The sequence below is a fragment of the Arthrobacter sp. B2a2-09 genome (assembly GCF_027587375.1).
Taxonomy (GTDB): domain Bacteria; phylum Actinomycetota; class Actinomycetes; order Actinomycetales; family Micrococcaceae; genus Arthrobacter.
Window position 1 is genome coordinate 1 of the sequence record NZ_JAMXIC010000007.1, and the last position, 113,692, is coordinate 113,692.

103 protein-coding genes and 1 tRNA gene (1 of these 104 cut by a window edge) are annotated in these 113,692 nt (G+C 64.2%); 58 read left to right on the top strand and 46 right to left on the bottom strand.

Annotated elements, in window-relative coordinates:
* Nucleotides 1-870: 870 nt before the first annotated feature.
* Genes NFJ07_RS09690 through NFJ07_RS09700 form a run of 3 tightly spaced genes read right to left on the bottom strand, consistent with a single transcriptional unit; the run spans nucleotide 871 to nucleotide 3,487 of the window.
* Nucleotides 871-1,704, bottom strand: a complete 834-nt coding sequence (locus NFJ07_RS09690; RefSeq protein WP_269993939.1) for an alpha/beta fold hydrolase — start codon at nucleotides 1,702-1,704, stop codon at nucleotides 871-873.
* A 31-nt stretch (nucleotides 1,705-1,735) separates the two neighbouring features.
* Nucleotides 1,736-2,590 (bottom strand): alpha/beta fold hydrolase, encoded by an 855-nt coding sequence (locus NFJ07_RS09695; RefSeq protein ID WP_269993940.1) that lies wholly within the window; start codon nucleotides 2,588-2,590, stop codon nucleotides 1,736-1,738.
* 9 nt (nucleotides 2,591-2,599) lie between these two features.
* Nucleotides 2,600-3,487 carry an alpha/beta fold hydrolase gene (locus NFJ07_RS09700; protein WP_269993942.1) on the bottom strand — a complete coding sequence of 296 codons (888 nt, stop codon included), beginning with the start codon at nucleotides 3,485-3,487 and terminating at the stop codon, nucleotides 2,600-2,602.
* Between the two features lie 77 nt (nucleotides 3,488-3,564).
* On the opposite strand from NFJ07_RS09700, the gene lysS reads away from it, so the two are divergent.
* From lysS to dhaM, 9 genes are all read left to right on the top strand, one after another.
* A complete protein-coding gene (gene lysS / locus NFJ07_RS09705) occupies nucleotides 3,565-5,094 on the top strand; it encodes a lysine--tRNA ligase (protein WP_269993944.1) in 1,530 nt (509 codons plus the stop codon).
* A 2-nt stretch (nucleotides 5,095-5,096) separates the two neighbouring features.
* The gene (locus tag NFJ07_RS09710; RefSeq protein ID WP_171983451.1) at nucleotides 5,097-5,273 is read left to right on the top strand and encodes a hypothetical protein; all 177 of its coding nucleotides are present in this window, start codon (nucleotides 5,097-5,099) and stop codon (nucleotides 5,271-5,273) included.
* 150 nt (nucleotides 5,274-5,423) lie between these two features.
* On the top strand, nucleotides 5,424-5,750 hold the full coding sequence (locus tag NFJ07_RS09715; protein WP_269993947.1) for a histone-like nucleoid-structuring protein Lsr2: 327 nt from the start codon (nucleotides 5,424-5,426) through the stop codon (nucleotides 5,748-5,750).
* A 376-nt stretch (nucleotides 5,751-6,126) separates the two neighbouring features.
* The gene (locus tag NFJ07_RS09720; RefSeq protein ID WP_269993949.1) at nucleotides 6,127-8,619 is read left to right on the top strand and encodes an ATP-dependent Clp protease ATP-binding subunit; all 2,493 of its coding nucleotides are present in this window, start codon (nucleotides 6,127-6,129) and stop codon (nucleotides 8,617-8,619) included.
* Nucleotides 8,620-8,776: 157 nt separating this feature from the next.
* Entirely contained in the window at nucleotides 8,777-10,879 is a 2,103-nt protein-coding gene (locus tag NFJ07_RS09725; protein WP_269993951.1) for a S9 family peptidase, read from the top strand.
* A gap of 24 nt (nucleotides 10,880-10,903) precedes the next feature.
* On the top strand, nucleotides 10,904-11,413 hold the full coding sequence (locus NFJ07_RS09730) for an amino-acid N-acetyltransferase (protein ID WP_269993952.1): 510 nt from the start codon (nucleotides 10,904-10,906) through the stop codon (nucleotides 11,411-11,413).
* Between the two features lie 504 nt (nucleotides 11,414-11,917).
* Nucleotides 11,918-12,919: a dihydroxyacetone kinase subunit DhaK gene (gene dhaK / locus NFJ07_RS09735; protein WP_269993953.1), complete on the top strand. Its 1,002-nt coding sequence runs from the start codon at nucleotides 11,918-11,920 to the stop codon at nucleotides 12,917-12,919.
* A 2-nt stretch (nucleotides 12,920-12,921) separates the two neighbouring features.
* Complete coding sequence (dhaL, locus tag NFJ07_RS09740) at nucleotides 12,922-13,572, top strand: dihydroxyacetone kinase subunit DhaL (protein WP_269993955.1); 651 nt, start codon at nucleotides 12,922-12,924, stop codon at nucleotides 13,570-13,572.
* Nucleotides 13,569-14,264 carry a dihydroxyacetone kinase phosphoryl donor subunit DhaM gene (gene dhaM / locus NFJ07_RS09745; RefSeq protein WP_269993957.1) on the top strand — a complete coding sequence of 232 codons (696 nt, stop codon included), beginning with the start codon at nucleotides 13,569-13,571 and terminating at the stop codon, nucleotides 14,262-14,264. Before dhaL ends, dhaM begins: the two co-directional genes overlap by 4 nt.
* 40 nt (nucleotides 14,265-14,304) lie before the next feature.
* On the opposite strand, the gene NFJ07_RS25915 is transcribed toward dhaM, so the two are convergent.
* Nucleotides 14,305-14,577 (bottom strand): hypothetical protein, encoded by a 273-nt coding sequence (locus tag NFJ07_RS25915; protein WP_333482046.1) that lies wholly within the window; start codon nucleotides 14,575-14,577, stop codon nucleotides 14,305-14,307.
* A gap of 397 nt (nucleotides 14,578-14,974) precedes the next feature.
* Here NFJ07_RS25915 and NFJ07_RS09755 point away from each other — a divergent pair, with 397 nt between their 5' ends.
* Nucleotides 14,975-15,631 carry a class I SAM-dependent methyltransferase gene (locus NFJ07_RS09755; protein ID WP_269993960.1) on the top strand — a complete coding sequence of 219 codons (657 nt, stop codon included), beginning with the start codon at nucleotides 14,975-14,977 and terminating at the stop codon, nucleotides 15,629-15,631.
* 22 nt (nucleotides 15,632-15,653) lie between these two features.
* On the opposite strand, the gene NFJ07_RS09760 is transcribed toward NFJ07_RS09755, so the two are convergent.
* On the bottom strand, nucleotides 15,654-16,640 hold the full coding sequence (locus NFJ07_RS09760) for an A/G-specific adenine glycosylase (RefSeq protein WP_442865322.1): 987 nt from the start codon (nucleotides 16,638-16,640) through the stop codon (nucleotides 15,654-15,656).
* Nucleotides 16,641-16,749: 109 nt separating this feature from the next.
* Here NFJ07_RS09760 and NFJ07_RS09765 point away from each other — a divergent pair, with 109 nt between their 5' ends.
* Both NFJ07_RS09765 and NFJ07_RS09770 read left to right on the top strand, forming a co-directional pair.
* Nucleotides 16,750-17,289, top strand: a complete 540-nt coding sequence (locus tag NFJ07_RS09765) for an MOSC domain-containing protein (RefSeq protein WP_269993962.1) — start codon at nucleotides 16,750-16,752, stop codon at nucleotides 17,287-17,289.
* Between the two features lie 111 nt (nucleotides 17,290-17,400).
* A complete protein-coding gene (locus NFJ07_RS09770; protein WP_269993964.1) occupies nucleotides 17,401-18,120 on the top strand; it encodes a hypothetical protein in 720 nt (239 codons plus the stop codon).
* 104 nt (nucleotides 18,121-18,224) lie between these two features.
* Here NFJ07_RS09770 and disA read toward each other — a convergent pair whose 3' ends face one another.
* Both disA and NFJ07_RS09780 read right to left on the bottom strand, forming a co-directional pair.
* Nucleotides 18,225-19,301, bottom strand: coding sequence for a DNA integrity scanning diadenylate cyclase DisA (gene disA, locus NFJ07_RS09775; RefSeq protein WP_269993966.1), 1,077 nt, complete (start codon nucleotides 19,299-19,301; stop codon nucleotides 18,225-18,227).
* 254 nt (nucleotides 19,302-19,555) lie between these two features.
* Nucleotides 19,556-19,840 (bottom strand): hypothetical protein, encoded by a 285-nt coding sequence (locus NFJ07_RS09780; RefSeq protein WP_269993967.1) that lies wholly within the window; start codon nucleotides 19,838-19,840, stop codon nucleotides 19,556-19,558.
* Between the two features lie 337 nt (nucleotides 19,841-20,177).
* Here NFJ07_RS09780 and NFJ07_RS09785 point away from each other — a divergent pair, with 337 nt between their 5' ends.
* On the top strand, nucleotides 20,178-21,791 hold the full coding sequence (locus NFJ07_RS09785; protein ID WP_269993968.1) for a peptide chain release factor 3: 1,614 nt from the start codon (nucleotides 20,178-20,180) through the stop codon (nucleotides 21,789-21,791).
* Between the two features lie 132 nt (nucleotides 21,792-21,923).
* On the opposite strand, the gene NFJ07_RS09790 is transcribed toward NFJ07_RS09785, so the two are convergent.
* The 3 genes from NFJ07_RS09790 to NFJ07_RS09800 form a co-directional block, all read right to left on the bottom strand.
* Nucleotides 21,924-22,547 (bottom strand): Pr6Pr family membrane protein, encoded by a 624-nt coding sequence (locus tag NFJ07_RS09790; RefSeq protein ID WP_269993969.1) that lies wholly within the window; start codon nucleotides 22,545-22,547, stop codon nucleotides 21,924-21,926.
* Nucleotides 22,548-22,628: 81 nt separating this feature from the next.
* Nucleotides 22,629-24,002 carry a DNA repair protein RadA gene (radA, locus tag NFJ07_RS09795; RefSeq protein ID WP_269993970.1) on the bottom strand — a complete coding sequence of 458 codons (1,374 nt, stop codon included), beginning with the start codon at nucleotides 24,000-24,002 and terminating at the stop codon, nucleotides 22,629-22,631.
* A 41-nt stretch (nucleotides 24,003-24,043) separates the two neighbouring features.
* On the bottom strand, nucleotides 24,044-25,174 hold the full coding sequence (locus NFJ07_RS09800) for an FUSC family protein (RefSeq protein ID WP_269993972.1): 1,131 nt from the start codon (nucleotides 25,172-25,174) through the stop codon (nucleotides 24,044-24,046).
* Between the two features lie 282 nt (nucleotides 25,175-25,456).
* On the opposite strand from NFJ07_RS09800, the gene pstS reads away from it, so the two are divergent.
* From pstS to pstB, 4 genes are all read left to right on the top strand, one after another.
* Nucleotides 25,457-26,578: a phosphate ABC transporter substrate-binding protein PstS gene (gene pstS / locus NFJ07_RS09805; protein ID WP_269993974.1), complete on the top strand. Its 1,122-nt coding sequence runs from the start codon at nucleotides 25,457-25,459 to the stop codon at nucleotides 26,576-26,578.
* A 139-nt stretch (nucleotides 26,579-26,717) separates the two neighbouring features.
* Nucleotides 26,718-27,650 (top strand): phosphate ABC transporter permease subunit PstC, encoded by a 933-nt coding sequence (gene pstC, locus NFJ07_RS09810; protein WP_269993976.1) that lies wholly within the window; start codon nucleotides 26,718-26,720, stop codon nucleotides 27,648-27,650.
* Nucleotides 27,650-28,759 carry a phosphate ABC transporter permease PstA gene (pstA, locus tag NFJ07_RS09815; protein WP_269993978.1) on the top strand — a complete coding sequence of 370 codons (1,110 nt, stop codon included), beginning with the start codon at nucleotides 27,650-27,652 and terminating at the stop codon, nucleotides 28,757-28,759. Before pstC ends, pstA begins: the two co-directional genes overlap by 1 nt.
* Before the next feature lie 48 nt (nucleotides 28,760-28,807).
* Nucleotides 28,808-29,587, top strand: a complete 780-nt coding sequence (gene pstB, locus NFJ07_RS09820; protein WP_234753921.1) for a phosphate ABC transporter ATP-binding protein PstB — start codon at nucleotides 28,808-28,810, stop codon at nucleotides 29,585-29,587.
* 201 nt (nucleotides 29,588-29,788) lie between these two features.
* On the opposite strand, the gene NFJ07_RS09825 is transcribed toward pstB, so the two are convergent.
* From NFJ07_RS09825 to NFJ07_RS09835, 3 genes are all read right to left on the bottom strand, one after another.
* On the bottom strand, nucleotides 29,789-30,802 hold the full coding sequence (locus tag NFJ07_RS09825; protein WP_269993979.1) for an inorganic phosphate transporter: 1,014 nt from the start codon (nucleotides 30,800-30,802) through the stop codon (nucleotides 29,789-29,791).
* A gap of 1 nt (nucleotide 30,803) precedes the next feature.
* Nucleotides 30,804-31,421, bottom strand: coding sequence for a DUF47 domain-containing protein (locus NFJ07_RS09830; protein ID WP_269994243.1), 618 nt, complete (start codon nucleotides 31,419-31,421; stop codon nucleotides 30,804-30,806).
* A gap of 238 nt (nucleotides 31,422-31,659) precedes the next feature.
* A complete protein-coding gene (locus tag NFJ07_RS09835) occupies nucleotides 31,660-32,319 on the bottom strand; it encodes a hypothetical protein (protein WP_265980649.1) in 660 nt (219 codons plus the stop codon).
* A 229-nt stretch (nucleotides 32,320-32,548) separates the two neighbouring features.
* Here NFJ07_RS09835 and NFJ07_RS09840 point away from each other — a divergent pair.
* Nucleotides 32,549-32,621: transfer RNA gene (locus NFJ07_RS09840), tRNA-Lys, on the top strand.
* A gap of 34 nt (nucleotides 32,622-32,655) precedes the next feature.
* On the opposite strand, the gene NFJ07_RS09845 is transcribed toward NFJ07_RS09840, so the two are convergent.
* A complete protein-coding gene (locus tag NFJ07_RS09845) occupies nucleotides 32,656-34,056 on the bottom strand; it encodes a CoA transferase (RefSeq protein WP_269993982.1) in 1,401 nt (466 codons plus the stop codon).
* A gap of 95 nt (nucleotides 34,057-34,151) precedes the next feature.
* Here NFJ07_RS09845 and NFJ07_RS09850 point away from each other — a divergent pair, with 95 nt between their 5' ends.
* From NFJ07_RS09850 to NFJ07_RS09890, 9 genes are all read left to right on the top strand, one after another.
* Nucleotides 34,152-34,760 (top strand): DedA family protein, encoded by a 609-nt coding sequence (locus tag NFJ07_RS09850; protein WP_269993983.1) that lies wholly within the window; start codon nucleotides 34,152-34,154, stop codon nucleotides 34,758-34,760.
* A 203-nt stretch (nucleotides 34,761-34,963) separates the two neighbouring features.
* Nucleotides 34,964-35,266: an urease subunit gamma gene (locus NFJ07_RS09855; RefSeq protein ID WP_078106942.1), complete on the top strand. Its 303-nt coding sequence runs from the start codon at nucleotides 34,964-34,966 to the stop codon at nucleotides 35,264-35,266.
* Between the two features lie 9 nt (nucleotides 35,267-35,275).
* On the top strand, nucleotides 35,276-35,662 hold the full coding sequence (locus NFJ07_RS09860; protein WP_269993986.1) for an urease subunit beta: 387 nt from the start codon (nucleotides 35,276-35,278) through the stop codon (nucleotides 35,660-35,662).
* Nucleotides 35,659-37,443 carry an urease subunit alpha gene (gene ureC / locus NFJ07_RS09865; RefSeq protein WP_269993988.1) on the top strand — a complete coding sequence of 595 codons (1,785 nt, stop codon included), beginning with the start codon at nucleotides 35,659-35,661 and terminating at the stop codon, nucleotides 37,441-37,443. The genes NFJ07_RS09860 and ureC overlap by 4 nt, the downstream gene beginning before the upstream one ends.
* A gap of 19 nt (nucleotides 37,444-37,462) precedes the next feature.
* Entirely contained in the window at nucleotides 37,463-37,942 is a 480-nt protein-coding gene (ureE, locus tag NFJ07_RS09870; protein WP_269993989.1) for an urease accessory protein UreE, read from the top strand.
* Nucleotides 37,943-38,134: 192 nt separating this feature from the next.
* Nucleotides 38,135-38,803, top strand: coding sequence for an urease accessory protein UreF (locus NFJ07_RS09875; RefSeq protein WP_269993990.1), 669 nt, complete (start codon nucleotides 38,135-38,137; stop codon nucleotides 38,801-38,803).
* Nucleotides 38,804-38,819: 16 nt separating this feature from the next.
* Nucleotides 38,820-39,437, top strand: a complete 618-nt coding sequence (gene ureG / locus NFJ07_RS09880) for an urease accessory protein UreG (protein WP_269993992.1) — start codon at nucleotides 38,820-38,822, stop codon at nucleotides 39,435-39,437.
* A 212-nt stretch (nucleotides 39,438-39,649) separates the two neighbouring features.
* Nucleotides 39,650-40,480 (top strand): urease accessory protein UreD, encoded by an 831-nt coding sequence (locus NFJ07_RS09885; protein WP_269994245.1) that lies wholly within the window; start codon nucleotides 39,650-39,652, stop codon nucleotides 40,478-40,480.
* The gene (locus NFJ07_RS09890) at nucleotides 40,480-41,523 is read left to right on the top strand and encodes a HoxN/HupN/NixA family nickel/cobalt transporter (protein ID WP_269993994.1); all 1,044 of its coding nucleotides are present in this window, start codon (nucleotides 40,480-40,482) and stop codon (nucleotides 41,521-41,523) included. The genes NFJ07_RS09885 and NFJ07_RS09890 overlap by 1 nt, the downstream gene beginning before the upstream one ends.
* Here the strand turns inward: NFJ07_RS09890 and NFJ07_RS09895 are convergent.
* Nucleotides 41,520-42,545, bottom strand: coding sequence for a PHP domain-containing protein (locus NFJ07_RS09895; protein WP_269993995.1), 1,026 nt, complete (start codon nucleotides 42,543-42,545; stop codon nucleotides 41,520-41,522). The two genes, NFJ07_RS09890 and NFJ07_RS09895, sit on opposite strands and share 4 nt — an antisense overlap.
* Before the next feature lie 317 nt (nucleotides 42,546-42,862).
* On the opposite strand from NFJ07_RS09895, the gene malQ reads away from it, so the two are divergent.
* Complete coding sequence (gene malQ, locus NFJ07_RS09900; RefSeq protein ID WP_269993997.1) at nucleotides 42,863-45,061, top strand: 4-alpha-glucanotransferase; 2,199 nt, start codon at nucleotides 42,863-42,865, stop codon at nucleotides 45,059-45,061.
* A gap of 212 nt (nucleotides 45,062-45,273) precedes the next feature.
* Here malQ and NFJ07_RS09905 read toward each other — a convergent pair whose 3' ends face one another.
* From NFJ07_RS09905 to NFJ07_RS09925, 5 genes are read right to left on the bottom strand one after another with little or no spacing between them, the layout of a single operon-like run.
* The gene (locus NFJ07_RS09905) at nucleotides 45,274-46,344 is read right to left on the bottom strand and encodes a lactonase family protein (protein WP_269993999.1); all 1,071 of its coding nucleotides are present in this window, start codon (nucleotides 46,342-46,344) and stop codon (nucleotides 45,274-45,276) included.
* A 40-nt stretch (nucleotides 46,345-46,384) separates the two neighbouring features.
* Nucleotides 46,385-47,215: an aldo/keto reductase gene (locus NFJ07_RS09910; RefSeq protein WP_269994000.1), complete on the bottom strand. Its 831-nt coding sequence runs from the start codon at nucleotides 47,213-47,215 to the stop codon at nucleotides 46,385-46,387.
* A gap of 19 nt (nucleotides 47,216-47,234) precedes the next feature.
* Nucleotides 47,235-48,239: an NAD-dependent epimerase/dehydratase family protein gene (locus tag NFJ07_RS09915; protein ID WP_269994001.1), complete on the bottom strand. Its 1,005-nt coding sequence runs from the start codon at nucleotides 48,237-48,239 to the stop codon at nucleotides 47,235-47,237.
* Nucleotides 48,236-49,207: an aldo/keto reductase gene (locus tag NFJ07_RS09920; RefSeq protein WP_269994002.1), complete on the bottom strand. Its 972-nt coding sequence runs from the start codon at nucleotides 49,205-49,207 to the stop codon at nucleotides 48,236-48,238. The genes NFJ07_RS09915 and NFJ07_RS09920 overlap by 4 nt, the downstream gene beginning before the upstream one ends.
* A gap of 28 nt (nucleotides 49,208-49,235) precedes the next feature.
* Nucleotides 49,236-50,081: an aldo/keto reductase gene (locus tag NFJ07_RS09925; RefSeq protein WP_269994003.1), complete on the bottom strand. Its 846-nt coding sequence runs from the start codon at nucleotides 50,079-50,081 to the stop codon at nucleotides 49,236-49,238.
* A 164-nt stretch (nucleotides 50,082-50,245) separates the two neighbouring features.
* Between NFJ07_RS09925 and NFJ07_RS09930 the strand changes: the two genes are divergently transcribed.
* From NFJ07_RS09930 to NFJ07_RS09940, 3 genes are all read left to right on the top strand, one after another.
* Nucleotides 50,246-51,148 (top strand): helix-turn-helix transcriptional regulator, encoded by a 903-nt coding sequence (locus NFJ07_RS09930; RefSeq protein WP_269994004.1) that lies wholly within the window; start codon nucleotides 50,246-50,248, stop codon nucleotides 51,146-51,148.
* 145 nt (nucleotides 51,149-51,293) lie between these two features.
* On the top strand, nucleotides 51,294-51,500 hold the full coding sequence (locus NFJ07_RS09935; protein WP_269994005.1) for a hypothetical protein: 207 nt from the start codon (nucleotides 51,294-51,296) through the stop codon (nucleotides 51,498-51,500).
* Complete coding sequence (locus NFJ07_RS09940) at nucleotides 51,497-51,769, top strand: hypothetical protein (RefSeq protein WP_269994006.1); 273 nt, start codon at nucleotides 51,497-51,499, stop codon at nucleotides 51,767-51,769. The genes NFJ07_RS09935 and NFJ07_RS09940 overlap by 4 nt, the downstream gene beginning before the upstream one ends.
* A 95-nt stretch (nucleotides 51,770-51,864) precedes the next feature.
* On the opposite strand, the gene NFJ07_RS09945 is transcribed toward NFJ07_RS09940, so the two are convergent.
* The 7 genes from NFJ07_RS09945 to NFJ07_RS09975 all read right to left on the bottom strand — a co-directional run bounded on the left by NFJ07_RS09945 (nucleotide 51,865) and on the right by NFJ07_RS09975 (nucleotide 59,169).
* Nucleotides 51,865-52,074, bottom strand: coding sequence for a dodecin (locus NFJ07_RS09945; RefSeq protein ID WP_269994007.1), 210 nt, complete (start codon nucleotides 52,072-52,074; stop codon nucleotides 51,865-51,867).
* A gap of 401 nt (nucleotides 52,075-52,475) precedes the next feature.
* Nucleotides 52,476-53,864 carry an MFS transporter gene (locus tag NFJ07_RS09950; RefSeq protein ID WP_269994008.1) on the bottom strand — a complete coding sequence of 463 codons (1,389 nt, stop codon included), beginning with the start codon at nucleotides 53,862-53,864 and terminating at the stop codon, nucleotides 52,476-52,478.
* Nucleotides 53,865-53,897: 33 nt separating this feature from the next.
* Complete coding sequence (locus NFJ07_RS09955) at nucleotides 53,898-54,263, bottom strand: RidA family protein (protein ID WP_269994010.1); 366 nt, start codon at nucleotides 54,261-54,263, stop codon at nucleotides 53,898-53,900.
* Between the two features lie 8 nt (nucleotides 54,264-54,271).
* Nucleotides 54,272-55,015, bottom strand: a complete 744-nt coding sequence (locus NFJ07_RS09960; RefSeq protein WP_269994012.1) for a hypothetical protein — start codon at nucleotides 55,013-55,015, stop codon at nucleotides 54,272-54,274.
* On the bottom strand, nucleotides 55,008-56,000 hold the full coding sequence (locus NFJ07_RS09965) for a membrane dipeptidase (RefSeq protein ID WP_269994013.1): 993 nt from the start codon (nucleotides 55,998-56,000) through the stop codon (nucleotides 55,008-55,010). The genes NFJ07_RS09960 and NFJ07_RS09965 overlap by 8 nt, the downstream gene beginning before the upstream one ends.
* Nucleotides 55,997-57,715 carry a hypothetical protein gene (locus NFJ07_RS09970; RefSeq protein WP_269994014.1) on the bottom strand — a complete coding sequence of 573 codons (1,719 nt, stop codon included), beginning with the start codon at nucleotides 57,713-57,715 and terminating at the stop codon, nucleotides 55,997-55,999. The genes NFJ07_RS09965 and NFJ07_RS09970 overlap by 4 nt, the downstream gene beginning before the upstream one ends.
* A 2-nt stretch (nucleotides 57,716-57,717) precedes the next feature.
* Nucleotides 57,718-59,169, bottom strand: a complete 1,452-nt coding sequence (locus tag NFJ07_RS09975; protein ID WP_269994015.1) for an aldehyde dehydrogenase family protein — start codon at nucleotides 59,167-59,169, stop codon at nucleotides 57,718-57,720.
* Between the two features lie 127 nt (nucleotides 59,170-59,296).
* Between NFJ07_RS09975 and NFJ07_RS09980 the strand changes: the two genes are divergently transcribed.
* Nucleotides 59,297-60,181, top strand: a complete 885-nt coding sequence (locus NFJ07_RS09980; protein ID WP_269994016.1) for a LysR family transcriptional regulator — start codon at nucleotides 59,297-59,299, stop codon at nucleotides 60,179-60,181.
* A 192-nt stretch (nucleotides 60,182-60,373) separates the two neighbouring features.
* Here NFJ07_RS09980 and NFJ07_RS09985 read toward each other — a convergent pair whose 3' ends face one another.
* Together NFJ07_RS09985 and NFJ07_RS09990 are read right to left on the bottom strand one after the other, a co-directional pair.
* Nucleotides 60,374-61,075 carry a FadR/GntR family transcriptional regulator gene (locus NFJ07_RS09985; RefSeq protein WP_269994018.1) on the bottom strand — a complete coding sequence of 234 codons (702 nt, stop codon included), beginning with the start codon at nucleotides 61,073-61,075 and terminating at the stop codon, nucleotides 60,374-60,376.
* 28 nt (nucleotides 61,076-61,103) lie between these two features.
* Nucleotides 61,104-61,928, bottom strand: coding sequence for an alpha/beta fold hydrolase (locus NFJ07_RS09990; RefSeq protein WP_269994020.1), 825 nt, complete (start codon nucleotides 61,926-61,928; stop codon nucleotides 61,104-61,106).
* 119 nt (nucleotides 61,929-62,047) lie between these two features.
* On the opposite strand from NFJ07_RS09990, the gene NFJ07_RS09995 reads away from it, so the two are divergent.
* The 5 genes from NFJ07_RS09995 to NFJ07_RS10015 all read left to right on the top strand — a co-directional run bounded on the left by NFJ07_RS09995 (nucleotide 62,048) and on the right by NFJ07_RS10015 (nucleotide 67,395).
* A complete protein-coding gene (locus NFJ07_RS09995; protein WP_269994022.1) occupies nucleotides 62,048-63,565 on the top strand; it encodes a four-carbon acid sugar kinase family protein in 1,518 nt (505 codons plus the stop codon).
* Nucleotides 63,566-63,592: 27 nt separating this feature from the next.
* On the top strand, nucleotides 63,593-64,492 hold the full coding sequence (locus tag NFJ07_RS10000; RefSeq protein WP_269994024.1) for an NAD(P)-dependent oxidoreductase: 900 nt from the start codon (nucleotides 63,593-63,595) through the stop codon (nucleotides 64,490-64,492).
* Between the two features lie 107 nt (nucleotides 64,493-64,599).
* Complete coding sequence (locus NFJ07_RS10005) at nucleotides 64,600-66,066, top strand: GntP family transporter (protein WP_269994025.1); 1,467 nt, start codon at nucleotides 64,600-64,602, stop codon at nucleotides 66,064-66,066.
* Nucleotides 66,066-66,941 carry a class II fructose-bisphosphate aldolase gene (locus NFJ07_RS10010; RefSeq protein WP_269994026.1) on the top strand — a complete coding sequence of 292 codons (876 nt, stop codon included), beginning with the start codon at nucleotides 66,066-66,068 and terminating at the stop codon, nucleotides 66,939-66,941. The genes NFJ07_RS10005 and NFJ07_RS10010 overlap by 1 nt, the downstream gene beginning before the upstream one ends.
* Nucleotides 66,942-67,002: 61 nt before the next feature.
* Nucleotides 67,003-67,395 (top strand): DUF1304 domain-containing protein, encoded by a 393-nt coding sequence (locus NFJ07_RS10015; protein ID WP_269994028.1) that lies wholly within the window; start codon nucleotides 67,003-67,005, stop codon nucleotides 67,393-67,395.
* Nucleotides 67,396-67,517: 122 nt separating this feature from the next.
* On the opposite strand, the gene NFJ07_RS10020 is transcribed toward NFJ07_RS10015, so the two are convergent.
* On the bottom strand, nucleotides 67,518-70,322 hold the full coding sequence (locus tag NFJ07_RS10020; protein ID WP_269994246.1) for an aminotransferase class I/II-fold pyridoxal phosphate-dependent enzyme: 2,805 nt from the start codon (nucleotides 70,320-70,322) through the stop codon (nucleotides 67,518-67,520).
* A gap of 270 nt (nucleotides 70,323-70,592) precedes the next feature.
* A complete protein-coding gene (locus NFJ07_RS10025; protein ID WP_269994029.1) occupies nucleotides 70,593-71,594 on the bottom strand; it encodes an Lrp/AsnC family transcriptional regulator in 1,002 nt (333 codons plus the stop codon).
* A gap of 132 nt (nucleotides 71,595-71,726) precedes the next feature.
* Between NFJ07_RS10025 and NFJ07_RS10030 the strand changes: the two genes are divergently transcribed.
* From NFJ07_RS10030 to NFJ07_RS10045, 4 genes are all read left to right on the top strand, one after another.
* The gene (locus tag NFJ07_RS10030) at nucleotides 71,727-73,145 is read left to right on the top strand and encodes an MFS transporter (protein ID WP_269994031.1); all 1,419 of its coding nucleotides are present in this window, start codon (nucleotides 71,727-71,729) and stop codon (nucleotides 73,143-73,145) included.
* On the top strand, nucleotides 73,142-74,353 hold the full coding sequence (locus tag NFJ07_RS10035) for an amidohydrolase (protein ID WP_269994032.1): 1,212 nt from the start codon (nucleotides 73,142-73,144) through the stop codon (nucleotides 74,351-74,353). The genes NFJ07_RS10030 and NFJ07_RS10035 overlap by 4 nt, the downstream gene beginning before the upstream one ends.
* 143 nt (nucleotides 74,354-74,496) lie before the next feature.
* The gene (locus NFJ07_RS10040; protein ID WP_269994033.1) at nucleotides 74,497-75,843 is read left to right on the top strand and encodes an acyltransferase family protein; all 1,347 of its coding nucleotides are present in this window, start codon (nucleotides 74,497-74,499) and stop codon (nucleotides 75,841-75,843) included.
* The gene (locus NFJ07_RS10045) at nucleotides 75,840-76,196 is read left to right on the top strand and encodes a GNAT family N-acetyltransferase (protein ID WP_269994034.1); all 357 of its coding nucleotides are present in this window, start codon (nucleotides 75,840-75,842) and stop codon (nucleotides 76,194-76,196) included. The genes NFJ07_RS10040 and NFJ07_RS10045 overlap by 4 nt, the downstream gene beginning before the upstream one ends.
* Before the next feature lie 275 nt (nucleotides 76,197-76,471).
* On the opposite strand, the gene NFJ07_RS10050 is transcribed toward NFJ07_RS10045, so the two are convergent.
* Nucleotides 76,472-76,879, bottom strand: coding sequence for a hypothetical protein (locus tag NFJ07_RS10050; RefSeq protein ID WP_269994035.1), 408 nt, complete (start codon nucleotides 76,877-76,879; stop codon nucleotides 76,472-76,474).
* 121 nt (nucleotides 76,880-77,000) lie between these two features.
* On the opposite strand from NFJ07_RS10050, the gene NFJ07_RS10055 reads away from it, so the two are divergent.
* From NFJ07_RS10055 to NFJ07_RS10075, 5 genes are all read left to right on the top strand, one after another.
* Complete coding sequence (locus tag NFJ07_RS10055) at nucleotides 77,001-79,640, top strand: SpaH/EbpB family LPXTG-anchored major pilin (protein ID WP_269994036.1); 2,640 nt, start codon at nucleotides 77,001-77,003, stop codon at nucleotides 79,638-79,640.
* Nucleotides 79,641-79,868: 228 nt separating this feature from the next.
* Nucleotides 79,869-83,393, top strand: a complete 3,525-nt coding sequence (locus NFJ07_RS10060; protein ID WP_269994038.1) for a DUF7927 domain-containing protein — start codon at nucleotides 79,869-79,871, stop codon at nucleotides 83,391-83,393.
* Nucleotides 83,394-83,437: 44 nt separating this feature from the next.
* Nucleotides 83,438-84,925: a SpaH/EbpB family LPXTG-anchored major pilin gene (locus NFJ07_RS10065; RefSeq protein WP_269994040.1), complete on the top strand. Its 1,488-nt coding sequence runs from the start codon at nucleotides 83,438-83,440 to the stop codon at nucleotides 84,923-84,925.
* A 100-nt stretch (nucleotides 84,926-85,025) separates the two neighbouring features.
* The gene (locus NFJ07_RS10070) at nucleotides 85,026-85,985 is read left to right on the top strand and encodes a class C sortase (RefSeq protein WP_269994042.1); all 960 of its coding nucleotides are present in this window, start codon (nucleotides 85,026-85,028) and stop codon (nucleotides 85,983-85,985) included.
* A 72-nt stretch (nucleotides 85,986-86,057) separates the two neighbouring features.
* Complete coding sequence (locus tag NFJ07_RS10075) at nucleotides 86,058-86,273, top strand: YegP family protein (protein WP_269994043.1); 216 nt, start codon at nucleotides 86,058-86,060, stop codon at nucleotides 86,271-86,273.
* Nucleotides 86,274-86,589: 316 nt separating this feature from the next.
* Here NFJ07_RS10075 and NFJ07_RS10080 read toward each other — a convergent pair whose 3' ends face one another.
* The 4 genes from NFJ07_RS10080 to NFJ07_RS10095 form a co-directional block, all read right to left on the bottom strand.
* Nucleotides 86,590-89,580, bottom strand: a complete 2,991-nt coding sequence (locus NFJ07_RS10080) for an alpha-mannosidase (protein WP_269994045.1) — start codon at nucleotides 89,578-89,580, stop codon at nucleotides 86,590-86,592.
* A gap of 66 nt (nucleotides 89,581-89,646) precedes the next feature.
* On the bottom strand, nucleotides 89,647-90,552 hold the full coding sequence (locus NFJ07_RS10085; RefSeq protein ID WP_269994047.1) for a carbohydrate ABC transporter permease: 906 nt from the start codon (nucleotides 90,550-90,552) through the stop codon (nucleotides 89,647-89,649).
* Complete coding sequence (locus NFJ07_RS10090) at nucleotides 90,549-91,502, bottom strand: carbohydrate ABC transporter permease (RefSeq protein WP_269994049.1); 954 nt, start codon at nucleotides 91,500-91,502, stop codon at nucleotides 90,549-90,551. Before NFJ07_RS10090 ends, NFJ07_RS10085 begins: the two co-directional genes overlap by 4 nt.
* Before the next feature lie 32 nt (nucleotides 91,503-91,534).
* Complete coding sequence (locus NFJ07_RS10095) at nucleotides 91,535-92,824, bottom strand: extracellular solute-binding protein (protein ID WP_269994051.1); 1,290 nt, start codon at nucleotides 92,822-92,824, stop codon at nucleotides 91,535-91,537.
* A gap of 214 nt (nucleotides 92,825-93,038) precedes the next feature.
* Between NFJ07_RS10095 and NFJ07_RS10100 the strand changes: the two genes are divergently transcribed.
* On the top strand, nucleotides 93,039-94,265 hold the full coding sequence (locus tag NFJ07_RS10100) for a glycoside hydrolase 5 family protein (RefSeq protein ID WP_269994053.1): 1,227 nt from the start codon (nucleotides 93,039-93,041) through the stop codon (nucleotides 94,263-94,265).
* Between the two features lie 34 nt (nucleotides 94,266-94,299).
* Here the strand turns inward: NFJ07_RS10100 and NFJ07_RS10105 are convergent, their stop codons facing one another.
* Nucleotides 94,300-95,322 carry a LacI family DNA-binding transcriptional regulator gene (locus NFJ07_RS10105; RefSeq protein WP_269994055.1) on the bottom strand — a complete coding sequence of 341 codons (1,023 nt, stop codon included), beginning with the start codon at nucleotides 95,320-95,322 and terminating at the stop codon, nucleotides 94,300-94,302.
* A 151-nt stretch (nucleotides 95,323-95,473) separates the two neighbouring features.
* On the opposite strand from NFJ07_RS10105, the gene NFJ07_RS10110 reads away from it, so the two are divergent.
* Entirely contained in the window at nucleotides 95,474-97,174 is a 1,701-nt protein-coding gene (locus NFJ07_RS10110; protein WP_269994058.1) for an EndoS/ChiA family endoglycosidase, read from the top strand.
* A gap of 46 nt (nucleotides 97,175-97,220) precedes the next feature.
* Nucleotides 97,221-97,676 carry a hypothetical protein gene (locus NFJ07_RS10115; RefSeq protein ID WP_269994060.1) on the top strand — a complete coding sequence of 152 codons (456 nt, stop codon included), beginning with the start codon at nucleotides 97,221-97,223 and terminating at the stop codon, nucleotides 97,674-97,676.
* Nucleotides 97,677-97,735: 59 nt separating this feature from the next.
* Here the strand turns inward: NFJ07_RS10115 and NFJ07_RS10120 are convergent, their stop codons facing one another.
* On the bottom strand, nucleotides 97,736-98,062 hold the full coding sequence (locus NFJ07_RS10120) for a hypothetical protein (protein WP_269994062.1): 327 nt from the start codon (nucleotides 98,060-98,062) through the stop codon (nucleotides 97,736-97,738).
* A 149-nt stretch (nucleotides 98,063-98,211) separates the two neighbouring features.
* On the opposite strand from NFJ07_RS10120, the gene NFJ07_RS10125 reads away from it, so the two are divergent.
* Complete coding sequence (locus tag NFJ07_RS10125; RefSeq protein ID WP_269994063.1) at nucleotides 98,212-99,006, top strand: SDR family NAD(P)-dependent oxidoreductase; 795 nt, start codon at nucleotides 98,212-98,214, stop codon at nucleotides 99,004-99,006.
* Here the strand turns inward: NFJ07_RS10125 and NFJ07_RS10130 are convergent.
* Complete coding sequence (locus NFJ07_RS10130) at nucleotides 98,954-100,048, bottom strand: FUSC family protein (protein WP_269994065.1); 1,095 nt, start codon at nucleotides 100,046-100,048, stop codon at nucleotides 98,954-98,956. The two genes, NFJ07_RS10125 and NFJ07_RS10130, sit on opposite strands and share 53 nt — an antisense overlap.
* Before the next feature lie 198 nt (nucleotides 100,049-100,246).
* Between NFJ07_RS10130 and NFJ07_RS10135 the strand changes: the two genes are divergently transcribed.
* The 4 genes from NFJ07_RS10135 to NFJ07_RS10150 are packed head-to-tail and all read left to right on the top strand — an operon-like array spanning nucleotide 100,247 to nucleotide 101,948.
* Nucleotides 100,247-100,702: an SRPBCC family protein gene (locus NFJ07_RS10135; protein WP_269994067.1), complete on the top strand. Its 456-nt coding sequence runs from the start codon at nucleotides 100,247-100,249 to the stop codon at nucleotides 100,700-100,702.
* Nucleotides 100,699-101,241, top strand: coding sequence for a GNAT family N-acetyltransferase (locus NFJ07_RS10140; protein WP_269994069.1), 543 nt, complete (start codon nucleotides 100,699-100,701; stop codon nucleotides 101,239-101,241). Before NFJ07_RS10135 ends, NFJ07_RS10140 begins: the two co-directional genes overlap by 4 nt.
* 31 nt (nucleotides 101,242-101,272) lie before the next feature.
* Nucleotides 101,273-101,476, top strand: a complete 204-nt coding sequence (locus tag NFJ07_RS10145; RefSeq protein WP_269994071.1) for a helix-turn-helix domain-containing protein — start codon at nucleotides 101,273-101,275, stop codon at nucleotides 101,474-101,476.
* A 7-nt stretch (nucleotides 101,477-101,483) separates the two neighbouring features.
* Nucleotides 101,484-101,948, top strand: a complete 465-nt coding sequence (locus NFJ07_RS10150) for a Clp protease N-terminal domain-containing protein (RefSeq protein ID WP_269994073.1) — start codon at nucleotides 101,484-101,486, stop codon at nucleotides 101,946-101,948.
* On the opposite strand, the gene NFJ07_RS10155 is transcribed toward NFJ07_RS10150, so the two are convergent.
* From NFJ07_RS10155 to NFJ07_RS10170, 4 genes are all read right to left on the bottom strand, one after another.
* Nucleotides 101,945-103,414 (bottom strand): HNH endonuclease, encoded by a 1,470-nt coding sequence (locus NFJ07_RS10155; protein WP_269994075.1) that lies wholly within the window; start codon nucleotides 103,412-103,414, stop codon nucleotides 101,945-101,947. The two genes, NFJ07_RS10150 and NFJ07_RS10155, sit on opposite strands and share 4 nt — an antisense overlap.
* A 144-nt stretch (nucleotides 103,415-103,558) precedes the next feature.
* Nucleotides 103,559-103,960 (bottom strand): VOC family protein, encoded by a 402-nt coding sequence (locus NFJ07_RS10160; protein ID WP_269994077.1) that lies wholly within the window; start codon nucleotides 103,958-103,960, stop codon nucleotides 103,559-103,561.
* Nucleotides 103,961-103,969: 9 nt separating this feature from the next.
* Entirely contained in the window at nucleotides 103,970-105,337 is a 1,368-nt protein-coding gene (locus NFJ07_RS10165) for a sensor histidine kinase (protein WP_269994079.1), read from the bottom strand.
* Complete coding sequence (locus NFJ07_RS10170) at nucleotides 105,334-106,053, bottom strand: response regulator transcription factor (RefSeq protein WP_269994081.1); 720 nt, start codon at nucleotides 106,051-106,053, stop codon at nucleotides 105,334-105,336. Before NFJ07_RS10170 ends, NFJ07_RS10165 begins: the two co-directional genes overlap by 4 nt.
* A 167-nt stretch (nucleotides 106,054-106,220) precedes the next feature.
* On the opposite strand from NFJ07_RS10170, the gene NFJ07_RS10175 reads away from it, so the two are divergent.
* Entirely contained in the window at nucleotides 106,221-106,772 is a 552-nt protein-coding gene (locus NFJ07_RS10175; protein WP_269994083.1) for a hypothetical protein, read from the top strand.
* A gap of 127 nt (nucleotides 106,773-106,899) precedes the next feature.
* On the opposite strand, the gene NFJ07_RS10180 is transcribed toward NFJ07_RS10175, so the two are convergent.
* Nucleotides 106,900-108,486, bottom strand: coding sequence for an MFS transporter (locus NFJ07_RS10180; protein WP_269994085.1), 1,587 nt, complete (start codon nucleotides 108,484-108,486; stop codon nucleotides 106,900-106,902).
* A 254-nt stretch (nucleotides 108,487-108,740) separates the two neighbouring features.
* Nucleotides 108,741-109,544 carry a putative protein N(5)-glutamine methyltransferase gene (locus tag NFJ07_RS10185; RefSeq protein WP_269994087.1) on the bottom strand — a complete coding sequence of 268 codons (804 nt, stop codon included), beginning with the start codon at nucleotides 109,542-109,544 and terminating at the stop codon, nucleotides 108,741-108,743.
* Nucleotides 109,545-110,027: 483 nt separating this feature from the next.
* Between NFJ07_RS10185 and NFJ07_RS10190 the strand changes: the two genes are divergently transcribed.
* Together NFJ07_RS10190 and NFJ07_RS10195 are read left to right on the top strand one after the other, a co-directional pair.
* Nucleotides 110,028-110,255 carry a hypothetical protein gene (locus tag NFJ07_RS10190; protein ID WP_269994089.1) on the top strand — a complete coding sequence of 76 codons (228 nt, stop codon included), beginning with the start codon at nucleotides 110,028-110,030 and terminating at the stop codon, nucleotides 110,253-110,255.
* A 72-nt stretch (nucleotides 110,256-110,327) separates the two neighbouring features.
* A complete protein-coding gene (locus NFJ07_RS10195) occupies nucleotides 110,328-110,588 on the top strand; it encodes a hypothetical protein (protein WP_269994091.1) in 261 nt (86 codons plus the stop codon).
* Between the two features lie 83 nt (nucleotides 110,589-110,671).
* Here the strand turns inward: NFJ07_RS10195 and NFJ07_RS10200 are convergent, their stop codons facing one another.
* Entirely contained in the window at nucleotides 110,672-113,143 is a 2,472-nt protein-coding gene (locus NFJ07_RS10200) for an ATP-dependent DNA ligase (RefSeq protein WP_269994093.1), read from the bottom strand.
* 38 nt (nucleotides 113,144-113,181) lie between these two features.
* On the opposite strand from NFJ07_RS10200, the gene ku reads away from it, so the two are divergent.
* Nucleotides 113,182-113,692 carry the 5' portion of a non-homologous end joining protein Ku gene (gene ku, locus NFJ07_RS10205; protein ID WP_269994095.1) on the top strand. It continues 368 nt past the right edge of the window, so only the first 511 of its 879 coding nucleotides appear in the window; its start codon is at nucleotides 113,182-113,184; its stop codon lies off the right edge, out of view.

Genomic DNA, 113,692 nt, shown 5'->3' on the forward strand with positions numbered 1-113,692 from the left:
AAGCTAAGACCCACAGCGCCGATGGTACTGCACCCGGGAGGGTGTGGGAGAGTAGGACACCGCCGGACAACCATTCACGGTCAGGCCCCGACACCACATGTCGGGGCCTGACCCATTTAAAACCCCAAACCCCCGCCCACACATCCACGGCGGGGACCACCCCCCCGCCCACCAATGAGCGGCCGGGACCACACCCCCGCCCACCAATGAGCGGCCGGGACCACCAACGCCCGCTCACACATGCGCCCGTTTCCACCAACGCCCGCTCACACATGCGCCCGTTTCCACCAACGCCCGCTCACATATCAACGGTTGTCGGCGGACCCTCGCTCACCTATCCACGGTTGTCGGCCGACGGATCTCATATATCAACGGCCCGAGACCAAACCTCCGCTCACCGATGCGCCGGCCCGGCCCCTGCACCCACCGGCCGGCAGCAGACCTCCAGGAGCGTCCGGCCGAAACCCGGCACAGGTGAGCGAGCGTCACCGGGAAAGCCGCCATAAGTGAGCGGGCGTCCGGCCAGGACCCGGCATAGGTGAGCGAGCGTCCCGCCAGGACCGGCAATAGGTGAGCGGGCGTCCGGCCGAAACCCGGCATAGGTGAGCGAGCGTCCGGCCGAAACCCGGCACAGGTGAGCGAGCGTCCCGCCGGAACCCGGCATAAGTGAGCGAGCGTCCGCCCGAAACCCGCCATAAGTGAGCGAGCGTCCCGCCGGAACCCGCCATAAGTGAGCGAGCGTCACCGGGAAACCCGCCATAAGTGAGCGAGCGTCCGCCCGGAACCCGGCATAGGTGAGCGGGCGTCACCCAGAAACCCGGCATAAGTGAGCGAGCGTCCGGCCGGAACCCGGCATAGGTGAGCGAGCGTCTAGCCCGAGAAGAAGTCGGCGAGCTCGGCGATGAGCTTGTCCGGTGCGCGGATCACTCCGTCGTGGCCGTGGCCGGGGAGGATGGTGTAGCTCGATCCGGAGAGGACGTCGTGGATCTGGCCACACGCCACCCCGAAGTAAGCGGGGCTCTTTTCCCCGACCACAATGAGGGTCTCCAGCGGCAGCTCAAGGAACGGCTCCGCGGGCATGTCCGCGGCGATGACTGCTTTGATCTCACGCACGCCTGCCTGCATGAGCTCACGCATCTGTTTGCCCATGGGTGTGCCTGACGTTAGCTTGTTGACGAGTGTCAGCATGGATAGCGGCATCCGCGCGAAGGCGCCTTCCGTTTCGACGCCCTTCACGAGCACAGCGAGCCCGCGGTCAAAGTCTCCAGTCGCCGTCGCGCGCTCGTATTCGCTCGTCCACTCGGCCTTCACGCTGTGGTTGACGGAGACTGCGGGGTCGTAGACCGCGAGGCGTTCCACCGGCAGCGTACGCGCCGCGTGCAGGGCCACTGCGCCTCCGAAGCTGTGGCCGAAGACATCGGTGCTGGCCGTGTGCTTCATGATTTCGGACAGATCCCGGATGTCCACGTCGAGGGTGTAGTCCGCGGGCTGCGGCGACGATTCACCACGGCCGCGGCGGTTGAAGGTGTGGACCGGGCGGCCAAGGGCAGCACTGAGTTTCTGGGCAAACTTGGAGTAGTCTGCGGCGGTCACCATGGAGGCGGGTACGACGACGACGCCTGAGCCGCCAGCGGCAAGCTCACCGCCGGTCGTGAATAGCTCGAGGGTTCCGCCGTCGGCCGTTGTGATGTTCTCGCGCGTCATGCTTCGAGCCTAACGGAGCCGCAGGGTTCCGTCAGTCCTTGAAATAGCTGGAAATGTCCGTCACAAGTTCCTTGACCGCGGCGGGGATGGACCCGTGGAAGCCTTTTGGCGATACCACCAGCGTGCTTCCGGGGACGGCTGCGTACAGCCGCTCTGCAGTGACCTTGTAGTATTCCGGGCTTTTGCTGCCCACCATGAAGCGTGTGTTTCGAGGGAGCACGGAGAAATCCCGGGGAAGCGCAGCTTCGTCGTAGGCAGCTTTGAGCTCGGCCACGCCCGTTGGCATGAGTTCCCTGAGGACCTTGTTGACCTTCGTGCGGGAAACGAGGGACATGAGTCCAGCCAAGATGGGCTCGGGAATCCGCGCCAGGGCGGTGCCAGGCTGCATGCCCCGCTTCATCCTGGCCATGGCATGCCCTACATTCCCGCTATTCACGGATTGGGCAAAGCCGTCCAGCCAGCCGGTGTCAACGCTCCCGTCGATGTTCACGGCGGCGTCGTACACGGCGAGTTTGTCCGGCTCGTAGCTTGTTCCCGCAAACTCCTGCACCGCGTTCAGTGCTACGGAGCCGCCAAGGCTGTGGCCGAGGAGGTTTCTGGCGCCGGTGGCGTCCATGATGCTGCGGACGTCCGCGATCTCGGTGGCCATTGAGTAGTCTGCCGGCAGTTCCGTCGAGCTGCCGCGACCCCTGCGATCGTAGACGTCAACCGCCCAGCCCTCGCCGAGTCCCTTGGACAGTGCCATGGAAAATGGACGGTAGATGAGCGCGGTCAGGAATGCGCCGCCGATGAGCACCACGCGGCGCTCTCCGGGCGCGTCCACCGAGCCGTAACTGTACAAGGCGAGCTTGCCGCCGTCGGGCGTAGGGACCTCACGTTCTCTCACCGCTTCATCCTAGGGCGACGGCGCCTTCGCCGTTCCTCGCGCCAGGTAGCGGGCAATTCTCACCGCGAGCTGCTTCCCCGGCCGGAGGGGACCCTCGTGGAACTGCAAGGGGACTACCGCGAAGTCCACCACTGGGATGGCAGCTGCAAGCTGCCGACCGATTTCGGCAAAGTACGCCGGACTCCACCCTCCGCTGAGCATCAGGGTTGGCGTTTTCAACTCCATATAGTCTTGAATATGCGAGTCGGCGTCGATGATCGCGCCCATCTCCAACACCGCCGTCGGCAGCAGTTCCCTCATCTCGGATCCCAACCTCGTCTTGGCGGAGAGGATGCTGATCACCCGCAGTGCCCCGAGCGGCAAATAGGAAATCGGGCCGGCCGTGCCCAGCCCCTGGACCAAATGCGCCCATGCGTTGTCGAGCTGGCCCGCGGTGACGGCTTCTTCCAATTGCGGACGCCACCGGCCGTTCAAGTTGCCGGAGAGGGATACCGCGGCGTCGTACGTGACGAGGCGGGAAATCGGCGCCCGCAGCGCTGCCTGTAGCGCGACGAATCCGCCATAGCTGTGGCCAACAACATAGGTGGATCCGCTGGCCTCGATCACGGAAAGCAAATCGCTGGTCTCCGTCGCTGCGGAGTAGTCAGGCGGCTGCGGTGCCGAACGGCCGCGGCCGCGCCGGTTGTAGGAATGCACCGGCCGGCCTAGCAGGACGCTTAGGTTCCGGGCGAATGGCCAGTAGAGGGAATCGGTCACCAAGGTGCCGTGAACCAGCACGACGCCGGGCTCCTCCGTAGCGCTTGAGGCGCCGGGAATGGACGCCTCGGCCGCCGGCCGGAAGGAGTGCACCTCAAGGTGGCCGCCGTCGTCGTCCGTTTCAACTGTCCATGTCTCCACAGCCCGAGTCTATGTTGCCGCGGGGGCGGGAGAGGAAGATAGGGAACTCTAAGGAATCCCCGGTAAACTTGTGGATTGTGACTTCCGCAAACACCCCATCCCCGCACACCGCCGCCGAGCCCGCCGACGCCAGCGAACAGATGCGCATCCGCATGGAAAAGCGCAGCAAGCTGATCGAGCGCGGCACCGAGGCCTATCCGGTGGGTGTTGAGCGGACGCATTCCCTTGCCGAGATCCGCGAGAAGTACGCCCATCTCCAGGCTGACGAAACCACCGGCGACACCGTGGGCATCACTGGCCGCGTCGTGTTCGTGCGCAACACCGGCAAGCTCTGCTTCGCCACCCTCCAGGAGGGCGGTGTGGACGGGAAGGGCGTGCGCCTGCAGGCGATGCTCAGCCTGGCGAACGTCGGCGAGGAAACCCTCGCGGACTGGAAAGCGCTGGTAGACCTCGGAGACCACGTTTTCATCAAGGGCGAAGTCATTTCCTCCCGGCGTGGCGAGCTGTCCGTTATGGCCGACTCTTGGTCCATGGCCTCCAAGGCCTTGCGTCCCCTGCCGGTGCTGCATGCCGAACTGAATGAGGAAACCCGTGTCAGGCAGCGCTATGTGGACCTGATGGTCCGCGACGAAGCCCGTGAGATGGTCTACACCCGCGCTGCGATTACCCGCTCGGTTCGCGACACCCTGGACCGCCGCGGCTATGTGGAGGTGGAGACCCCCATCCTGCAGCTCATCCACGGTGGTGCTACAGCCCGCCCGTTCGAGACACACATGAATGCGTTCGACCAGAAGATGACGCTGCGTATCGCCACCGAACTCTTCCTCAAGCGCGCCGTGGTGGGCGGAATTGACCGCGTCTACGACATGGGCCGCGTCTTCCGGAACGAAGGCGTCGACTCCACGCACAGCCCCGAATTCACCACGTTGGAATGCTACGAGGCCTGGGCAGACCAGTTCGTCATGGCCGAGCGCATGAAGGAAATCATCCTGAACGTCGCCGACGTCGTGGGCACCCGCACTATCCAGACTCACGCCGGAGAGATCGACCTCGACGGCGAATGGGCTTGGGTTGCCGTCTACCCGGGGCTCTCCGAGGCGATCGGAGAGGAGATCACTCCGGACACCACGGTGGCGGAACTGCAGGCCATCGCCGCCAAGCACGAGGTCAAGGTGGATCCCCAGTGGGATGCCGAAAAGCTTGTGGTTGAACTGTTTGGCGAGATCGTTGAGCCCACGCTGCTCAACCCAACCTTTGTCTACAACTACCCTCCCTCCGCGCAGCCCCTTGCCCGCCCGCACCGGGAGGACGGCCGCTTGATCGAGGCCTGGGACCTCATCATTGGCGGCATGGAACGAGGCACGGCCTTCTCCGAGCTGATCGACCCCGTCATCCAGCGCGAACGCCTCACGGAGCAGTCGCGTCGTTCGGCCGCCGGCGATGTCGAGGCCATGCAGTTGGATGAAGACTTCCTGCGCGCCCTTGAGTACGGTGCTCCGCCCATGGGCGGCATCGGCCTTGGCATCGACCGCTTGGTCATGCTGTTCACCGGAGCAGGCATCCGGGAAACCATCTTGTTCCCCCTCCTCAAGCCCGAAGGGCACTGACCATGGAATACATTGCTGTTCTTGCGCCGTCCGTCGTTGTTGGACTTCTCTTTTGGTTTGCCATGAAGGCTATCTTCAACGCGGACAAATCAGAGCGCCAAGCAGAAGCCCGAGCCCAGGAAGAAGCCGGATTCGGAATTGCCAAGCCGGCGGACGACGGCTCAACGCCTGCCAAATAGCTCTTTCTTAGGGCCGATCCCCAAGATTTAATAGTGTCTTTGGCGATGTCTTTGACTGTGTCTTTGACGGGGTGCCATGTACTGGACGATAATCTTTAATTAGCAGTCCAGCTATTCTGCATATCCGCCCCTCCAAAAGAGAGTCTTTTCATGGCACAGAAAGTCAAAATTATCCTCGTTGACGACCTGGATGAGGGCTCTGCGGATGAAACTGTCCGCTTTGGCCTTGATGGAGTCAGTTACGAAATGGACCTGTCCAGTGCCAACGCTGCCAAGCTGCGGGACGCTCTTGTGCCATTTGTAGCTAAGGCGCGCAAGACATCGACCGGCCGTGCAACGCGTAGCCGCGTTGCCGCAGGGAGAAACCAGGACTCGGCACAGATCCGTCAATGGGCGCGCGAGAACGGTTATACCGTAAACAGCCGTGGCCGCATTCAGGCCGAAATTCAGGAAGCCTACCAGAAGGCCAATTCCTGACACCAAGTATCAATACCCCGGCCCTAGGGCCGGGGTATTGTCATTTAACCGCCCGCTCCGCCGGATAGCGGTGTCGTTTGGCAGTGTGGCGCCACTATTCTTCTGAAGGCTTGGAGCCGACTGGGAATATCCAGTACGGAGTCACTGCGTTTGCTGTGAAGAACGACGGCGCCGGGCCGGTTCGTGGGGGTGGCCGAGGAAGCGCCGCCTGATTGTCGAAGCCCTGGATTTGGTCTCAGCCGTGATCCCAACGTCCACGGACGACTTGAGTGACCTTATTCCCGGTGCGGCCATGTTTCCCCTGTGGCGAACACGCCCCAAAATTCCAGCGTTGCCACGTAGCATCAAAGTACGTCGTAGCTAGGAGTGTGGCGAAATGTTTGAGAGATTTACGGACCGTGCCCGTCGCGTTGTTGTGCTTGCCCAAGAAGAGGCACGCATGCTCAACCACAACTACATCGGTACCGAGCACATCCTCTTGGGTCTGATCCACGAGGGTGAAGGCGTTGCCGCCAAGGCGCTTGAGTCCCTGAGCATTTCGCTCGATGGCGTCCGCGAGCAGGTACAGGAGATCATCGGCCAGGGCCAGCAAGCCCCGTCCGGTCACATCCCCTTCACCCCGCGCGCCAAGAAGGTGCTTGAGCTCTCGCTCCGGGAAGCCCTGCAGCTCGGCCACAATTACATCGGTACCGAGCACATTTTGCTCGGCCTGATCCGCGAGGGTGAAGGCGTTGCCGCGCAGGTCCTCGTCAAGCTTGGCGCCGACCTCAACCGCGTCCGCCAGCAGGTCATCCAGCTGCTCTCCGGCTACCAGGGCAAGGAAACCGCGGGTCCAGGCTCAGGGCCAGGCCAACAGGAAGGCACGCCGGCCGGTTCGGTGGTGCTGGACCAGTTCGGCCGCAACCTGACCCAGGCTGCGCGGGAAAACAAGCTCGATCCCGTGATCGGCCGCGAGCTGGAGATGGAACGCGTCATGCAGGTCCTCTCCCGCCGGACCAAGAACAACCCCGTGCTGATCGGTGAGCCCGGCGTCGGCAAGACCGCCGTCGTCGAGGGCCTTGCCCAGGCAATTGTCCGCGGAGACGTCCCTGAGACCATCAAGGACAAGCAGCTCTACACGCTTGACCTCGGTTCCCTTGTGGCCGGTTCCCGTTACCGTGGTGACTTCGAAGAGCGCCTGAAGAAGGTCCTCAAGGAAATCCGCACCCGCGGCGACATCATCCTCTTCATCGACGAAATCCACACCCTCGTGGGTGCCGGCGCTGCCGAGGGTGCAATCGATGCGGCGTCCATCCTCAAGCCGATGCTTGCGCGTGGTGAACTCCAGACCATTGGCGCCACCACCCTGGACGAGTACCGCAAGCACATTGAGAAGGACGCCGCGTTGGAGCGTCGCTTCCAGCCGATCCAGGTTAAGGAGCCTTCCGTCGCGCACGCGATCGAGATCCTCAAGGGCCTGCGTGACCGCTACGAGGCGCACCACCGCGTGACCATCACCGATGGTGCCCTTGCCTCTGCGGCAACGCTGGCCGAGCGCTACATTTCGGACCGGTTCCTGCCGGACAAGGCGATCGACCTGATCGACGAAGCCGGGGCGCGTTTGCGCATCCGCCGCATGACGGCCCCGCCGGAGCTCAAGGCCATGGATGAGCGCATTGCCGAAGTGAAGATGGAGAAGGAATCCGCCATCGACGCCCAGGACTTCGAAGGCGCCGCCTCGTTGCGCGACAAGGAGCAGAAGCTTATTGCCGAGCGTGCCGAGAAGGAACGCAACTGGAAGTCCGGCGGCATGGACGATATCTCCGAAGTAGATGAAGACCTGATTGCCGAAGTTCTCGCGAACTCCACCGGTATCCCGGTCTTCAAGCTCACCGAAGAAGAATCCAGCCGTCTGCTCAAGATGGAAGACGAGCTGCACAAGCGCGTCGTTGGCCAGGACGAGGCCATCCGGGCCCTCTCCCAGGCCATCCGCCGCACCCGTGCAGGCCTGAAGGACCCCAAGCGTCCGGGTGGATCGTTCATCTTCGCCGGCCCTACCGGCGTCGGCAAGACCGAACTCGCCAAGGCGCTGGCCGAATTCCTGTTCGGTGAAGAGGACGCCCTCATCACGCTGGACATGTCCGAGTACTCCGAAAAGCACACGGTTTCGCGTCTCTTCGGGGCCCCTCCGGGCTACGTCGGCTACGAAGAAGGCGGGCAGCTGACCGAGAAGGTCCGCCGTCGTCCGTTCTCCGTGGTGCTGTTCGACGAAGTGGAGAAGGCTCACGCCGATCTCTTCAACTCGCTGCTGCAGATCCTGGAAGACGGCCGCTTGACCGACTCCCAGGGCCGCGTGGTGGACTTCAAGAACACGGTGATCATCATGACCACCAACCTGGGAACCCGCGATATCTCCAAGAGCGTCGCAACGGGCTTCCAGTCCGGCACGGACACCACCACCGGCTACAACCGGATGCGGGCGCGGGTCACCGAGGAGCTCAAGCAGCACTTCCGCCCCGAGTTCCTCAACCGCGTTGACGACGTCGTGGTCTTCCCGCAGCTCACCCAGGACGAGATCATCGAGATCGTTGACCTGTTCGTCACGCGCCTCGAGGCACGCCTCAAGGACAAGGACATGGGCATCGAGCTCACCACGGCTGCCAAGGTTCTCCTGGCGACCCGCGGCTACGACCCCGCCATGGGTGCCCGGCCGCTGCGCCGCACCATCCAGCGCGAGATCGAGGACCAGCTCTCCGAGAAGATCCTCTTCGGCGAGCTGCACACCGGTGACATCGTGGTGGTTGACGTGGACGGCGAAGGCGACGACGCCAAGTTCACGTTTGCCGGCAACGCCAAGCCGCGCATCCCGGAAATCGCGCCGAGCGCCTAAGTTCCGGTTTCGCCAAGTTCCGACTCAAAGGCCCCGCCCGCTCCCGAAAGGAGCGGGCGGCGTTTTTGCGTTCCCGAGGTCCGTAATATCTGAAATAAGTGTTTCACTCTTAGTGAATCTTTTGTGATCTGCGGCACATTGCGTGTTGAATCAGAGCATGGATTCGAATGCCTCAGAGACCCCGAGCACACAACCCGAAACTCCTTTCCACGATCTCGACCACTACCTGGCCATCCCCCGGGTCGGCGGCCTGGCTCTCAGCACCGACGGAAGCCGCCTGGTGACTACGGTCTCCACCCTCAACGCCAAGGGCACTGAGTACGTCACTGCCCTCTGGGAGCTTGATCCTGCGGGAAAGAAGCACGCCCGTCGCATCACGCGCAGCGCCAAGGGAGAGACCGGTGCGGTGTTTGCCGCCAACGGCGACCTCTACTTCACCTCAGCCCGGCCCGATCCGGACAGCCCCGAAGCCGATCCCGTGAGCGCGCTGTGGCTCCTGCCTGCCGACGGCGGTGAGGCACGGGTGGTGCACTCCCGCGCGGGCGGTGTCGGGGGCGTCATGGCCGCGTCAGCCGCGGATGCCACTTTCGTGACGGCCTCGGTCCTTGCCGGTTCCATCGATGAGGAAAATGACGAGGAGCGGCGCAAGAGCCGCAAGGACAACCAAGTAGCGGCCATTCTGCACACCGGCTATCCGGTTCGCTACTGGGACGCAGATCTGGGTCCGGCCCAGCCCAGGCTGTTTGCCGTGGAAAACGGAGATACGGCTGAGTCCGGCAAGCCCGCGACCGTGGACGCTACTGCGCCCCTGAAACTGCGCAATCTGACCCCCGACGCCGGCGGCAACCTCCGCAACACCCACGCGGTGGTCAGCCCGGACGGCAAGACGATCTATACGAGCCTGGCCAAGCCGCTCGCGAAGGCCGACACGCGCTTTGTGCTCGCCGCCGTCGATGTCGCTTCCGGCTCGCTCAAGGTGCTCCTTGACCACGAGGGAATGAGCTATTTCCCGGGTCCGGTCAGCCCAGACAACAAGATGCTCCCAGTAGTCAGCGAAAGCGACAGTACCCCCGGGCAGGCACCCCAGGTCAAACTCCACCTCTTGAATGTCGGAGCGGGAGAAACCTTTGACCTGGAGCCGCTCGCGCCCTCTTGGGACCGCTGGGGCAGCCCGGCCGCCTGGCTTCCGGATGGGCGCTCCCTCCTCGTCACAGCCGACGACGACGGCGCCACGCCGGTCTTCCGGGTCGCCGTCGCCGACGGTACGGTCACCCGGGTAACGCAGGACGCGGCGGCGTACACCGACGTCGTGGTTTCCCCGGACGGGCTGAGCGCGTTCGCGCTGCGCAGCGCGTATGAATTCCCGGCGGAAGCCGTCCGGATAGAGCTCGCCTCCGGCGACGTCGAGCGGCTCCCCGCACCAGCCGAGCGCCCCAGGATCAAAGGCTCGTTGGAACGGGTGGAGACGAGCGCGGCTGATGGTTCGAGGGTTCCGGCTTACCTCGCGCTCCCGGAAGGCGCGTCGGAGGCGAATCCGGCGCCCCTGCTGTTGTGGATCCACGGCGGGCCGTTGGGCTCGTGGAATGCCTGGACCTGGCGATGGAATCCATGGCTGCTCGTATCGAAGGGGTATGCCGTGCTGCTGCCGGACCCGGCACTATCCACCGGGTACGGCCAGCAATTCATCCAGCGCGGCTGGGGCGAATGGGGCAAGGCGCCGTTTACGGACCTCATGTCCATTACCGACGCAGTGGTCCAGCGGTCCGACATTGACCAGACGCGGACAGCCGCCATGGGTGGGTCATTCGGCGGATACATGGCCAACTGGGTGGCCGGGCAAACGGACCGTTTCAAGGCGATCGTGACGCACGCCAGTTTGTGGGCCCTGGACCAGTTTGGGCCTACCACGGACGCTTCGCAGTATTGGCTCAAGGAAATGACCGCAGAGATGGCAATGGACAATTCGCCTCATCTCCACGTCGGGAAAATTAACACCCCCATGCTGGTGATCCACGGTGACAAGGACTACCGGGTGCCGATCGGCGAGGGCCTGAGGCTTTGGTACGAACTTCTTTCCAGCTCCGGGCTGCCCACCGACGAGAACGGCGAGACCCAGCACCGCTTCCTGTACTTTCCGGACGAGAACCATTGGATCCTGCAGCCGCAGCACGCCAAGGTCTGGTACGGCGTCGTGGAGCACTTCCTGGCCAGGCAGGTACTTGGACAGGAGGTTCCGGTTCCCGAGGACCTGGGGCTTTAGGCGGTTGCACATAAGATTGGGGCTGTGACTTCGACGTTCAGTATCCGCCCTGCCCGCACCGGCGATGTTGCCGCGATCAAGAGGCTTGTAGCGCCACTGGCAGTGCAGCGAATCCTGATGGCCAAGGAGACCGTGGCCTACTACGAGAGCCTTCAGGAGTTCCGGATTGCCGAATCGTCCGACGGCGAGGTGATCGGTTGCGGTGCCTTGCACGTGATGTGGGAGGACCTGGCCGAGGTGCGCACCTTGGCGGCGGACGACAATTGGCGGGGCAAGGGCGTGGGCCACGTCCTTGTTCAGCAGCTCCTGGAAGACGCCCGGGCCCTGGGCGTCGCGCGGGTCTTCTGCCTGACGTTCGAAGTGGACTTCTTCAAGCGCCACGGCTTCGAAGTCATGGCGGACCAAACCGCCGTCGACCCCCAGGTCTACTCGGAATTGCTGCGTTCCCATGACGAGGGCGTGGCCGAGTTCCTCGATCTGGCCCGTGTGAAGCCCAATACCCTGGGCAACACCCGCATGATCAAGGTCCTTTAGCTCCGGTTTCTTCTTGCTTGTCCCTGGATGTGCCGGCCCTCAAGTCTTTACGTATATCAACTTGATGGATAAACTAATCGAGGCTCGGTTGCGGCGGGCCAACCATACTGTGGAGGCGAGAAATGAAGTACCACGTTATGTTTCCAGACTTTTCAGGTTTCCAGATTGACATGCCCCGCCCTGGCTCCACACCGGAGTCGCGCAAGCAGGGAACCGGGGGTTGCATGCGGTCCGCATGCACGGATCTTTGGCCGGACTCGATGGCCAAAGACGCAGCAGCCAAAGATTTCAGCATCGGTCGTTTGACGATGGGCGGGCCGCCGCACTAACCAGGCGCAGGCCGGAAGGTTTTTCAAAAGGGACAACCATTGGGGGTTGTCCCTTTTTTGTTTCCGTCGCCGGGTTCTGTATTGCACGTTCCCACATGCGGCCCATTCCCCTACCGTGCCCGGGGCGCTGGTAGTAGGGTCAAATCACCTACCAGCAACGCCCCAGGAGCGCGCCATGAAAAAGCTCATCAACGATCCCCGCTCTGTGGTGGACGAGTCTGTCGAGGGTTTCGGCATGGCCCATGCCGATCTCGTGGACGTCCACACGGACCCCATCTTCGTCGTTCGAAAAGGAGCGCCCGTGGCTGGCAAAGTGGCGCTTGTGTCAGGAGGAGGGAGCGGCCATGAGCCGCTTCATGCCGGCTTTGTGGGGCACGGAATGCTCGACGCCGCCGTGCCGGGTGCCGTCTTCACCTCGCCCACGCCTGACCAGATCATTCCGGCCACCGCGGCCGTCGATTCAGGGGCCGGGGTCATACACATCGTGAAGAACTACACCGGTGACGTGCTGAATTTCGAGACCGCGGCAGAGATGGCCCAGGCTGAAGGAATCAGCGTCCGCTCGGTTCTCGTCAACGACGACGTCGCCGTGGAAGACTCTCTTTACACGGCAGGCCGTCGCGGCGTGGGAGGCACCGTGCTGGTCGAAAAGATTGCCGGCGCCGCAGCGGAGCGTGGGGATTCCCTGGAAGCCGTCGCGGGTGTAGCGGAGGGAGTTGTCCGCAATGTGCGCACTATGGGCGTCGCCTTGTCCGGCTGCACCGTGCCGCATGCCGGGGTACCCAGCTTCGAGCTTGCTGACGACGAAATCGAAATCGGCATAGGCATTCACGGCGAGCCAGGCCGGCACCGGATTGCCATGGAGGGCGCCGACGCCATCACCAGCCGCTTATTGGACCCTGTCCTGGAGGACCTCGGGATCAAGGCCGGTGAAGAAGTGCTGCTCTTCGTCAACGGCATGGGCGGTACGCCCCTCAGTGAGCTGTACATTGTCTACCGTCGGGCAGCCCAGATCCTCGCGGAAAGAGGAGCCAAAGTGGAGCGCTCACTTGTGGGCAACTACGTCACATCCCTCGAGATGCAGGGCTGCTCAATCTCGGTACTGCGTCTTGATGACGAACTCACTGCCCTCTGGGATGCACCCGTCCACACTGCAGCCCTGCGTTGGGGGATGTGACGGTGGGCCTGGGGGTCGACTGGGCGGTCCAATGGTTGACACTCTCCGCACGGCTCATGTCTGAGCATCGGGAGGAATTGATTGCGTTGGACCGTGCTATTGGCGACTCGGACCACGGCGAAAACATGGACCGAGGATTCCGGGCCGTCATGGAGAAGCTTGCACAAACTCCACCCGAAACACCCGGCGCGGCACTGAAGCTCGCTGCAATGGCCCTGATGTCCAAGGTAGGCGGGGCAGCCGGACCGCTGTATGGAACCGCGTATCTTCGGGCCGCCACGGCGCTGGGAGAAAGCGCGGAGATTGATGCAGCGGCGCTCGCCGGTGCACTGACTGCGGCACGGGACGGAATTGTTGCCCGCGGCAAGGCCGAACTGGGCGACAAAACCATGGTGGATGCCTGGTCTCCGGCCGTGGAAGCGGCGGACGAGGTCCTGGTGGCCGGTGGAGATGCCGTGGCGGTGCTGGCTGCGGCGGCCGAGGCTGCCGAGGTTGGGGCCGTCACGACTGATCCGTTGATAGCCCGCAAGGGCCGGGCCAGCTACCTCGGTGAACGCAGCGCCGGTCACCGCGATCCCGGGGCCGCGTCTTCTGCCCTGTTGCTGCGCGCAGCCGCTACCGCCGCGGGATTCCCCGACGGGTCTGCTGAATGACGGTGGGCTTGGTGGTGGTCTCGCACAGCCGGAAGATCGCGGAAGGTGTGGTGGAGCTGGCCGCGCAGATGGCCCCCGACGTGAGGTTCTACGCCGTAGGTGGCACTGATGATGGCCGGATCGGCACGGACCTGGAGAAAACGATCGCCGCATTCGAGACGGGACTTGCAGAAGCCTCCGGGGATGGCGTGGTGGTTTTGACGGACCTTGGTTCCGCAGTCATGACGGCAGAATCAGCGGCCGAGTTCTGCAGCGAGCCGGACAAGGTCCTCCTTGCCGATGCTCCTTTGGTGGAGGGCCTCGTTGCCGCCGCGGTGGCCACCCAAGGGGGTGCCTTGGCCGCCACGGTGAAGGCCGCCGCGGAGGCGGTTCGATTCGGTCCGGAGCCCGCTTATGGTGCCGCGGGGCCGGCTCAATCCCCAGGCAGGGGTGACCCGGCGGAAAGCGGCGAGTTTGAGCTCATCAACCCCATGGGAATGCACGCCAGGCCTGCCGCGAAAATTGCGGGCGGACTGGCCGGCATGGATGTCGAGGCAACGGTAAACGGCGTCGATGGCACATCCATTATGGAACTGATGAGCCTCGCCGTGGGCAAGGGCGGCAAGCTCAGGGTCGAGGCTTGGGGCAAAGATTCATCGAAAGCCGTGGATTACGTCCGGAGGTTGGTGGAACAGGGTTTCGGCGAGATTTGAGGGGGCGTCAAGATCGGGCGCCGCACGGGGCTTTTTGGGTTCAGGACTGCCGCAGACCGTGGGCATCGAGCAGGAGGCTCGCCGTGATGGTGGTCTGGCACTGCTCGCCCCAGGGTTTGGCGCTTTTGGGCGTGAAGTTGAGTGTCCTGACCGGCAAGGTCCCGCCCTTTACGTCCGCGCCAGTCACTTCGGCAGCGATGGGCGAGGCCGTCAGCGTGCCCATGTTGAGGAAGCCGTAGCGGGTGCCATCCGGTGACGTGACTGCAGAGCATGACCCGTCGGGTTCAGGTCCGCAGGGTTGGGGGACTGACACGCTGCCCGGCCTCAAATCCAAATCGGCCTCGCGGCATTTCCCGTCCTGGCATGCCTTCAAATGGACGGTTTTGACCGTTGGCGCGTATTCTGCCGTGATGGTCAGGGACACCACCGGCGCCATCGCAATTGCCGGGCAAACGGTGACTTGAGGTTCACATCCCGACCAGAGCGCCGCCGTCGTGGTCAATGCGATGGCGGCCCACAACCTGCGCATACTTGAGGATAATCCCGCAGCCGGGGCCCGGAACGGAATGCCTGCAACTGGCAGGCACATCGTTACCGACGTCTACGGATCGTTGCGGCTCCGCGACCTCTAGGCGGGCCAAGGCCGGGCCTTGGCCGGGTTTCGGCCGGGCGTAAAGAAGAATTCGGCCGCAAAGAATAGGGTTCTTTGCATGACTGAACCCTCGGACGTGCATGCCACTCGCGCCGCCTACAACACGGTAGCTGCCGACTACGCCGAATTCCTGCGCAACGAGCTCGAAACCAAACCCTTTGACCGGGCCATGCTCGGCACCTTTGCCGAGCTCGTGGAGTCTTCTGGAGGCGGGGCGGTTGCCGACATCGGTTGCGGGCCGGGACGGATCACGGCGCACCTGCATTCCCTCGGCCTGGCGGCTTTCGGCGTCGACCTGTCGCCGGAGATGGTGGCAGTAGCCCGCAGGGATCACCCTGGCCTTCAGTTCGATGAAGGATCGATGGAGGCCCTGGAGCTGGCGGACGGCACGTTGGGTGGCATCGTCGCTTGGTATTCGATCATCCATACGCCGCCCGCCCGCTTGCCCGGGGTGTTCGCAGAATTCCACCGGACCCTTCAGGATCACGGCTTGCTCCTGCTCGCGTTTCAGGCCGGTGACCAACCCAGGCACTTGGACTTCGCATATGGCCACGAGATCGATCTCGATGCGTACCGCTTGCCGCCTGAGTGCATCACGGAACTCCTCCTTCAGGCCGGGCTTATTGTGGAAGCGCAGCTTCTCCGCGAACCAGACGACAGGCACGAGAAAACCCAGCAGGCGTACCTTCTAGCCCGCAAACCAGCCACGGCGTGAAGGAAGCAGCGCAAACGGAAGCCTAGGCCGGGAGCCGCAGCCCGCCGTCGTGCATCTCGGCCAAGCCGTCGCGCAGGAGCCCCTCGAGGGCACGTTCCAGCTGCTCGGGGGCCGAGTTCAACCGGTGCAGGGCAGCCAGCGGTACGGCTGTGCCCTCGGCGGCGAAACCGAGGTCAGCTGCGGGGCGCTCGAACAGTTCCGGGGCTACCGGCGAATCGGCCACGCGCAATACGGCCATGACGGCACCCCGCAGCTGCCGGTCCGTGCCGTGCCATGCCTGGCCTTTGGGCGTGTACGTCGGCCGCGGTTCGCCTGCGGCAAGCCAAGCGCAGGAGTCGCGGACTGGGCAGTCCGGGCACTTGGGGGAGCGGGCAGTGCACACCAGCGCGCCGAGTTCCATGACGGAAGCATTCCAGCGGACGGACAGCCCGACGTCGTCGGGCATGAGCGATTGGGCGAGGCGCATCTCCGACGCGGTGAGCGACGGCGCAGGCAGTGCAAGCCCCGAAACCAGCCGGGCATGCACTCGCCGGATGTTCGTGTCCACCACGGTTTCGCGGCGCCCGAACGCAAAAGCAGCCACGGCCGCGGCCGTATAGTCGCCGACGCCGGGAAGGCTCAACAGCGATGCGTGCGTGTCCGGCACCCTGCCGCCATGCTGTTCCACGATCGCGACGGCGGCCGCGTGGAGCCTGAGCGCGCGGCGGGGATAGCCGAGCCTGCCCCAATGTCGTACAGCCTCGCCCGAGGGCTCGTTCGCGAGATCCGCAGGTTCCGGCCAGCGTTCCATCCAGTCTTCCCACACCGGAAGGACACGAACCACCGGAGTCTGCTGCAGCATCACCTCGCTGACCAGGATTCCCCACGGGCTGCAGTCCGGTGACCTCCACGGCAGTACCCGGGCTACCTCGGAGAACCAGCGGTCCATGGACTGGTGCAAGTCCGTGAGGTGATGGGTGCCGGCAAGTTCAGCGGCGCTGGCAATCTCGGCGGAGCCTGGCAGTGACATGGAGATCCTTGCTGCGGTTCGTGACAGGCCCTGATGGCGGCCGATTCCTGCCATCCACTGTAGTGCGTCCGATACGACCACACGTCCTGCGAAGTGGCATCCTAGGACCATGCCGGGATCCGTGATTGCAGTTCATGCCAGCCCATCGCACTCGTTCGGCAAGCAAGAGGCCGAGGTGATCACGGTGCTTGAAGGGCAGGGTGTTGCGGGCGACGCCCACTGCGGAGCGACTGTCAAACACAGGTCCAGGGTCAAGGCTGATCCTTCGCAAGCAAACCTGCGCCAGGTGCACTTGATTCACGCCGAGCTGTTCGAGGATCTCGCGAGCGCAGGCCATACGGTGGGACCGGGCCAGCTTGGAGAGAACATCACCACACAAGGGATTGACCTGCTGGGACTGCCGGTTGGAGCCCGCCTTTCCATAGGGACGGCTGTCATCGCCGTGACGGGACTCCGCAATCCGTGCCAACAGATCAACGATTTCCAACCCGGGCTCCTCAAGGAAGTGGTTCGCACCGATTCAGAGGGCAAACTGGTGCGCCTAGCCGGGATCATGGGCACGGTTGCCCGCGGCGGTACCGTTAGCCCCGGCGACATGATCCATGTGGAGCTCCCCACGTTGCCCCATTTTCCGCTGACGCGCGTTTGACATGGCGGCCGGCGCCGGTGGCCAAGGATGACGTAGGTCATACTGGCTCCGATCGGGCCCCGGCGGCGTGGTGCGGCGCCATCCAGGCTCGGCGTTGCCTAGCCTAGAAGCATGGTCAACAAGGGCAAGCAACCGCCGAGGGCGCGCACGTCGCAGTCGGCAAAAAGCCCTGCCCGGACCGCAGGCGCAAACCGTTCGACGAATGGGGCCCGGCCCCAAAGGCGCCGGACGAGCCCTGCCGTTTACCGACGTCGGAGGCTGGTTGTTTTCGGTGCCCTCTTGACGGTCCTGGCGATGCTCGTGGCCGGGGCCGTGGCTATGAGTTCCTCCCTTGCGAGCAAGGCTGATTCCGGGGCATCCGAAACCCAAGCGGTCGGAGCCGCCCCTGCGAGCCAGGCCCCTTCGACGGATCCCATTGCGGCCACCACAACGCCCACGCCCACTCCGGTGTGCGACCTCAATTTGGTGACGGTGACGGCGTCCACAGACCAGCCTGCCTATGCGGCCGGGCAGAACCCCGTGCTGAGCATGAAGATCACCAACGGCGGAGCAGCACCGTGCCAGGTCAACGTCGGCACGTCCCAGATGGAGTTCCTGGTGATGAGCGGCGAGGACCGGATTTTCTCCTCCAAGGACTGCCAGGCGAAGGGCGACGACCTTGTGAAGCAGATCGATCCGGGCAAGAGCGAGACGGCCAACTTCCCGTGGCAACGTAACCGGACGACCGAGGGCTGCGGCGTAATCTCGGCCAAGCCGGCCACCGGTACGTACACCTTCAAGGCCGTACTGGGAAACAAGGCGAGCACCAAAGCCGTCTTCCAGCTCGGCTAAGGCTGGCCCGGTGGTAGCCGGTGGGTGCCGCTGGGAGCCGGTGGCTGGGCCCACGCCGCCAGGGTTCCCTGGCCGAACTTGTGAAGTTAGGGTGGCGGTGGGGACTAGAGGAACCTGTCCAGCAGGCTGGCTTCGGCCATGCGGCTGAGCCCTTCGCGGACCGTCCGGGCGCGCTGGTCGCCGATGCCGTCCACGGTCATGAGATCGTCGATAGTGGCGGCCATGAGGTACTGGAGTCCGCCGAAATGCTCCACCAAACGGTCGGCCACGGCTTTCGGAACCGACTTCAGCCCGGACAAGAGGCGGTAGCCGCGCGGCTGCACACCGGCGTCGAGCACGTCCATGCCCCCGGCGAAACCGATGATCCCGGCAATCTTGGCCAGGTCAATCAGCTCCGCCGGGCCAAGATCCAAAAGGGCCTGCACCGCGCCGTCGATTTCCTCCGGCGAGGCATCGGCACCGGCGTAGTCCCGGATGATCACGTCGCTGCCCGGGCCCCGGCCAGTGGTGAGCTCCTCCAGCTGCAGTGAGAGCAACCTGCCGTCCTCACCCAGCTCCAAGACATACTGTGCGATTTCCTCGGCGATGCGCCGGACCATTTCCTGGCGCTGGAGGGTGACAGCCACATCCCGGACGGTGACCATGGCCTCGATTTCGAGGGCCGACAGGGCACTGGTGACCTGGTCCAAGCGGGCGCTGTAGCGTTCAAGGGTTGCGAGAGCCTGGTTGGCGCGGGCCAGGACTTTCTCGGAGCCCTCCAGCACGTGCCGCAGGCCGTTGACGTAGAGGGCGATGATCTGCATGGACTGGCTGACCGAAATCACCGGAACTCCGGTCTGGATGGCCACGCGCTCGGCCGTCCTGTGACGCGTTCCTGATTCCTGGGTCTCGATGCTGGAGTCCGGCACAAGCTGGACTGCGGCACGAAGGATGTTTCCGGCGTCCTTGTCGCAGATGATGGCACCGTCCATCTTCGCGAGCTCACGCAGCCGCGTCGGGGAGAAATCGATGCCGATTTCAAAGCCGCCGGAGCAGATGGACTCGATGGTCCGGTCCGTTCCCAGCACAATCAGGGCGCCAGTGCGCCCACGGAGGATGCGTTCCAGGCCGTCGCGCAGCGGCGTGCCGGGGGCCACCCTGCCCAGAGTCGCCTTGAGCGATTCTTCGGGGCTCCGAGCCATAGGTGTTCCCTTCAAAGGTGCAGGCAGGCCCGCCCGCAAGTATGCCGGTTTTCAGCAGTGAGTCCGCGGGATCAAAATACCAGGTTTCCCGCAAGCTCAATGATAGAGGTATAGACCGGCAAGAACCGCACAGGCAAGCCTTAAAGTGCCCCAAAGAAGGTTATGTGGCGGGTGCTTCGAAACGCGTTCGACGGCGGCCGCCGGACCGCCACTTTGACCCCGGTTCCCTGGACCTCAGCTCGGTCCCCGGGACCTCAGGGAGCCGTCCGAAGCCGCGCGAGTCGCTCAAGGTCGCGTCGCACACTCTGCAGCGCGGCTTCCCGGGCTGCAGCCCTTCCGGTGTCCGGATGCGTTTGCCTCGCGGGAGTGTGGGTTCCGCCTGTGCTGGCGTCCGGGCGGTGTCCCTGCTGGGGCCAGCTCCTGGCTGCAACGGAGTTTGCGGCAGGGTTCGCCGTGGAGTTCACAGTGGAGTTCGCCGCCGAATTCGCAGCGGGGGAGGGGCCGAGGGGATCGTAGAACAAGTCATTCCCTGGTTTCATCGATGCCCTGTTCCTTTCATGCCATCGTCGGCTGCTCGAGTGTTTTCCTGGCGAATGGCTCCAACGCGAGCCGGAGTGTGCGCCATTGATTCAAACTATCGGCAGGTGATTTCGGAGGTTTGTGCACGTCGTTTCGATCCTGTTAAGCGCTGGCCTTAAGACCCTGCCTCCGGTGTGGTCTCGGGCTGCGATAAACTTGGTATCTTGGCTGGCGCACAAATCGTGCCGCTCCCTGAGTTGGCCCCCGGCCGGCACGGGGCCCGTATCCAGCCTCCATTCCACGTTCGGCCCGTCGTTCCAGTGCGGGCAACGCCCAGATCACAGCGAAAGTAGCACCGTGTCCCAAGAAGTCCTGAGCCCCGCCCGAGTCCAGGAAATTCACCATGAGGCCTCCCGGCGTCGGACTTTCGCGGTCATTTCGCACCCTGACGCTGGCAAGTCCACGCTGACGGAAGCCCTTGCCCTGCACGCCAAAGTCATCGGCACGGCCGGTGCCTCGAGCGGCAAGGCCAACCGCAAGGAAACTGTTTCCGACTGGATGCAGATGGAAAAGGACCGCGGTATTTCCATCAGCTCCGCAGCATTGCAGTTCTCCTACCGGGACACTGTGATCAACCTGCTGGACACCCCGGGCCACGCCGACTTCTCCGAGGACACCTACCGGGTCCTGGCCGCCGTCGACTGCGCAGTGATGCTGGTGGATGCCGCCAAGGGCCTGGAAACGCAGACCATGAAGCTGTTCGAGGTCTGCAAGCAGCGGAACCTGCCCATCATTACGGTCATCAACAAGTGGGACCGTCCGGGCCTGGACGCCCTCGCACTGATGGACGAGATCACGGAACGCACCGGCCTCCAGCCCATGCCCTTGACCTGGGCCGTGGGCATTTCGGGCGACTTCCGTGGAGTCTGGGACCTGCGCAATGACCGCTTCGCACGGTTCGCGCGCAACAACGCCGGCGCCAACATCGCCATCACCGAGTACTTCACCCCGGAAGAAGCAGCCGAAACCCAGGGCAACAACTGGAGCGACGCCGTCGACGAAGCCGGACTGGTGATCGAATCAAACCTCGAATTCAACGTCGAGAGCTTCCACGCCGGAACCGCTACACCCATCCTCTTCAGCTCGGCCGCCCTGAACTTCGGGGTCAAGGAAATCTTGGATGCCCTGGTGGATTTCGCACCTCCGGCCGCATCCCGTCCGGACGTCGACGGCGAGCCTCGTTCCGTTGATGCTCCCTTCGCCGGGTTCGTCTTCAAGGTCCAGGCCGGTATGAACAAGGCACACCGCGACCACGTTGCGTTCATCCGTGTGTGTTCCGGCGTCTTTGAGCGCGGCATGGTGGTCACGCAGACACGCACCGGGAAGTCGTTCGCCACCAAGTACGCCCAGCAAGTGTTCGGGCGCGAACGCGAAGTCATCGACGAGGCCTACCCCGGCGACGTTGTTGGCTTGGTCAACGCGTCCTCACTGCGCGTGGGGGACAGCCTGTTCCTGGACGAACCGGTGGAATTCCCCGCCATTCCGCTCTTTGCGCCCGAGCATTTCCAGGTGGCCAGGTCCCAGGACCCCAGCCGGTTCAAGCAGTTCCGACGCGGCATCGAACAGCTTGAGCACGAAGGCGTCATCCAGGTCCTCCGTTCCGACGTCCGAGGCGACCAGGCGCCCGTGCTCGCGGCTGTCGGTCCCATGCAGTTCGAAGTGGTGGAAGACCGCATGGCCCACGACTTCAACGCTCCAATGCGCTTGGAGCGCCTCCCGTACTCGATGGCGAGGATCTCGACGGCGGAGGCCATGCCGGCGCTCGCCAACGTCCCTGGCGCTGAGGTGCTGCTGAGGTCCGACGGCGAATACCTGGCGTTGTTCAACGACGTCTGGGCGCTGCGCCGGATCGAGAAGAACCACCCGAAGCTCACGCTGGTGCCGATCGGCACGCACAACCCGGCGAAATAGTCCTCAAATTCACCGGACATGCCCCTCGTATGAGGCCACGAGTGGACATGTCCGGTGGGGACGGGGTTAGTAGGCGGGCAGATTCGTGCAGGGCGCATGTCCGCTGGGGGACTTGGGCATGGTGCGGCGGGGCTAGTAGCTCACTTGGCGTTCGAGCTTGTTTCCCAGCCCCAGCATGGCGAGGCTCACCACGAGGAATCCTACGGCGATCGCTACCGCGAAGACCGCCACTCCGCCCCAACCGCCCGCGCGCATAGGGTCGATGAACCAGTAGGCGTACCAGTTTACGAAAGAGCCGCGGATCAGGCTGTAGACGAGGTAGGCAACCGGGTAGAGCAGCCAGTACCAGAGGTGCTTGATGGTCAGTCTGGAGCGCGGAGGCTGGAACAGCCAATCGGCCACCATGACAATTGGCATGAGGTAGTGGACAACGAAGTTGACCCAGGGGAGCAAGGAGCCGAGGTCCTGTCCAGCGAGGAGCGCGCCGAAGACCAGTCCCACCACGGCCATGGCGATCGTCGCAGTGCCACGGGTGGCGTCGTCGAGCTCGCTGGGCCGCTTGCCAACCATCACGCGGTAGCCGCTGATCAACAGCACCACCGACGCGAAGATATTGGACAGGTTGGTGAAGTAGCTGAAGAAGTTCCAAGCATCGAAGCCCAGGCCGATATGGACGGTGAGTTGCGTTCCAACGGCTACAAGGGTCAGGAGGGCAAAGAAGAGGCGTCCCCCAATGAGCACATTTCTTTTGGTCATAGGGACAATCTTCCGGACGATTTGGCAAATAGGCGCGCCCGACACACCGGGCCAAGCTGCCAGCCCGGGTGAAGTGGCCCGTCAGGTGATCAGCAGCTCCAGGGCCTCGGCCAGGTGTGCCACCTCGCGGACGGAGAAACCCTCCGGGACCGGCCCCGGTCCGTTGGGGCTGGCGGGCACCACGGCGTGGGTGAAACCAAGCCGCTGGGCCTCGTGGATGCGCTGGTTGATCCCGGGAACGGGACGGACCTCGCCGGCCAAGCCAACCTCACCGAATGCAATCAGCCTCTGCGGCAGTGCCTTGCGCGCCTTTGCCGAGGCCACGGCAAGCGCCACCGCCAGGTCGGTGGCCGGTTCGCTCAATTTCACCCCTCCGACAGTGGCTACGTAGGAGTCGTCCTTGTGCAGGATGCAGCCGGCCCGCTGTTGGAGCACGGCCAGGAGCATGGCGACGCGCGAGCTGTCGAGGCCACTCGTTGCCCTCCGCGGCTGTGAGCTGGCACTTTCGGCCAGGAGCGACTGCACCTCGGCCAGCAGTGGGCGCCGGCCTTCCATGGTCACGGTGATGCAGGTGCCGGAAACCGGTTCGCGTGTCCGCGATACAAAAAGGCCGCTGGGATCGGCGAGGCCTTCGATGCCGGCTTCGTTCAGGTCGAAACAGCCGACGTCGTCCGTCGCTCCGTAGCGGTTCTTGACCGCGCGCAACAAGCGCAAGCGCGAATGGCGCTCGCCTTCGAACTGGCACACGACGTCCACCAAGTGCTCCAAGAGACGCGGACCGGCAATGGAGCCGTCCTTCGTCACGTGGCCAACCAGCAGGGTGGTCATGTTGCGGCGCTTTGCGGCGGCGATGATGGACGCCGCGACTTCCCGGACCTGCGAGACTCCGCCCGCGCTACCTTCGACGTCGGCGCTGCTGAGGGTCTGTACCGAGTCCACAATCAGCAGCTTCGGCTCGAGCTTCTCCACTTGCCCCAGCGCCTGTCCGAGGTCCGTTTCCGCCGAGAGATAGAGGGTATGCGCGACGGCGTCGATCCGTTCGGCACGGAGTTTGACCTGGGCTGCCGATTCCTCGCCCGTGACATACAGGACGTCCTGCCCTGTCCGGGCGAATTTCGCCGCGACATCCAGCAGGAGGGTGGATTTCCCGACGCCGGGTTCGCCGGCAAGCAGGATCACCGCGCCGGGAACCAGCCCTCCGCCCAGGACGCGGTCCAGTTCGTCGACGCCGGTGGGCAGGAATGCGGCCGTGGTCCCGTCTACTTCGGCAATCCGGCGGGCCGGCTCCAAAACCGTTGTTGCCGCCGTCGTACGCGCAACTGTGGCGCCTGTTTCCTCCACGGTGCCCCATGCCTGGCACTCACCGCAGCGGCCCACCCACTTGACCGTGGTCCACCCGCATTCGGCACATTTGTACGCGGGTGTCTTGGAGGTGCGTGAGGTCTTGGAAGCCATGCGTACAAGGCTAGTGGAGGGGTAGGACAGTCAAGTGCGCCTCACTGCAAGGGAGGAAGCACGTCCCGGGCTTCCCGGGGGTCCATGCCCGCGGCTTCGAGCAGATCCACCATGAGCGGGCGGAAGAGCATCACCACTGTTTCGCCTTCGAGCTTCTGGACGTGCAGCATTTTGGGGTGCAGCCGGGTGGCAATGTCAGCCAAGTCCTGCCGCGCACCGCGCAGGTGGGCGCGGCGGGCGCCGTCGTGCACTTCCGCGAGGCCGAGCGATAGTTCCTCTACGGCGGCAGAAGTGTCTAGCAGGACCTCCGAGATGCTGTCCGTTGCCTCGTCCGTCAATGCTGCATGGTTGATGGCGCTGGTGAGCCTCCGTGCGAACACCCGTCCGTTGCGAAGGGCGAGGTCGATGGAATCCAGCGATTCCTCCAGCATGGTCAGCTCGTCGCGGTGCCGCCGGTACGCCGGGGCGAGGGTGGCCACCTCACCGGACGCCTTGAGGGATTGGCGCATCCGGTCCACGAGGGGCTGGCAGTTCCGCCCCCGGATGAGGGCATGCCAGGCCTGGGTCGAGTCGCTGTTGATCAAAGCGTCGGCACACTCACGGAGGACCTCTGAGAGTTCGTGCAGGAGTTTGCGGACGTCCTGGCGGGGCTCCCGGCGCGGATCCTTCGGGACCAGCATGGTGACGAGCAGCGCGAATACCCCGCCCACCACGGCGTCGATGCTGCGGGTGAACGGCCCGCCTTCCGGTGCCGGCAGCAGGACCACGAGAAGTGATTGCAGGCCCAACTGGGTGGTGAAGATGGTGCCGCTGTCCAGAAACCGGGCCAGGAGAATCGAGAAAAGGAGCACGACGGCGGCTTGCCAGATTCCCGAACCCAGCCAGTGGAGCAGCAGATCGCCGATGACGATCCCGAGGGTGCAGCCAAGCCCGACTTCCACGACCCGGCGAAGCCGAGGATCCCGCGAGAAGCCGAGCGCGATCAGGGACGACGTGGCGGCAAAAAGGGGTCCCTTGTGCCCCAGGATGTATTCAGCGAACGCGTAGGCGCCCACGGCGCAGACGGTCATCTGGACAGCCGGAACCAACGAGTTCCGGCTGCGGACGAAGCCCGTGCGCAGCCGCGCCCGCAGGAATTTCTTGCTTGTTGAAAGTCCTTGGGGGGCGGTCATGGCTCAAGTCTATTCAGGAGCGGCTCACGGAGTGCGGCACGCCGAGGGAGCCACAAAGTGAGGGGCGTCACTTAATCCCCCATGACACGCCAAGCGCAAGGGCGACGCTGCAGATGTAAGCCAATGGTCCGCAGCCGTTCACCTTCTGTTCACTTTGGACCGCCGATCCTGTTACCTGCGGCTCCTACCGTCAATCAAGGTACAAAAACGTACGCAAATCTTTCGTATGCCGACTTTCTCCCTCGGCGCGCATCAGAGAATCCCTGGAAGGGGTACATCCCAGTGAAGGCAACTCGCTTCGGCCGCAACGCGGCAATCGCGGTCCTCGCAGTCGGCGCCCTTGCGCTGACCGCCTGCGGTTCAGACAACGCAACCGGCGCCACACCGGCCGCCACCCAGAGCGCCGCGGCCGTCAAGGTCACGGGCACGCTGACCGGTATCGGCGCCTCCTCGACCGGCGCGGCCATGGACGCCTGGAAGGCCGCATTCGCTTCCGCCAACCCGGGTGCCACGGTCCAGTACTCCCCGGACGGCTCGGGCGCAGGCCGCAAGGCCATCCTTGACGGATCCGCACAGTTCGCAGGCTCTGACGCCTACCTGACCGACGCTGAGTTGGCCACCTCCAAGACCAAGTGCGGCACCGATGGCGCCATCAACATTCCGGTTTACGTCTCGCCGATCGCCGTTGCCTTCAACATCCCGAACGTCAAGGACTTGAAGCTCGACGCCGACACCGTTGCTAAGATCTTCCGCGGCCAGATCACCAACTGGAACGACCCGGCAATCGCCGCCCTGAACGCCGGCGTCACGCTTCCGGACCTCAAGGTCACCCCGGTCAACCGCTCTGACGACTCCGGCACCACCCAGAACTTCACGGACTACCTGGCTGCAGCGGCTCCCTCGGTCTGGACCGACAAGGCTGCCGGCCTGTGGCCTGCATCCCTGAAGGGCGAGAACGCCAAGGGCACCTCCGGCGTCGTCAAGACCGTGACCGACACCCCCGGTGCAGTGACCTACGCTGATGACTCTGCAGTCTCCGGCAAGCTTGGCACCGCGCAGATCAAGGTTGGCTCGGACTTCGTCAAGATCTCCGCTGCCGCTGCCGCCAAGGCTGTTGAACTGGGCACGCCCGTTGCTGGCCGCCCGGCCGGCGACCTTTCCATCAAGCTTAACCGCACCACCACGGATTCCTCCGCCTACCCGGTAGTTCTGGTTTCCTACCACGTCGTCTGCACCACCTACGACAAGCAGGCTACTGCTGACCTGGTCAAGGCTTTCGAGAGCTATGTAGTCTCCGACGCCGGCCAGCAGGCCGCGGCCGGCTCCGCCAAGTCCGCTCCGCTCTCCAAGGCGCTGCAGGACAAGGCAAAGGCCGCCGTTGACTCCATCAAGGCCAAGGCCTAAGGACCACAATGGAGTAGTGGTGCTGCGGACCGCGGCACCACTACCCTGAATATCGAGGTTCCCTGTCCCGCGCTGGTGAAACATCACCGGGCGGGGCGGGGAACTTGGCCATTTTTGAGTGAATCTGAAGGATCGTGAAGTGACCACCAACTCCTTGACCACTTCCCAAGGTGCCGGACGCGCCGGGGACAAGGTCTTCTCCGGAGCCACCCTGGCCGCGGGATGCCTGATCCTCGTGGTTCTCTTCGGCGTCGCCCTTTTCCTTGTAGTCCAGGCCATTCCGGCGCTTGTGGCTCCGGCTGCTGACATCCAGGGCGGCAACGGCTTCTTCGCCTACATTGGGCCGATCGTCGTCGGGACCTTGATTGCCGCCGTCATCGCACTGGTGATCGCTACCCCTGTTGCCATCGGCGTCGCCCTGTTCATCTCGCACTACGCGCCCCGCAGGCTTGCCTCGGGCCTTGGCTACGTGGTGGACCTCCTCGCCGCGATTCCCTCCGTGGTCTATGGCGCATGGGGTGCGGCATTCCTTGCCCCCCAAATCTCGCCCGCCTACGGCTGGCTTGCCAGCAATATGGGCTGGTTGCCGATTTTCCAAGGCCCGGCCTCGGCTACCGGCAAGACCATCCTGACCGCGAGCATCGTACTCTCCGTCATGGTCCTGCCGATCATCACTTCCCTGTCGCGTGAGATCTTCCTGCAGACCCCGAAGCTCCACGAGGAAGCCGCCCTGGCCCTCGGCGCGACGCGTTGGGAAATGATCAAGATGGCTGTTTTGCCGTTCGGGCGACCGGGCATCGTGAGCGCCGTCATGCTGGGCCTCGGCCGTGCACTTGGCGAGACCATGGCCGTAGCCCTGGTCCTGTCCTCAGGCGCCCTGACCGCGAGCCTGATCCAGTCCGGCAACCAGACGATCGCCGCGGAAATCGCCTTGAACTTCCCTGAAGCCAGCGGGCTCAAGGTCAGCACTTTGATCGCAGCCGGCTTGGTATTGTTCGTCATCACCCTGGGTGTCAACATGATTGCACGCTGGATCATCACCAGGCATAAAGAATTCTCGGGAGCCAACTAATGACTGTCACAGCCCCCGTGGCGCGCAAACGCTCTGCACTGACCAAGGGCCAGTTGCCCGCTTTCGCACCGTACGTCGTCCTGGCCGTCGCCTTGGTACTCGGCGCGGCAATCCTTGCGCTGATCGGCTTCAACGCCTTCGGTTGGGGCCTCGTGTCCGCCATCCTCTTCGCGATCGGCCTGGTCGGCTGGAGCGCAGCCGTCGAAGGCGGCCGGAAGGCGAGCGACAAGCTTGCCACGTGCCTGATCGTCGGCTCGTTCCTTGTGGCGTTGCTACCCCTGATTTCGGTGATCTGGACCGTCCTCGTGAACGGCATTCCCGGCATCATCACCCCCGGCTTCCTGACGACATCCATGAACGGCGTCACAGGCGCCCTCGACAACAAGAGCGTCGATGAAGGCACGAAGGTCCTCGGCGGCGTCTACCACGCGCTCTTGGGCACCGTGCAAATCACCCTGCTCGCCACTGTCATCTCGGTTCCGGTGGGCTTGCTAACCGCAATCTACTTGGTGGAATACGGCAACGACCGGGCCCTCGCCCGTGCCATCACCTTCTTCGTCGACGTCATGACCGGTATCCCCTCCATCGTGGCAGGCCTCTTTTCCGCAGCGTTCTTCTTCGCCGTGGTCGGCCCGGGCACCAAGACCGGTGCGGTTGCCGCCGTCGCGCTTTCAGTCTTGATGATCCCGGTGGTGGTTCGCTCCAGCGAGGAAATGCTCAAGATCGTCCCGAACGAGCTCCGTGAGGCTGCTTACGCGCTCGGTGTCCGCAAGTGGCGCACCATCCTCAAGGTGGTCATCCCGACGGCGATTTCCGGCATTGCGTCCGGCGTCACCTTGGCGATCGCCCGAGTGATTGGCGAGACGGCTCCGATCCTGGTCACCGCGGGTTTCGCCACCACCATCAACAACAACGTGTTCGGCGGCTGGATGGCCTCACTGCCTACGTTCATCTACACGCAGATCCTGAACCCGACCTCGCCGTCCAACCCGGACCCGTCGAGCCAGCGGGCATGGGGTGCCGCGCTGGTCCTGATCATCCTGGTGATGCTCCTGAACCTCGGCGCCAGGCTGATCGCCCGGATCTTCGCCCCCAAGGCCGGCCGTTGAGCCCCCAGGCCACCCGCAAACTTCCAACCACAGCACCGAAGGAACACCATGTCTAAGCGGATCGACGTCAAGGATCTGAACGTCTACTACGGCAGCTTCCTGGCCGTTGAAGGCGTCAACATCAACATTGAAGCCAAATCGGTCACGGCGTTCATCGGCCCGTCCGGTTGTGGCAAGTCCACCTTCCTGCGCACCCTGAACCGCATGCACGAAGTGCTGCCCGGTGCGCGCGTTGAAGGCGAAGTCCTGCTCGACGGCGACAACCTCTACGGGCCCGGCGTGGACCCCGTGACGGTGCGCACCCAGGTGGGCATGGTCTTCCAGCGGCCCAACCCGTTCCCCACCATGTCCATCCGCGACAACGTGCTGGCCGGCGTGAAGCTGAACAACCGGAGAATCAGCAAGGGCGCGGCCGACGCACTCGTGGAGAAGTCCCTGCGCGGCGCCAACCTGTGGAACGAGGTCAAGGACCGCCTCGAGAAGCCCGGCTCCGGACTCTCCGGCGGCCAGCAGCAGAGGCTCTGCATTGCCCGCGCCATCGCCGTGGAACCGCAGGTCATCCTCATGGACGAGCCTTGCTCCGCGCTGGACCCCATCTCCACCTTGGCCGTCGAAGACCTCATCAATGAGCTCAAGGACGAGTACACCGTGGTGATCGTGACCCACAACATGCAGCAGGCCGCACGCGTTTCCGACAAGACCGCCTTCTTCAACATCGCCGGCACCGGCAAGCCGGGCAAGCTCATCGAGTTCGCGGACACCACCACCATCTTCAACAACCCGTCCCAGAAGGCCACGGAAGACTACGTCTCCGGCCGGTTCGGATAATCCCCACCGGCTCCCAGCCTTCGCAAGCTCAGGCCGGGGCCCTCGCCGGCGTGGGCCCAACTTCGGAACCCCCATCGATTGCTGAGTAGCGGTCGTTTTGGAGGCTCAAAACGACCGTACTGGAGCAATCGATGCGAATGCCCGACGCCGGCGGTCACCTTCCCAGGTGACTGCCGGCGTCGGGCTTTCGTTTACCTGAACTCAGTGCGACAGCGGCGAGAGCGCCAGCCCAACGATGAACGCCACTGCGGCGGTGACGATCGGCGTCGCGACCCAGAAGCCCAGGATCCGCAGCACCATCCGACGGTTTGTGACGGAAAAGTTCTGGTTGGTTCCTGCGCCGAGCACTGCCGACGTCACAGTGTGCGTGGTGGAAAGCGGCAAATGGAAGCCGATGGCGCCGACGAACAACATCAGCGAGGTCAGGCTCTGGGCGATGAATCCCCGCAGCGGGTCCACCCGCGTCAGCTTGTAACCCAGGGTGTAAGAGATGCGCCAGCCACCACAAAGCGTTCCTGCCGTGAGCATGACGGCAGTCAGCAGGATGACCCAGATTGGGAGGTCGTTGGAGTCGGACACCCCTGCGGCCACAGCGCCCAACAGGATCACCGCTACTGTTCTCTGTCCGTCCTGCAGGCCATGGCCAAACGCGACGGCAGCGGCCGAGACCGACTGTGCATGGCGGAAGCGGCCATGCACAACATCGGGCTGGGTGTAGCGCGCCGCCCACGTGACAGGCCACACGAGAAGGTAAGCGCCAATGAAGGCAATCACGGGGGAAAGCAGCAACGGCAGGACCACTTGCGCCAGCAAGATGCTGTCTACACCGTTGATGGAGCTGCCTCCCATCACTGCGCTTGCAGCTCCAGCCCCCACCAGGCCTCCCACAAGGGCATGGGTCGACGAGAGCGGCACACCGCGCCACCAAGCGTAGATTCCCCAAAGGATGGCGCTACAGAGCCCCGCGGCGAGCATAGTCAGCCCGTTCATTCCCGAGGGGAGAACCACCCACGACTGGCTGAAAATCAGTGCGAAGCCGCCACTGAGCAGCACGCCGGCAAAGTTGAAGACGGCCGCCAACACAACGGCAACGGAAGGAGTGAGGGCACGGGTCCGCACGGAGAGTGCGACGGCGGTGGAGACATCGCGGAAGCCGTTCAGGAATGCGAAGCCAGCCGCCAGCACCACCACAAGGGCGAAGAACGCGACCGCCACCTCATGCTTCCTTGACGATGATGCTGCCTACCTGGGTGGCGACGCGGCGCATGTCCTTGGTGACGTCCACCAGTTGGTTGGCTACGTCGCGGTTCCTCGAAAATTGGGTGGACTTCATATCGCGGAGCATCTCGGCCACCCAGGTCCGGTGGCTGCGCTCCGCACGCTTAGCCAGGCGCAGGACCTCGATCCAGTAGTCCTCGAGTTCGTCCAAATCGTCCAGCTGACGCATGGCATCAACCGTGAGTTCCGCCTGGCGGCTGATGATCTCCAACTGGTCCGCAGCTCGCTTGGGCACCCGGTCCAGTTTGTAGAGGGCTACGAGCTCACCCGCGGCATCCAGCTTTTCCATCGCCTCGTTGAGGAAACGGGAAAGGGCGTACATGTCCTCGCGGGGGAGCGGATTCACGAAACTCGTGCGCATATGGGTCAGCAGGGCGAAATGCAGATCCGTGGATTTCGCCTCGTGTTCGTGCAACTCCTCCACAAGCCGTTCGTGCTCCGCGACAGGGGCTCCGAAGATCTCGGAAAGCGTCCCGGTTGCCTCAAGAATCTGACGAGCCATCTGCGAAAGCAGCTGCAAACCGGCGGGTTCTTGGGGAAAGAGACGCAGCTTCATGTGGCTTCCGGTAGGCGAGGTGGACGGGGACGGAGCGGCGTCTTCGCCGAAAGGCATAAAAATGGTGCCGAACCGGATACGCCTCTCGGCGGTAGGCCGCTCGAAGCGGCTATAAGTTGAAGCCCGGGGGTTTCGCGGTTCGACACCAGTTTCAGTTTTCTACGTCGGCCGAGCTAAGTCAACATTGACAGCTGGCGGTCGGGGTGGTTGTGGCGGCCCCTCACCCTTATATTTCATCTCAGTCCAGCTCACCGAGGCGCCACGCATTGGCCGCGTGCTCGAGATCTTCCGCGGTTTTCACGAGCTGGTGCGAGTTCCGGGTCAGTTTGCTTGCGTGACCTTCGTTGGAATGCTCTGCGCTGTCTGCCAGCGTTGCTTGGCCGAGCGCGACGACGCGGCAAAACGCGGCTGAGCGTTCCAGCGCGACGTCGAAATCCCCGTCGAACGCTCCAGAAAGGATGGCGTCTGCCATCTGCTTCATTTCGTCGGCTCCCGGCGGCTCGGCGGCTCCAGCCACAACATGGGAAACCTGGGCAGTGTCCCGGCCGGCCTTGAAGTACACGGAGATGCGCTCGGAGTTCTGCATGGTGGCCGCGCGCAATGCATAGAGCCGCCACAAGGCGCCGGGCAAGGACCGGGCGGGGCTCTCGGCCCACATTTCGGCGATGGCCTCCAAGCCTTGCTCGTCCGCGAGCTTGACGAGGCGTCTGGTGATCTTCGGATCGTCACTGTCGCGGCCCCGCCGCACGAGGGCCTGGGCGGCAAGGTGCGCGGCTTCGGACACGCGCGCGGGGTCCGCTCCGCCGGCAAACGGCTCGAAGTCAATCGGCGCGAAGGGTTTCGGCTTGTGGTGCCTATTTGCTCCGCCGTACACAGGAGGTCCCGATTGTTCGCTCATGCCCCAACGCTACTCCTGTGTTTTCGCTCGTGCACTCTTGACTGGCGTCTGTTGCGGTGGGTTCCTTCCTGACCTTGTTTGATTCCATAGGTGGCGCGACACGCCGTTGTGGCCGCGCGTCGTCGTCGGGGTTTGGGCCAAAAGAGGTCACGACGGCGCGGGTGCTCGTGGTGTGAAAACGGCCTTGAGCTTGAGGTACAGTATTCATGGCTGTTTCTACAGTCGGCAGGGGCCTTTAGCTCAGTTGGTAGAGCATCGGACTTTTAATCCGTGGGTCGTGGGTTCGATCCCCACAGGGCCCACCCAAAACCCCCGGAACCGCACGGTTCCGGGGGTTTACTTGTGCGTGGCCCACATGGCTGGGTGACGGCCGAGCGGTCCGGCTTGCTGCGACCAGTGCGCGGGGACGCCGTCGATTCGCCCCGGAAGCGGCACGCGTTGTGCCGGCCCCCAGTCGGTGGTGGTTGCTACCAGGGTGAAGTCTTTGGGTGCAGGTACGGCGAGGTGGTCGTCCGGCAGGGTCAACGAGTACAGCAAGTTGGCCGTGCCGATGAGTGAGCCCTGGATGCGGGCCGTCACAGAGTGGGTAAGCCGTCGGGTCAGAGCACGGGCGACGGCCGCGGCCAATAGCCAGCCGGTCGCGTGGTCGAGCGCTTGGACGGGAAGCGGCGTCGGCTCCGCTTGCCCCGTGGCGGTGGCTCCGGCGTCGGCGATCCCACAGCTCATCTGGACCAGGCTGTCGAACCCGCGGCGATTGCGCCACGGGCCATCCCAGCCATACGCGTCCAGGCTGGCGATGATCAGGCCGGGGTTCACGGCGGCCAGGGCCTCGTCGTCGTAACCTAGGCTTTTCAGGGCATCGGCCCGCAGTCCCGACACGAGCACATCGGCACCCGCGAGCAGTTCCTCGAACGTCGCGCGGTCGGTTGAGGCAGTGAGATCCAGGGCGGCCGTACGTTTGCCGAGCGTGGTCTCAGGCAATAGCGACGGCACCTCGTCAAAGCCCGGCGGGTCGATCCGCAGCACGTCCGCACCATAGCCAGCGAGGAACTTGGTGCACACCGGTCCAGCGATCACCCGCGTCAGGTCGAGCACGCGCACCCCGTCGAAGGGCAGTTCTCCGATAGCGTTCGGCGTGCCGACACCGGACAAGCGGCGCTCGACGACGGTCAGCGGAGGCGCGTCCGCGGTCGCCATCCCCGGAGCCGAGGCGAGCCACTGGCCGCGGTTGTGCATGACGGCGGCGCATCCGCCCGCCTCCACGATGGCCGTCTCCAACTCCTCGGAAGGCAACCCGGCCACTGCGGCCTGAACTGTTTCGCGGTCATGGGCGCCCAGCACCCGCTCGACGGCGGCGCGGTGGCTGGCGTAGTTGGTGTGCAGCCTGATCCACGCGTCCGCCGCACGATAGTTGCCGGCGATGGGGTCCCACAGCGGCGGCCGGGTCCAGCCGATGGGGGTGAACAGCCTCTCGGACGCGAACGCTGCGCACGCCGCCCGACTGTCCACCGTCACCGCTGGCTGCTTTGACTGGCGGCGAGCTGCGAGGAACTGCGCCGCGGCCAACGTTGCGACGGCAACCGCTCCCGTCGCAAGTCCTGTCACGTCGAAAGCGGCCGGGAGGACCGCCCGTGGCCCGGTCGTCGTTAGCTGAGTGGCTGGCCAATCGGCACTGCCGTCATCGGCGCCGATTGCGTGCCACACACGGGAGGTCACATCAGCGAAGCTGTCGTTCACACTCACCATTCTGGACGGGCCTCCATGGACGAGCAACGGTAGCCGGATCTGACTCTTCCTGCCCAAGTACGGCTTCGCCTGCCAGACTGTTCTTCATGCATGCGCTTTTGGACGGACTCCTGAACACCAGCCCGCTCGTGATTGCGTGCATCGTTTTCGCCCTCGTGTTCGCTGAGGATGCAATCTTTGTGGGCTTTGTGATCCCCGGTGAAACGGCAGCCGTGGTTGGCGGGGTGATTGCGAGCCGTGGGCTTTTCGAACTTTGGGCCATGATCGCCATTGTGGTGGCTGCCGCGATCACGGGAGACACCGTGGGCTACGAAATAGGCAAGCACTTCGGTCCGCGGGTGATGGCCTTGAAAATCCTGGACAAAAGACGCGCCCAATTGCAGAAGGCCGAAGACTTCCTCAAAGACAAAGGTGGCGTCGCGGTGTTCCTGGGCAGGTTTACAGCCTTCTTTCGCGCCGTCATGCCCGCGCTCGCCGGACTCAGCCGAATGCCCTACCGGCGCTTCGCGTTCTGGAACTTCAGCGGCGGCATTATCTGGGGCTCCTTGTTCGTGACGCTCGGCTTTGTGGCCGGAAATTCCTACGAAGAAGTGGCGCGCGTGGTGGGCCGGGGTGCCGCGGCTGTGGTGGCAGTAATTGTGGTGGCGATTCTGGTTGTCTGGCAGGTCAGGAAGCACCGCGCCAAGAAGGCCTGACCTTCCGGTGCCGCGGAAATAAGGCGGAAACCTGGTCGGCTTAGGCTGGTCACAATTCGTTCGGAAGGGGCGGTGAAGGATCGAACTGGATATGTCTGACGTTTGGCGTTATAACCGTAGTAGCTGCCCCGACGTCCTCGGCTTATCTGAGCCTCGAGTGATCTGATGTCCGCTTCTGCAGCACACAACTTTAAGGAGAACCGATGCATCTTTTGCCCCGTGAGCAGGAAAAGCTCATGATCGTGGTCGCGGCCGACCTCGCCCGCCGTCGGCAATCCCGCGGTCTTAAGCTCAACTTCCCCGAAGCCGTGGCGATCATCAGTTACGAACTGATTGAGGGCGCCCGCGACGGGAAAACCGTCGCTGAACTGATGAGCTACGGGACCACCCTGCTTCGCCGTGAGGATGTCATGGAGGGCGTGCCCGAGATGATCCATGACGTCCAGATTGAGGCCACTTTCCCTGACGGCACCAAGCTCGTCACCGTCCACGATCCGATCCGCTAGGAGGCCAATATGATTCCCGGTGAGTACCGTCTCCAAGCAGAGCCCATTGCTTGCAACAGCGGACGCGAGGCAATCGCCGTCGAAGTCGTCAACCGTGGCGACCGCCCCGTCCAGGTGGGTTCGCACTACCATTTTGCCGAATCGAATCCAGCGCTCGATTTTGACCGCGAAGCCGCTTACGGCCGCCGCCTGGACATCCCCGCCGGAACGGCCGCACGCTTCGAGCCCGGCGACTCCAAGACCGTCAAGCTCGTCGCCCTTGCTGGCAACCGCGAAGTCTACGGCCTGCGGAACGCCGTCAACGGTCCCCTTGACGCGGACGCCGGAAAGAACGACGGCGGTGCTGCCGCCGGCACCGAAGGGCCCGGAGCCAGCAAGGAAGGGACAGCCCAGTGAGCTTTGAAATTTCGCGCAAGCAGTACGCAGACCTCTACGGCCCGACGACGGGCGACTCCATCCGCTTGGCGGACACCGAACTTTTCCTCGAGATCGAGAAGGACTACACGGTCTACGGCGAAGAGGTCATGTTCGGCGGCGGCAAAGTGGTCCGCGACGGCATGGGGCAGAACGGCCAAGTGACCCGCGACGGCCGCCTGCCTGAATCCAACGCAGCATCGGTCCAGACGCTCGACGTCCCGGACACCGTCATTTCGAACGTAGTGGTCCTCGACTACACCGGAATCTACAAGGCCGACGTGGCGCTCAAAGACGGCCACATCTTCAAGATCGGCAAAGCCGGCAACCCGCAGATTTCCGACGGCGTGGACATCGTGATCGGGGCCAGCACCGAGATGATCGCGGGTGAAGGCAAGATCCTCACCGCAGGCGGTGTGGACACCCACATCCACTACATTTCCCCGGACCAAGTCCCCACGGCCCTGTGCAGCGGGGTCACCACCATGGTGGGCGGCGGCACAGGACCGGCCGAAGGTACCAAGGCCACCACCATCACGCCCGGCAAATGGCACATTTCGCGGATGCTGCAAGCGGCGGAGGGGCTCCCGATCAATATCGGCCTCCTCGGAAAAGGCCACGCCTCTGCCATCGAACCGCTCGCTGAACAAATCCGCGCAGGAGCAGTAGGCCTCAAAGTCCACGAGGACTGGGGTGCCACGACGTCGTCCATCGACATGTCCCTGCGCGTAGCCGATGAATACGACGTGCAGGTAGCCATCCACACGGACACCATCAACGAGTGCGGATTCGTGGAGGACACCATCAAGGCCATTGACGGCCGGGTAATCCACACCTTCCACACCGAAGGCGCCGGCGGTGGGCACGCTCCGGACATCATCAAAATCGCCGGACTGCCCAATGTGCTCCCGGCATCCACCAACCCGACGCTCCCGTACACGCGGAACACCATCGAAGAGCACCTGGACATGCTCATGGTGTGCCACCACCTCAATCCGGACATCCCGGAAGACGTGGCGTTCGCCGATTCCCGCATCCGGGCCGAAACCATCGCGGCCGAAGACGTGCTCCAGGACCTGGGCATCTTCTCCATGACCTCCTCGGATTCCCAGGCCATGGGCCGCGTCGGCGAAGTCGTCATCCGCACCTGGCAAGTGGCCGACGCCATGAAGCGGCAGCGGGGCGTGCTCAAGGACGCGTCAGGTGCAAGCCACGGCGCTGCAAACGGCTTGGGCGAGGAAAGCGACAACTTCAGGATCAAGCGCTACGTCTCCAAATACACCATCAACCCCGCGATCGCGCAGGGCATGGCAGACTCCATCGGCTCCGTGGAAGTGGGCAAGTTCGCCGACCTCGTCCTCTGGAACCCGGCCTTCTTCGGCGTGAAGCCGGAACTGGTCCTTAAAGGCGGCCAGATTGCCTACGCACTCATGGGCGATTCCAACGGCTCCATCCCCACACCGCAGCCACGCACCATGCGCCCGATGTTCGCCACCCACGGCAAGGCGCTGCAGCAGTCGTCCATCACCTTCCTCTCCAAGGCGGCCATCGACGCCGGCGTCCCGGAGGAGCTTGGCCTGGAACGCGTCATCCGGCCGGTATCCGGCATCCGGAACCTGAGCAAAGCGGACCTCAAGTTCAACGGCGAGACGCCCGATATCGCCGTCGACCCCGAAACCTACAAAGTGACGGTCGACGGCGAAGACGTCACCTGCGAGCCCTCCGACGTGCTGCCCATGGCCCAGCGCTACTTCCTTTTCTAGATCGCCGGAGGAGAACCACATGATCATCGAAAAGATCCTGGGCAACCTGTACGAACTGCCTGATCCCGAAAAGTACGCCGGCCTCCACAAGGAGAAGGTCGTGCTGCCGAGTGCCCAACTGGTCAAACGCATCCAGCGCGTCACCACGGACCACGGGAAAGAGTTCGGCATTCGCCTCCCGCCCGGCTCCGGAGACCTGCGCGACGGCGACATCCTCGCCGTCGAGGATGCAAACCTGATCGTGGTGTCTGTGCTGCCGAGCGACGTCTTGGTCATCGCCGCCCGCAGCATCTACGAAATGGGTGTAGTGGCCCACTCCCTGGGCAACCGGCACCTGCAGGCCCAATTTTTCGACGCCTCGTCCGAATACGGGGCCGAAGTCATGGTGTGCCAGTACGACCACACGGTCGAGGATTACCTCAAACACGTCGGTGTGCCTTACGACCGTCAGGAACGCGTAATGCCGGTGCCTTTCCGCCATGCTGAACACACGCACTAGTCTCATTGGCCGTGGCGTGCGGTCGGGTTGGGGCGCCGCCCCGGATTTGGGGCCGTGCCCGTCCCCAGCCGCTCCCAACCCTCGCAAGCTCGGGTCGGGGCCCTCGCGGCAGTGGGCCCCCCGTGGTGCCCTCCACACCGCGGCCCCCAAATCCGGGTCGGCTGTTCGCGACGTCACCTTCGGGAGGCAACAGTGAGTTCTTGTCAGCTTGCACTTCAGCAGCTCACTGATTCCGCGTTGCCTACCGGGGCTTTTGCGCATTCTCTTGGATTTGAGACCTACATCGAGCGTGGGGTCGTTTCTGATGAGGGGAGTTTTGGGGTCTGGCTGTCTGCATTCATTTCACAGCAGTTGACCTATTCCGATGGCTTGGCCATTCGGTTCCTTTTTGAGGGGGCGGATTTGGGGGAGTTGGATGTTCATTTGAGTGCCCAGCTCTTGCCTCGGCAGTTGCGGGAGGCCAGTACCAAGATGGGCGGGCGGCTGATCGAGATCGGGACCGAGGTCTTTCCGTCGGCCGAGCTCGAGGCGTACCGGGCTCTCGTGACCACGGGCCGGGCTGCCGGTCATCAGCCGCTGGCGTTCGCCGTCGTCGCGCGCTCGCTGGGCGTGCCGTTCGAAGAAGCGCTCGGCGCGTACCTTTTCGCGGCGGTCACGTCCCTGACGCAGAACGCCGTGCGTGCCATCCCGCTCGGCCAGAACTCCGGGCAGCGGCTCCTGCGCAAAGCGCACGACGACGTCGCTGCCGCCGTCGAACATGTCCAGCACCTCAGCTGGGACGACTTCGGAGCCGTCAGCCCCGGGCTGGAAATTTCGCAGATGCGGCACGAATGGCAACGTGCGCGCATGTTCATGAGCTAGAACCATAGGAGGACACATGTCTGAACCCATCAAGATCGGCATCGGCGGCCCGGTAGGTGCTGGCAAAACGCAGCTCGTGGAGCGCCTGACCCGCCACATGAGCAGGGAAATCTCCATGGCCGCCATCACCAACGACATCTACACGATCGAAGACGCCAAAATCCTTGCAGCCAACGGCATTCTGCCCGAGGACCGCATCATCGGCGTCGAAACCGGCGGCTGCCCGCACACCGCCATCCGCGAAGATACTTCCATGAACACGGCGGCCATCGAGGAACTCAAGAAACGGCACCCCGACCTGCAGGTCATCTTCGTCGAATCCGGCGGCGACAACCTCTCCGCCACGTTCAGCCCCGAACTCGTCGACTTCTCGATCTACATCATCGACGTTGCCCAGGGAGAGAAAATCCCCCGCAAAGCCGGCCAAGGCATGATCAAATCCGACCTCTTCATCATCAACAAGACCGACCTCGCCCCCTTCGTCGGGGCTGACCTCTCCGTCATGGAACACGACTCCAAGGAATTCCGCGGCGACAAGCCGTTCTGCTTCACGAACCTGAAGACGGACGAAGGGCTAGACAAGGTCATCGCATGGATGCGGCACGACGTCCTAATGCTCGACCTGGCGCAATGAGCACGACGGCGGTCGAGGGGAGCCCGGTCGGTGACCTGACCGCTGAGGCGGCGAAGCCGGGTTTGGGGGCCGCGGCGTGGCGGGCACCGCGAGGGGCCCACGGCGGCGAGGGCCCCGACTCGAGCTTGCGAGAGTTGGGAGCGGCTGGGGACGGGCACGGCCCCAAATCCGGCGGAGCCGTCGGAGGTGACCTGGCACCCTCAAAGGCGCCGATGGGCGAACTGCAGTTGCGCGTAGCCGAGCGCGCCGGTCGTTCCGTGGCCGTGCGACAGTTTCATCGGGGTGCCTTGCGGGTTTTGAGGCCGCATTACTTGGATCAGAGCGGGCAGGTTTGTTATGTCATGGTCAATCCGGGCGGGGCGTATTTGGGGGCGGATCTCTATGTTGTGGATGTGGAGGTCGAGCCTGGGGCTTCGTTGCTTTTGACGACTCAGTCGGCCACGAAGATTTATCGGACTCCGGGATCGTTTGCTGAGCAGCGGATGACTATTCGCCTGGGGGAGGGCGCGGAACTGGAGTTGGCTCCTGACCAGCTCATCGCCTACCGGGAGGCCAGCTATCGGCAGAATACCCACATCACTGTGCGTCCGACGTCGAGCCTCATCATGGCGGAAGTCATCACTCCTGGCTGGTCGCCGGACGGCGCCTCCTTCAAGTACCGGGAACTCCGGCTTTGCAACGAGATCCAGGTGGAAAGCGACGACGGCGCGGCGCTGCTTGCGCTCGACAACCTCCTGATCCGGCCGGCCCTGGGCGATGTGACCGGAACGGGCTTCATGGAGGGCTACAGCCACCTCGGTTCGCTGATTGTGGTGGATCCGCGGGTTGATCAGGCGCTCGCCGATGAACTGAACCGGCTGACGGCGGGGTATGAGGCGTACTCGGGCTTATCGCTGACCCGAACCCTTGGAGGCACAACGGGCTTGATCCTACGGTCCCTCTCGAACAGCACCGAGGAACTGAATCGATTGCTTGGTGCCTGTACCGGCCTTCTGCGCGAACGCTGGTACGGCAGGGCGCCGCTGGATCTAAGGAAATACTGATGACCTCACTGGCGGAGCTCGCCTCGATGTACCGCCGGCGCGAGCATCTCCCGATGAAGTCGCGCCTCGCGTTCATGTTCGGTTCCGTCGTCCTCCTGCACCTTGCCGCCGTCGTACTCCTGCTGGCGGGTGGCGCCGGTGGCGGGCAGCCGCTGGCGCTGGGCCTCGTGCTGACGGCCTATGTGGCCGGTATCAAGCACAGCTACGACTGGGACCACATCGCCGCGATCGACAATTCCACACGAAAATTCGTGGCTCAGCGCAAGGATCCCGTGAGTGTCGGATTCGCCTTCAGCCTGGGCCACAGCTCCGTGGTAATCCTGGCCGGTGTGATGGTGGTCGGCGGCGCGAGGCTGGTGGGCCAGCTCATGGAGGACGGCACCACCGGGCACCTCGTGCTGGGGCTGATCGGCAGCGGCGTCTCCGGGATTTTCCTCCTGGCCATGGGCATCTTCAACGGGTCTGCGTTCCTCCGCACGATGCAGCTGTACCGCGCAGCCCAGGCTGGCGGCGCAATCGCCGTCGAAGACCTCGAAACCAAAGGGTTCATCGCGCGGCTCTTGGCCAAGCCGCTGTCCAGGGTCCAGCGTCCGCGTAACATCTACGTGATCGGGTTCTTGTTCGGGCTCGGCTTCGACACCGCCACCACTATCGGGCTGCTGGTGCTCACGACGGCGGCGTCGCTCGCGGGAGTGTCTGTGCTCGCCCTCCTGGCGTTGCCGCTGGCCTTCACCGCGGCCATGACCCTCTGCGATTCCATCAACGGCGTGGCCATGATGCGCTTGTACAAGTCCGCCATCCATGATCCGCAGCGCAAGCTTGGATTCAACGCCATCATCACCGGCATCTCGGCGTTCTCGGCGCTGTTCATCTCGGTCATCACGCTTGGCGGCTTCCTCAACGCGGCCTTCGGGCTGAGCGATCCTGTCACCACCTGGCTGGGCGAAATAGACCTCGGCGACGCCGGACTGGCGCTGATTGCACTGTTTGCCGTCGTGTGGGTGGTCGCGGCCGTCCGGATGCGCGCGGCACGGTCCCGCTAGTCGGGCTGGAGCCATTCCAAGAGCCGATCCAACGGCCACGTCGTGATGATCCGATCGGCGGGTACGCCGTTGGCTTCAGCCCGCTCCGCTCCGTACTGCAGGAAGTCGAGCTGGCCGGGGGCATGGGCGTCGCTGTCGATGCTGAAGAGGCAGCCAGCGTCGAGGGCAATCTGAATCAATTCGTCCGGCGGGTCCTGGCGTTCCGGCCTCGAATTGATCTCGACCGCAACAGAGTGTTCCGCGCACGACGAGAACACCTTTTCGGCGTCGAACTCCGATGGAGGCCTTGTTCCGCGAGATCCCGTGACCAATCGGCCGGTGCAGTGCCCGAGGACGTTCGTGTGCGGGTTTTCGATGGCGGCGAGCATGCGCCGTGTCATGGACCGTTTGTCGGATCGGAGCTTCGAGTGGACGCTGGCAACCACAACGTCCAGTTGACTCAGCAGTTCCGTGGACTGGTCCAACTCGCCGTCTTCAAGAATGTCCACTTCGATGCCGGCCAACAGCCGAAAACCGGGATCCTGGCCGTATCCGTCGTTGATCCCATCTACAACGGTGAGTTGCTCCATCAAACGCTCGGGGCTGAGCCCGTTGGCGATGGCGAGGTTGGGGGAATGATCGGTTAACGCGATATATTCTCGGCCGAGTATACGAGCCGCATCGGCCATAACCTCGATCGGTGAGCCGCCATCCGACCAGTTGCTGTGGCTGTGCAGATCGCCACGGAGTTCGGCGTGCAGCCTGTGTCCACCGTCGACCAAGGGTTCGGCGCCGCGACGGCGGAGGTTCTCAAGGTAGTCCGGAACAGCGCCGCTCAGGGCCTGGCTGATCACTTCGAAGGTCCGGCTGCCGATTCCTTTGGTTCGTTTGAGGCGGCCATCCTTCGCGCGGGCAGCCAGTTCCTCTTGGCTCACGCCGGCGATGATGCCCGCAGCCCGGCGGAACGCCTGGACCTTGAAGCTGTCCGCGAGTTCCCGTTCCAGCCAGAAGGCGGTTTCGTTGAGCGCGTCTACGGCGTCCATAGCTCAATCATGTACCACGCCGCGCTCAGACGGATGTGAGCGAGGGTTTGGGTTTGGTGCCCTATATGTGAGCGAGGGTTTGGGGTTTCCGACGCTCGCTCACATATGGCGGTGCTTTTCGGAACCCTCGCTCACATATGGCGGTGTTTTTCGGAACCCTCGCTCACATCATGTGAGCGAGGGTTGCAGGCGTCATGCTGTCGGAATAACTGGGACGGCCCCCACCGCCCTGCAATAATCGGAACCAGTTGCCTCGCTCGTGTTTCACGCGGGGCGGTATGCACCTTCGGACGAATCACATCGCAGACGAGGCGGACATGACCAACACTCCCATCCAGCAGGCGACCGACCCCACGGCGGAGCCACCCTCCGCGAACACCGCCATTGACCAGGACCTGCTTCACCGGCTCGCGGACGCTCACGGCGTCGGGACGTCTTTCTACGGCTGGGACGGGCTGCAACACAATGTTTCGCCCTCCACACTGATCCAAGTACTCGGTTCCTTGGGAGTCGTCGCTCATTCCAACGAGCAGGTCGAAGCAGCCCTCGTGGACGCAGAAGTGGCGCCGTGGCGGCGGATGCTGCCGCCCGCCGTCGTCGTCCAAGAGGGAACGAATGCACCTGTGCACGTCCACGTCCACGACGGTTCACCGGCGCGCCTGACGATCTCGCTCGAGGATGGAACGGAACTCGCGGCCATTCAACAGGAGGACTGGGCGCCGCCGCGCGACGTGGATGGCGTGCCCACAGGCCGTGCCACCTTTGAGGTGCCAGCCGGCTTGCCGCTTGGTTGGCATTCGCTCACGGCCGAGTCCGACGGCGTGACTGCCACCGCCGCGCTGGCAGTGGTTCCAGCCAAGTTGCAGACGGCAGCGCAGCTCGAGGAACGGCGCGGCTGGGGACTCGCCACGCAGCTGTACTCGGTGCGCTCGAAGCGTTCGTGGGGTATCGGGGATTTCGCGGACTTGGCCGATTTGGCGTCGTTGGCTGGCGCTCGCGGGGCCGACTACGTCCTGGTGAACCCCCTGCATGCCGCGGATCCGGTGCCTCCGGTTCAAGCGTCGCCGTATTCTCCGTCCACCAGGCGATTCTTCAACCCCCTCTACATCCGCGTGGAAGCCATTCCCGAATTGGCATATGTCAAGCCTCGCAAGCGCGCCACGGTGGACCGGCTGTTGGATCACGTCCATCCGCTCAACAAGGACGCGGAACGGCTGGACCGGGACCAGATCTTCGCCGCCAAGCTCGCTGCCCTGGAACTCCTTCACACCGTCAAGCTTTCTCCGGCCCGGCAGCGCGCCTTCGAGGAATTCTGCCGCGAGTCCGGCCCGGGCCTGGACGATTTCGCCCTTTGGTGCGCCATCCGCGAGGACCGTTCGCCGGACGACCCCTTCTGGCAGGACCCCGCGGCCACGCTCGGTTCGCCCAAGGTTGAGTCGATGCGCCAGGCTTTGGCCGATCGGATTGGTTTCCACCGCTGGCTTCAGTGGATCTGCGATGAGCAGCTTGAGTCAGCCCAGGCTGCGGCGAGGCGTTCCGGCATGCGGCTGGGAGTGGTGCACGATCTCGCCGTCGGGGCGGACCTCAGCAGCGCCGATGCCTGGACCCTGCGCAGCAGCTTCGCGCCGGGTGTCAGCGTGGGCGCACCCCCGGACATGTACAACCAGCTTGGCCAGAATTGGAACCAGCCGCCGTGGCACCCGGTCCGTTTGGCCGAGGCGGGCTATGCGCCGTTGCGAGCGATGCTCTCCACTGTCCTTCGCCATGCCGGCGGAATCCGTGTGGACCACATCTTGGGGCTCTTCCGATTGTGGTGGGTGCCTGCTGGCAACTCCGCCCGCGACGGCGCCTATGTCCGCTACGACCACGAGGCCCTCATCGGCATCCTCGCTTTGGAAGCGCACCGCGCGGGCGCGGTGGTCATCGGCGAGGACCTGGGGGTCTTCGAGCCGTGGGTGAGGGACTATCTTGCGGCGCGCGGCATCCTGGGCACGTCGATCCTTTGGTTCGAGTACGACGGCGACTCACCCCTGCCGCCCGAACGGTACCGAACGCAGGCCCTCGCCAGCGTCAACACCCACGACCTCCCCCCGACTGCCGGGTACCTCGCCGGCGATCACGTGGAACTCCGGGGTCAACTGGGCTTGCTTGAACGAAGCGTGGCCGAGGAACGGGACGAGCACGAGGCCGGCCTGGACAAGATGATGGGGTTGCTGCGGGAACGGGGCCTGTTGCCTGCCGACGCCGGCGGCCAGGAGCTTGGCGAGGAGCAGGTCATTGAGGCGCTGCACCGGCTGCTGGCGCAGGCGCCGTCGGTCCTGCTGGGCGTTGCGCTAGTGGATGCCGTGGGGGAACGGAGGGTCCAGAACCAGCCCGGTACGACGTCGGACGTATACCCCAACTGGCAAGTTCCACTCGCCGACGAACGCGGACGCGCCGTCCTCATTGATGACCTTGATGCCAACCCTCGGTTCAACTCCCTGCTGGCAGCGGTGGACGAGGCTGTAAGGGGTTAGGCCTCGGATCGAGGCGTGAGGTCTCGCCTCTGGCCCCCACGACGCTCGCTCACTTTTGGGGCCTTTCCGCGGAACGCTCGCTCACTTGATGTGAGCGAGCGTTCCGGCTTGCGGCCACATATGTGAGCGAGCGTTCCGGCTTGCGGCCACATATGTGAGCGAGCGTTCCGGCTTGCGGCCGTATATGTGAGCGAGCGTCGCCATTTGGCCGGTCAGGAGGCCACAACCAACGCGGTAGGGGAGCCCACGTTCAGCTGGTCGAGGACTTCGCCCGGGATGCCGGTTGCAGGGTCCAGTGCGAACGAGGTGACCTGGTTGGAACGCTCGTGCGCCACGTGGAGCCAACCGTCGCGGACCATGTGGTGGCGGGGCCAGTCTCCTCCGCTGGGCACGTCAGCCACGGGACGGAGCCGGGTTCCGCTGCCTTCGACGGCCAGCACCGAGATCCGGTTGGAGCCGCGGATACCCGTGTAGACGTAGCGATTGTCCGGGGACAGCACGATTTCGGCTGCTGCGTCGCCGTCGGCGGATCCACCGGCCGTTGCAGGACCGCGACGGTGGAGCATAAAGCGGCCGTCCGCGCCGGGGAGGAGCACCGCCACTTCGATGGAGTACTCGGTCACGACGAATACGGCGTCGGCAGAGGGGTGCTGGACCAAGTGCCGAGGGCCGCTGCCCATAGGGAGAGCGACTTGGTGGTCGGGGAGCAGGCCGGTGTCGGGGAAGTAATTCCACACCCGTACGAGGTCGAAGCCGAGGTCGGTGGTCATGATCCGGCCGTCCTCGAGCATGAGGCTTGCATGGGCGCGGCTCACCCTGGGGCCGCCCGTCGCGATGTCGATTCCGCCGTCGACGCCGGCGTGCGGATCCTTCGCCGGCGGCGCGGCAAAGCGCGAGGTGATGCCGCCGTCGTCGTCGAGCCCGTACAGCAGCACGTTGCCGTCACCCCAACAGGCGACCACGATGAAACGGGCGGAAGGGTCGACGGCGACGTGGCAGGCCGCAGCTCCGGCCGGCCAGGCCTCGCCCAGCGGCCCGAGGCCAAACAGCCCGGTCCGCCGGTACGCCCGGACCGTCCGGGCGGCCTCGGCTACCGCGTAGACCACCGGCAGGGTGGGGTGAACGGCAAGGAACGACGGCGACGGTGCTTCAACTGCGGTGCCCAGCAAACTCAGGCTGCCATCTTCACGGGCGGCAACTGCCCCGATGCCCATTCCGTGCCCGTCGCTGTCTGCGGTGTACGCGCCTGCCCAGATGAGCGTCCCGTCGATGTTCTCTGCCATGCCGTCCTCAGTGTTGGTAATGGAGCCTGTGAAACCTGTATCAGTGTCCCTGTACGTCCGAGTCGACACCGGCGTCGGCACCCGCGTCCAAAGTGGCGATTGCGGACAGGTCGTCGTGGTCCAAGGCGAAGTCGAAAACGTCCAGGTTTTCCTTCATGCGCAGCGGATTGGCGGACTTCGGGATGGCCACGAGCCCCTCTTGGACGTGCCAGCGCAGCACGACCTGACCGGGTGTCTTTCCGTGTTTCTTCGCGATGGCCGCCAAGACCGGGGCATTCAGGAGATCGCGACCGGCCCCGAGCGGACTATACGATTCCGTCGCGATCCCGTGGTTGCCGTTGAAGGCACGTTCGTCGATCCGCGTGATGGACGGCGAGATCTGGATTTGGTTGACGGCCGGCACCACCGAGGTTTCCTCGAGAAGCCGCTCGAGGTGCGAGGGCTTGAAGTTGGACACGCCGATTGAGCGTACCTTCCCTTCAGCCTGGAGCCGCTCGAAAGTCTCCCAGGTGGACACGAATTCATTCCGTTGGGGGAGCGGCCAATGGATCAACAGGAGGTCGACGTAGTCCAGTCCGAGGCGCTTGAGGGAGCCCTCGAGCCCGTCGACGGCGCGGTCGCGGCCTTGGTGGGTGCCGTCCAGTTTGGTGGTGATGAACAGTTCCTCGCGCGGGAGGCCGCAGTCCCGCACGCCTTGCCCGACGCCGGCCTCGTTACCGTAGCGGTAGGCCGTGTCGACGTGCCGGTAGCCAAGCTCGACGGCGGACACCACCGCAGTGGCGACCTGGGCGTCGTCGAGCGGCCAGGTTCCGAGGCCGATCTGCGGGATGGCGTTACCGTCATTGAGCCTGACGGTCGGAGCAAGTGCCATGGTCCTGTCCTTTCAGTTGCTAGATCGGCCTCCGTGCCCATTGGACCAGTTGTTCGCTGAGCTTCATGAAGTCCTGGTCTACGTGCTTGATGCCTGGATGTTCATCATGCCACCGGACGATCTCCCGTGCGCCCGCGGCGAACGGAATTTCTGCCCGATACCAGGGCACCAGTGTTTTGATCTTGGTGTTATCGAAGACCACGGAGTGGGACCTGTCCCCGAGAAGCCCGGGGCCAAGCTCCGGGGAGTGCGCGGCAATGGTGTCCGAGGCGATGTGCACCAGTTCGGGTTCCGGGGCCCCTGCCGCCGTGGCGAAGACCCGGTAGACCTGGTCCCACGGGAGCGCTTCGTCCGAGGTGATGGTGTAGCTTTCGCCCACGGCCTGCGGCCGGCCGAGGAGGCCAACGAAAGCCACTGCAAAGTCATCCGCGTGGGTGAGGGTCCACAGCGAGGTACCGTCGCCGTGGACTATCACAGGCAGGCCTTCCCGCATCCGATGGATGTCCGTCCAGCCGCCCAGAAGGGTGATCCGCGTGCGGTCATAGGTGTGCGATGGCCGAACGATGGTGACGGGGAATCCCTCTTCCCGGTAGGCCCGCACGAGAAGGTCTTCGCACGCGATCTTGTCCTGTGAGTACTTCCAGAACGGGTTTCTTAGCGGGGTGGACTCGAGGATCGGCAAGTGTGCTGGTGGCTTCTGGTAGGCCGAAGCCGAACTGATGAACACGTACTGAGCTGTCCGGCCGCGGAACAACTCCACGGCGCTGGACACATGCTCCGGCGTGAAAGAGATGAAGTCCGCAACGACGTCGAACTCGCGACCGTTCAGCACCTCCGCCACCTCGGCGGCGTTGCGGATATCTGCCTGGAGCAGTTCCGTGCCCGGAGGGGCCGGCCTTTCCGAGCTCAGCCCGCGATTGAGCACAGTGAGCCGGTGACCCAGCGCGACGGCGCGCTCCGCCGCCGCCGCGCTGATGGTCCCGGTCCCGCCAATGAACAGCAGGCGCAACGGTGCCGAGGTCACCACGCGTAGTCTTCCGGCGCGGTCCGGTGGCCCGGGAAGATGTCGTCGAGCCGTTTGAGGGCATCGGCGTCGAGTGTGACATCCAAAGCCCTGATGGCAGCGTCCAACTGCTCCTGCGTGCGCGGACCTACGATCGGTGCGGTCACGGCCGGCTGGTGCAGCAACCAGGCCAAGCCCACGTCGCCGGGCTCGTGGCCAAGGTCGTCGGCGAGGTCCTCGTACTGGCGGATCTGCTCTTCGTGCTTCTTCAGGGTTTCGGCCGCGCGGCCCTCAAGGCGACGGACGCCGTCGCGCTCCTTCTTCAGCACCCCACCCAAAAGGCCGCCGTGAAGTGGCGACCATGGGATGAGCCCGAGGCCGTACTGCTGAGCAGCCGGGATGACTTCCAGTTCGACGTTGCGGGTGAGCAGGTTGTAGATGGACTGCTCGCTCACGAGTCCGTTGTAGCTGCGCCGCGCTGCCGCTTCCTGGGCCTGGGCGATGTGCCAGCCTGCGAAGTTGCTGCTTCCGGAATACAGGATCTTGCCTTGCTGGACGGCAACCTCGATGGCCTGCCAGATCTCGTCCCACGGCGTGTTCCGGTCCACGTGGTGGAACTGGTACACGTCGATGTAATCGGTCTGCAGGCGCTTGAGGCTGGCGTCCAGGGCGCGCCGGATGTTGAGGGCGGAGAGCTTGGACTCGTTCGGGCGGTCCGTCATGGTTCCGTAGAGCTTGGTGGCCAGGACGACGCGCTCGCGGCGCTCGCCGCCCTTGGCGAACCAGCGGCCCAGGATTTCCTCGGTCCATCCCCGGTTGTCGTGGCCGCCGTAGACGTTGGCGGTGTCGAAGAAGTTGATGCCGGCGTCCAGTGCCGAATCCATGATGGAGTGCGCTGCGGATTCCTCCGTCTGCGGGCCGAAGTTCATGGTTCCGAGGCACAAGCGGGAGACGCTGAGGCCTGAGCGGCCCAAGTGGGTGTACTGCATGGTTTTGGTTTCCTTACGCTGGTGGTATTTACATTTGGCTGAACGACGCGACGGCGGGGTCGGCGCCGAGGCGGGCACCGGCGTCGAGCGCGCTAATGGCTGCCAGTTCCTCGGGGGTGAGCTGCAACGACGCCGCCGCGAGGTTCTGGCGGATCCGCTCCGGGTGGACGGACTTGGGGATGACTATGTTGCCGGTTCCGAGGTGCCAGGCCAGCACGATCTGCGCCGGGGCGGCACCGTGCGTTTCGGCCAGTTCGGTGACCGTTGCCGACCCCAGGTCCGCTCCCTGCCCCAGCGGGCTATAGGCCTCGACGGCGATCCCGTGCGAGCGGCTCTTCGCCGCAAGTTCTCGCTGCTGGAAGGTCGGGTGCAGTTCGATCTGGTTCACGGCAGGAACGACGTCGGCGAACTCGAGGAGGGTGTCGAGGTGATCCTGCAGGAAGTTGGAGACCCCGATTGCCCGGGCGCCGCCGTCGGCGTGGATCTTTTCCAGGGCCTTCCACGCGTCGACGAACAGGCCCTGGGACGGCACGGGCCAGTGGATCAGGTAGAGATCGATGACGTCGAGGCCGAGTTCGCGGCGGCTGTGGTCGAATGCCGCCCCGGCCCGGCCTTGTTCGCCGTTGCGGAGTTTGGTGGTGATGAAGAGTTCCTCCCGGGCGATGCCGGAAGCTTTGATTGCCGCGCCGACGCCGGATTCGTTCCGGTACGCCGCGGCGGTGTCGATGTGCCGGTAACCGGCTTCAAGGGCGTCCTCCACGGCCTTCTGGGTCTCAGCGGGTGGGACCTGGAAGACGCCGAAGCCGAGCTGGGGGATGGTGACCGAGTTGTTCAGGACGAGCCCGGGAACGGTTGAATTCTGAGCGTTGGACATGTCCGGCCTTTTCGTCGCTGGTGGGTGGATTGCCTGACTGGCTTTTTCGAGCCTATGCACTTTCGGCACAACAATCAGTAGTTTTGACGCCCCCTGTTTTTCCTAGGACTCGCAGTCCTACCTTGGCCATAGAAACAGGCCCCTGGGAAGGGAAGAATAGGGACATGGGTCAAAGCGCCGAGTTCGGAAAGTTCCTCAAAGCCATGCGTTCCCGGATGTCGCCGGAGGATGCAGGGTTGCCGGAAGCGTCCGGCGCGCGCCGTGTTCCCGGGCTCCGCAGGGAAGAGATTGCCCGCTTGGCCGATGTCAGCACGGACTACTACACACGCCTCGAGCAGGGCCGCCATATCCATCCGTCACGGGCAGTTCTTGAATCGGTGTCGCGGGCTCTTCGCTTGGACTCAAGCGAGCACGAGCACATGATGGACCTGCTTGAGCACTGCGCGTCGAGCGCCAAAGCGCCGACTCCCACGCCACGGGTGCGGCCGGCCTTGCGCCAACTCCTGGATGCTGTGGGCGATGTTCCGGCGCTCCTGCTTGGCCGCCGCAGTGACGTGCTCGGAGCCAATCGCATGGCGATCTTGCTGTTTGCCGACTTCCCGGCCATGCCTCCCGCTGAGCGGAACCTCACGCGCTGGCTGATCCTGGACCCCCAGGCACGCGAGCTGTTCCGGGACTGGAAGACGGTTGCCGCCGAGGCCGCCGGTTCCCTGCGTGCTGATACCGGGCGGCACCCCGACGACACCCAAGCCAACCAGCTGGTGGGCGAACTCGCCGTAAACAGCGAACACTTCCGCCAATGGTGGGCCGGGCATCGCGTGGCAGCGCGTTCGGCTGGAACTGTCCGACTGCACCACCCCGCCGTGGGGGACGTGGAGCTGAACTTCGAGAATATGGCCCTGCCGCAGGACCCGGACCAGGTCTTGCGGGTCTACTCCGCGAAGGCGGGTTCGCCGTCGGACGATGCCCTGAAGTTGCTGGGCAGCTTCGGTGCGGGGACGGCGTTTGGTGCGGGGACGGCGACGAGCCCGGAGTTGTCCGAGCGTCATGTAATGGACGAGGGCTGAGGGAGTTTCAGCCAAAAGTGTTCCACGTCACTGTGTTGCTGCATAGTGAATCGGCGTGATTTTGTCTATGTGCCCATTGGGCGGCTTTTGAATCGCGTTTACGCTGAAACCAGACCTTTTCGCATATCAAGGATGGAATTCAACGATGAAACGCATCGCGCTGCTGAGGGAACGGGCAACCACCGCCGGGTCCGCTGGATCCACGGGCTCGCATTGCCCGGCATCCGGTCAGTGGAGCCCTGAAGGCGAACCCCTCGTGGTGCGCACGTTCTTCGAAGGCCACGTCTTCCCGACCCACAACGGCGCGGCAACGGTCTGGCAGCGCCAGTACCTGGTCGCAGAGTCCCGATGAGTCCCGAAACCCTAGGCGTGTGGGGCCCAAGCCACTTCACGACGTCGGCCCAACGGCCCGCTGGAGCGTCGCTGCGCTTGCCGCCGTCGAAGTGGTCCGAGCTCAGCCGCGGCGAAACCGTCTGGATCCACGAGGACAAATGGGGTTTCGACGCCGGCCTTGTGGACGAAGTTTCCTCCGACCACGAATTCCTGTGGATCGAATTTGCCGGCCGTGGCCGGCGACTCCTCTGTGGCGGTGACCCCGTCCAAGTCTGGACCCGCGGGTGAGTCCAGCCTCGCAACTGATGGCCGCCAGCCTTTCCACAGAAAGGCTGACGGCCATCGTCGTTAAGTGGGCTTTGTGGGGCCTAACGCTCGAGGTTTTAACGCTCGAGGCGGAAGCCGAGTTTGATGGTTACCTGCCAGTCGGCGACGGCGCCCTCGTTGAGGTGGCCGCGGATTTCCTTGACCTCGAACCAGTCGAGATTGCGGAGGGTCTGGCTTGCAGCCGCAATGCCGTTCTTGATGGCGGCGTCGACGCCCTCGGATGAGGTTCCAACAATTTCGGAAACGCTATATGTGTGGTCAGCCATTCTTGCTCCTCATGATCGTCCTTGATGCCTGAACTGCGGGCCTGGCAGGCCGTGAAAGCAGACTAGCCGACGCAAGGCCGGGGGACTAGGGGTGGTCCCTGCCGACGCTCGCTCACGTATGGGGTCAAACGGCCGGACGCTCGCTCACGTATGAGGCCAAACGGCCGAACGCTCGCTCACATATGAGGCCAAACGGCCGAACGCTCGCTCACGTATGGGGTCAAACGGCCGGACGCTCGCTCACGTATGGGGTCAAACGGCCGGACGCTCGCTCACATATGAGGCCAAACGGCCGAACGCTCCTGCAGATCGGACAAAGGAAAACCAGTGGGAGCAGCCAGTCCCTCTTGGACTGGCTGCTCCTGCTGCAGTTTGTCCCCAATTGGAACCGGCTCCGGACATCACACGTGAAGGGAGGCTGCTTCTTCGAGGTTCTGGCCTTTGGTCTCAGGAGCCATGAAGTAGCTGACTGCTGCGCCGATGAGTGCGATGCCCGCCGCGATCCACATGGTCCCGGAGAGACCGAGGTGCGTCAGTGCTAGCGGAGTAGCGAAGGTGCCGATGGCGGCTCCGACCCTGCTGGTTCCCGTGCACAGGCCCACGGCAGTCGCCCGCACTTTGGTCGGGAAGAGCTCGTTGGGGTAGATCCATTCGAGAATTGAAGGTCCGCCGTTGAAGATCGCGTAAAAGGCGAAGGCCAGCGCGATCAGGGCGAGCGGTGCGTTCGGGAAGATTGCGAGGAAAAGGAGCCCGACGCCGGAGAGAACAAAGCCCCAAATCAGGACTGGCCGGCGGCCGAGTTTGTCCACGACCAAGAGGGCGACGACGTTGCCGACCAGGAAGAACAGGTTGATCAGTCCGTAGCCGATGTTCGCCTCGTCGCCAGACTGGAGGTTGAACAGGGCGAGGATCTGTGGACCGAAAGCGTAGATCGAGAATAGCGTGACGATGGTGCAAGTCCAGAAAATCGAGATAAAGATAACTCGGTTCAAATAGCCGCCGGTCAGTACGAGCCGGAAGGCTTTTGCGGTGCTGAGCTTGGCGGCGTTCGGATCGTGTGCCGTGATCCCGGCCAGCGTCGCGCCCTCACCGATGGTCTTCTTGAGGATGTCGAGGGCTTCCTCGTGACGGCCCTTGCCGACAAGCCAATGGGGAGATTCAGGGATGGTGGCCCTTGCGATGAGGATCAGCACCGCCGGAACGGCAGAGGACAGCAACATCCATCGCCACCCATCCTCCAAGGACAGAAGCCAGTAACCGATGAACGCGGCTACCGTCGCCCCGACAAACCACATGGCATTGAGGCCACCGAGGAGGCGCGCACGCCAGTTCCTTGGGACAAATTCGGCGACCAGAGCGGTTGCGATGGGATAGTCAGCGCCCACCGCTATGCCGATCATGAGCCGCAGGACGAACAGCTGCCACGGTTCCTGAACGAAAAACTGGGCAATGGAGAACACGATGATGGCAATGAGGTCGATCGTGTACATGAGCTTGCGCCCGATTTTGTCGGTCAGGTTTCCGAAGATCAGGCCGCCGAGGAAGACGCCGATCAGGGCGGAGGCGCCGATGAGACCGTTCCACAAGTCATTCATATGCCAGGCAGGAATGACTTGCACCAAAGCGATGCCGATGATGGCGAGGATATATCCGTCGAGGAACGGACCCCCCGAACTGAAAAGGGTGAGGCGTTTGTGGAATGAATTGAGTGGCGCCGAGTCAAGGGTAACCTCGGCCGTTTTAGTTGGGAGGAGCATGATGGTTCCGATCCGGGAAGGGGATAGCGTCATTGGATACCCCAGCAGATCCGTACGTTTATACGGTCACGCTGTTGTTGCGATGGCATCGATTTCGATGCGCTTCGCGCCCCTGAACCTCGCTACTTGGACGGTAGTGCGGGGAGGCAGGGGGTGGCCGTTTAGCCTTGTGAGGTAGGCGGCATTGTATTGATCAAATTCGTCAAGGTCGGCCAGGAAAACGGTGAGCTTGAGAAGGTGGGACAGACTCGACCCCGCCCGTTGGAGGGCCGCTTCCAAGTTGTCGAAAGCCTGGACAACTTGGCCGGAGATGTCGGAGGGGACGGTTCCGTCGTCGCGGGATGGCACCTGTCCGCACATGAAGATGAGGCCGCCGATTGCTGCGGAGGCGGAGTAAGGCCGGGGATTGCCGTCTATGAACTGGGTTCTCACGATGGTATTCATGCGTCAGGCACGAGGAATTTCCGGGACAACTGGTACATCTTCTGCCATTCTTGTTCACTGACTTTCAGGGGTTTGGCGGGAATGGAACTTATCTTGGGGTCGAGGGGAGAAGCCAGTGGCAGCACGATGATGCTCGTCATCTCTCCTGCCTGATAACCGTCGGGAAGTGAATTGATCACTTCGTGGGGAGGCTCCTGGCTGGTGATGACGCCTTGGCTGGTGAGGGTCCGGTACTCGATTCGGGCGGCGTCCCCCGTTTCGGTGCCTGCCGCGGATATCGATAGGATGATTGTCCTTTGCAACGAAGCTGAGCGCCGGATCAGCAGGTCATCCCAGAGCTGGGGCGGGATGCAAGGACTACTGGTTCGAGCCGCGGAGATTTCGTCCGCGGTGGAGCGAAAGGCACAGTCCATGAGCTGGAGGGCTGTGCGCAGCCCGGGTTGGTGGGTGGCGACGAGCTCAGTCAGGTTTCCGCCATCCCATAAGGCGGGGACCGCCGTCGCGGGCTGGGCCGGTGTTTCCCAGCGTGCCTCAATCAGCGCCTTGAGTTGACCGAGTCCGTTGTGGTTGTCGGATTCCGCGCGGAGAACGGCGAAGGCTCCCTCCTGGGCTTCGGCAGGGTCCGCCCCGGCTGCACAAAGTGCCCGGTAGGCTGCCTCCTTGATTTCGCGCGGCTGGATGGAAATCGTCCGGGCCGCTGGATCGGCTTGCTGTGCCGTCTGGGCGATGGTGTCAGACATGCGCGTGTTCCTTCGTGGTGTCCATGACTTCGGTGAAGAGTCGGCTCCAGTTGCCGCCCATGACAGCGCCTATGGTGTCGTCGGTCAGGCCCGTCGAGGACAAACCCTCCGTGAGGCGGGGGAAATCCAGGGGACCGCTGAACCAGTTCGGCCATAGAGGCCAAGTGGGAGCATCTTCAGGATGAGTTGGCTGCCAACGGCCGTTGCGAAGCCAACCGACAAACTCCTGGTCCCAGCCTCTGGTGCAGTCACTTCCGATGCCAACGCTGGCGGGACCGTACAAGTCGACCATTCGCGAGACCATGCTGCAGAAACTTTCGAGGGTGACCTGCTCCCCGCCGCTGACTGTCGGATACAGGCAGCAGCCGATGACGCCGCCCCGCTCGACGAGGGGCTGGATGACCTCGTGGGGTTTGTTGCGGGGGGTGTCATAGAACCAGAGAGGGTTGGAATGGGTGATCGAGACCGGAACCGATGAGGCCTCGATGGCCTCACGACTGGTCCTGTATCCGACGTGCGAAAGGTCGATGAGCATTCCCACACGATTCATCTCCTCCACCACTACGCGGCCATACCGGGTGAGGCCGGCATCGTCGGATTCAAAGCACCCGCTGCCCAGAAGGTTTTGGTTGTTATAGGTCAGCTGGGCTATCCGGATGCCGAGCCGGTGGAAGAGCTCGACGTTTCGGTAGTCATCTTCGAACGGGCTTGTGTTCTGGAATCCCAGGAACACGGCAATCCTGTTCTGCCGCTTCGCTTTGTCGATGTCCTCTCCGTTTGCTGCAAGGAACACCAGATCCTGATTGCGGTTCGCGAGTTCCAGCCATTGGCCGACCGACCGGAGGGTATCGGCTGCGTTTTCCCAGACGGCGCAGGTGGCGTTGACGGCGCTGACGCCGCCAGTGCGTAGTTCCTCCAGGACAGAGCGATTCCAATTGCTGATCTGGAGTCCGTCCACGACGGTAAGCCGCTCATGAAGACTCATCGTGCCGGCTCCTGTGGTGCGGCAGGGAAGAGCCAATCATCGGCGTCGGTCCCGCGGTTTATGTCTACTGCCCGGGGAGCTCCGCTGAACAGGGTGACGCGTAGCCAGTCGGTGGATTGGGGGCTGAAGTTGTTCATCCCGTACGTTGCCAATTGAAAGCGTTGGGTGCTCAAGGGTAGAAACTCGGCGTCGATAAGGTTGTCCCGCAGTTCTCCGTAGTGGTAAGGCCGGGTTTGCTGAACACGGGCTGCGGCAAAGCGGTGCGCCGGGTTTGCCAGGAGAAACTCCGTGATGCTGTGGTGCGCCGGAAACCTTTCCAGGTCTTCCATGAGGGCGCTGATACGGCGAGCGACGTCAGTGCAATGTTCAACCGTGCCCGGGCGGCGACCAGTGCGTAGTGCCCGACGAGGTTCTTCATTGGCTTCGGAGGAGAACCAGTAGTATCTTGCGCGTTCCGGATCCGCGAAGTCGTAGGAGCGGACCCAGCCGTAGTTTGTGTCGAGCAACTGCTTCAGCTCCCAACAATGCATGGCCGAGTCGAACCAGGTGGTGTCGGGAACCGTGAGGAGGGCCTCCGCGGCGTCGTCAAAGTCAGAGCGCAGTTCAATGACGATGGAGGCGAAGATTCCACGAGCTTCCGGGCTGAGGGCCGTCGCGACGTCGTGGAGGCGATCGAGCACTCGGGCGGGCTCGGACCCCGGGGACATGTGGGTCTGCAACTCTGTCAGGAGTTGTTGTAGTTGGGGCCTGATCGCTTCAGCTGGCAGGAACGGGGAAGTTTCGAGTGCGTGTTTCTCTGCAAGGTAGCGGTCTGCCTGGCTGAGCAGTTCCGCTACGCGTGAGAGGTCAGGATGGTCGTGCCGATAGTCCTGACCGAGACCTACAGCGAGGGGAACCTCCCGCAACCGGCACCACGCGTCCAGATAGCCGGGGTGGTTGACTACGAAAGGGACCATGCCCAGGCCAGTTGCGTTGCCCAGCCCCAGGTACTTGCCCCACTCGGCATTGAGCGAGGCGGCCGTAGTGCCTTGTTGCAAGGCCTTTTCGCGGGCGACGTGTTCCACCATGTCCATGCTGAGCTCGCGCAGCAGCCAGGCGCTGAGCATTTGGGAGCGGTATGGGACGGCCAAGGGATGGTCCGCAGGGAAGTCCGCGAACTCCTTCAGGCCGAATTTTCCGTTGCCGTAGAACGCGGTGCTTCGAATCAAGTAGGGGCTGGGCCCGATGAAATCGACATCCGGCTGGTCGCCGGCGGCCAGGCAGTCGCTGACGTAGTCGAAGAAGCGGGCACTTCGATTCGCCCTGGTAAGGATGATCGTGTCCGGGTCAACGCGGCCGCGTTCCTGGATCGGGACATTGCGCCGCAAGTCCGCTTCCCGTTCCGGGTTGAGATCGCCTTCGATGAGGGCCGCCGTGACGTCCCAGGCATCAGCGATGACGCGGTCCGTGCGTTCGCTTTCATCCAAAGTGCGGGAAAAGGCGATGAAGCTCAACCTCCGGCCTTCGGCATCCACGGTGTAGACCGCTGTACCGCGGCCCTCGGCGTCGAATTCAAAGCGGGTTCTGGCTACGGACCATCTCCGGGCTGCCGCGCGACGGAGGAAGGTGCGGGCGAAACTGTGACGTGTGGCCCAGGCTCCGTTCATGTCGGTGCCGGAGAGAACCTCGTGCGGGGGCCGTAGCTTGGGTACGACTCGGTGGTCCTGGAGTGTCATGATCATGCCTTTTCGGGCGCAAGGCGCAGGTAGGCGGTCTTTTCATGGGTGAAGAAGGCTGCGGCGGCTGCGCTGTTCTGTTCACGGGGCCCGGCGAACGTCGAATCTTTCATCCCGCCGAATGGTGCGTGCAGTTCCGATCCGGTGGAGGGTGCATTGATCTTCACCAGCCCGGCGTCCAGATAGGTGACGCATTTCCGGGCGGCGCGCTCATCGCTTGTGAAGACCGCAGCTGTCAGCCCGAAGTCGGTGCTGTTCGCCAACCCGATAGCATCATCCAGCGTGGAAGCCCGCAGGACCGTCACGACGGGTCCGAATACTTCTTCTTGGCAGATAGTCAACGACGTCGGCCCGGTCAGGACAGTGGGCGGAACATAGCATCCGTCCGAGTCCGGAACCGCGGCCTGGGCAATGATCTGCCCGCCTTCAGAGAGGGCTTGGCTGATCGCGGATGTGATCTCGTCCCGTGCCGAAGGCGAAACGACCGGGCCGATCTGTACCGACGGATCCGTACCAGGGCCCACAGCCAGGGCGGCGACCTTCTCCGTCAGCTTTTTGAGGAATTCCTCATGACCGTCACCGACGAGAATAATCCGGCGGGTTGCTGTGCATTTCTGGCCGGTGGACCCCATGGCCGCGTTGACCGCACTGCTGGCGGCCAGCTCCGGGTCGGCGTCAGGGAGCACGAGTGTCGCATTGTGTCCACCGAGTTCCATTTGAAGTTTCGCGCCGCGACCACAGACGATAGAGCGGATTTGGTGGCCCACGGGAACGGACCCCGTGAATGTCACCCCGGCGATCTTCGGATGGGACACCAGTTCAGAACCGAGCGAACCGGGCCCAAGGAGTAGGTTGGCGACGCCCGCGGGAACTCCTGCATTCGCAAGGATGTCCATCAGGAGGACTGAGACGCCGGGGGTGTTGCTTGCAGACTTCCAAACCACCGTGTTCCCATGCAGCAAGGCTGGAGCGATTTTCCAGGCCGGGATCTGCAAGGGGAAATTCCATGGCGTGATCACGCCGACGATGCCCAAAGGCCTACGGACTGTAACGATGCGCTCGTCAAGGTGACTGGAAGGGTATTCAGTGCCGACGGGGTTTCGAGCAGAGCCGGCGTGGTAGTCAAAGGTGTCAGCGGAGGCGTCGATCTCCATCCGCGATTCTGCCAGTGTCTTTCCGTGCTCTGCCGTCATCGTCCTAGCGATCTCTTCGGCCCGTTCGCGGATCTGCCGCGCCGCGGTTGACAGGATGCGACCCCTGGCCAGAATTCCGAGCCGGTCCCAGGCCGGCGCAGCCGCAGCTGCGGCCTGCATCGCCTTTGCCAACTCCTCGGAACCCGATTGACGGTATGCGGTAACCGCTTCGCTCGGTGCTGCCGGGTTGAAACGGTAGGTGATGGCCCCGGCGCCTTGTACCCAGGCGCCGTTGATGAAGCTACTGGCCGGCTCGGTCATTACGGGCATTCTCTAACCTCTTGCTGTTTGTTGATGTGTGACTGTGCTCACGATCAACGGTAGACCTCGCAGCCCGGCCACTGAAGTATCTATTTGACGAGGATCAATATCTGTTTAGTCTTATTCCATGAACCTTCGACGCCTTGAGCTGTTCGTCGCAGTGGCCGAGGAATTGCATTTCAATCGCGCTGCCGAACGGCTGCATATGGCGCAGCCGCCCCTCAGTCAGCAGATCCGAAAGCTTGAAGAAGAGTGCAAAGTGCAGCTCTTCGTGCGCAACTCGCGCAATGTCCAACTCACCGCTGACGGTGAATTGCTGTTGAAGCACGCCCGGAAAGTCCTGACCCAATACGCGGCAATGGCAGCAGCACTGCGTCAGGCACGAAACGGGGAAATTGGGCGCCTCCGGCTCGGCTTCGTCTCTTCGGCCGCAATTTCGGCGATCCCACCTGTCGTTAGATATCTGCGATCCGAGTGGCCGGGTATCGAGCTTGATCTCAGGGAACTAACCACCGATGAACAAATCGACCTCATCGCCGCGGGAAACCTGGACGCCGGAATCGTGAGGGAAGTCAGGGCTGACCCGAGCATCTCCCAGACCCTTCTGCAGAATGAATCGCTGGTGGTCGCAGTGGCAGCGGACCACTGGCTGTCCGGCCGCGTCTCGGTGAGGTTGGGAGAATTGGCCGGCGAGAAGTTCATCGCATTCCCGAGAAGCCGCATCTCCCGGCTATTTGACCACATAGCCGCGCTGCTCCATGCCGCAGACGTCGACTTCGACATCGCCCAGGAGGCTGTTCAGTTCCCCACAATCCTGGGTCTTGTGGCCGCCCGACTCGGCGTCGCGGTTGTTCCCGAATCCCTCAGGGCATTTGCCATTCCGGGCCTGACCTACCTGGACATCGAGGACTCGAACGCCATCTCGAAGGTTAGTTTGATCTGCAGCTCGGACATGTCGGAGTCGCTACTTGTGAGCAAACTCAGGACCGCTTGCCTCGACGCGCTGATCTGAGTGACTTTTGGATTGAAGCCGCTACCCTCAGTCGACACCCCCCGGTCGACGCGCGCTCACATATGAGACCAAACGGCGGAACGCTCGCTCAGATGATGTGAGCGAGGGTCGGGGGATCGGCCGGTATATGTGAGCGAGCGTTGGGGAAACCGCCGGTATATGTGAGCGAGCGTCGGGGAGCAGGTCGGAGAGCTAGGCCTCCAGGACGTACGTCCGGAGATCGTCGAGGGTCTGTTGCATGTGCGCGTCCATCGCCTCGCGGGCGCGGGGGGAGTCCCCGGCTTCGAGGGCTTTCAGGATGGCCCGGTGATGTCCGATCGCGTGCCGCTGGATATCGGGGATTTGCGAGGTCTGGGTGCGCCGGGTTTCCAGGACGCGCTGCAGGGGTTCGAAGAGCACGGCCACGAAGACGTTGCCGGAGGCGTGCAGTATGACGTCGTGGAACCCGAGGTCCGCCTCGACGAATGCGCTCAGATCGTTGGAATCGTGGGCTTTCTGCATGGCGGACACGTGAACCTGCAGCTGCTCGATTTCTTCGGGGGAGACCCGTGACGCGGCGAGTTCGCAGGCGCCGGTCTCGAGCATGCGGCGCAGCTCGATGAGCTGGACGGCCGCTGCGGCGTCGTTCTTTCCTTCTGATGCCGCGCGCAACACCGCTTCGAGGGAAGCCCAGCGGTTCAGCGGATTGACGAAGGTCCCCCGGCCACGCTCCACGCTGAGGATTCGCTGGGCCTCGAGGGTCTTCATGGCCTCGCGGACAGTCATGCGGCTGACTTCATGCTTGGCGCTCAGCTCGAGTTCGCCGGGAACCACTGTGCCCGGCGGAAATTCTCCCGCCACGATGCGGTCCAGCAGCTCGTCAGCGACGATGCCGACCAGCGACTTGCGTGCCATGGTGCTCCGTTCCTAGATGTCTGACATCTTACGCTGGCGCTTGCCGGCATTCGTTCCAAAACGCGCCAAGCGCCAAGGCGCAAGCATGCGGCTGCTCCCAGTGCACGCTGTGCCCGGCGTGGGGGATTGCCACGAGCCTCCGCAAAGGGCTGGCTGCCACGAAGGCTTCCGCCTGGTCCAGCGAGCGTAAGCGGTCCCCGACGCCGGCAATCACCAGCGTCGGTGCCGCCACCCTTTCGGGGTCATCCGCATCCACTCCGGCCATCGCCGCGAGGCCGCTGGGGCCCAGGACTCCAAAGGGCAGTTCAAAGCCCTGGCTCAGGAGCCGTTCGTCTTCCACAGTCAACGCGCCAAACCAGGCCTTCATGCAGTTGGCGCGCGTCGCTTCGTCAATGAAACCTTGCCGAAGTTGGGATTCGAGCATCGATTTGAAGCCTTCGTTCGGCGGAGCCGGAACCATGCCGATCAGGGCCACGCTCGCCACCAACTCCGGATACGCGGCCGCCAGTGTCAGTGCGACGCTGCCGCCCATTGAGTGCCCTGCAATGTGGACCGGCGATGCGTTCCGGGCCGCGATGGCAGCCACGGAAGCGGCCGCTGATTCCAAGGTCCACTGGAAGCCCGGAGGCAATACGTCCGCGCGGTGATACCCAGGCAAATCGACGATCCAGACGGTTCGCCCGGCGTCGAGCAGCTCGGTGGCGAGTGGCTCCCAATAAGCCGACGTCGAGGCCCAGCCGTGCAGCAACAGGACGGGAGGCTGGGACGGTTGTCCCGGCGTCGTCATGGCGGCAGTCGCTGGAAGGCGGATGTCCACGTGTAGTGCCGCGACGGCGGGAGGCTCTTCAAGCATGCGCCAAGCATAGTGACGACTGACACTTGCACAGCCGAAAGCGGGTGTGTCACACTGGCATTCAAATATTAGATGTCTGACATCTTACATTTACTTTCAAAACCACGATGGAGTGCACAGTGACCCTTGAAGCCGATGTTCTGGCCGTCTTTCCGGCTGAAGTCCAGATCCCCGCTCAGTTGGTTGCCGACGCCGTAGCAGCGTCTTCCGCAGCCTCACCCCGCGTCCTGGTAGTCCTGGACGACGACCCCACGGGTACCCAATCAGTCGCCAACCTGCCGGTACTCACCCGCTGGGAGGTCGCCGATTTCACGTGGGCCTTCGCCCACATCGTGGAAAGCCAGTCCCAGCCCGCGGTCTACGTGCTGACCAACACGCGCAGCCTTGACCCGGTTGAAGCCGCTGGCCGCAACGAGGAAATCGTGCGCAACGCCCTGGCGGCAGCGGGCGAAGACTCTGCCGGCTCCAAGCTGCGCCTGGGGTTCGTCAGCCGCTCCGACTCCACCCTCCGCGGCCACTACCCGCTGGAACCGGACGTCATTGCAGCCACGATCGCTGAGGTGTCAGGCGAGGCCACCGACGGCGTCGTGATGGTTCCTGCCTTCCCCGACGCCGGTCGCGTCACCATTGGCGGCGTGCACTACATGCGCGGTACCGGGCACGACGCCGGCAAGCTCACGCCGGTTGCCGAGACCGAGTTCGCCAAGGATGCGAGCTTCGGATTCGCCAACTCCGAGCTGGCCAAATATGTGGAGGAGAAGTCGCAGGGCCGCTTCCCGGCCAGCGATGTGATCGTCCTCGACCTGAACATCATCCGCGCCGGCGCGGCTGCCGGGAACGGATCCGCCGGGGATCCCGAGCTTTCCGCCAAGGCCATTGCCGACGCGATCGAACCGGCCGCGATGTCCACGCCCATCGTCGTGGACATCGTCACCGAGAATGATTTCCGCGCACTGGCCCTTGGACTGGAAGAAGCCGAACGCCGCGGCAAGAAGCTGCTCTACCGCGTGGGCCCGCCCTTTGTCCGCGGCCGCATCGGCCAGGAAATCCGCGAGGCACTCAGCGGCGAGGAAGCCTACGAAGGCAACACTCCCTCCACAGCCGGTGGCTTGATCGTTGTTGGCTCGCATGTCGGCCTCACCACGCGCCAGCTCAACACCCTGACGGCGCAACACAGCGCCGCCCGCATCATCGAGATCGACGTCGAGAAACTGCTCGTTAGCGGCGCGGAAGCCTACCTCGACGAAACGGTCGCCGCCGTCGTCGACGCGCTCCACAACGGCGACGTCATCGTCCACACGAGCCGACTGCTCATCAAGACGGACGACGCCGCAGCGAGCCTGAAGATTGCCCGCACCGTCTCTGCCGCCGTCGTGGCGATCGTGAACCGGACGCTCAAGACCTTCCCGCCGCGCTTCGTCATCGCGAAGGGCGGCATCACGTCCTCGGACGTGGCGGCACACGGCTTGGAAATCCGCCACGCGATTGTCCGCGGCCCGATGCTGCCCGGCATCGTCTCCCTGTGGGAGCCGGTGGACGGACCCGCGAAGGGCATCCCGTACATCGTCTTCGCCGGCAACGTGGGCGACGACGAATCCCTGGCGCAAGTCACGCGCAAGCTCAGCAACACCTTTTAGCCACCCCAGCATTCAATGGAGAACACCATGACCAGCAATTACACCGTCGCCGTCCTCGGCCTGGGCGCCATGGGTCTGCCGATGGCTACCCGCCTGGCGACCCAGCTCACCGTCCACGGCTTCGACATCGCCGAGCCGCGCCTGAAGCTCGCCGCCGACGCCGGGATCCGCACCTTCGCTTCGGCCCGTGAAGCCTCGGAAGGCGCCGACGCCCTGCTCCTTGCCGTCCGCAACGGCGAACAGCTCGACGACGTCCTCTTCGGCGAGAACGGCGTCGCCCCCGTACTCAAGCCGGGCGCCGTCGTGATCCTCGGGAGCACTGTCGGGACCGAAGCGATTCCGGCCACGGTTGCCCGCCTGGCCGAGTTCGGCGTCGAGCTCGTAGACGCACCCCTTTCCGGCGGCCCCAAGCGTGCCGGCGAAGGCGATCTCCTGATCGTGGTGGGCGCGACGCCGGCCGCCCAGGAAAAGGCCCGACCCGCGCTTGAACTGCTCGCATCCACACTGAGCATCGTGGGCGACAAGCCCGGCGACGGCCAGGCCCTCAAGACCGTCAACCAGCTCTTGTGCGGCGTGCACATCGCCGCTGCCGCTGAGGCCATGGCACTCGCGGACGCGCTCGGATTGGACCAGGCGAAGACCCTCGCAGCCCTGGAAGCAGGTGCCGCCGGCTCGTTCATGCTGTCCAACCGCGGCCCCCGCATCCTCGAGGCCTACACCGAGGATGGCGCCGAGGTCCTCAGCCGTTTGGACATCTTCGTCAAGGACATGGGCATCGTCGGCAAGGCCACGCGCGCCGTCGGCCTGGCCGCTCCGGTCGCCGCCGCTGCCGAACAGCTTTACCTCCTCGGCCAGGCCCAAGGCCTCGCCGCATCCGACGATTCCGCCGTCATCAAAGTCGTCGCGCCCGTCAAGCGCACTGTCTAACAAAGCACCCCAAAGAAACGTGCGACGACGGCGGTCCCCCTTCCGCCGTCGTCGCCCCTCTCGCCGGCCTCGAGTCCAGGCCGGCTCTGTCAAAGGAGACAACCCCGATGAATCCCCTCATCAATTCCTTGGCGGTCCGGGCGGCTGATGCCCCTGCCATCAAGCCGGCCGTAGACCTTGGGACCCCGCTGCTGCTGACCATCGCCGTTGCGGGCGTCGCACTGTTGCTGTTGATGATCATCCGCTTCAAGATCCAGGCTTTCGTGGCATTGCTGGCCGTGAGCATCCTGGTGGCCGTTGCCGCGCAGATCCCTTTGGCGGACGTCTTCACCGTTGTGGCCAACGGCGTGGGCGGAACCATGGGCAAGGTCGCACTGCTGATTGCCCTCGGCGCCGTCTTGGGCCGCATGATCGAGGTGTCCGGCGGCGTGCAGTCGCTGGCCAACCACTTCACCGCGAAACTCGGCGCCAAGCGCGTCGCTCTGGCACTCACTGCCGTCGGCTTCCTCGTTGCCATTCCGGTGTTCTTCGAAGTGGGCGTCATTGTCCTGGTGCCGATCGTCTATGCCTTCGCGAAGATCGCCAAGCTTCACCCCATCAAGTTCGGCCTTCCCATGGCTGGCATCATGCTCTCCATCCACGTCGCGGTTCCTCCCCACCCGGGCATTGTTGCCGGGGCAGGTGTCATGGGTGCCGACATTGGACTTATCGCGATGATTTCGCTGATCATCTGCGTGCCGCTGGGTTTCCTGTCCTACTGGGTTGCCAGCATCATGAACCGCAAGGACTACGAACTGCTTCCCGGCGTCCGTGACCAGATTGAAGAATTCGGCTCCGATTCCCTGGTGCGCGTCGGCCACGACGGTCCGGGTGCCAGCGCAGTCGCCCCGCCGCGTCCGGGCCTGATCATGTTCCTCATCGCCGCCCCGATCGTCCAGATCCTGCTCGGCACAGCCGGCACCCTCCTGATCAACAAGAAGGACTACTGGTACGGCGTCGCTTCTTTCGGGGGCAATCCCTTCTTCGCCCTGCTGGTCGCCGTTGCCCTCGCCTTCTTCCTGCTGGCCGTCCGCCGCGGTTGGTCCCTCAAGGACACCGGCGCGATCTTCGAAGGCGCACTGCCTCCCATCGCATCGATCCTCATGGTTGTGGCAGCCGGCGGCGTGTTCGGCGGCGTCCTGCAGGTCTCCGGCATCGGCGCGGCGCTGTCCCAGACGCTGGACTCCCTGGGCGTGCCGATCATCCTGCTCGGCTTCATCATCTCCCTGGCATTGCGTGCCGCGCAGGGTTCGGCCACGGTTGCCATCGTCACCACCACCGGCCTCCTCTCCGCTGCCGTGGCGCAAGGCGGCTACACGCCGGCGCAGATCGCCGTGATTGTGATCGCGATCGGCTTCGGCGGCCTGGGTCTGTCCCACGTGACCGACGCCGGCTTCTGGGTGGTGGTGCGCTACTACGGCCTCACAGTATCCGACGGGCTCAAGACCTGGACCGTGCTCACGACCATCCTGGGCGTTGCCGGCTTCCTGCTCAGCTATGTCGCCTGGATCCTGGTGGGAGGCCTGGCCCACTGATGCGTGTACGCCTTGACGATCTTGTAGGCTCCGCACTGGAGCGACGGGCAGCGGTCCCGGCCTTCACCTGCTACGACTTCACCACTGCACTCGCCGTGGTGGCTGCAGCCGAGGAGTCCGGCCACGGGGTCATCCTGCTGGTGGCACCGAAAACGGCCGCTGCTCCCGCTGGTCCGCGTTTGATCACGGCACTGCGCGCCCTGGCCGACGACGCCGGTGTGCCGGTCTCGGTGCAGCTGGACCATGCCTCGGACCTGGACGTCATCCGTGATTCGGTGGCGGCCGGTGCCGACGCTGTCCTCGCCGACGGTTCGTCCCTCCCGTTCGAGGAGAACATCGCCCTGGTCCGCGAAGTCCGTGCCGCGCTGGACGCCCAAGGCGCCTCCGACGTCTTCATTGAAGCGGAGCTCGGCGGGCTGGCCGGCGACGAGGACAAGGCCTTCGGTGCTGATGTTCACGCTCATCCGGCGGGTGTCCATCCCGCAGGCCTGACCGACCCCGGGCAGGTGCAGGATTTCGTTTCCCGCACCGGCGCCCAACTCCTGGCGGTGGCCGTGGGAAATGCGCACGGCCGTTACACCGGCGAGCCCAAGCTGCACTGGGACGTGCTGCAGGACATTGCCTCGCGCACGGAGCTTCCCCTCGTGCTCCACGGCGCGTCGGGCATCCCGGCTGCGGACCTGGTCAAAGCCACGTCCATGCGCGTGGGCAAGGTGAACTTCAACACCGAGCTCCGCAGTACCATCCTCGCCACCCTCGAGGCCGAGACCACCGCGCACCGGGCCGACGGCGAGAACCTCCAGGGCCTGCTGGGCCGCTGGAACTCCTCTGCCTCGACGTTCGCCGGAGCAACGCTGGACATGCTCAGCCGCTAGGCGCGGCTCGCGGGGCGGCCTGCAGGCAGCTCCAAGCTTGCAGGGAGGCTACGATCAGCACATGATCGTAGCCTCCCTGATTTTCGCCCTCATTGCCGGCTTGTTGCACGTCTACATCTTCAGCATGGAGTCCATCACCTGGACCCGGCCGGCCACGTGGAAGCGCTTCAGCGTAGCTTCCCAGTCCGACGCCGAAACCACCAAGCCCCTCGCGTACAACCAGGGTTTCTACAACCTCTTCCTCGCCATCGGGGCGCTCGCCGGGATTGTCGTCGTCGCGCTTGGTCATCCGCAGGTGGGCTGGACCCTCGTCTTCAGTTCGTGCGGCTCCATGCTGCTGGCGGCAATCGTGCTTGCCTTGAGCGGCAAAAAGTACCTCCGCCCCGCGGTTCTTCAGGGCACGACGCCGCTACTCGCCGTCGTGCTCGGAATCCTGGCTGTAGCGCTCGGCTAAGCGGAACCCTCGCTCACTTCTTGTGAGCGAGCGTTGATCAAAAGGGCGTCATATGTGAGCGAGCGTCAGACGAGGCAAACGCTCGCTCACGTATGTGCCCTCCAAGCCCGTCGCTCGCTCACTTATGCGGGCTTTTGGGGTGACGCTAGCTCACCCGAGGGCTTGCCCGTCAGCACCCTGAACCCTAGCTCGGCATTGAATCCGTGGATCTCCCGCGTATCCAGCGCCGACATGAAGGCCAGGATCTCCTCCGTGATCACCTGCCCGGGAACCAAGACAGGGAATCCGGGCGGGTAGGGGGTGACGAAGGAAGCAGACACCATTTCCTCTCCCGCGGCGACCCTTCGCGCAAGGTCGGCCGCACTGAAATATTCGCAGGAGCCGGGCTTGTAGCTCTCGAAGTACGCCGCGCGCATGTTGCCGTCCGGCGTCTGCCCATCCACCCGGAATCGTTCGGCGAAGCGGCTGAAGTCCGGCAAGGGTGGCGGCGTGCTGGTCAGCGCTGCGACACGGGCACGGCGGGCCCGCTGGCCCAAGCCGCTTAGGCCGGATTGCTCGTCTTCGAAGGTCTCGGCCAGCTTGACCAGGACCTCGACGAGGTAGGCAACGGCACTCCGCGAGGTGCCGATGTTGGTCATGAAGAGAACGCTGTTCCTTGATGTTTTGTTGACCTGGATCCCGTACTTGTCCATCAGGTAGTCGTGCTTGAAGGTATCGCCGTCCACGCCGGTGAGGCCGATGTGCAGGGTCAAACGGCTCGGATCAACAACGAATTCGTCCCGCTCCCAGGCCTCCGACATGGCCGCCAGCCCGTCCCGGAGCGGCATTTGCCGGCTGGTTTCGCGGTACTGCGCAGGTATGAGGTCCTTGGTGCCGAGGACGCGGAAGTACTTCTTCAGCAAGGGATGCCTCGCCACGGCCTGGGCGATGCTGACGGCGAGATCTGCCTGCCGTTGCACGAGCTCGTAGCCTTCGAACTCGACCTGCCTCCGTCCCATGTCCAGGGAAGCCAGGATCTGGTAGTTGGGCGAGGTGGAGGTGTGCGTCATGTACGCCTCCCGGAAGCTCTCCTCGTTCAACTGACCGAAGTCCTGGTCATGGATGTGGATCATGGACCCCTGCCGGAGCGAAGTCAGGGTCTTGTGTGTCGACTGCGTTGAGTAGACCCTCAGACGCGCCTTCGCCGGGTCGGGCAGGAGCCGCGTCTTCAGAAGAAGCTCATCGCTCACGGGCCCGACGCCGGAACCCGGGCCGCCGCCGTCGGGCTCGCCGCCGCAACCGGCTGCCGCCCCGCCCGCCGCACCAAGCGCGCGCAACTGCTCGGCGTGGCGCCGGGCGTAGGCCGGATCCGCGAATGATTTTTCGAGTGACCGGGCCGAAGCCATGGCAGTGCGACGGCGGTAGATGTGGTGGAAGCCCGCGAACGCGAACCAAGCCTCATCCCACAGGAACACCAGGTCCGGTTTGATGGCGAGGCACTCCTCCATCACTCGTTCGACGTCGTACACGATGCCGTCGAACGTGCAGTTGGTGAGGGCAAGCATCTTGACCTCGTGGAGCCTGCCTGCCCGGCGGTAATCCAGGAGCATCCTTTTGATGCTTTCCAAGGGAACAGCGCCATAGAACGAGAATTCGTTTAGGGGGTAAGCGTCCAAATATGAGACTTGCGCGCCGGCCAGCATGAGGGCGTAGTGGTGCGATTTGTGGCAGTTCCGGTCCACCAGGACAACGTCGCCGGGTGCCAGGATCGATTGGTGCACGATCTTGTTGGCCGTTGACGTTCCGTTCGTGACAAAGAGCGATTTCTGGGCGCCAAATGCCCGGGCCGCCAGCTTTTGGGCCTGTTTGAGGGAGCCATGCGGATCCAGCAGGGAATCGAGCCCGCCGGACGTGGCCGAGGTTTCGGCAAGGAGCAGGTTGAGGCCATAGAAGTCGCCCAGATCGTTGATCCACTTGGAATGGATGACTGATCCACCCCTGGACACCGGCAGGGCATGGAAAACGCCGGCGGGTTTGCGGCTGTATTGCTGGACCGCGTGGAAGAACGGTGCCTCATATCGTTCCGCGATGCCGGCCAGCAAGGACAAATGGAGCTCCAGGCCATCCTGGCGGCGGAAAATCCGGCGGAATTGGCGGGTCAAGGAACCGGCGAGTTCTTCGATCCCCACTCCCGCCACAAGGTAGAGATCAAGCTCGGGGCGAAGTTGGCCCAGCTTCTCAGCCAAGCTCAAGATGCGGTCCAAGGGGCGCTCGGGGAGCGACTTCCCCAAGAACCTGCCCAGGAAGCTGCGCAGATCCCGGCTCAAGCGCTGCCTGCTGTTGGGGACGAATCCCGGCCGCAACACACACGCCTGGATGTCGGGGTTGAGCAGGATAGCCACGATGGCGTCCTCGAAGCTCGGCACGAACACGAGCTCGTAATTGAAGGCGTCGGCGGGGCGGCGCTGGCTGAGTAATTCTGCTTGAAGGGCTTCACGGTCGGCGCCGGAGACGTCATCGATCACGAGGACTTCGAACCGCTTGCGCGATTCGGCGGGCTCTTCTACCCGGTCCGCTTCGCGTTCGGTCTCCGGTGAGGGTTCCTGGGCGTGTTGGTTGTGGCCAGCAACGCGTCGCGCGACCGGTTCGATGAGGCTTAGCGCCTCAAGGTACTCCCCGGCTTCCAGGATTCTCCGCAATTCCGTGACATATTGCTGGCCCGGAGACGCCCAATACATTTCAAGGGATTCCAGCAGTGGCAACAACCTTCGGACATCACGCGGCAGTTCCCGCGGCGGGCGGACACCTGCGAGGGGCCGGGCGCCGGCAGAGAGCTGTTTGACGGCGTAGCCAAGGAACTCCCAGGCATCGGCGCGCACCCGCCAGGCGCTGCTGGGGACCTCGCCACCGGCCTCTGAATCGTCGTCGGCGTTTGGCCTCGCCGCCAAACCGAGCCCAAGCGATTCGCCGCCGGCAAGGGCGGCTGGAGTGAGAGGGAATGAGGCTGACTGCACTGTCGCGAAATCGGCGCGTGCCACGATGACTCCTTTGTCATGGATTGATAGCACTCTCTACTAAACGCCGCGTCGCGTCGCGGCGTACGGCAATTGTTCGGGTTGCCGTCTGGGTTTCCAGATGTGAGCGAGCGTCGGGGAAATTGGCGCCATAGCTGAGCGAGCGTTGGAGGATTTGGCGTCACAGGTGAGCGAGCGTTGGAGCTACCTTTCACGCCACAGCGGCAGCGGGACGACGCTCAGGCTACGTCCGGACTCGTCCAACACGTGGCCGAGGCGTTTGTAGTTTCGGACCACGGCTTGCCGGGAGATCACGGCGCTCCCGGGCGCGCGCTCCGCCAATTCGCGCTCGTGGGTCTGGACCTCCAGGTAGTCGCGGACCCAAAGTGTCACGAGCAGATTCTGGGCACCCAGCACTTGGGCGCTGAGCCTGCAATTCGGCAGGGCAGCGAAGTAGCGCCCGACGGCGTCAACATGGTGGGCGGGCACGTTGAGGATCAGGCCAACTTCCCTTAGTCCTTGTTGGGCGGAAACGGACGTATCGCACCTCAGCGTCATGTAGCCGGACGCGAGGAACCGCTCCACCCGCCGTCGTGCCGTTTGGGGAGAGACGCGGCAGGCGGCTCCCAGTTCCGCCCAACTGGCCCGCCCGTCCCGGGCCAGTTCCTCCAAGAGGGACGCATCCAGCCGGTCGGGGGCGTAGGCGGCCGGGGCGGGCAGGGGTCCTGCCGACATGAGCCGGGCCCGCGCCGGTTCGAGGGTGCCGCTGCGCCAGTCGGAAGCCTGCCGGTACAGCTTGGTGACGAAAACGACCTCGCGGTGGGTCACTCCCGGCAGCCCCGCGAATGAGCCGGTGACGATGTCCATGAGCTCTTCGTGGCTTGAGGCGAAACAGTCCACGAAGAGATCGTGCGAGCCAGACACCAGCGAAACGGTGCCGAATGCCGGCTCCGCGCACAGCTTTTGGACCAGGGCTTCATTCTCGCTCGGAAGTGAAGAAAGGCTGATGAACGCCGACCAGCCCGCACTCAAATAGCGCGGACCCGGGGCCGGAGTGATCCACGCTAGTCCCTGCTCAGCAAGGGAGTTCCAGCGGCGCGCGACGGTAGGCCCGGACAGCCCGAGGGCGTCCCCAACGCGGCTCCAGTCGGCACGCGGATTGATCTGTAGCGCATTGACGATTTCAAGATCAGTTTCGGAGATCATGGCTGATTCCTTCAAAATTCGCGATTCTCAGAGGATTTCAAACAAATTCCTTGCCAGTGTAGACGGCGGATCTAACGTTGTGACTCGGATCACCCGCTCGCATCCAAAGTCCCCCAACACTCAAGGAAGCACATGGCAAGCAAGACAGCACCTCCAGCGACGGCGGCCGTCGCACGCCGGACCATCACTGGAATGATCGTGGCGATGGCCCTGATCGAATCGCTCAGTGGCGTCACCCAGGGTTACCTGAACCCCATCCTCCCCGCCTTGGGGCCGACCTTCTCAATCGACGACCCCACCATCAACGGCATCTTCTTGATTTCCAACGTGAGTTTCGCCGTATTGACGCCGATCATCTCGCGGCTCGGCGACAGCTACGGCTACAGGCTCGTACTCCGCTGGTCGACGGCGGTGGTCGCCGCTGGCGTGATCATGATGGCGCTGTGGCCGTCGCTGTGGACGGTGACAATCGGCGTCGTCATGCTCACATGCGTGGTCGGCTTCATCCCACTGATGATGGGCATCTTGCGGGTAAGCAGCTCGGCGCAGACCCGCACCGGAGTCAGCGTGATGATCGGCATGCTCATGATCATGGTCGGCGCAGGCGGCCTGCTTGCCGGGATCATCGGCGTCGACGATCCCACCCTCGGATTCTGGGTGGCGGTGCCGTTCGCGGTTGTGGGGCTGCTTTGCTCCTTTGTCCTGCCCGACGCCGGAACCCCCACCCGCGAGGGGCTCGCCCTGGTGCCGCTCCTGGCGTGTTCCCTCGGACTGATCGGCTTCGTGGTGGCCCTTTCGATGGGTCCGGACTGGGGTTGGCTGGATGCGAAGACCCTCGGATCCGGAATCATTGGCCTCGCGCTGTTGGCCTACTGGGTGGTCCTGGACGCTCGCGACGCCAACGGGAAGCGCTTCATGGACCTGCGGATGCTTGCTATCCCGCGGATCCGGACGGTCTCGCTGGCCACCTTCTTCTTCGGTTTTGCCTCCATCAGCTACTTCGGCACCAACGGGATCTTCCTGTATTCAAACCCTGACAAGACCGGCTACGGCTTCGCGCTGAGCCCGCTCATGATCGCCATCGTCCTGGCCGCCGCATCGGTGCTCTCGCTGCTCTCCTCGCTTCTGACCTCAAAGGCCCTCAGTCTGTTCGGCGAACGAGCCACCCTGGTATTCGCCGGTCTTCTGCTGGCAGGCGGCTTCCTGGTCATGGCAGCTGCGCACGGCTCCCTGGCCGGTTACTGCACCGGATTCGCCATGTTCAACCTGAGCCTTGGCATCTACCAGGCGGGGACCCGGGCACTGTCCGTGGAAGGCGTTCCGCTGGAGGAAACCTCGACGGCCGCCGGCCTCAACGAACTGGCACTGTCTGTTGGGATCGCGGTGGGCGCCGCCGTCGTGAAGCTCATCTCCTCGTCTTCAGCGCAGTCCGGGCACATCAGCGAGGGTGGGCTCCTGTCCATCTGGATTGCGCTCGCCATCGCGGCCCTGATCGCTGCGGCAGCCGCCGCCCGTTACCCGAAGCGGCACGCAGCGGCGACGGCCGCATGAAAGCCGCCGCCATGAAAGCCGGGTCCCCGTCCACCGCAGGGACCCGCACGCTCTCTTCGGCCGCCGTCGAGCGCTGCGTCTCTGCCGCACTGGAACGCTGGGCGCCGGAAATCCTTGGCCTGAGCCACGCGATCCACGCCGATCCCGAACTCAGCGGGCAGGAGTTCCGGGCCGCCAAGCGTGTTAGCCGGCTGCTCCGGAGCGCGGGCTTCAGCTTTGACGGTCCGCAGCCGCTGCTCCCTGCTTCCTTTAGCGCGACGTTCGGGACGGGTGAACTAGTGGTCGCATTGTGCGTTGAATACGACGCATTGCCGACCATCGGGCATGCCTGCGGACACAATGTCAACGCTGCCTGTGCTGTGGGGGCGGCACTCGCGCTCGCCTCCGTCGCCGACGAGCTCGGGATCACTGTCAAGGTCCTCGGCACTCCGGCGGAAGAGACAAACGGTGGCAAGGTCGATCTCATTGGCGAGGGCTTCTTCGAGGATGTATCCGTGGCAATGATGGCCCATGCCGGCGCCGAGGACGTGATCGGCGGCTCGTCCTTGGCCATGGGTATGTGGGACGTGCTCTATGAAGGGCGCCCTGCACATGCCGCGGCCGCTCCGTCGGAGGGGGTCAATGCCCTCGATGCGCTCGTGGTTGCGCAGATGGCCATTGCCTTGGCACGGCAGCAACTTCCGCCCGCCTCGGTTGTTTCGCTGATCGTGACGGAAGGTGGGAGCGCCGTCAACGTCATACCGGAGCGGGCCCGGGCGAGCGTGGAAATGCGTTCACCGAGCCTCAAAAACCTGCGAACCATCGAGGAACGAGTGCGGCGTTGCCTGGAGGCGGGCGCACTTGCAAGTGGGAGCACGCTCAAGGTCACGCCCACGGGCAATGCCTACGCTGAACTCAGGCAGGACCTGTACCTTTCCGAGGCCTACCGGGAAGCGATGTCCGCCCGAGGGAGGGCTGTTGCGTTCAACGAAGATCCAGTAGCTTCCACAGACATGGGCAACGTCTCGCAACTGGTCCCAAGCATCCATCCGTTGCTCGGCTACGACGTACACGGGGCCGCCCACCACACCGCCGAGTTTGCTGCCCACGGCTCGTCCGCCTCCGCGGACCGGGCGGTCTTGGACGGCGCCTTCGGCCTGGCCCTGGCGGCCTGCGCGGCGGCCAGCGATCCGCGGCAACGGGAACGGCTGCTGAAAATCGGTCGCTAAACGACGCGACCGTGGGTGCGGCTCCACAGCTGCGTTCCGGAACGCAGCGCTCGGGCCGCACCCACGAATTCACGCCTCCGCCCGCTCTGGTTCCCGCCGTCGAGCGGGCGGACAATGGTCTCAGCAGTTCGCAAGGGAGTGCAATGGGATTCTCGAGGCAACAAAAGACGTCCGCGGGCATGGCCGCATTTGGCCTCTCACGTGATCCCGTGATCGATCTCGCCCGGTTCTTCTGCCTCATTCTGGTGGTGCTCTCGCACTGCATGATGGTCAGCCCGGTCCTGCACCCAGACGGCACCGTCACCACCGAAAATACGCTCATGGAACAGCACTGGTTCGAACCCGTCCTGTGGGTGTTCCAGGTGATGCCGCTGTTCTTCGTCCTCGGCGGCATTACGGGACTGGAGTCATGGCGTCGCTTGCGTGCGCGCGGCGGCTCCGGCGTCGACTACGCGCAGCTGCGGCTCTTGCGCCTCATCCGTCCGGCAACTGCGCTGCTGGCCTCCATGTTCGTGGGGCTGTGGGCCGCGCGGCTACTTGGCGTCGACCCGGAAGTGGTCCAGCTCATCGTGACGGGCGCGGGCATGCCCTTGTGGTTCCTGGCCGCGTACCTCGCTACTCAACTGAGCGTTCCCCTGCTGGCCCGGTTGCACGGACATTCCCCGTGGTTGACCCTCAGCGGGCTCGTGGCGGCCGTGATCACCCTGGACTCCCTGCGCGGGGCGTTTCCGATGCTCGCCTTCGTCAACATGCTCTTTGTGTGGTGCGCGGTCCAGCAATTCGGCTTCTTCATTGCCGACGGCATCTTCGCTGGACGCAGTAGGGGCTGGTTCGCGGGGTTGATCGCGGGCAGCAACCTCCTGCTGGGGTTCGTGACCGGGATCGGGGTCTACTCCGGAAACATGATCGTGGACTTGAATCCGCCCAACTTCTGCATGCTACTGCTGGGCCTGTCGCAGGCGGCAACCCTCCAATTGCTGCGCCCCGGCCTTGCCTGGGTGGCTGGCGTGCGCTGGATCCGTTGGTTGGTGGCCGTCGCGGGCCGGCGGTCCATGACGGTCTATCTGTGGCATTTGCCGCTGCTCGCAGCCATGTCGGGGCTGCTTCTGCTCACTGACTTCCCCAAGCCGGCGGCCGGTACAGCCGAATGGTGGTGGGCCCGCCCGCTGGTGCTGCTCGGCGTCCTCCTGCTTTTGCTCCCGGTCCTGCTGTTGTGCGGCAGACTTGAAGAGCGCCCGACGGCGGCCATCCACGCGCGCGGCAGGACGCACGTCGCGGTGGTGACTGCCGGCGTCGTGGTCTTCATTCCGGTGGTGGACGCCGCCTTCAACGGACTCACGCTGACCCTTCTCGGCGGGGGAGCGGCGTGCTTCGCGCTGGGAGTGTTACTGCTGGGACGGGTGCCGGCCGGAGTCCTTTCCGCCGCGGTTCCCGATGCCCCTGCGGTGCCATTGCCAGAGCCCGGTTTACGTGCGAATCTCGACTCATGACTGAGTTCACGGATTCAACCGCAGAGTCGTTCAGCCCGGACGTCACAACGGTCAGGAACGACAAATTCCACCGCTACGAGCTTCTTGTTGACGGTGAAGTAGCCGTGATCTCGCAGTTCATGGACAAACCCGGCCACATCGACTTCCTCCACACCGAGACGCGCTCGCAGTTCAAAGGCCGCGGGCTGGCCAAGGTCCTGGCACATTTTGCCCTGGACGATGTGCTGGCCTCGGGCAAGAGGATCATCCCGCATTGCCCGTTCATCGCCGCCTATCTGCGCAAGCATGAGGGCTACGATCTCGACGTCGATTGGCCGCCGGAACCGCCGGTGGGGGAACCGGACAACGATTAGTCAGGCGCCGGGCTGTGCTGCCGCAGCACACCGGGCGCGTGCCCCTGTGCGTGGCAAAGGCAATGGCATACAGCGCACGCAGCGTGAACCCCGTCCCTGCAATCAAGGGTCAGGTAGAACACCTTGGGCTTTCCGTTGCGGTCCCGGGCCTTTCCCTCGCGGTCCCTGGGCATGCGTTGAATCATCTGAACTTCCCGTCGAGTGGTCTTTATTGAGTGGCCGTGTCATTGATAAGTGGGCGCGGACGGGGAATCGTGACGCGGTTTTGCCAAGATCTATTGTTTGAGCGCGACAATGGCGTCGTGTTCGTCGCGGATTGCCCGGCCGCGGGACATGCCTGTGACCCCCATGGCGCTAACAAGCTCGCCTCCGTGCCAGTGATCGGAGGCACTGACCAGGTACGAAAAGCTCAACATCGCTGATTCCCCGGCCGTCAACGTTCCGATGTGCAATTCCCCGTCGTGGGGCCTGGAAGTGTATTCAAGGCTCTCCATTCCTTCATTGGTAAAGGAGCGGGGTATGAGGCACACATCGCGGAGTTGGACCTTGGAATCATTGATGATCCATGCCGTGAAGACAATGGTCTCGCCTGGGGCCGCCACCGACTTGTCTGCCCCGTAAACGAGGACAACTTTCCCGACATGTTTCTTTGGGGCAAGCGGTCCTGGGCGGAGTCGGTTCATGTCAGTTGAGTGTGGTTCGGGGCGGAATCGTGTTGCAGCCGGTCAAGCTCGCTGCCGTTGAGTAACCAGGTTCGAAGTAAGATTCAAGTCACAAACTCTGTTGCTGTCACACTGGGGTGCTATGGGGCAAGTTTCGGGGGACGGTTCGAATGGCGAGGACGCGTCGTTGGCCGTTGGGCACAGCGACCCTCAAATCATGGCCATGGTGCGTGACGGCGATGCTTCCGCCTTCGATGTGCTGTTCCAGCGACATGTGGCAGCGGCCCAGTTTGTTGCCCGCGCCCAGACGGACAATGCCAGTGACGCCGACGACGTCGTGTCCGAGGCGTTTGCTTCGATTTTCCAAGCCCTCACTGAGGGCAAGGGACCGGACCAGTTCTTCCGCTCCTATCTCCTGACTGCCGTGCGGCGAATTGCCTACGACCGGAACCGGAAGGCCAGGCGCACCCAGGTCGTGGGCGACGTTGACGCCTTGGATACCGTTGCCGTCGACGCGGACACCGTTCTAGACGCCTTTGAGTCCAACACCATGGCGAAGGCGTTCAAGTCGCTTCCGGAACGCTGGCAGGCGGCCCTCTGGCACGTCGACATCGAAGGCCTGAAACCTGCCGCCGCCGCACCCTTCATCGGATTGAGCCCCAACGGCGTCTCCTCGCTCGTGATCCGGGCGCGTGAGGGGCTTCGGCAGGCCTACTTGCAAAATCACATCAATGTGGCCAGCGACGACTCATGCGTTGAATTTTCGAGCCAGCTTGGAAAGTACGTCCGCGGCGGCCTGAAACGTGCGTCGCACGAAAAGGTCAAGGCCCACTTGGACGAGTGTCCGAAGTGCACGGCTGTGCTGGTGGAACTCAACGATGTCCAGGCAGGCATGAGGGCGCTTGTCTTCCCATTGGTGGTCGGGGTGGTCTTTACACCGGCAGTGACCGCCGGATTTTTCCCCGGATCCGTACTGCTGGAGGCGCTTCTTCCCGGAGGAGTTCTTCCGGAGCCATTCCTTCCCGAGCCGTTCCTTCCCAAGACGCTCCGTCCAGGGAGGCTCCTTCCGCGAGGGGTCGAACCGGCCGCCGCCGGACTGGGGTCGGTGGGTGGATTTTGGACGATGGCAGTCGCCGCATTGGTCATGGGCGGCCTAGTGATTGGGGGCATCCTCGCGTGGCTGGGGCAGACCGGCCCGGCGCCACTCGCTGAAGCCGATGTTCCGAGTAGCGCGCCGTCGGTCCAACAATCCGTGCCGGAACGGCCCCCGACGGCACCGGCGGCACCCGCACCGAGCTCTGCGGCGACGGCGGACCCGTCCGCTATCGCGGCGCCGCAAGCTCTGGAGCCCGCGCCAATCGTGCCGGAAGCGGTTCCTATGCCGCAGGAGACGGTCAGGGTGGTTGATTCCGGAACCGTCATCACGAACCCCATTCGGCAGACGGGTTCGTTGACCATCCACAAGTATGAGAAGCCGGCCACGCCGAGCAATCTGCCCAACGACGGAACGGCTTTGACCGCCGCGCAGTTGCAGGGACTGACGCCGATGGCGGGGGTGACGTTCACGGTGCAGAAAGTGAACAACATTGACCTGACGACGAATGCGGGCTGGGCTGCGGCGGCGGCCCTGACTCCGGTCCAGGCCGCGGCGCAGGCGGCCACCCCCGGTTCCCCGGCGACGACGGACGGGACCGGGACGGCGACCCTGGGGAACCTTCCCTTGGGCGTGTACCTTGTGACGGAGACCGGCTACCCGGCCGGTGTTACTCCCACGGCCCCGTTTCTGGTGACACTCCCGATGAAGGACCCGGTCAGCGCGGGCTGGATGTATGACGTGCACGTCTACCCGAAGAACGCCGTGACCGGGGCCACGAAGAGCGTTAACGATGCCTCGGTCGTCAAGCTCGGCGACACAGTGCAGTGGACCATCACGTCCGATATCCCCAACGTCAGCCCGATCGACGGATACAGGATCGTCGACAAGCTCGATCCGAAGCTCACGTACACCAACTCGACCGTGGCGCTTTCCGACAACACCGCTCTGGCGTTGAACACGGATTACACCGTCGTGTACGACACGGCCACAAATACCCTCACGGTCGACTTCACCGCCAGCGGGCGCGCCATTCTGGCCGCCAACCCCACGGCCAAGGTCCTGGCCACGGTGAATTCCACCGTCAACACGGTCGGTGAGATCACGAACACGGCTCTCTTCTACCCGAACGCGGCCAGTTTCAACATCGCCCCGGGCCAGCCCGGCGGTCCGGTGGTCATGCCTCCCGTAAGCACCACCAAGTGGGGCAACATCGTTTTGCACAAGAAGGACTCCCAGAGCTCGGCAGCCCTCGCCGGTGCCGTTTTCTCGGTGTATCGGAGCCAGGCCGATGCCTTCGCCGGCACCAATGCGATCAGCGTCGCCGACGTGAACTCCTGGACCACCGATGCCAGCGGCAATCTGGTGATCTCCGGACTGCGGTATTCCAACCGGGCCAACGGAACGGACGTCAGTCCGGGCCAGCCCGGTTACAAGTCGTACTGGCTGGTGGAGACCAAAGCTCCGGCCGGATACGCACTGCTCGCCCAGCCGGTTGAAACCGCGGTGACCAGTTCCGACCCGTCCGCCGTCACGGTCACGGTCGGCAACGTCAAGCAGAACGCCGGATTCCAGTTGCCGTTCGCCGGCGCGGGAACCTGGGCCGTGCCCGCAGGCGGGATCCTCGTGCTGGCCGGTGCAAGCCTGTTCATGGTCACCGGCCGCCGGAAGCGCAACGAAGCAAAATAAGCACTCCGCGGGCGCCGAAGAATGACCCAGCCTCGCGCTCCGAAAATACTTTCCAATTTTCGCGTCACGATCCGCGAATAGCTCCCACTGTTTCAGTGGGTGGCCGTTTCTCCCCGGTTAATTCAAAAAATTGAATCTGTTTTCTGCGACACGAATCGCGGGAAGTGCGCACTTGAAGGCTAGAGACCACCTGCGTGCCTGCTCCCGAAAGTGATGTCAGAAAAGCCCATGAAGCAATCCCTTCCAGCCAAGCTGCTGGCGATTCTCCTCACTGCCACGATATTTTCCTTTGGCCTGGGCAGCGCCCTGCCTTCACCCGTGTATGCGACGTCGCCGGGTAACCCGGGCGTGCCTCAGGCAGCTACGCCGGTTTTTACCGAGGACTTCAACAATCTTCTGGATACAACCTCGCTGGGGGCGAAGTCATACTCGGCGGCCGGGTCAACGACATACGTGAGTCAGACTGGCCAGACCTATACGGGATCGCCCAAATGGATCGACGGATACCGCTGCAACGGTATCATTCTGAACTACTCCAATTCGGCGGCTCCCTCTTGGGCTCTGTCCGGTACGAGTCCCTCGGACTCCGGCGTCAATGGTCGGTGCTCGAAGTCCGGCTGGTCTAACGGCTACCAGTTCCTGCGGATGCTGGCCTTGGCGATGGGGCAGCAGTTCGCTCCTGGTTCGCCGTCGACCTACAACGTGGTGGGCTCCTACACGGAGTGTCAGTTTTTGATGTCCAACTACGACTGTGACGTCTTGCCGGTTGGCCCGAATGTCGCCACCGGTAGCGTCATGTTCAAAACCGCCCAGCCAATCGCGACGATCCCCGGTCACTACTACGCCTTCAGCATCAATACCGCGTACATGAACTGCGGGATCCCGGGCGGTGACCCGGGATACCAATTCGCCACCGTTGATCCGTCCACCGGTGCGGTCATCAGCAACCTCGGTGCTCCGCTCAACGGCTGCTCGTCGACCAGCAGCCCGAACGTGAAGACCTACACACAGACAGTGATAAGCGATGTCGGCGGACCGTTCGGCACCGTCGCCAGGGCCGTGAACCTCGCTTCGATGACCACCAACCAGGCATTCCAGGCGACCGGCACCAGCATCGGCCTGGAAATGTACAACACGAACGGGGCCACCAACGGCAACAACGGCGCGTTCAGCAACATCAAACTCGTGGACGCGACGCCTCAACTGGACAAGTCGTTCAGCCCGGCATTGATTGTTCCGGGTCAGACCTCGACGGTAACGCTGACGGTGACCAATACGAGCGAGCTGAACACGAAGAGCGACTGGAACATCACGGACACGCTACCTGCCGGCGTCGTGATCGCACAGGACCCCGCGATCGGTGGGACCTGTTCCCAGGTGGCGGGCGCCCCCTTCGTCAAAACAGGAGTTCCCGGATCAGGTGTCTTCACGGCCACGGGCGGAGATCTCGCTCAGGGCCAATCGTCCTGCACCATCACGTTCAATGTGACGGCATCCGCGGAGGGGACATATGTCAACGGCCCCGCCAACATCGTGACCAACCTCAACCCTCCAGCGAACGCCACCCTGACCGTTCGGTCACCCCGGATCACCCTGACCAAGGCCCTCGGCGCACCCCGGCAGGCGCCAACGGACCAGTTCACCGTCCAGCTACGCACGGGTGGCGCGGCCGGCACGGTGGTCAACAGCACCGCGAACTCGACCACGACCGGTGCGGGATCGTCAGTAACTGTGGGAACCGGCACCACAGGCGCCTACGCGGCCACGGCCGGAACAACGTACACCCTGACCGAAGCGGCCGCCGGAACGGCAAACGTTGCGTACTACGCCAGCACCATCACCTGTACGGACTCGTCCGGCTTGCAGCCCGGGTTGCCGAATGGCGGAACTTTCACCGGATCGCTGGCCATCACGCCGGTGGCCGGGGCGAACATTGCCTGTACCTTGTCAAACAGCGCACTCGCAATGCCCATCATCAACGCAGCCAAGCAGGCAGGCGCGGTCACCGGTCCGGATACGAACGGCAACTATGTCGCCAACTACACCGTCACCGTCTCCAACACCGGCTCTGCGGCCGGCACCTACGGTGCCCTGACCGACACCCCGGCGTTCGCCCCGAACCTGGCTGTCACGCGTGCTGCCTGGACAACGTCCGGGACCGGCGCTCCTGCCGGCGGCTCGTCCCCGACCCCCGGCCCATATTCGCTGGCCCAACCGGGAATCGCCATCGGCCCGGGAGTCACGCACAGCTTCAACCTCGCGGTGACGTTCCACTACACAAACACCAACCAGCCAACGGCCTGCGCCGGCCCCGGGACCGGCCTGTTCAACTCCATCTCCCTGCCGGGAGGCCAGGAACAAGGCCCGACGACGGACAACTCCGCCTGCGGTTCCCTCCTGCCCAATTTGGTGGCCTCCAAGAGCGTGGATCCGGCGGCCGGGACCATGGTCCAGACCGGGCAGGCTCTGACGTACACGCTGACCTTCGACAACACGAGCGGTACCGCCCCGGCCCCTGTCGGTTACACCGACTGGCTCGGGGACGTTCTGGATGCTTCTTCCTTTGTGGCCAACTCCATCAACACGACCACCACGGGAGGTGTCGCCCTCTCCGTGGCCGACACCTCCGCAGCGGCACCACCGACCCTGGCCATCACGGGCACCGTGGCTGCTGGCGCGAAGAGTGTTGTGACGTATCAGGTGAAGGTCAATAACGTTGGCAGCTTGGCTGATGGGTGGCTGGAGAACTACCTGACACCGTCGACGGTGCTGACGCCGCCGGAGTCCTGTCCTGCCGGGAATACCACGTGCACGATGAATCCGGTGGGTGCGTGGACGGTGGCCAAGTCGGCGTCCCCGGCGTCGGGGGTGTATGTGAATCCGGGCGATCCAAGTGCAAGCAGGGTGATCACGTATTCGGTGACTGCCACGAATTTCACCGCCAACCCGGTCACGGGTGTGGTGTTGAGCGATGACCTGGGCCAGGTGTTGAACAATGCCGTGTTCACTGCCGATCCGGTGAATGGCGGTCACCCTCTCTTGGATCCGGAGCCCGGTCCTGACAACAAGCTGGCCACGCTTCCGTTCACGCTGCCGGGCTATGGCACGGTGGTGCTGAGCTACTCGGTGACGGTCAAGCCGGACGCGTGGCTGGTGACGTTGAAGAACAGCGTTACCGGCAACGGGGCCGTCCCGCCGACACAATGCGTTACGGGCAGCACGGCACCGCTTGATCCGGCGTGTGTGACGGTGCATCCGACGTCGGGGCATGTGTTCGTGCAGAAGACCGGGCCCGGGACTACCCGGGGTTCCACCAGCCCGTTGACCGGCTCGGTCTTCGAGATCCGCAATGACACGGCCGGGGCGATGGGGTCGACGGCGGCCGGGATGAACAGCCCCGTGCCCGGCTCGCCCGGGCTGATCGAGGTCAGGAATCTGGTTCCGGGAACGTACTGGCTGCTGGAGACCAAGGCCCCGGACGGGTACTCGTTGCTCGCGACGCCGGTGAAGTTCACCCTCGCCCCCAACGGCAGCATCACTGTGGACGCGGTCACCGCGGGCGGGGCGGTGACCGCGAACGGGTCGACGATCATCGTGACGGATGTGACGGCCGTGAAGCTGCCCACCGCGGGCGGCCCAGGAACGGCCGGCCTCTTCGGAGCGACCCTCTCAGGGCTCCTGCTCCTCATGATTTCCCTCGCCCTCATCATCTTCAGGCGAGCGAACAAGTCCCCACAAACCCAGACTCCTTAGCGCAGCTCGGCGCAAATCAATGGGGGAAACAAGAAAGGAACACGATGAAATCATCGAAGGCGAGGCGCAGCGTAATAGCCTCCCTGGCCGCAATAGCCTCAGCAAGTATGCTTGCCCTCGGAGCCGGAGGTGCACACGCGGCGAACACCGCGAACATCGATCCGTCAAAGACGGGGTCGTTGACCATCCACAAGTACGAGAAGCCGGCCACGCCGACCAACCTGCCTAGCGACGGAACGGCCCTGACCCCGGCCCAGACCGCGGGACTGACGCCGTTGGCGGGGGTGACGTTCACGGTGCAGAAGGTGAACAACATTGACCTGACGACCAATGCGGGCTGGGCTACGGCGGCTGCTCTCACTCCGGCCCAGGCCGCGGCGCAGGCGGCGAGCCCGGGCTCGACGGCCACGACCGATGCAGCCGGGACGGCGACCCTGGCGGATCTTCCGCTGGGCCTGTATCTGGTGACGGAGACCGGTTACCCGGCCGGTGTGACTCCTTCGGCCCCGTTCCTGGTGACCCTTCCCATGACGGACCCCACCGGCGGGAACGGCTGGATGTACGACGTGAACGTCTACCCGAAGAACGCCGTGACGACAGCCACGAAGAGCGTTAACGATGCGTCCGCCGTCAAGCTCGGCGATACGGTGCAGTGGACCGTCACCTCCGACATTCCAAACGTCAGCCCGATCGACGGGTACAGAATCGTGGACAAGCTTGATTCGAAGCTGACGTACACCGACTCGACGGTGGCGCTTTCCAACGGGCACGTGCTGACGCAGGACGTGGACTACACCATGGTCTTTGATACGGCCACGAACACCCTCACAGTCGATTTCAAACGTGCCGGCATGACCCCTAGCGGCCCGATGATCTTGGAAAGCTTCCCCACCGCGAAGGTCCTGGTGACGGTGAACACCACGGTGAACGCGGTCGGTGAGGTCACGAACACGGCCTTGGTCTACCCGAATGTGGCCAGCTTCGCGATCGCCGCGGGCCAGCCCAACGGCCCGGCCGTGACCGCGCCGGTGATCACCAAGTGGGGCAACATCGTCCTGCACAAGAAGGATTCCCAGAGTTCGGCGGCCCTGGCCGGTGCCGTGTTCTCCGTGTATCCGACCCAGGCCGATGCGCTGGCCGGGACCAACGCGATCAGCGTCGGAGGTGCCAGTTCCTGGACCACCGATGCCAGCGGCAACCTGGTGATCTCCGGCCTGCGCTATTCCAACTGGGCCAACGGGGCAACGGTGAGCCCGGGGCAGCCCGGTTACCAGTCGTACTGGCTGGTGGAGACCAAGGCCCCGGCCGGGTACGCGCTGCTTGCCGAGCCGGTCGAGACCGCGGTCACCGGCAACGATCCGTCGACCGTGACGGTGACGGTCGATAACATCCAAGTGAACGCCGCTGGATTCCAGCTGCCGCTCACCGGCGGCGTGGGAACCTGGGCCCTGACCGCGGGCGGGATCCTCGTGCTGGCAGGGGCGGGCCTGTTCACGGTCACCGGCCGCCGGAAGCGCAACGAAGCAAAATAAGCACTCCGCGGTGACCTGCACCCCTTGATGCAGGGTATGGGGCATCCACCAACTGGTGGATGCCCCATACTGCTCCCGTCCATCAAAGCAAGAGGCCCCAATGACTCAGACCCTCGAGGAATTCATGGAGGGTTCCGAAACCGGACCGAAAGACCACCCCGGGCACCCTAAGACCCGCAGGGTGTTGCGTGGGCGCACAAGCATCCGGCGCGGCCGTATTGACCGGAGATTTGTCACGATGATGGTCATCGCGGCCATCGGGCTTGGCCTGGTCCTCTACCCCCAGGCAGCAGACTGGTTCAGCTCTATCTCGCACAACAGCAAACTTTCCGGCTACGCACAGGAAGTCGACCAGCTCGAACCTTCGGCCCGGACGAAAGTGTTGGACCGGTCACGCGAATACAACTCCCGCATCCCCACCGGACAGCTGCGGGACCCCTACTCCGCTCACGCCCCCGCGACGGCTTTAGGCGGTCAACTGTCGGACTACCAAAGCCAGTTGAACGTAGCCAACGACGAGGTGATCGGAAGATTCCGCTACCCCTCCGTGAAAATCGACCTTCCGGTCTTCCACGGAACCAGCGAGGAGGTCCTGGCCAAGGGAGTCGGCCACCTCTACGGATCCTCCCTTCCCGTAGGTGGACCCGGAACGCACAGTGTGCTGACTTCGCACTCAGGAATCCCCAACGCGGAACTCTTCAACCCCCTCCACAGCGCGAAAACGGGTGACATCTTCTCCACCGAAGTCATGGACCACACCTTCCTGTACAAGGTGAACAAGATCGAGGTGGTCAAACCGGACGACATTTCCTCACTGAAAATCACCGCAAGCCAAGACTCCATCACCTTGATCACGTGCACCCCCATCGGAGTCAACTCACACCGGCTCCTGGTCCACGCCTCCCGGATCGCAGACATCCCCAAAGAGGCCCCCGAACAGAAAACCCTGGCAGGACGCCAAACCAACATCGGATTCCCGTTCTGGGCGGTGTACTTCATCGGCGGACTGCTGGTGTTCTACCTGGCTTCCCGTGCGTGGGACCGCCGACCCAAGCGATGAGTAACAGCGCTCCGGGCACGCAAGGGCCTGAGGCGCGCCCACCCAAACGCTCCAAACAAGGAAGGCACCACAATGGCCACACAATTCAATCTCTACGTTGACGCGGATGCCTGCCTGAGGTTCCAGCTCGTCACCGGAAATGGAGACGTGCTGCTCACCTCCAATGCTTTTGAGGACGAGGACGCGGCAATCGCAGCTATTTGGTCAGTGCGCGAGGCCGCGGCCAACGGGCGCATCGTTGATCTCACCGGCTCGTTGGCGGAAACCACCCCGCCGGCTACGTCCTAGCCTGGGCATTGAGCCAGTCGATATCGGCTTCCGGAAATATCCTGCGAAGTTTGCGACACGATTCACACCCCAGCAACACATAGTTAGTGCCTGGCATGCGAGGAGTGAGATTCCTCGCGGACCTGTTGGGGGCCGCTACCGAGGCGTCCTTTCTCCATGGACCGCATGTGAGGCAGTGCCCCGTGCAGTCGTGTGGCCCCCCATGCGACCCACGGCCCGGGGCAAGTGCAGGGGTCCAAGGATCCCTGCACGGCGTGCGGCTGGATCTGAGACCCCCAGCCGCACGCCACTCCGGGCGTCGGCCGATGGACGCCCGTCAGCGCACGACGCGCAGGGTGCGCACCTCGAACGGCCGCAGGCGCAGCTCGCCACCGAGGCGCGCATCGTCCAGGGCGTCCTCGATGAGGCTCACTTCACGCACCTCGCGGTGCGGGAAGTCGACCGACAGTTTGCCGTTCGTGCGACGACCGAGCGACTCGTAGACGCGCACGATAACGTCGCCCGAGCTATCGTCAGCGAGCTTCACACCGGAAACGATGATCCCTTCGCCCTGGACCGAGACGAGCGGCGCGACGTCGTGGCCGCCGCGGACGACGGTGGCCGGGGCGTTCAGCTCGATGCCCGCGCGGGTTGCCTCGGCGGGACCAGCGCCGATCACCATGCCGATCGTGATGACGTGCCGTCCGTGGTCGGCGTCGGGGTCTGGGAAGCGCGGTGCGCGGAGCAGCGAGAGCCGAACCGTCGTCGTCACGGCGTCGTCCGCCACCTCGCGGGAGGTGTCGTAGCCGTAGATCGAGTCATTCACGAGGGCGACGCCGAAATCGGCCTCTCGCACCAGCACGAAGCGGTGCATCGACGTCTCGAACTTCGCCGCCTCCCAGCTCGTGTTCGTGTGCGTGACGCGAGATTGATAGCCGAACTGGGTCTCGGCCTCGGAGTGTGCCGCCTGCACGTCGAGCGGGAACGCGAGCTTGAGCAGCTTCTCGGTCTCGTTCCAGTCGATCTCGTTGACGATCTGCAGCGTCCGCGAACCGGGCGCGAGGGTGATCGTCTGGGTGATGGTCGACTTGGAGAACGCGCGCTCGATGACCACCTCGGCGCCCGCCCCGGTGAGCCGGGAGCAGATGCCGGTGACATCGCGCAGCTCGGTCATGCTGTTGCGGTAGTAGCGGTCGATGTCCCAGGCGTCCCACATGTTCGGGAAGTCCTGGTGCAGTTGCAGCAGGTTCGCAGCGCGACCGTCCGCGACGGCCTCGCGCCCTGTCCCGAGGTCGACCGCAGAGACGACGAGTCCTTCGTCGGAGATGCGCACACGCACAAGCGCGTTCTCCAGCACAATACTCTCGCCGTCGTCGTCGAGCGTGACTCGGTCATCCGAGGCGACGGCCGCGGTGGCGCCGAGCGGCAGCGGACCGGCAACCGACGCTGGCGAGAACACGAGCTCACGGTCGCCGTCTCCGGCGAGCGAGCGGCGGGCGGCATCCGAGATCGCCCGAGTCCTGGCGATCACGTCTTCGAGGACGGAGACCGCCTCGCGGTGCACCCAGGCGATGGAGGTGCCGGGAAGGATGTCGTGGAACTCGTGCAGCAGCACCCGCTGCCACAGTTGCTCGAGTTCGGCCTGCGGGTACGCGGTCCCGGTGCGGACGGCATCCGTCGCCGCCCACAGTTCGGCCTCGATAAGTGCGTGCTCGGCGCGGCGGTGGCGCGACTTAGTGCCGTGCTGGCTGGTGAGGGTGCCGCGGTGCAGCTCGAGGTACAGCTCGCCGACCCAGACAGCCGGGTGCGGCAGCTCGGCCTTGGCGGCGTCGAAGAAGACGTCGGGGTGTTCCCAGACGACCTGGGCGCTGCCCTCGAGGTTCTGCAGGCGTCGGGCGCGGCCCGTCATCTCGCGGGTCGTGCCGCCGCCGCCGTCACCCCAGCCCACGGGCGCGATCGACCGGGAGCTGAGCCGGTTCTCTTTGAACTGGCGCGACGCCTTGGCGACCTCCGTCCCGCTCAGCTGCGAGTTGTAGGTGTCCATCGATGGGAAGTGCGTGAACATCTGCGAGCCGTCGATGCCCTCCCACAGGAACGTGTGGTGCGGGAAAACGTTCTGCTGGTTCCAGGAGATCTTTTGCGTGAAGAACCACTCGAAGCCGGCGCGGCGCATAAGCTGCGGCAGTGCCGACGAGTAGCCGAAGCTGTCGGGCAACCAGACGCCCTTCGAGCGGATGCCGAACTCCCGATCGAAGAACCGCTGACCGTGCGAGAACTGCCGCACCAGCGACTCGCCCGTCGGCATCACCGTGTCCGACTCGACCCACATGCCGCCGAGCGGCAGGAAGCGACCGTTGGCCACAGCGGCCTTCACCCGTTCGAACACCTCGGGGCGGTGCTCCTTGAGCCACGCGTACTGCTGCGCGCTGGACATGCCGTACTGGAACTCCGGCTGCTCCTCCAGCAGCGCCGTCATCGACGACGAGGTGCGGGCGACCTTGCGGATCGTCTCGCGGACCGGCCACAGCCAGGCGGAGTCGATGTGCGCGTGGCCGATGGCCGAGATGCGATGGGCGCTGGCCTCGGCGGGAGCCGCGAGCACGACGGCGAGCTTCGCGCGGGCGTCCGCAGCGGTCGCGGTGATGCGCTGAAGGTCGAGCACGTCCAGGGCATCATCCATGGCCTGGAGGATGCGCATGCGCCGCGGCGAGGTGGGCGGAAGCTCGGCCTGCAGTTCGAACAGGACGTCGAGGTCGAGCGACAGCTCGAAGAGCTCCCGCTCGAAGACGGCGAGATCCATCCGGCGCGCGCGGTAGAGCGGCTCCGCAGACGAAGTGAGGATGTCGCCCTCCTGCGTCGGGAGGAAGGGATGATAGTCGAGCAGCACCGGATTGGATGCCGCTTCGAGGTACAGCTCGACGGCCTCGTCGCCGTCGGCCGCGTCGGTGATCGGCACCCACTGGTTCCGCGGGTTGATGCTCTTCACCGGAGTGCCGTCGGCACGATAGACGAGCGCCTCGCACTGGAAGCCTGTCATGTTGATGTCGAACCCGAGGTCGACGACGGCTTCGACCGTGCGCCCTGCCCATTCGGCCGGCACGCGACCGGTGAGCCGGAACCAGGTGGTGCCCCAGGCGGGGCCCCATGGCACTCCGACGGAGCCCGGCGCGTAGTCGAGCGCGAGCCCGTCAGCGGGGCTGATCGGCTCGCCGTCGAGCTCGTTGATCTCGACGGCCAGAGGCGCGGATACCGAGTGGATCGCCGGACGGATGCGCTCCTCGAGGACGCGTTTGACGCGACCGATGGTGAGCGAGGCGTCATCATGCATGGGCTGTTCTCCGGGCTTGGCGCTGAGGGTCTACTAAAACGCTCGAGAGCTAGATCATCGGGTCCGTCATCCCTTGACGCTTCCCTCTTCGACGCCCTTGAAGAACCACTTCTGCAAGAGTGCGAAGAGCAGGATGATCGGCACGAGCGCGATCATCGTTCCCGCTGCGATCACGCGTGGATTCGCCGCGAAGTTGGAGCTGAGATATTGCATCCCGACGGTCAGCGTGTAGTTCGCAGGATCTGAAAGCACGACGAGTGGCCAGAGGAAGTCGTCCCACGCGCCGATGAAAGCGAAGAGCGCGACGACCGAGACCATGCCCCGCACGTTCGGCCAGACGATGTGACGCAGGCGTTGCATCGTGTTCGCGCCGTCGATGGTTGCTGCATCCAGCGTGTCCGCCGGGATCATGCGGCAGGCGGCCGTCATCAGCAGCACGTTGATCGCCCCGATCGCCCCGGGGAGGAACACACCCCAGAGCGTATTCGCGAGCCCCAATGACTTCACCGTGAGGTACTGGCTGGTCAGGGTGACCTCGGCCGGGATCAGCAACGTGGAGAAGAAGATCGCCAACACGACCCACTTGAAGCGGAACTTCATCGTGCCCAGCGCATAGCCGCCGAGTGTCGCGAACACCACGGTGGTTATCACTGTGCCGACGCCGACAAGGAGGGAGTGCCAGGCGTAGTCGACCACCGGAATCGTGCGGAACACCTCGGCGTAATTGTCGAGGGTCGGCGCCGCCGGGATCAGCGAGGGCGGGAAGTCGTAGATGTTCTCTGGCGCCCCTTTAAGCGAGGTCGACATCTGCCAGAGGAAGGGGAACACCATGAGCGCCAGCACGCCGAGAAGCATCGCGTACTTGCCGATCAGGCCGCCGAGCGATGGCTTCATGATGTCCGCCGAACCGCGGGTGCGGTAGGGATTCTCCCGCGGTGGCTTCACCGTTCCGCTCGTCTGCGTCGCAGTCATCGCTGGACCTCCTGAACCGTCGCCTCGCGCTTGATCTTCGCGGCCTTGACCGCGCGCCGGCTCGCCAATGCTTCGCGGATGGTGTCACCGTTGTTCGCGATCCCGACGATCAGCAGCGGAACGAGGGTCAGCAGGAACAGCACCAGCGAGATCGCGGATGCGTAGCCGACCTGACCGTTCAGTCCCTTGCCCATCGACTGGATGAGCATCACCATGCTCATCGCCCGCCCGCCGGGTCCCCCCGAACCGTTGGAGAGCACGTAGAGCTCGGTGAAGACGCGCGACGCCCCCACGCACACCAGCACCGACACGAGCATCATGGGTCCGCGTACTCCAGGGACGGTCACCGACCAGAATCGGCGCCAGCGGTCGGCGCCGTCCATCGCCGCCGCCTCGTGCAGCTCGCGGCCCACGTTCCCGAGGGCCGCCAGGTAGACGACCATGTAGTAGCCGAGCCCCTTCCACACCGTCAACCCGATGGCACATCCGATCAGCAACCAGCGGTCGGAGAGGAATTCGACCGGACGGTCGATGAGGCCGAAGAAGTTCAGGGCGGAGTTGATCGTGCCGCTGCCGGAGAAGAGGAACTCCCAGACGATCGCCACGACCACGGCGGAAGCGATCACCGGGAAGTAGAAGGTGGTTCGGAAGAACCCGATCGCCGGCACCTTGTTGTGCACGAGCAGTGCGAGCAGCAGCGGGAGGAATGTCAGCAATGGCACGCACACGACGACATAGATCAGCGAGGTCGTCAGCGCGTAGCCGAAGCGGTCGTCCTCGAGCATCTTGTCGAAGTTCGCGAAGCCGACGAACTCCGCTGGACGAAGGGGGCGGGCATCCGTGAACGCGAGTGCGATCGTGTTCAGGAATGGCCAGAGCGCGAACACGACCATCCAGATCACGCCGGGCAGCACCAGTAGGTACGGTGTGTACCAGCGCTGTAGTCTCATGAGGCGACCGCCCCCTTCATCTCGTCGTCGCCTCAGCTGGCGACGTTCTGCTTCGCGTACTCGACGGCCTTATCCAGTGCCGCCTGGGCAGAGATTTCCCCCTTGACCGCGAGGGCGATCTGCTGTTTGGCGTAGGTCTCCATCGCCTCGGTGAACTTCGGGGCACCCACCATCCGGGCCTTGTTCATTTGCGAAGCAGCCAGGTCGGTGGCGACGCCCTGCATCTTGTTCTTCGCCGTCTCGGTGAAAGCGGCGGGGTCTTCGTTGGCAGCCCTTGTTCCGGGGAAGAACCCGGGGGCGAGCTTGACGAACGCGATCTGGTTCTTGGTGTTTGTGAGGAACTCTGCGAAGGCAAGCGCCGTGGCGGAGTTCTTCGACTTCGCCGAGACGCTGATGCCCTGCACGAACAGGGGCGGGCTGCCAAACCCATTGCTCGCCTCGACGCTGGGCAGGATCGACGGGGCGTTCACGGAGACGTCCTTGTCGATGTAGTTCGGACCCGACGTGGTCCAAGCCACGGTGCCCTTGTTGAAGTTGTTGACGTTGGCATTCGCGGTTCCGGCGTTCTGCAGCGCCTCGGGCGTGATCGCCCCCGCCGTGTAGAGCTCGGCATAACGTTGGATGATCGCCGCGGCTTCGGGGGTGTTGAAGACGAACTTGCCGTCCTTGTAGACGTCGAGATTCCCGCCCCGGTCGGACACCATGATTTGCAGCGACTTGGGGCCAGGCACATCCGAGATCGTCTGCACGCCGGCCGCCGCGAGCTTGGCCGCGGCGTCCAAGGTCGCGGCGTGCGTCTTGGGAGGCGCGGTCACTCCGCCCTTGGCGAGCAGGTCCTTGTTCCAGTAGTTCAGCTCGGTGCCCAGGTACCAGGGGAAGCCGAACGAGCCATCGATGCCATCGTACTTGTAAGCACCGACGCCGCCGTCGACGTAGTCGCCGAGTATCTTCGACTCCTTCTTCAAGTCGACGAGCTGCCCGGCCGAAGCGAGCGAGTATGCGTACTCCGGCGGAAGGTTGACCACGTCCGGGAGTTCACCGGACCCGGCCTGCTGAAGGATCTTGTCCTCGTAGCCATCGGCGGGCTGGTCGATCCACTTGACCGTGACGCCCGGGTGCTCCTTCTCGAACGCCTTGACGACGCTCTCGAAGTAGGGGGTGAACTTGTCGTTCTTCAGCGACCAGGTCTGGAACGAGATGTTCCCGCTGATCTTTCCATCGCTACCGGAAGCGGCGGGCGAGGAGGGGCCGCCGGTGCAGGCGGTGAGGGCGAGTGCTGTGGCCACCGCGATACCTGCGGCGATAGTCGTGCGGATCTTCATGGACGTTCTCCTTCGAAAGGTCCAGGCTGCTACGTCTTCGCAGTCACAACCTGCTACTAAAGCGCTATAGTTGCCATAGCTTGCCACACTGAGCGTCGAATAGTCCAGTGCCGGACACCACCGGCCGGACATTGATTCCCCGGAAAGGACCGCGATGACCCGCCCCGTCGCCCCGCTGCGCTTCGGCGCAAACTACACCCCGTCATCCGAGTGGATGCACGCGTGGATGTCGCTGGATCTCGACGCGGTGCGCCGGGATTTCGCGTCGCTGGCAGCGATCGGCCTCGACCATGTGAGGATCTTCCCGTTGTGGACTCTGCTCCAGCCCAACCGCACGCTGATCCGCGAGAAGGCCGTGGACGACGTCCGCTCCGTGGTGGACACGGCGGCCGAATTCGGACTGGATGTCAGCGTCGACGTCATCCAGGGGCACCTGTCGAGCTTCGACTTCATCCCCTCCTGGCTGTTCACCTGGCATGACAAGAACATGTTCACGCACCCCGACGCCCTGAGCGGACAGGCCGAACTGGTCACCCGTCTCGGCGAGCGGCTTGGCGACGCCGCCAACTTCCTCGGCTTCACGCTCGGCAATGAGACCAATCAGTTCTCTGCCCCGAGCCACCCGTCCCCCTGGCCGGTCACCGAGGCCGAGGCTGCGAACTGGATCACGACGCTCCTGGATGCCGCGCACACCTCCGCCCCTGCGCAGCAGCATGTGCACAGTGAGTACGATGCCGCTTGGTACATGGACGGACACGGCTTCACACCCGCCCTCGCCTCCCGCCTCGGCGATATGACCACCGTGCACTCGTGGATCTTCAACGGCACGGCGCAGCGCTATGGCGGCCGCTCCGTGGCATCCGACCGCCACGCCGAGTACATGATCGAGCTCGCCCGCGGCTTCGCCACCGACCCCGGCCGTGCGATTTGGCTGCAGGAGGTCGGCGCCCCATCGAACTGCCTGACTCCTGCGCAGGCCCCGGGCTTCCTGGAGGCGACGCTGCGCTCCGTCGCGCGCACCGAGAACCTGTGGGGCGTCACCTGGTGGTGCTCGCACGACGTAAGCCGCAGCCTCGCGGACTTCCCCGAGCTGGAGTACACGCTCGGCCTCATCGACCAGGGCGGCGCGGCGAAGCCGATCGGACGGCGCTTCGCCGAGCTCATCCCCGAGCTTCGCGAGCGGCAGCCCGCCCCTGCCCGCACCCTCGGCATCGTCGTCGAGGTCAACGAGAACTGGACGCCGATCAGCCGCGGCGCGATGAGTCCGGGCGGCGCAATCTTCCAGGCCTGGGTGGACGCGTGCACAGCGGGTGCTGACCCGGCTATCGTCACGTCGATCGATGCGTCGAAGCCCGAGGTTCTCGCAGCGCGCGGCATCACCGAGCTCATCCGCCCCGCGGTCAGCGGGACCGCCTATGCCTCCCGGAACACCGTCGTCTGAGCAGCCACGACGCCTCCCATCGTAGGTAACGACCTCAACGCGGGACGGCGGTACTCTCGCGGACGGTGAGCTGCGGCATGGCGCCGATACGGTCCGCGAGCACGTCGGGGGCATCGATCTGCTCGAGCAGGAACTTTGCCGCCGCCGCCCCGAGCCCGAACGTATCGCGGGTGATGCAGGTGATCGAGGGGTGCACGAGTCCCGCAACGACCGAGTCGTCGAAGGAGGCGACGGAGAGATCCTTCGGCACGGACACACCCATCTCCTGCGCGACGCGTAGGCCGGCGATCGCCATCACGTCGTTGTCGAAGACCACGGCTGTTGGCCGATGCAGTCGACTCAGGAGGCCGCGCATGGCGGTGGATGCCGCGGCGGGCGAGAAGTCGGTGGCGATCACCTCTCCGCTCACCCCTCGTTCGCCAAGGCCGGCGAGCACCTCGGTGCGCAGGCGCGTGTGTTGGAACTCCGCGGGACCGGCGACGTACGCGATCGAGCGATGACCAAGGGCGCCGAGATAGTCGAAGAGAGAGTGCGCCACCTGACGGTCGTCGAGCCAGATCGTCGCCGGGTGCCCCTCGCCGGACGCATGGCTGCCGAGCACCACCGCGGGGAGGGTCAGATCGCGCAGCACGGGGAAACGCGGGTCCTCGTCACGAGGATCGATGACGATGACTCCATCGACCTGGTTTGCGCTGTGCCAGCGGCGGTAGGTCGCCACTTCCTCCTCGATCGATGAGACGAGCACCATCTGCATTGCGATGCGGTTCTCCGCGAGGGCTGACTGGACGCCGGCTATGAGGTCGGTGAAGAATGCCTCCGCACCGAGGGTGCCCGCCGAGCGGTTGACGGCGAAGCCGATGACCCCGGCGCCCGCGCCGCCGAGCGCCCGCGCCGCGGAGCTCGGAAGCCACTGGTGCTCCTCGGCGATGGTGAGGATGCGCTTTCGTGTCTGTTCACTGACGCCCGGCCGCCCGTTCAGCGCGAACGACACCGCGCCCGGCGACACCCCGGCCAGCCGGGCGATGTCCGTGATAGTCACGCGCTTCGTTTTGTTCATGCTTCAACTGTAGCGATACAGGGTGACCTAGAAACTTCTTCTGTGCAGGGTAGTCCCTAGCTGCTAGGGTTTTACTAAATCGCTATAGTTGCACCCCGCCAGGGTATCTTCACGGGGATTTTGAAGATGCCTCTTCAAAGAAGAGAGAGCAATGAGACGAACAACAGCATTCGGTGCAGGGTTACTACTCGCCGGACTCGCCGCCTTCGGCCCGCAGTCTGCGGTGGCCGCTGAGACCCCCAAGGCATCCGTGGGGAACACCACGCATTGCGAGGCCGAGCCACTCACGATGGCGTACTACCGGACCTGGCGCGACGTCACCGTGCCGCACAACGCCAACTCGGACTTGCCGGACCCGAACGTCACGCGCATGAGCGACCTCCCTCCGGAGATCGATGTGGCGATGGTCTTCGACGCCGGCGCCACGGCCAATACCGACTATTGGGCCACCCTGCGCGACACCTACGTGCCCGCATTGCACGCGCAGGGCACGAAGGTCGTCTACACCCTGTGGATCGAGCAGCTCGCCAACGCCGACATTCCGCTGACCGAGGACGCTTACCGCTCCTACGCGCAGAAACTCGTCGACACCTACGTCACCCCGTACGGCCTCGACGGGATCGACATCGACGTCGAGTCCTATCCGCAGGGTGACCACCTCACCCGCGCGATCGGAGTGTTCAACGCCCTCGGCAAACTGATCGGCCCGCAGTCCGGCACCGACAAGATCTTCATCTACGACACCAACCAGTCCGGCGACACCCCGCTGTTCAAGGCCGTGCACCAGAACGTCTCCTTTGTGCTCCTGCAGGCCTACGGCCGCGGCGCGTGGGGGATGCAGGGGACCTGGAACACGTTCGCTGACAAGATCGCCTCCTGCCAGTTCCTGCCCGGCTTCTCCTTCCCCGAGGAGAAGGATCCGACGCGCTGGGGTGACGCCGAAGGCATCTACGATCCCGCCACGGCACCGCGGAGCACCGCGTACCAGTACGCGACCTGGCAGCCCGAGAGCGGCTCGCCGAAGGGCGGGTTCTTCGCATACGCTGTGGACCGCGACGGAAAGGTCTGGGGCGATAACACGATCACGCCCACCGCGTTCTCTTGGATGAAGAACCTGTCCGCAGTGCAGGACAAGGCCGCGGGCGTCGTGCCCAAGGGCACCTGGTCACTGGCGGTGGCGTCCACTCCGGCGCATGGGAGTGAGGTGGGTCCGGGTGACACGGTCACGTGGACGGTGTCGGCGACCGCCGGATCCGTCGACGTGCAGGGCGCGATCGTGGTTTTGGACCTCACGGACCTCGTTGACGACGCCACCATCGAAGGCCTCACGGTGTCGACCGGTATGACTGAGCAACATGCTCGGGCCGCGGGGTGGATGACGGATCTGGCCGCCGGTAAGAGCGCGACCCTGACGGTTTCGGCGCGCATCAGCGCTGCCGATCCTGAATCCGGGGCGGTGTCGGCGGCTGCCGAGGGGCCTGTTCCGGGCCGGGTCTCGGTAGCGGTCACAGGCCTCGCGCCGCGCGCCGATCTGACCGCCTGCGACGGATGCACGGGCATTTCCCTCACGGTGGCGGATTCCGGGCCGACGACGCCGACTCCGACGCCGACCCCGACGCCGACCGGGACGGCCACAGCGTCGCCGACGCCGAGCGAGACCGGCACGCCGACGCCGTCGGCCACGCCCACCTCGACGCCGATCGGAGCCGGCATCACTACAGGCGTTGGGCCAGGGTCTCCCCTCGCGTTTACGGGCGGGCTTGATCCGTTCCGCTGGCTGGGCGTCGGCGCACTGCTCGCCGCCATCGGCGGAGCGATGGTCGCATGGCGCCGGAGGGCGCACCGTAGCTGACCACAGGGAAACCCGTTCCTGAACTCATTTTCCGACGGAGGCTTTGGTGTCGCAGATCCTAAATAGTCCGCCTGAACAGTGGCATCCATCGGATGCCGCTGTTCAGGGAACCTTCTCGACGTGCCTGTTTCACGGCGCCGGAGTGCGCCTGGTTCATTACGCAGACAAGGCCACGGCGGCTTCGAGCGACACCTTGGCCTATTCCGCCTGGATCATCAATGATTCAGGCGAAGAGCTCACCGATGTCACCCTTGTCCTGCGATCCTTCACCAACGCGGGCATGGAGGATTTGAAGTACGCGAGCGGTCCGTCCGTCTTGACCTTGGGCCCGATGCCCGCGGGAGGGGAAACTGAGCTGGTCTTCACGTATGTCGTCACCGAAAACGACCAGCGCCATGCAGGGGAGCTCATCAGCGCCATGGCTGTCCAAGCGGTGACCGCCTCCGGGGCGAAACTCTGGGATGAACACGACGCGATCACGCCCATTTCCTTGCCCTCTTAGCCCGCCCAATGTTCGAGGAGGCACTCGCCTTCATTGCAGGGGGTGCCTACTTTTGCGCCTTACCTTTTCTGCCATTGCCAGGCGTGCCAGAACAGTAGCGTCGCCAGGATCAGGGCGGCGGCCTGAAGCAGGTGTGGGGTCATGTTCATCAGGATGAACGGGAATGGCATCGTATTTCCTGGGGTGGGGGCGAGCGGGGTCATGGCCTCATTGATGATCACCATGATGCCTATGACGAGCGCCAGCTCCAGCACCCACAGTCCGATGATGAACGGATTCACGGTAGCTCTACCTTGAGGCACCTCAACCGCGCCTAGGTGATGCTCCAGCGAATTACCGTGCTCGTCGATTTCGCGGAATTCAATCCCGGCCTGAGCCTCGTCCATTGTCCGTTCCCCCCGGTTCGGCGGCCGTTGTCCCGCCTTCGACGGCTTGTGCGGCACACTTTTGAGGCACTCTACCGCGTGCACCGGGAACGCACGAGTACCGGGACGCACAACACCACACGGAGGGCCAACCGGGCTAGTCTGGGCGCATGACAACTCGTGCCAACGAACTCACCGCCTTGGTCACCGGTGCTACTGCCGGGCTTGGTGCGCAATTCGCCCGCCAGCTGGCCGAATCCGGCCACCACCTCGTCCTCGTGGCCCGCGACGAAGGGCGTCTGAGGGCAAGCGCTGAGGTGCTTGAGCGGGACTTCAGTATCTCTGTGGAGGTCCTGCCCGCAGACTTGACCTCCGACGTCGGGGTTGCGGCTGTCGCGGCCAGGCTGCGGGACGCTTCGCGGCCGGTGGATGTGCTGGTCAACAATGCCGGAATCGGGCTGCTGAACTCTTTCGAGAAGAACGATGTGGAAGACGAAAAGCGGCATCTCCGGCTGCATGTCCAGACGCCCATGGAGCTGTGCCACGCGGCGTTGGAGGTCATGTTGGCGCGAAAGTCGGGCCGGATCATCAACGTCGCGAGTGTTGCGGCCTTCGCGAACCGGGGCAGCTATTCGGCAGCCAAGGCTTGGCAGGTCAGCTTCAGCCGTTGGGCGAACACTGCGTACGCGGACAGCGGTGTGAAGGTTACCGCGGTGTGCCCGGGCTTCACCCACACGGAGTTCCACGATCGCATGGGCATGGACAAGTCAGTGGCTCCGCGCTTTTTGTGGCTGAAGGCCGAGCGCGTTGTCAGGGAAGGCTTGGAGGACAACGCCAAGGGCAAGGGGATATCCATCCCGACCAAGCGCTACAAAGCGATCACCGCCGTCATGCGCTTCCTGCCGGCGAAGCTTACGTCGGGTCCGCCTCGCCTCGCCGCGAAGCAAGCCGGGCCCGCGAAGTAAACCGGGGCGCCTGGACCAGCACCGCCACCGCGATCCCGATCACGGCTCCCACGAAGGTCTCCACCCCGCGTTCCAGGACGAGCACGCCAGGGTCCGAGGGAGCCGTCAGTTGAGTCATGAGCAGGATGACCGGGGTGAAGAACGCCATGGCCCAGCCGTAGTGCCTGCTCATGAACAGCTCGGTGGGGAACTGGAAACCGATCACCAGAAGGGCAAGGATGATGGTGGTTTGCCCCGGGAAATAGTTCAGCGGGGACAGCGGTCCTGGAAAGAGTACGACGGCGACAATCGCCAATCCGAGGAACGTCCCCACGATGCGGTGGATGCCGCGGTGCAGGCGGCTGGGCATATCGGCTCCGGCCAGCGGAACGGCGGCGGCGGCCATGGCCCAATGCGGGTGCCCGCTTCCCGTGAGTACTCCGCAAGCACCTGCTGCGCCGACGGCGAGCACATACCGGGCCGCGTGGACCCCTGCTGCTTGGCGCAACTGCCCCGAGGACGCCGGAATGTCCCTTATGGCGCCACGTACCCACGCCCGGTGCCGAAGCCACCCGGCAAAGCCCACCACCATCGAGAACGCTGCAGATGCCGCGCAGATCAGGACCGCAGCAAGGAAAGGGATATGCGCAGGGACGGAAGCGCATGCCCCGAGGGCCAGGATTCCGAAGAACGGGCCGTTGGGCTTGAGCCTTACCTTGTCCGAGAACAGCGAGCCCACGCCCGCCAGGACCGCCTCTACTACTACCAATCCCCATGAATGGACATGGGAGACGGACAAGAGCGTGCCCACCGAAACGCCGGCGAGGAGCACCGCGGCTGCCTGGGCCTGGTGCTTGAGCCGCAGTTGATGCGACTCGGCACGGCCGTACATGCCGGTCAGGGCGCCGAACACGGCGTAGATGATGAGGTCTGCACGGCCAACCGCGAGAAGCACCAGTGCCGGCACGGCGACGCTCAGTGCGACACGGACGGCAGCAAGGTGATCGTTGCTTGCCGGTGGAATCCTATGAAGGGCGCGTGCATGGGCCAGGATTGATCGCAACGGGACACCACCAATCAATTCAGCCGATCATTGGGAAGTTATCAGCACTCCAAGATCCGCGCCATTAGCTGGGTCACAAGGTTTCCTTGTGCTTCGGTTTCCCACCCAACTGACTCGCAGTTGTTGTCGTTTTGACGCGCGAAAACGACAACAAGTGCGAGTCACTTGGGCCGGGCGAATCAGTGGCAGGATCGAACCATGACTGTGTCGTTCACATGCCATACGCATATCGAAATGGAACCCGGGGAGCTCTTCGATCTCGCGCGCAACGTCGACGCGCACGTCGGCTCCATGGCCAAGTCCCGGGAACGTGCGGTTGCCGGCGTCGTGTCCGGACTGCTCTCGGAAGGCGACGAGGTTACCTGGCAGGCCTGGCATTTCGCTGTACCCCTGCGGATGAGCAGCCGCATCACCCAGTTTCGCTTCCCTGATTCGTTTACGGATGAGCAAGTGCGGGGTCCGTTCCGCTTCTTCCGGCACGTGCACGAGTTCATTCCCGACGACGGCGGCACGCTCATGATCGATCGCGTCGAATTCGCGGCGCCCTTCGGCGTCGTGGGCCGGCTTGCGGAGAATGCTTTCCTGGGGCGATACCTGCAGAACCTCATTGAACAGCGCAACGAATATCTTGCCCGCAACGGTGCCCCCGCATGATCAGGCCGGCCCGCGCGGACGAACTGGAACGGCTCCGCGGGATCGAATTCGCCGCGGGCGAGATCTTCCGCTCTCACGGAATGGACGCCATCGCAGACGATGAGCCGTTGACCGTCACGGAGTTGGCTCTCTTCCAAGCGCGCGGCGGTGCTTTGGTCTTTGCCGACGCATCAGACGTTCCAGTGGCCTATCTCCTGATTGAGCATCTGGACGGAAATGCGCACGTTGAGCAGTTGAGTGTCCACCCATCGCATGCGCGGCGAGGTCTCGGGAGCGAGCTGCTCGATGTTGCCGAAAAGTGGGCACGGGCCGAGGGCTTGGAATGGCTGACCCTGACCACTTTCCGCGATGTTCCTTGGAATGCGCCCTACTATCGCCGGCTGGGTTTCGAGGAGCTGCACCCGGAGATGTTGGACGACGGACTCAGGGGCATCCTGGAGTGCGAGGGCTTGGTGGGCCTGAGCCGTTGGCCGAGGATCGCCATGCGGAGGCGCGTCAGGTCAATCCTTACTCAGGAAGATTCTGTCAGTCTGTATTGACAGGCAGATGCTGTCAGTTCAAACTGACAGCATGAATGGTGATGAGCTGACTTCCTCCATCCCGGCGACGGACCCGGCAATTGGCCTCCGCGCCGTCGGTGCCCTGCATCGCCTGGCCGAAAAAGTCGAGGCCACCAACGTGGCCCTCGCGCGGCAGCAGGGCTGGTCCTGGGAACAAATCGGCGACGCCTTGGGCGTCTCCCGGCAGTCGGTCCACGCCAAATACGGAAAGTGAGTCTGCCATGTTTGAACGATTTGCCGGCGAAGCCAGAACCGCTGTCCATGCGGGCGCCGAGGAAGCCAAACGCCGTGGAGACCGCAGAATCGGCACGGACCATCTGCTGCTGGGATTGCTCCACGATCCGGAGAGTTGCCGGACTTTGGAGACGGACCTTGAATCCGCCCGCGCCCAGCTCGACACCCTCGACCAGCAGGCGCTGGAAGCCGTCGGAATCACGCTGGGGGACTTCGGCCCCCTGACTGCGCCGAAGGGAAGCAGCCGGACCACCTTCACCTCGGCCGCCCGCTCGGTCATTCAGGACTCCTTGATATTGACAACCCGGGAGAAGGCCCGCAGAATCACCACCCGACACCTCTTGCTCGCACTGCTGGAGCGGCACGAACCCGATCCGGCTGCGGTCCTGCTCAATAAGCTGGGCGTGGATACGGCAGCACTGAAAGTTAAGCTGCAGGACCTGCGGTCCTAGGCCGATTGTCGCTGCCGGCGCCTGTAGTACAGGTCCCCGAAATAGTGTGCCGTCGTAGCGGGCGAGTCAGCGCCGGGCAAGTCAATGCCGGGTTTGTCGGTGGCTTTCGGGTGGGTGCCTGGCGGGGGTGGGGCTGTTGATCGGTAGTGGTGTCCGGTGGGGGTGCGGATTTCGAGGACATGCCGTGTGCCGGGGCCGGTTTTTGCGGTCCGGGTTCGGGCTGTCCAGCCGGGGAGTTCTTTGGTGTGGTTGCAGGCTTCGCACAAGCCGGCGCCGTTGGCGTGGCTGGTGGGGCCGCCGTCGTGCCAGGGGATGATGTGGTCGAAGTGCCGGATGGGTGCGTCGCAGTACGGGGTGCGGCAGGTGTCGTCGCGGGCTTGGATGAAGCGCCGCAGTCCGGGTGGGTAGAGCCGCGCCCTCGAATCGGCGGCGACAAGGTCCCCGCTTCCGGGGGCGGTGTAGAGGCGCCGGAGCCAGACCTTCAGATCCGGGCCTTGCCCGGCCTGGCCACGTTTGGTGTTGCCGGTGTTGTCGTTGAGGAGGTTCCTTGCCCAGGCGGCTGGGACGATGCCGTAGCCGGGGAGGCGGGCGGGTTCGCTGTCGCCTTGGAAGAGGGTGCGGTCGGTCATGACGAGCTGGATCTCGACGCCGGTGATGCCGCCCGGGGTGCCGGTGGTGCGTTCGACCAGGGCGTCGGCCATGATCTGCCCCCGGGACCGGTTGTCCCCCGTCGCGCGGAGGGTGTCGGCGTGCCTGTTCAACGCCGCGTGCACGGCCACGCCTTGGGCGACGGGAAGCAGGGCGGTCAGATAGGTCATGGTGTCCGGTGCCGGGCGCAGGCTGACGTGCCGCTCCTCGGCGGCGTGGCTGGCGCGCTGGGTGACGGAGCGGGGGTCCCGCCGGTACGCCGCGGTCCGGGCGGCGGAGATGATGGCCTTGTCTCCGGCACCGTCGAAGGTCCCGGTGTCGGCGGCGAGTTCCTCGTCCACGGCGCAGCGGTCTTCGGGGCTCAGGCAGGCTGTTTCCTTCACGAGCAGGGTGGCGCGCCATTCGCTGAGCTGTCCAGATTCCAGCGCGGCCATGGTGTGGGGCATTTCCGTCACGAGGGCCTTCGCGAGCCCGAAGAGCCGGGATCCGCGGGCGGGGGATTCCCTGCGGGCCAGGCCAATTTGCGCTCCGACGCCGCGTCCCTGCTCGTCCGTCGGGACGCCCTGACCGGCCTCGGAGCTGCGCTGCGCGCCGTCGAACGCGACAGCGATCCGGGCCTGCAGACCCGCGACCGCGGACTTCAGGTCCTCTAGTCCACGCAACTGGTTTATCAGTTCAGTACTGTCGGAGCCTAGCCGGAGCGAGGACACCGCGCCGAGTAGGTCTTCTATTTGGGCACACGGGACAGCACCGTCCGGACCCGCGCCGCCGGCAGGCGCGCCCGATCCGATCAGCTGTGTTCCCCGAATCCCGTCCATAACCAAAGCATTCCAGGAGGGTCTGACATTAATAGGCCGGAGAACACCTGGTCAGCCGAAAAACCGGAAAATAGGCAGAACTTTTTCTAAAACTTTGCTCGGGAAGGATTCCGGCGCCGCGGCGCCCCGGCGCCTCCGCCCTCCCTACCCCGCAACCAGCTCAACCTCGTAGCCGTCGGTATTCACCAGATAGGCGGCGTAGTGATCGGCCCCGCCGGCGTGGGGATATTTGCTCTCGAACATCTCGTACCAGCCGGAGTCGGCGCCGAGCTCCCGGAGTCGGTCCACGTTCTCCGTCGTGCCCGCGTGGAAGGCGAGGTGGTTGAGCCCGGGCTCCGTCCTGCGGTGCGTGCTTCCAGTGAGCGCCGTGGACTGTTCGATCACGATGTACGTGCCTCCGAGTTTCCAACTGCAGCCCTCGGGCCACTCCTGGAATTGTTCGTAGCCTAGTTCGGCCAGTAGCCAGCCCCACTCTTCCTGGGCGCGGCCGATGTGAGGCACCCAAATCTCTACGTGGTGCAGCGAACCCACTGGAACTTCAGCCATGCGCAGAGTCTACGTTTGCTGGGAGTCCGCGGGAATGCCTGGCAACTCCACCACAAATGCCGCGCCGCCCTCAGGCGCAGCGCGCACGCTGATGCGGCCACCCATCCGCTGCACGATCCTTGCGGCGATGGACAAACCCAGTCCGCTTCCAACAGGCCGTTGTCCGCTGTATCTGGCAAAGAGCGCACCGCGTTCAAACGCGACGGCGGCATCCGCCTCCGTGAGGCCAGGCCCGCCGTCGCGCACTTCCACGGTGAGCCCGCCGCTGGTGGCGTACGCCGCGAGCACAACGGGAGAGCCTTCAGGCGTCACGCGCAGTGCGTTTTCCAGCAAACCGTCCACCACTTGGCGCAACCGCTGGCCATCGCTGCGGACAGGCAACGACCCAAGGGGCAGCTCGAGCCGCCCGACGATCCCGTTCTGGACGCACACTGCCTGCCAGGCCTGCCAACTCTCGCCCAAGATCAAGGATGCGTCCACGGGCCGCAGTTCCATCCGGAAATCATCGGACTCAAGCCGTGCCAATTCCAGGAGATCGCGGACAAAACGGTCCAGACGGTTGGTTTCGGCCACGAGGGTCCGCCCGACCCCGCTCACGTCGTCTCCGCTGACCACGCCATCGGCAAGCGCCTCGGCGTAGCCCCGCAGTGCGGTGAGGGGTGTCCGGATTTCATGCGAAATGGAAAGGAGGAACTCGCGTTGGCGCCCCTCGCTGGTCCGGAGTGCGGCGTCGAGGGCCGCCAGCGCCTGCGAAACCTCCACCACTTCGGCCGGGCCGCCGGGCGCCACCGCCACGGACCGTTCTCCGGCTGCGAGCCGATGGGCCGAATGTGCCGTGCGCACCAAGGGCCGGCTCAACCATTGCGCCAACAGGCCGCCGGCCACAATGGCGAACACGAGGCAGACCGCGAGGGCGATCAGCATGCGGCTCAGCAGGGGAGCGGCGGCCGCTCGGATTTCGGACACGGGCTGCGCCAGTACCACGCCACCACCGGCCGCCAAGGGCCGGGCTTCGAGGACCACGGTGTTCTGCGGACCGTTCACCGACGTCGAGACCGACTTTCCGGCCAATACATCCGCCACGGTCTTCGTATCCACCAGCCTTGCCCCGCCGCCTGTCACGCGGCCGTCGGTGCTGATTTGCGCGAGCCTCGCGCCGTGCGTGAGCAGATCTGCGCGCAGGTCCTGCAGGCTTCCAATGCTTGACTGCTTGCTCAGGGAATCGGCCTCAACCGCGAGATACTTCTTGGCTTCGTCCACCGCCGTGGCGTTGACCAGTTGCGCCGCCAGAAGGCCTGCAAGTACGACGGCGACAGTCGCGACGGCGGCGATCACCGCCGTCGTGCGCCCGGCCAGTGTGCCGAACCAGCGCCTCACGTGGTTCCCCCGGCGGCGGGTCGGGGTCCGGACGTTTGGGGAGCTGCGGCCGAATAGCCGACGCCGCGGCTCGTCGCGATGGGGGAGTGCTCGCCGAGCTTGGCGCGGAGCTGCGCGATGTGCACATCCACTGTCCGTCCCGCGGCATAACTGGCCCGGCCCCACACGGCGGACAGGAGTTGCTCACGGGAAAAGACCCGGCCGGGCTGGGCCATGAGATAGGCAAGGAGGTCGAACTCGGTGGCGGTCAGCGTGAGTTCCTCGGTGCCGGCGCGTACGGTCCGATTCAGCGGATCCAGTTCGACGCTGCCCAGCACCAGTGGTTTGGACCGCGGGGTTCCTTCGGTCCGACGCAGCACCGCCTTGACCCGGGCCACCAGTTCGGAGGGCGAAAACGGCTTGGTGAGATAGTCGTCCGCGCCCAATTCCAGGCCAAGGACGCGGTCCACTTCCTCATCGCGGGCTGTGACGAACAGTACCGGCGTCCAGTCCTCTGCCTGCCTCAGTTGCCTGCAGAGCTCGATCCCGTCCAATCCCGGCAGCCCGACGTCGAGAATCACCGCGACCGGTTTGAGTCGCTTGATCTGTGCCAGCGCGGAAATCCCGTCCCGCTCCACGTGCACGCCGAAACCTGCGCGGCCCAGATAAAGGCGCTGGATATCGGCAATCGCCTGTTCGTCCTCGGCAATCAGCACCAATCCGCGGCTGTCTTCCATGCGTCCATTCAACAGCAAGGACGGAGCACTTGGAGGGTCCTTGGCGGCGCGCGGGGACGGTTTTACATTCCTCGAACATTGGCCGAACAGTCAGTTCATGCGGCCGGACCAGAGTGTGGTGAAGAGTGCCGGAGGATGCACCACCGGCCGGAACAAAGGACACGGACATGAACAGCAGCACCCCGATCTCCAGTACCCCAGCCCCGGGCCGCAAGCGCAGCAAGGCCCGCACCGCCGTCGTCGGCGTTCTGGCAGCAGGCCTCCTGCTGGGCGGAGGCGTGATCGCCGCCAACGCAGCTACTTCAAGCAGCACGAGCACGACGGCGGCAGCCACCTCCCAGCCCACAGCGACGGCGGCAGCCACCTCCCAGTCCGAGGCGACGGCCGCGACGGCGGCAGTCGCGGCCAAGACGGCCCTGGTGCGCCACCCGCTGGCGGCCGGCCTGCGGTTCTTCGTGAACGGAGACAGCAGCAAGCCCAACTACGGCCAACGCGCCGCGAGAATCGCCACCTTCATCCTGGACAAGCGTCCGAAGCTGGCCGCAAAGCTTCCAGCGGCCCTGCAGGCGGACCTGAAGGCGCTGAAGGATGCGGCGGACAGCGACAGGGTCGCGAAGGCCACCCACATCAGGGACACCGCACTCAACGGCGGCTACGGCCCGAAGATCCAGGCACAGGCAAAGCGGATGCAAGAGCAGAAAGCCGACCGCAAGGCTTAAACGACAAAGCTTAAACGACGGCAAGGCTGGTTGTTCGTAGCGATCCCACTACGAACAACCAGCCTTGCTCTGCCGACGCGGGCCGCCCGCAGCCCGCGCCCGCTCTGTGTCTAGACCGGCATTGTGCCTAGGCCGGGACGGGGTCCCGGTCCGGACCCGCCGCGACGAGAGCGCCGTCGTCGAACGGCATTTCGTCCAGGTCGATCAACGGGTTGGTGTCCTGGGTGGCCACCAGCTCGCGGGCCTCGGCCTGGGTGTCCACGCTGGGCATCGAGCCCGGAAGCGGGCGTTGCGCAGATTCACGCAGGAAGTAGATGGCGATTGCGCCAACCACGGACGTGCCCATGAGGTAATACGCGGGCATCATGTCGTTGCCGGTGCCCTGGATCAAGGCAGCGACAATGAACGGTGTGGTGCCGCCGAAGATCGCTACGGAGAAGTTGTAGGCGATGCCCATTCCCCCGTAACGGCTCGAGGTCGGGAACAGTGCCGGCAGCGCAGACGCGAGGTTTGCCACGTAGAACGTGACCGGGAAGGCGATCAGGGCCAAACCGGCGAGCGTGGACCAAATATCGCCGATGCCGATCAGCAGGAACGCCGGAATGGCGAACACCACGGTGCTGATGGCGCCGATCCACAGTACGGGCCGGCGGCCAATACGGTCGGAGAGCTTGCCCGTCAGCGGGATGCAGACTGCCATGATGACCAACACGGGGATGGTCAGCAGCGTGCCGTGAACGGGGTCGTAGCCCTTGGACTCGGTCAGGTACGTGGGCATGTAGGAAGTCAGCATGTAACCCACGGTGTTTGCGGCTGCGGCAAGGATCATGGCGAGGATAATCTGGCGCCAGTACGCCTTGACGATGCCGATAGGGCCCTTGGCTACTGCGGCATCGCCCGCTGCGGCGTCCGCGGCGATGGCTTCCTGGGCATCCAAAGTGGCTTGGAACTGAGGTGATTCCTCGATCTTGCTACGGAAGTAGACGGCGATGACGCCGAGCGGACCCGCGATGAGGAACGGCAGCCGCCAGCCCCAGTCCTCCATGGCCGACTGGCCGATGGTGAGCTGCATGATGGAAACCAGGGCCGCGCCGAGGGCGAAGCCGATGTACGAGCCCATATCCAGGAAACTCGCGAAGAAACCGCGGCGCTTGTCCGGAGCGTATTCGCTCACGAACGTGGTGGCGCCGGCGTATTCGCCGCCCGTCGAGAAACCCTGGACGAGTTTCAGGATGACGAGCAGTGCGGCTGCCCAGATGCCGATTTGCGCGTATCCAGGCAGGAGTCCGACGGCGAAGGTGCTCGCCGCCATCAGCAAGAGTGTTGTGGCGAGCACCTTTTGGCGGCCCACCTTGTCACCCAGCCAGCCGAAGACGACGCCGCCGAGGGGCCGTGCCAGGAACGTTGCGGCGAAGGTTCCCAAGAGGAACAGGGTCTGCACGGACTTGTCGGCCTCGGGCAGGAAGACGGGCCCCATCGTGGTGATGAGGTAGCCGAACACGCCGACGTCGTACCATTCCATGGTGTTGCCGACGATCGTGCCGCCGAGTGCTTTTTTCAGCATTGGCTGGTCAACGACGTTGACGTCAGATACCTTGAGTCGACGGCGTGTTGGAAGTTTCAATTTTGAGGCGCCGCGTGATGCGGTCTTGCTCGTTGCAGCGGCGTTCCTAGCGCCTGCTGAAGAGTCGGTGATGCTTCGGTCTGTGGGCATTTTGACTTCTCCTAGGGAGATCATTTGCTTGCGACATACAGCTGCTCCGCTCTGGGCAGGGTTTCAATTTTACGCGAGATTCGCCGAATCTGAGAGTCGAACTCCGAGTTTCGGGGCTGTTCCGACCCACTTTCGGCGCAAATGTCTGACATCCATTTGCCCCCTACAGCCCCGGAATCACGCGGATTTGGCGTGTTCCGAGGCTGCGTTACCAAATTGTTTGGTTCGGGACCGTCAAAAGCACAGTTTGCTGATCATTTTCGGTGGGTTTCCTGTCGTTTTCCGAGCACCACCGTGGCATCGAATTCTTCAGAATGGACCACCCTGGCGGACAGTCCAGCGTGCCCGAACAGGGCCGCCGTCGTCGGCGCCTGCCTTACGCTCGTTTCGATCAGCAGCTGACCCCCTGGAGCCAGCCATAACGGGGCCTCCTCCGCGATTCGCCGCTGCACGTCCAAACCGTCCGCGCCGCCGTCGAGCGCCACTCGCGGTTCATGCAGCCGGGCCTCCGGCGGCATCATTCCGATCGAGTCCGTAGGGACGTAGGGGGCGTTGGCTACCAGGACGTCAACCCGGCCGCGAAGTGTGTCCGGCAGGGCCGAATAGAGATCGCCTTCATGCACCTGTCCTCCCGCCGGTCCGATGTTGCGGCGGGCGCAGTGGACCGCAGTGGGGTCGACGTCGGCCGCGTGCAGCTCAATGCCGCCCACCGCGGCAGCCAAAGCGGCACCCACGGCACCCGAACCGCAGCAAAGATCGACGACGACGGCGCCCGGCCGGGCGAGGCGGGCCGCCTCCCGTACGAGGTACTCCGTGCGGCGGCGGGGGACGAAGACGCCCGGGTCCACGGCAATGTGTTGGCCGCAGAACTCAGCCCAACCTAGGAGGTATTCAAGGGGCAATCCTGAGACGCGTTGTTCGACCAAGCGGTCAAGGTCTTTGGCAGCGTGCGTCGCGGAGATCAGGAGCCGGGCCTCGTCTTCGGCGAAGACGCAACCGGCCGAACGGAGCCGGGCCGTGACGGCGGAATGGGAAGGCTGGAACGTGGGTGCTGACATGGGAGAGCCTTTCGGGAGACCGAGGGGTGCTCTCCGGGCCACCTAGTTCAGGCTCGCCGCGGGATCGGGAGGGAGCACCCGTGAATTGCTGTTTTGATGGGTCTCACCTCCTGGCGTAAGGACTCTGCTGAAGAGATGGCGCGAGTCGCTGGAAATGCCATGCTAGCCGAGAGCGGACGTGGAGGCCACGCGTGAAACGGCTTCCGCAACGCCGGGGTTCACAAACACGGCCCGGAGTGTCTAGGGTGGGTGCATGGGAACACTGATTTTTGAATAGACCAGCGGGTCCTGGTTCGTCGCTGATGCCGGCTACGCCGCTGAAGACGTTGATCCGGCACCGCTGAGTTTGATCCGACAAAAATCCATGCCTGTTGAGGCTTCGCCTCCGCGCCGTTCCCGTTGCTATTAGACCCAGGGTCTCGCAGCGGACGTCGCGTCCCGATACCTCCTCCGGCAGATCAAGAGCTTTAAGGAGTCCACTGCATGACACCGAATACACCCGAAACCGACGCCGAACAGGAACCGGTAGCGCAGGAAACCGAGGCCCCGGCTGGCGGTATCAAATCGAAACTGACTGACGCCCAGAAGGAAATGCTGGCCCGCAAGTCCCGCGGTGGGGCCGGGAACGGCTGGCAGAGCACCGGAAAAGGACACAAACCCACTCAAGCGAGTGGCAAGCAGGCCAAGTCCGAAAAGAAAGTCCGCTGGTAGATCCTGCAGACAAGCGGACCGCTCCCACCTAGTATGGAAAGTCCCTTCGTTTCAATGCAGAAAGGAAGAACAATGGCTGCGAAGCACGTTGCGCAACAAATCAATTCCGAGGTGGCCAGCCACCTGGTCGAGTCCATGGATACGACGCCCATGCCGGCCCCCGCAACTGTGGCCATGACGCTTGGCTCGGCCCAAGGAGCCGCTTGGCCAGACGGTAGCGGCAAGAGCAAGCACCCCAAGGATCGCGGCGCCAACCACGGCCGCGCGGGCCAGCAGGCGGCGGTCACCGCGGTCCACCGCACCGGCCGTCCCCAGATGCCGCACTCCTCTTAGGAGTACCCACCCTCGACACGGAAAATGCCCTGCGACAACGGAATTCTGGTGGCGTAGGGCATTTTCCGTGTCGCCGGTCTGGCCTATGCGCGCTCGACGTCGTCGGGGGACTTGTCGGGGCGCCATCCGCGCCAGACGGGATGCCGCATCCTGTCGGTGCCGGTCCAGTCGCCGAACGTCACCTCTCCCACGAGTTCGGGGGAAACCCAGTGCGCGGTGGCTGCGTCCTCGGCCGGGATGTCATGGAAGGGGGAGTCCGGGCGACCGAGCCCTTCCATGCGCTTCAGGATGTCGCGCAGCTGCCAGTCCTTGAACCCGGTGCCTACCCGGCCCGCGTAGCGCAGCTTGTCGCCGTCGGGAATCCCCACCAGTAACGCGCCAATGGTCCCCAGCCTCGCCCCGGCGCCGGGCCGCCAGCCACCCACCACAACTTCCTGCGTGCGTTCCAACTTGAGCTTGATCCAGGACCTGCTGCGCCGCCCCGGCTGGTACCGACTATCCGAGCGCTTGGCCATGACTCCTTCCAAGCCAAGTTCCGCAGCGCTCGCCAGGATGTCGTCGAGGTCATGCTCCAGAACCTCGGACACATGGATAGGGGAGCCCTGGGCAGGCAGCTTGGCATGGAAGGCCGCCAGCCTGTCCCGGCGCTCGCTGAGCGGCAGGGAGGTGAGGTCGGCGCTTCCCTGTGATCCGGCGTCGTACAGGAGATCGAACACCATGAGCTGCACGGGGACCGCGGCCCGGGCGCGTTCGACGTCGCCGGGTTTGAAGAGGTTCATCCGCTTCTGGAGCAACTCGAAGCTGGGGCGGCCGTTCTTGCTGAGCGCGACGATTTCACCGTCTGCTACGAAGTCGTGGCCCGGCCAGTAGCGCGGATCTGTCAGTTCGGGATACGTGGGTGTCATGTCGATCCCGGAGCGGCTGGTCAACCCGATCTTGCCGCCCGAACCTGAAACGATGGCCCGGAAGCCGTCCCACTTGAGCTCAAACAGCCAGTCGCCCGAGGAAACATCGGCTGCGGTCCCGGAGGTTGCGAGCATGGGCGCGTAGCTGGGGGTCCCGTTCGATTGTGGCGCGGCGTCGGGCAACAGCACCGCCCGGTGGCCCGGTTTGTCCTTCATCAAGTGGATCAGCCACTGCGACGGCGACTCCCCAGTGTGAATGAGCGCGAAGCGGCGGGTGCCGCGTAATCCGCCGCCGGGCTTGCCTGTGAGGGTGGCGATGACTTCCTTGCCGTCGCGCCACTTTTCGCACTCGAACTCACCGCTGTCCCAGATGCTGACCGTCCCGGCACCGTATTCGCCCTTCGGAATGATGCCCGTGAATTGGGCATACTCCATCGGGTGGTCCTCCGTGCGCACCGCGAGGTGGTTCGTGACCGGGGTGTCGGGGACGCCGCGGGGCAAGGCCCAGGATGCCAGGACGCCGTTGTGTTCCAGCCGGAAATCCAAGTGGAAACGACGGGCATGGTGCTCCTGGATGACGAAGATTCCGCCGGGCGGATTGGGTTCGGCGTCGGCCTGGAGCGGGCGCGAACCGGGGTGATGTTCGACGGCGGGAAACGGTTCTGGTGTCCGCCGCGGATCACGCTTGTCCATATAACTGGCCAGGCGCGGGTTCACTGCGGTGCCCGCGGCGGCGGTGCTGACGTGCTCGGGCGCATGCCCGGCCGCCACCGCCGCGAAGGGGTCCTTTCCCTCTTTGACGCGCTTCATGACGGCCGTGAAGTCCAGATGCTCGAGCTTGGGGGAGGCGAGTTCACTCCACGTCCTTGGTGCGGCCACCATGGGGTGGGCCCGCCCGCGGAGGGAGTACGGGACGATGGTGGTCTTGTTCCCGCTGTTCTGGCTCCAGTCCACCAGAACCTTGCCGTTGCGCAGGGTCTTCTTCATGTCGCTGACCACGAGGTCCGGATGGTCAGCCTCGAGCGAGCGCGCCAATTCGTGCGCGAACGCGGAAACCTGCTCCCATTTGCGGGTGCCATCCAGCCCGGCGTAGAGATGGATCCCCTTGCTGCCGCTCGTCACCGGGACCGGATCTAGGCCGATGTCCTGCAGGATGCTGCGCGCCAACTTGGCGACTTCAACGCATTCGGGAAGGCCCGCGCCGGGACCCGGATCGAGGTCCAGGACAAGGCGGTCCGGCGGCAACATGGTTCCGTCGGCGTCCACTTGCCATTGCGGAACGTGGATTTCCAAGGCTGCAATCTGGGCCAGCCAGGTGAGCGTGGCGAGGTTGTTGACCAACGGGTAGACGTTGCTGTGCTGCCTGTGCTGGATGGTGACGCGGGGAACCCACGACGGGGTGGAATCGTCCAGGTTCTTCTGGAAGAACATCTGCCCGGGATCCTCCGTGGTCCCTACTCCGTGCACCCAGCGCTTCCGGGTGGCGGGCCGGTTGGCGGCAGCCGGGATCAGGAACGGGGCCACGGCGGCGTAGTATTCGAGCACTTCGGCCTTGGTGGTGCCAGTCTCCGGGTAGATGATTTTGCCCAGGTTGGTGAGCGTCAGTTGGTGGCCTTCAACGTTGACGCGTTCCTTCTGGCTGGTTGCCACCTCTTCACCTCCGCCTTGTTGTGATGTTCACTTAGTGCATGAGGGCCATATGGAAGGGTTCTATCGCGTTCGGGCTGGTCAACGTACCCGTCAAGCTCTACAGCGCCACCGAGGACCACGATGTCAGTCTCCACCAGGTCCACAACAAGGACGGAGGCCGCATCCGTTACCAGCGGAAGTGCGAAATCTGCGCCTCTGTTGTGGATTACGAGGATATCGACAAGGCCTACGAAGAGGAAGGCCGTACCGTCGTGCTGTCTGCGGCCGATTTGAAATCGCTGCCAGCGGAGAACAGCCGTGAAATCGAGGTAGTGGAGTTCGTTCCGGCCGAGCAGTTGGATCCCATCATGTACGAGCGGCCCTACTACCTCGAGCCGGATTCCAAGTCGCCCAAGGCCTACATGCTGCTTCTGCGCACCCTGCAGGACACCGAACGCGTGGCCATTGTGCAGTATGCCCTCCGGCAGAAGACCAGGCTGGGCGCATTGCGGGTACGCGGCGACGTGCTGATGCTGCAATCCTTGCTCTGGGACGACGAGGTCCGCGAAG

Coding starts and splice junctions, on each gene's coding strand:
- NFJ07_RS10125 (WP_269994063.1), top strand. CDS start 98,212: ATGACAACTCGTGCCAACGAACTCACCGCCTTGGTCACCGGTGCTACT.
- NFJ07_RS09980 (WP_269994016.1), top strand. CDS start 59,297: ATGAACCTTCGACGCCTTGAGCTGTTCGTCGCAGTGGCCGAGGAATTG.
- NFJ07_RS10045 (WP_269994034.1), top strand. CDS start 75,840: ATGACTGAGTTCACGGATTCAACCGCAGAGTCGTTCAGCCCGGACGTC.
- NFJ07_RS10100 (WP_269994053.1), top strand. CDS start 93,039: ATGCACGCGTGGATGTCGCTGGATCTCGACGCGGTGCGCCGGGATTTC.
- NFJ07_RS10085 (WP_269994047.1), bottom strand. CDS start 90,552: ATGACTGCGACGCAGACGAGCGGAACGGTGAAGCCACCGCGGGAGAAT.
- NFJ07_RS09830 (WP_269994243.1), bottom strand. CDS start 31,421: ATGAAGCTGCGTCTCTTTCCCCAAGAACCCGCCGGTTTGCAGCTGCTT.
- NFJ07_RS09890 (WP_269993994.1), top strand. CDS start 40,480: ATGACCTCACTGGCGGAGCTCGCCTCGATGTACCGCCGGCGCGAGCAT.
- NFJ07_RS10135 (WP_269994067.1), top strand. CDS start 100,247: ATGACTGTGTCGTTCACATGCCATACGCATATCGAAATGGAACCCGGG.
- NFJ07_RS09960 (WP_269994012.1), bottom strand. CDS start 55,015: ATGTCTGACACCATCGCCCAGACGGCACAGCAAGCCGATCCAGCGGCC.
- NFJ07_RS09950 (WP_269994008.1), bottom strand. CDS start 53,864: ATGACGCTATCCCCTTCCCGGATCGGAACCATCATGCTCCTCCCAACT.
- NFJ07_RS09970 (WP_269994014.1), bottom strand. CDS start 57,715: ATGACACTCCAGGACCACCGAGTCGTACCCAAGCTACGGCCCCCGCAC.
- NFJ07_RS09920 (WP_269994002.1), bottom strand. CDS start 49,207: ATGCAGTACACCCACTTGGGCCGCTCAGGCCTCAGCGTCTCCCGCTTG.
- NFJ07_RS10180 (WP_269994085.1), bottom strand. CDS start 108,486: ATGCCCACAGACCGAAGCATCACCGACTCTTCAGCAGGCGCTAGGAAC.
- NFJ07_RS09780 (WP_269993967.1), bottom strand. CDS start 19,840: ATGAAACCAGGGAATGACTTGTTCTACGATCCCCTCGGCCCCTCCCCC.
- NFJ07_RS10070 (WP_269994042.1), top strand. CDS start 85,026: ATGACTCAGACCCTCGAGGAATTCATGGAGGGTTCCGAAACCGGACCG.
- NFJ07_RS09975 (WP_269994015.1), bottom strand. CDS start 59,169: ATGACCGAGCCGGCCAGTAGCTTCATCAACGGCGCCTGGGTACAAGGC.
- malQ (WP_269993997.1), top strand. CDS start 42,863: ATGACCAACACTCCCATCCAGCAGGCGACCGACCCCACGGCGGAGCCA.
- NFJ07_RS09885 (WP_269994245.1), top strand. CDS start 39,650: ATGGGCGAACTGCAGTTGCGCGTAGCCGAGCGCGCCGGTCGTTCCGTG.
- NFJ07_RS10155 (WP_269994075.1), bottom strand. CDS start 103,414: ATGGACGGGATTCGGGGAACACAGCTGATCGGATCGGGCGCGCCTGCC.
- NFJ07_RS10095 (WP_269994051.1), bottom strand. CDS start 92,824: ATGAAGATCCGCACGACTATCGCCGCAGGTATCGCGGTGGCCACAGCA.
- disA (WP_269993966.1), bottom strand. CDS start 19,301: ATGGCTCGGAGCCCCGAAGAATCGCTCAAGGCGACTCTGGGCAGGGTG.
- NFJ07_RS09940 (WP_269994006.1), top strand. CDS start 51,497: ATGAGTCCCGAAACCCTAGGCGTGTGGGGCCCAAGCCACTTCACGACG.
- NFJ07_RS10080 (WP_269994045.1), bottom strand. CDS start 89,580: ATGCATGATGACGCCTCGCTCACCATCGGTCGCGTCAAACGCGTCCTC.
- ureE (WP_269993989.1), top strand. CDS start 37,463: ATGATCATCGAAAAGATCCTGGGCAACCTGTACGAACTGCCTGATCCC.
- NFJ07_RS09800 (WP_269993972.1), bottom strand. CDS start 25,174: ATGACCGCCCCCCAAGGACTTTCAACAAGCAAGAAATTCCTGCGGGCG.
- NFJ07_RS10050 (WP_269994035.1), bottom strand. CDS start 76,879: ATGAACCGACTCCGCCCAGGACCGCTTGCCCCAAAGAAACATGTCGGG.
- NFJ07_RS09935 (WP_269994005.1), top strand. CDS start 51,294: ATGAAACGCATCGCGCTGCTGAGGGAACGGGCAACCACCGCCGGGTCC.
- NFJ07_RS09710 (WP_171983451.1), top strand. CDS start 5,097: ATGGAATACATTGCTGTTCTTGCGCCGTCCGTCGTTGTTGGACTTCTC.
- dhaK (WP_269993953.1), top strand. CDS start 11,918: ATGAAAAAGCTCATCAACGATCCCCGCTCTGTGGTGGACGAGTCTGTC.
- NFJ07_RS10035 (WP_269994032.1), top strand. CDS start 73,142: ATGAAAGCCGCCGCCATGAAAGCCGGGTCCCCGTCCACCGCAGGGACC.
- NFJ07_RS09855 (WP_078106942.1), top strand. CDS start 34,964: ATGCATCTTTTGCCCCGTGAGCAGGAAAAGCTCATGATCGTGGTCGCG.
- NFJ07_RS09965 (WP_269994013.1), bottom strand. CDS start 56,000: ATGAGTCTTCATGAGCGGCTTACCGTCGTGGACGGACTCCAGATCAGC.
- NFJ07_RS10005 (WP_269994025.1), top strand. CDS start 64,600: ATGAATCCCCTCATCAATTCCTTGGCGGTCCGGGCGGCTGATGCCCCT.
- NFJ07_RS10105 (WP_269994055.1), bottom strand. CDS start 95,322: ATGAACAAAACGAAGCGCGTGACTATCACGGACATCGCCCGGCTGGCC.
- NFJ07_RS10140 (WP_269994069.1), top strand. CDS start 100,699: ATGATCAGGCCGGCCCGCGCGGACGAACTGGAACGGCTCCGCGGGATC.
- NFJ07_RS09910 (WP_269994000.1), bottom strand. CDS start 47,215: ATGGCACTTGCTCCGACCGTCAGGCTCAATGACGGTAACGCCATCCCG.
- NFJ07_RS10160 (WP_269994077.1), bottom strand. CDS start 103,960: ATGGCTGAAGTTCCAGTGGGTTCGCTGCACCACGTAGAGATTTGGGTG.
- NFJ07_RS09770 (WP_269993964.1), top strand. CDS start 17,401: ATGGTCAACAAGGGCAAGCAACCGCCGAGGGCGCGCACGTCGCAGTCG.
- NFJ07_RS10175 (WP_269994083.1), top strand. CDS start 106,221: ATGAACAGCAGCACCCCGATCTCCAGTACCCCAGCCCCGGGCCGCAAG.
- pstA (WP_269993978.1), top strand. CDS start 27,650: ATGACTGTCACAGCCCCCGTGGCGCGCAAACGCTCTGCACTGACCAAG.
- NFJ07_RS10110 (WP_269994058.1), top strand. CDS start 95,474: ATGAGACGAACAACAGCATTCGGTGCAGGGTTACTACTCGCCGGACTC.
- NFJ07_RS09725 (WP_269993951.1), top strand. CDS start 8,777: ATGGATTCGAATGCCTCAGAGACCCCGAGCACACAACCCGAAACTCCT.
- NFJ07_RS09930 (WP_269994004.1), top strand. CDS start 50,246: ATGGGTCAAAGCGCCGAGTTCGGAAAGTTCCTCAAAGCCATGCGTTCC.
- NFJ07_RS10145 (WP_269994071.1), top strand. CDS start 101,273: ATGAATGGTGATGAGCTGACTTCCTCCATCCCGGCGACGGACCCGGCA.
- NFJ07_RS10000 (WP_269994024.1), top strand. CDS start 63,593: ATGACCAGCAATTACACCGTCGCCGTCCTCGGCCTGGGCGCCATGGGT.
- radA (WP_269993970.1), bottom strand. CDS start 24,002: ATGGCTTCCAAGACCTCACGCACCTCCAAGACACCCGCGTACAAATGT.
- NFJ07_RS09690 (WP_269993939.1), bottom strand. CDS start 1,704: ATGACGCGCGAGAACATCACAACGGCCGACGGCGGAACCCTCGAGCTA.
- NFJ07_RS09990 (WP_269994020.1), bottom strand. CDS start 61,928: ATGCTTGAAGAGCCTCCCGCCGTCGCGGCACTACACGTGGACATCCGC.
- NFJ07_RS09760 (WP_442865322.1), bottom strand. CDS start 16,640: ATGTCACTGCCAGGCTCCGCCGAGATTGCCAGCGCCGCTGAACTTGCC.
- NFJ07_RS10025 (WP_269994029.1), bottom strand. CDS start 71,594: ATGATCTCCGAAACTGATCTTGAAATCGTCAATGCGCTACAGATCAAT.
- NFJ07_RS09720 (WP_269993949.1), top strand. CDS start 6,127: ATGTTTGAGAGATTTACGGACCGTGCCCGTCGCGTTGTTGTGCTTGCC.
- NFJ07_RS10060 (WP_269994038.1), top strand. CDS start 79,869: ATGAAGCAATCCCTTCCAGCCAAGCTGCTGGCGATTCTCCTCACTGCC.
- NFJ07_RS10015 (WP_269994028.1), top strand. CDS start 67,003: ATGATCGTAGCCTCCCTGATTTTCGCCCTCATTGCCGGCTTGTTGCAC.
- NFJ07_RS10090 (WP_269994049.1), bottom strand. CDS start 91,502: ATGAGACTACAGCGCTGGTACACACCGTACCTACTGGTGCTGCCCGGC.
- NFJ07_RS10010 (WP_269994026.1), top strand. CDS start 66,066: ATGCGTGTACGCCTTGACGATCTTGTAGGCTCCGCACTGGAGCGACGG.
- NFJ07_RS10030 (WP_269994031.1), top strand. CDS start 71,727: ATGGCAAGCAAGACAGCACCTCCAGCGACGGCGGCCGTCGCACGCCGG.
- NFJ07_RS09835 (WP_265980649.1), bottom strand. CDS start 32,319: ATGAGCGAACAATCGGGACCTCCTGTGTACGGCGGAGCAAATAGGCAC.
- ureG (WP_269993992.1), top strand. CDS start 38,820: ATGTCTGAACCCATCAAGATCGGCATCGGCGGCCCGGTAGGTGCTGGC.
- NFJ07_RS09715 (WP_269993947.1), top strand. CDS start 5,424: ATGGCACAGAAAGTCAAAATTATCCTCGTTGACGACCTGGATGAGGGC.
- NFJ07_RS10065 (WP_269994040.1), top strand. CDS start 83,438: ATGAAATCATCGAAGGCGAGGCGCAGCGTAATAGCCTCCCTGGCCGCA.
- NFJ07_RS10040 (WP_269994033.1), top strand. CDS start 74,497: ATGGGATTCTCGAGGCAACAAAAGACGTCCGCGGGCATGGCCGCATTT.
- NFJ07_RS09765 (WP_269993962.1), top strand. CDS start 16,750: ATGCCGGGATCCGTGATTGCAGTTCATGCCAGCCCATCGCACTCGTTC.
- NFJ07_RS09790 (WP_269993969.1), bottom strand. CDS start 22,547: ATGACCAAAAGAAATGTGCTCATTGGGGGACGCCTCTTCTTTGCCCTC.
- NFJ07_RS09925 (WP_269994003.1), bottom strand. CDS start 50,081: ATGTCCAACGCTCAGAATTCAACCGTTCCCGGGCTCGTCCTGAACAAC.
- NFJ07_RS10185 (WP_269994087.1), bottom strand. CDS start 109,544: ATGTCAGCACCCACGTTCCAGCCTTCCCATTCCGCCGTCACGGCCCGG.
- NFJ07_RS10195 (WP_269994091.1), top strand. CDS start 110,328: ATGGCTGCGAAGCACGTTGCGCAACAAATCAATTCCGAGGTGGCCAGC.
- NFJ07_RS09850 (WP_269993983.1), top strand. CDS start 34,152: ATGCATGCGCTTTTGGACGGACTCCTGAACACCAGCCCGCTCGTGATT.
- NFJ07_RS10190 (WP_269994089.1), top strand. CDS start 110,028: ATGACACCGAATACACCCGAAACCGACGCCGAACAGGAACCGGTAGCG.
- NFJ07_RS09860 (WP_269993986.1), top strand. CDS start 35,276: ATGATTCCCGGTGAGTACCGTCTCCAAGCAGAGCCCATTGCTTGCAAC.
- NFJ07_RS09905 (WP_269993999.1), bottom strand. CDS start 46,344: ATGGCAGAGAACATCGACGGGACGCTCATCTGGGCAGGCGCGTACACC.
- NFJ07_RS10120 (WP_269994062.1), bottom strand. CDS start 98,062: ATGGACGAGGCTCAGGCCGGGATTGAATTCCGCGAAATCGACGAGCAC.
- NFJ07_RS10150 (WP_269994073.1), top strand. CDS start 101,484: ATGTTTGAACGATTTGCCGGCGAAGCCAGAACCGCTGTCCATGCGGGC.
- NFJ07_RS09945 (WP_269994007.1), bottom strand. CDS start 52,074: ATGGCTGACCACACATATAGCGTTTCCGAAATTGTTGGAACCTCATCC.
- pstB (WP_234753921.1), top strand. CDS start 28,808: ATGTCTAAGCGGATCGACGTCAAGGATCTGAACGTCTACTACGGCAGC.
- NFJ07_RS09895 (WP_269993995.1), bottom strand. CDS start 42,545: ATGGACGCCGTAGACGCGCTCAACGAAACCGCCTTCTGGCTGGAACGG.
- NFJ07_RS10170 (WP_269994081.1), bottom strand. CDS start 106,053: ATGGAAGACAGCCGCGGATTGGTGCTGATTGCCGAGGACGAACAGGCG.
- NFJ07_RS09755 (WP_269993960.1), top strand. CDS start 14,975: ATGACTGAACCCTCGGACGTGCATGCCACTCGCGCCGCCTACAACACG.
- NFJ07_RS09985 (WP_269994018.1), bottom strand. CDS start 61,075: ATGGCACGCAAGTCGCTGGTCGGCATCGTCGCTGACGAGCTGCTGGAC.
- dhaM (WP_269993957.1), top strand. CDS start 13,569: ATGACGGTGGGCTTGGTGGTGGTCTCGCACAGCCGGAAGATCGCGGAA.
- NFJ07_RS10055 (WP_269994036.1), top strand. CDS start 77,001: ATGGGGCAAGTTTCGGGGGACGGTTCGAATGGCGAGGACGCGTCGTTG.
- NFJ07_RS10075 (WP_269994043.1), top strand. CDS start 86,058: ATGGCCACACAATTCAATCTCTACGTTGACGCGGATGCCTGCCTGAGG.